Raw genomic sequence first — 114,231 nt, forward strand, 5'->3', positions numbered from 1 at the left:
TGTCGCGACTTCGACCCGGTACGCAATGTCGCCGATGCCCCGGCCTGGGAGCACGAGTTTGTGGGCGGACCCCGGGATCCCTGATGATGATCGCGGCGGAGGTACGGGCAAACCCCGTTGATCGCTTCGTCAAACGGCCGGTGAACGTTAGCTTCCAATCATCCGATAGCCTCTGCCGACACGCCGCCCGGTCCGCCATTCGGGCGGACGACGTCAGCCTGACGACAGGGGCCCCGGCCAGGGGCGCCGCGATCATGTACACGACCGGCGCGGACACGCCGGCACCCCAGGGAGTGAGTTCGGTTGTCGACCGCCATCCTCACCGGTCAGCCGGTCCCCGGATCGTCGATCGAGGGCGATCTGCGGTCCCTCGGCTACGACGTGCGGGTCGCCGACGACCCGGCCGACGCCGAGACGCTCCTCGCCCAGGTACCCGGTGACCAGCGCGTCGCCCTGGTCGACGCCCGCTTCGTCGGCCACCTGCACGCGCTGCGCCTCGGCCTGACCGACCCCCGCTTCCCGATCGCCGCGATCCCGGGCGCCGTGACCGCCCAGGCGGCCGGCCGTCGGGCCCTGACCCGTGCGATGGCCCGCGAGACCTCCGCCGGCGGCGGAGCGGCGGTCGCTGTCGACAACCTCGCCGACCGCGTCGTCACCGCCCTCGACGACGACGGCACCGACGTCCACCGCCCCGAGCTCGGCAGCCTGGTCGCCGCCGTACCGGCCGACCCGCAGGCCCGCAACGAGGCACGGCAGGCCGTCGCCGCCGTCGACGACGAGGCCGTACGCCTGAAGTCGGCGGTGAAGGCACGCGACGGCTTCTTCACGACCTACTGCATCAGCCCCTACTCCCGCTACATCGCCCGCTGGTGCGCCCGCCGGGGCCTGACCCCCAACCAGGTCACCACCGCCTCCCTGATCACCGCGCTCATCGCGGCGGGCTGCGCGGCCACCGGCACCAGGGGCGGTTTCATCGCGGCCGGCCTGCTGCTGATCTTCTCGTTCGTCCTGGACTGCACCGACGGCCAGCTCGCCCGCTACTCCCTTCAGTACTCCACGCTCGGCGCCTGGCTCGACGCCACCTTCGACCGGGCCAAGGAGTACGCCTACTACGCCGGCCTCGCCCTCGGCGCGGCCCGCGGCGGCGACGACGTGTGGGCCCTCGCCCTCGGCGCGATGATCCTGCAGACCTGCCGGCACGTCGTGGACTTCTCCTTCAACGAGGCCAACCACGACGCCACCGCCAACACCAGCCCCACGGCCGCCCTCTCCGACAAGCTCGACAGCGTCGGCTGGACGGTCTGGGTGCGCCGGATGATCGTCCTGCCGATCGGCGAGCGCTGGGCGATGATCGCGATCCTCACGGCGGCCACGACCCCGCGCATCACCTTCTACGCGCTGCTCATCGGCTGCGCCTTCGCCGCCACCTACACGACGGCCGGCCGAGTGCTGCGCTCGCTGACCCGCAGGGCCCGTCGCACCGACCGGGCCGCACAGGCGCTGGCGGACCTCGCGGACTCAGGGCCGCTCGCTCAGGGCCTCGCCGAGGCGCTCAAGAACCCCGCACGGGGGCTGCCCGGCTTCGCCGCACCCGTGGTGGCCCTGCTCGGCGCCCTCGTGCTCCTCGGCCTGGCCGCGCAGCCGGGCTTCGGCGGACCGTGGGCGGTCGTCGGCGCCGTGGTGTACGCCGTCACCTCGGGCCTTGCGGTCGCCCGCCCCCTCAAGGGCGCCCTGGACTGGCTGGTCCCGCCCTTCTTCCGGGCGGCCGAGTACGGCACCGTTCTGCTGCTCGCAGCCAAAGCGGAGGTGAACGGAGCCCTTCCTGCGGCTTTCGGCCTGGTGGCCGCTGTCGCCTACCATCACTACGACACGGTGTACCGCATCCGCGGCAACGCCGGCGCGCCCCCGGCCTGGCTGGTGCGCGCCATCGGGGGGCACGAAGGACGGACGCTGCTCGTCACCGTCCTCGCCGCGGTGCTCTCCGCCTCGCAGTTCAGTGTCGCGCTCACGGTGCTCGCCGTGGCCGTGGCCCTCGTGGTGCTCGTCGAGAGCATCCGCTTCTGGGTGTCCTCCGGGGCGCCCGCCGTACACGATGAAGGAGAACCCGCATGATCGGCCTCGTGCTGGCGGCCGGCGCCGGACGGCGTCTGCGCCCCTACACCGACAGCCTTCCCAAGGCTCTCGTGCCGGTGGGGCCTGCGGGTATAGAGGGCGAACCCACGGTTCTCGACCTCACCCTCGGCAATTTCGCCGAGATCGGCCTGACCGAGGTCGCGATCATCGTCGGCTACCGCAAGGAAGCCGTGTACGAGCGCAAGGCGGCGCTGGAGGCGAAGTACGGCCTCAAGCTCACCCTCATCGACAACGACAAGGCCGAGGAGTGGAACAACGCCTACTCCCTGTGGTGCGGTCGTGACGCCCTCAAGGACGGCGTGATCCTCGCCAACGGCGACACCGTGCACCCGGTCTCCATCGAGAAGACCCTGCTCGCCGCCCGCGGCGACGGCAAGAAGATCATCCTCGCCCTGGACACGGTGAAGAGCCTCGCCGACGAGGAGATGAAGGTCGTCGTCGACCCCGAGAAGGGCATGACGAAGATCACCAAGCTGATGGACCCCGCCGAGGCCACCGGCGAGTACATCGGCGTCACCCTCATCGAGGGCGACGCCGCCCCCGAGCTGGCCGACGCCCTCAAGGCGGTGTGGGAGACGGACCCGCAGCAGTTCTACGAGCACGGCTACCAGGAGCTCGTGAACCGCGGCTTCCGCATCGACGTGGCGCCGATCGGCGACGTCAAGTGGGTGGAGATCGACAACCACGACGATCTCGCCCGTGGACGGGAGATCGCGTGCCAGTACTGACCCGACTGATCCCCTCGCCGCTCGTCGTCGACATCCGCCCGGGTGCCCTCGACGACCTGGGCGGTGTGCTCGCCGACGAACGCATCTCGCACTCCGGCAAGCTGGCCGTCGCCGTCAGCAACGGCTCCGGTGCCCGGCTGAAGGAGCGGCTCGCTCCCGCGCTGCCCGGCGCCACCTGGTACGAGGTCGGCGGCGGCACCCTCGACGACGCGGTCCGCCTTGCCGGTGACATAAAGTCCGGCCACTACGACGCCGTCGTCGGGCTCGGCGGCGGCAAGATCATCGACTGCGCCAAGTTCGCCGCGGCGCGCGTCGGCCTGCCGCTGGTCGCCGTACCGACGAACCTCGCGCACGACGGTCTGTGCTCGCCGGTCGCCACCCTCGACAACGACGCCGGGCGCGGTTCCTACGGTGTGCCGAACCCGATCGCGGTCGTCATCGACCTCGACGTCATCCGCGAGGCCCCGGTCCGCTTCGTCCGGGCCGGCATCGGCGACGCCGTCTCCAACATCTCGGCCATCGCCGACTGGGAGCTGGCCCACCGCGTCAAGGGCGAGAAGATCGACGGCCTTGCGGCGGCCATCGCCCGGCAGGCCGGCGAGGCGGTGCTGCGCCACCCCGGAGGCATCGGGGACACCGACTTCCTCCAGGTACTGGCCGAGGCGCTGGTGCTCAGCGGCATCGCCATGTCGGTGTCGGGCGACTCCCGCCCGTCCTCCGGTGCGTGCCACGAGATCAACCACGCCTTCGACCTGCTGTTCCCGAGGCGTGCCGCCGCCCACGGCGAGCAGTGCGGACTGGGCGCGGCCTTCGCGATGTACCTGCGCGGAGCCCACGAGGAGTCGGCCTACATGGCCGAGGTGCTGCGTCGGCACGGGCTGCCGGTACTGCCGGAGGAGATCGGCTTCACGGACGACGAGTTCGTCCGCGTCGTGGAGTACGCCCCCCAGACCCGGCCGGGCCGCTACACGATCCTCGAACACCTCGACCTGACCACCGACCAGATCAAGGACATCTACGCCGACTATGTCAAGGCCATCGGTAGCTGAACTCCGCCCCGTCGTTCACCCCGCGGGGGTGAAGGACCGGCGCAGCGGTGAGCACTGGATGGGACGCCTCTACATGCGTGAGGTGTCCCTGCGGGTCGACCGCTACCTGGTGAACACCAGGGTCACGCCCAACCAGCTCACGTACCTGATGACCGTCTTCGGTGTGCTCGCGGCCCCGGCGCTTCTGGTGCCGGGGATCCCGGGCGCCGTGCTCGGCGTGGTGTGCGTCCAGATGTACCTGCTGCTGGACTGCGTCGACGGCGAGATCGCGCGCTGGAAGAAGCAGTACTCGCTGAACGGCGTCTACCTGGACCGCGTCGGCGCCTACCTCACCGATGCCGCCGTGCTCGTCGGCTTCGGCCTGCGCGCCGCCGACCCGTGGGGCAGCGGCCGTATCGACTGGCTGTGGGCCTTCCTCGGCACCCTGGCCGCCCTCGGCGCCATCCTGATCAAGGCCGAGACCGACCTCGTCGGTGTCGCCCGGCACCAGGCCGGCAAGCCGCCGGTCCAGGAGACCGCCTCCGAGATGCGCTCCTCCGGCATGGCGTTGGCCCGCAAGGCCGCCGCCGCCCTCAACTTCCACCGTCTGGTCCTCGGCATCGAGGCCTCGCTGCTGATCCTGGTTCTGGCGATCGTCGACCAGGTCCGCGGCGACCTGTTCTTCACCCGGCTCGGCGTCGCGGTGCTGGCCGGCATCGCGCTGGTCCAGACCCTGCTGCACCTCGTGTCCATCCTCGCTTCGAGCAGGCTGAAGTGAACGGCATGAAGGTCGGCGCGGTCATCATCACCATGGGCAACCGCCCCGACGAACTGCGCGCCCTTCTCGACTCGGTCGCCAAGCAGGACGGCGACACGGTCGACGTGGTCGTGGTCGGCAACGGCTCCCCGGTGCCCGACGTCCCCGAAGGCGTACGCACCGTCGAGCTGCCCGAGAACCTCGGCATCCCCGGTGGCCGCAACGTCGGCATCGAGGCCTTCGGCCCCAGCGGCCGCGATGTCGACATATTGCTCTTCCTCGACGACGACGGCCTCCTCGCCCACCACGACACCGCCGAACTGTGCCGAGAGGCCTTCACGGCCGACCCGAAGCTCGGCATCGTCAGCTTCCGCATCGCCGACCCGGACAACGGCGTCACCCAGCGCCGGCACGTCCCCCGGCTGCGGGCCTCCGACCCGATGCGCTCCTCCCGGGTCACCACCTTCCTCGGCGGCGCCAATGCCGTCCGTACCCAGGTCTTCGCGGAAGTCGGCGGGCTGCCGGACGAATTCTTCTACGCCCACGAGGAAACCGACCTGGCATGGCGGGCCCTCGACGCGGGCTGGATGATCGACTACCGGTCCGACATGGTGCTGTACCACCCGACGACCGCGCCCTCGCGGCACGCGGTCTACCACCGCATGGTCGCCCGCAACCGCGTCTGGCTCGCCCGCCGCAACCTCCCCGCCCCCCTTGTCCCGGTCTATCTCGGCGTCTGGATGCTGCTCACGCTGGCCCGGCGCCCCTCCCGCCCCGCCCTGCGGGCATGGTTCGGCGGATTCCGGGAAGGCTGGACCACCCCGTGCGGTCCCCGCAGGCCCATGAAGTGGCGTACGGTGTGGCGGCTGACTCGACTGGGCCGACCTCCCGTCATCTGACAAGCTCGACCCTGAGAGCGACCAGGCCGTTACCCCGGCCTCAGGTTCATGCCATGCCCGCACAGGCTGAGCATCTCGAAGACGAAAGTTTCAACCGGTGAGTGAGACAACGCAGGACGGCACGGTCGCGGTGAGCGCGCCGCCGTCGCCCGACGAGGGACTGACGGCGACCCAGCTCGCCGAGAAGTACGGGCTGGCCGTGAGCGGCGCCCGACCCTCGCTGTTCGAGTACGTCCGCCAGCTCTGGGACCGGCGGCACTTCATCCTCGCGTTCTCGCGGGCGAAGCTGACCGCCCAGTACAGCCAGGCGAAGCTCGGCCAGCTCTGGCAGGTGGCCACCCCGCTGCTGAACGCGGCCGTGTACTTCTTCATCTTCGGCGTGATCCTCGAGGCCGACCGGGGCATGCCGCGCGAGGTGTACATCCCGTTCCTGGTCACGGGCGTCTTCGTGTTCACCTTCACCCAGAGCTCGGTGATGGCGGGCGTACGCGCGATCTCCGGCAACCTGGGCCTCGTGCGCGCCCTGCACTTCCCGCGCGCCTCGCTGCCGATCTCCTTCGCGCTCCAGCAGCTCCAGCAGCTGCTGTACTCGATGATCGTGCTGTTCGTCGTGGCGATCGGCTTCGGCAGCTACCCGAAGATGAGCTGGGTGCTGATCCTCCCGGTGCTCGCCCTGCAGTTCCTCTTCAACACCGGCCTCGCCCTGATCATGGCCCGCGCCGGCTCCAAGACGCCGGACCTGGCGCAGCTCATGCCGTTCGTGATGCGTACGTGGATGTACGCGTCCGGCGTGATGTTCTCCATCCCGGTCATGCTGAAGAACAAGCCGGAGTGGATCGCCACCGTCCTGCAGTGGAACCCGGCCGCGGTCTACATGGACCTGATGCGCTTCGCCCTCATCGACGGCTACGGCTCCTCCAACCTGCCCGACCACGTCTGGGCGGCCGCGGCCGGCTGGGCCGTGCTGTTCGCGGTCGGTGGTTTCGTGTACTTCTGGAAGGCGGAGGAGAGGTACGGCCGTGGCTGAGCAGAACACCGACTCGCACATCCCCACCGTCATCGCGGACGAGCTGCACATCGTCTACCGCGTCAACGGCGCCAAGAGCGGCAAGGGCAGCGCCACCGCCGCCCTCAGTCGTATCGTCAAGCGCGGCGAGGACCGCGGTGTGCGCAAGGTGCACGCCGTACGGGGCGTCTCCTTCGTCGCCTACCGAGGCGAGGCCATCGGCCTGATCGGCTCCAACGGCTCGGGCAAGTCCACGCTGCTGCGCGCCATCGCCGGCCTGCTCCCGCCGGAGAGCGGCAAGGTCTACACCGACGGCCAGCCCTCGCTGCTCGGCGTGAACGCGGCTCTGATGAACGACCTGACCGGCGAGCGCAACGTCATATTGGGCGGGCTCGCGATGGGCATGACCCGCGAGCAGATCAAGGAGCGCTACCAGCAGATCGTCGACTTCTCCGGCATCAACGAGAAGGGCGACTTCATCACGCTCCCGATGCGCACCTACTCCTCCGGCATGGCGGCCCGGCTGCGCTTCTCCATCGCGGCCGCCAAGGACCACGACGTCCTCATGATCGACGAGGCGCTGGCCACCGGCGACCGCAAGTTCCAAAAGCGCTCCGAGGACCGCATCCGCGAGCTGCGCAAGGAAGCCGGCACCGTCTTCCTCGTCAGCCACAACAACAAGTCGATCCGCGACACCTGCAACCGCGTGCTCTGGCTGGAACGCGGCGAGCTCCGCATGGACGGCCCGACGGACGAGGTCCTCAAGGAGTACGAGAAGTTCACGGGCAAGTAGTCCACACGGACATGGGCCGTGCGGCCCAGACGGCTTCCCACGGCCCCGCCGGAACTGCGCCGGTGGGGCCCGCGTCTGCAAAGGAAACGTCAACTCCGGCTGGCTCCAGGAATCTTGACGTCAATCGGTGTGTTGTTGTGATGTGCAGGACACCCCCACGGGCCACGCTGCGTTGTACAACGTAAGCTGTACCGGTACCGAAACGCGGCAAGTGGGGCGATAAGGCGCGACACCCCTCTCTCCGGGCTGCGGCGCGGACGGCCGGGCGGCGTGTCCGAAATAGTGTGCATTGGGTCGGCGGTGTAGAACGGGAGATGTGACGGCAATGGCTACGGAAACTCCCCAGCTCAACGCATCTGCCTGTGCCGTCCCCACCCCGGGCAGTCCACGGTGACGGGAACCGGCGCGCGCGCCGACGATACGGCGCGCGGCACGCTCGACAAGGCCGCCGCGGAGAACTTCCCCGTGGCGCCGTTCTTCCTGCCCAGGGCCTGGCGGGCAGACCTCATGGCCGTCTACGGCTTCGCCCGCCTCGTCGACGACATCGGCGACGGCGATCTCGCCCCCGGTGGCGCCGACGCCCGACTGCTCGGCGTGTCGGCCGCCGACGCCGAGGACCGCATGGTCCTGCTCGACGCCTTCGAGGCCGACCTGCACCGCGTCTTCGACGGCACCCCCCGCCACCCCCTGCTGCGCGGCCTCCAGCCGACCGTCCGCCGCCGCTCGCTGACCCCCGAGCCCTTCCTCGGCCTGATCGCCGCCAACCGCCAGGACCAGATCGTGCAGCGCTACGAGACCTACGACGATCTCCTTGCCTACTGCGAACTGTCCGCCAACCCGGTCGGCCGACTCGTCCTCGCCGTCACCGGCACCGGTACGCCCGAGCGGATCCGCCTCTCCGACGCGGTGTGCACGGCGCTGCAGATCGTCGAGCACCTCCAGGACGTCGCCGAGGACCTCGGCCGTGACCGGATCTATCTGCCCGCCGAGGACATGAAGCGCTTCCACGTCCAGGAAACCGACCTGAAGGCGAAAACGGCGGGCGCATCGGTGCGCGCACTGGTTGCATACGAAGCCGAACGTGCCCAAACCCTCCTGAATGAAGGCACCCCTCTGGTGGGTAGCGTCCACGGCAGGCTCAAGCTGCTGCTCGCGGGTTTCGTGGCGGGGGGAAGGGCGGCGATCCGAGCGATCGCCGCCGCCGAATACGACGTACTGCCCGGCCCGCCCAAGGCCAGCAAGCTCCAGCTGCTGCGTGAGGTGGGCGTGACTCTGCGAGGAGAGGGGTGATCCGGACCGTGGAGTCTGCACCACTCGCGTCCGCACCGGTACTCGCCGCCTACAGCTACTGCGAGGCCGTCACCGGACAGCAGGCACGGAACTTCGCCTACGGCATCAGACTGCTGCCCACGCCCAAGCGCCGGGCCATGTCGGCGTTGTACGCGTTCTCGCGGCGCGTCGACGACATCGGTGACGGCGCCCTGAGCGTCGACGTCAAGGCCGCCAGGCTCGAGGGCACCCGGGAGCTGCTGACCCGGATCCGTGACCGCGCGGTCGACGAGGACGACACCGACCCCGTGGCCGTCGCCCTCGCCCATGCCGCCGACGCCTTCCCGATCCCGCTCGACGGACTGGACGAGCTGATCGACGGCGTCCTGATGGACGTGCGCGGCGAGACCTACGAGACCTGGGACGACCTGAAGGTCTACTGCCGCTGTGTGGCCGGCGCCATCGGGCGGCTGTCGCTCGGCGTCTTCGGTACCAACCCGGGTGCGCGCGGCGCCGAGCGCGCGCCCGAGTACGCGGACACGCTCGGGCTGGCGCTGCAACTCACCAACATCCTGCGTGACGTCCGCGAGGACGCCGAGGGCGGGCGTACCTATCTGCCCTCCGACGACCTCGCCAAATTCGGCTGCTCGGCCGGCTTCAGCGGGCCGACCCCACCGGAGGGCTCCGACTTCGCGGGCCTCGTGCACTTCGAAGTGCGACGGGCCCGCGCCCTTTTCGCCGAGGGCTACCGGCTGCTCCCCATGCTCGACCGGCGCAGCGGCGCGTGTGTCGCCGCCATGGCCGGCATCTACCGCCGCCTCCTGGACCGCATCGAGCGCGACCCGGAGGCCGTGCTGCGTGGCCGGGTCTCCCTGCCCGGGCGTGAGAAGGCGTACGTCGCGGTGCGCGGCCTGTCCGGTCTGGACGCCCGGCATGTCACCCGAACCGTCAGGAGGCGCGCCTGATGGACATTTCGGCCCAAGGTGATGCCATCGGAGAAAAGTGGCAGGCAACCCTCCGCGGCCCGGCGGCGTCCCTGACTGAGACGACCGGCCGTGCACCGTTCAAGCACCGGCACGGCGGTCGTGCAGGGGAGGGTGCACGATGACCGACGGCACGCGGCCGGGAGAGTCGCTCGCGGACATCCCGAAACGCTCCGGGCGGGACGCCGTCGTGATCGGCGGCGGGCTCGCCGGAATCACCACCGCGCTCGCGCTCGCCGACGCCGGAGTGCGCGTCACCCTGGTCGAGGGCAGGCCGAGGCTGGGTGGCCTGGCCTTCTCCTTCCAGCGCGGCGACCTGACCGTCGACAACGGACAGCACGTGTACCTGCGCTGCTGCACCGCCTACCGCTGGTTCCTCGACCGGATCGAGGGGACGGCGCTGGCGCCGCTGCAGGACCGGCTGGACGTGCCCGTGCTCGACCTGGCGCGGCCCGAGGGCCGACGGCTCGGCAGGCTGCGGCGCGACGCGCTGCCCGTACCCCTGCACCTGGGCCGGAGCCTCGCGACCTATCCGCATCTGTCTCTCGCCGAACGCGCCAAGGTCGGGCGTGCCGCGCTCGCGCTCAAGGGGCTCGACCTCGCCGATCCGACCCTGGACACCCAGGACTTCGGCAGCTGGCTGACCGCGCACGGTCAGTCGGCGCGTGCCATCGAGGCCCTGTGGGACCTGGTCGGGGTCGCCACCCTCAACGCGGTCGCGGGCGACGCCTCGCTGGGGCTCGCCGCGATGGTGTTCAAGACCGGTCTGCTGTCCGACCCGGGCGCGGCCGACATCGGATGGGCGCGCGTCCCGCTGGGCGAACTGCATGACCGGCTGGCCCGCAAGGCGCTCGACTCCGCGGGCGTCCGCACCGAAGTCCGAACACGAGTCACCTCCATCTCTACTGACGAGAACGGACGTTGGAGCGTTCAGGTTCCCGGCGAGACGCTCAAGGCCGACGCGGTCGTGCTCGCCGTCGCCCAGCGCGAGGCGTACGACCTGCTGCCCGAGGGCGCCCTCGACGCCCCCGAACAGCTGCTGGAGATCGGCACCGCCCCGATCCTCAACGTGCATGTGGTGTACGACCGGAAAGTGCTCAGCAGGCCGTTCTTCACGGCCCTCGGCAGCCCGGTCCAGTGGGTGTTCGACCGCACCGACGCCTCCGGGCTCAGGGAGGGGCAGTACCTCGCCCTGTCCCAGTCGGCCGCGCAGGACGAGATCGACGAACCCGTCGCGGCCCTGCGGGAGCGGTATCTGCCCGAACTGGAGCGGCTGTTGCCCAGGGCGCGCGGCGCCGAAGTGAAGGACTTCTTCGTGACCCGGGAGCGCACCGCGACGTTCGCTCCCACCCCCGGTGTCGGACGGCTGCGGCCCGGCGCCCGTACCAAGGCATCCGGCCTGTACCTGGCCGGAGCGTGGACCGCCACAGGGTGGCCCGCGACCATGGAGAGTGCGGTCCGCAGCGGCGTGAGTGCGGCCGAAGCCGCGCTGAGCGCCCTGGGCCGGCCCCGCCCCAGCCACCTCTTCGACGTAGAGGAGGCGGCGTGATGCTGAACCAGCGCTCGGAGGCAGGCTCCCGCACCCCCGGTACCGCAACAAGAGGAGAGACTGTGCCCACTGTGCCCCCGGCCTCGAAGGCCGCTCGAGAGACCGCGGTGGACGTGGCCGCGCTCCTGGAGCGCGGTAGGACCCTGACCACACCGGTCCTGCGGGCGGCCGTCGACCGCCTGGCTCCTCCCATGGACACCGTTTCCGCCTACCACTTCGGCTGGATCGACGCCGACGGCAGGCCCACGGCCGGCGACGGCGGCAAGGCCGTACGCCCCGCCCTCGCGCTCCTGTCCGCCGAGGTCACCGGCGCCGCGCCCGAGGTCGGCATCCCGGGCGCCGTCGCCGTCGAGCTGGTGCACAACTTCTCGCTGCTGCACGACGACCTCATGGACGGCGACGAGCAGCGCCGGCACCGCGACACGGTGTGGAAGGTGCACGGCCCCGCCCAGGCCATCCTCGTCGGCGACGCCATGTTCGCGCTGGCCAACGAGGTGCTGCTGGAGCTCGGCACCGTCGCGGCCGGCCGCGCCACGCGCCGTCTGGCCACCGCCACCCGCGCCCTCATCGACGGCCAGGCCCAGGACATCTCCTACGAGCACCGCGACCGCGTCAGCGTCGAGGAGTGCCTGGAGATGGAGGGCAACAAGACCGGCGCCCTGATCGCCAGTGCCAGCTCCATCGGCGCGGTGCTCGCTGACGCGGACGACCACACCGCCGACACCCTGGAGAAGTACGGCTACCACCTGGGCCTCGCCTTCCAGGCCGTCGACGACCTGCTCGGCATCTGGGGCGACCCGGTCTCCACCGGCAAGCAGACCTGGAGCGACCTGCGCCAGCGCAAGAAGTCCCTGCCGGTCGTGGCCGCGCTCGCGGCGGGCGGTTCCGCCTCCGAGCGGCTCGGCGAGATCCTCGCCGCCGACGCCAAGAGCAGCGACTTCGAGAACTTCTCCGAGGAGGAGTTCGCCGCCCGCGCCGCCCTCATCGAGGAGGCGGGCGGCCGTGAGTGGACCGCCGGGGAGGCGCGTCGCCAGCACGCCGTCGCCGTCGAGGCCCTCGACGCCGTCGACATGCCCGACCGGGTGCGGGCACAGTTCACGGCGCTCGCCGACTTCGTCGTCGTACGAAAGAGATGATCACCACCGGGCGAAAAGAGATGATCAGTATCGGTCGAATAGCCCTCGCGTAGTCGCCGGTCGGTGCAGCTGGAAGGAGCGCACCGGCCGACGGCGGACCCGCAGCAGACGCACTACCCAGTAGCACTGCACGAAGGGGAAGCCATGACAGCGACGACCGACGGAAGCACCGGGGCGCTGCCGCCCCGGGCAGCCGCGGCCAGCGACACCGACAGCGAGATCCCCGTGGCGGCCGGGGTGCACCGAGCCGCCGCAGGCGCGGTCCGGCGCGCCACCGACTTCCTGCTGGCGAAGCAGGACGCCCAGGGCTGGTGGAAGGGCGACCTCGAGACGAACGTCACCATGGACGCCGAGGACCTGCTGCTCCGTCAGTTCCTGGGCATCCGCGACGAGAAGACCACCCGGGCCGCCGCGCTCTTCATCCGTGGCGAGCAGCGCGAGGACGGCACCTGGGGCACCTTCTACGGCGCGCCCGGCGAGCTCTCCGCCACCATCGAGGCGTACGTCGCCCTCCGCCTGGCCGGCGACGCGCCCGACGACCCGCACATGGCCAAGGCCTCCGCCTGGATCCGCGAGCAGGGCGGCATCGCCGCCGCCCGGGTCTTCACCCGGATCTGGCTGGCCCTGTTCGGCTGGTGGAAGTGGGAGGACCTGCCCGAACTCCCGCCGGAGCTCATCTACTTCCCCAAGTGGGTCCCGCTCAACATCTACGACTTCGGCTGCTGGGCCCGGCAGACCATCGTCCCGCTGACGATCGTCTCCGCCAAGCGCCCCGTTCGTCCCGCGCCCTTCCCGCTCGACGAACTGCACACCGACCCGGCCCGCCCCAATCCCCTCAAGCCCCTTGCCCCGGCGGCGAGTTGGGACGGCGCCTTCCAACGGCTCGACAAGGCGCTGCACCGGCTGCGCAAGGTCGCGCCGCGCGGCCTGCGTAGAGCGGCCATGAACAGCGCCGCGCGCTGGATCATCGAGCGGCAGGAGAACGACGGCTGCTGGGGCGGCATCCAGCCCCCGGCGGTGTACTCGATCATCGCGCTGCACCTGCTCGGCTACGACCTCGAACACCCCGTGATGCGCGAGGGGTTGGCATCGCTGGACCGTTTCGCCATCTGGCGCGAGGACGGGGCCCGGATGATCGAGGCCTGCCAGTCGCCGGTCTGGGACACCTGCCTCGCCACCATCGCGCTCGTGGACGCCGGAGTGCCCGCCGATCATCCGCAGCTCGTCAAGGCGGCCGACTGGATGCTGGGCGAGGAGATCGTCCGGCCCGGTGACTGGGCGGTCAAGCGGCCCCAACTGCCCCCGGGCGGCTGGGCGTTCGAGTTCCACAACGACAACTACCCCGACATCGACGACACCGCCGAGGTGGTCCTCGCGCTGCGCCGGGTCAGGCATCACGACCCGGAGCGGGTGGAGAAGGCGATCGGCCGCGGGGTGCGCTGGAACCTCGGGATGCAGTCGAGGAACGGGGCGTGGGGCGCCTTCGACGTCGACAACACCAGCCCGTTCCCCAACCGGCTGCCGTTCTGCGACTTCGGCGAGGTCATCGACCCGCCGTCGGCGGACGTCACCGCGCACGTCGTCGAGATGCTCGCGGTCGAGGGCCTCGCCCACGACCCCCGCACCCGGCGCGGCATCCGCTGGCTGCTCGCCGAGCAGGAACCGGACGGCTCGTGGTTCGGGCGCTGGGGCGTGAACTACGTCTACGGCACCGGGTCGGTCGTCCCGGCGCTGGTGGCCGCCGGCATGCCGGGCTCGCACCCCGCGATCCGCCGCGCCGTGAGCTGGCTGGAGTCCGTCCAGAACGACGACGGCGGCTGGGGCGAGGACCTGCGCTCCTACAGGTACGTCAAGGAGTGGAGCGGCAAGGGCGCCTCGACCGCCTCGCAGACCGCGTGGGCGCTGATGGCGCTGCTGGCCGCGGGGGAGAAGGACTCCAAGGCCGTCGAGCGGGGCGTCGAGTGGCTCGCGGCCACCCAGCTGGAGGACGGCTCCTGGGACGAGCCGTACTTCACCGGCACCGGGTTCCCGTGGGACTTCTCCATCAACTACCACCTCTACCGCCAGGTCTTCCCACTGACCGCGCTCGGCCGGTACGTCCACGGCGAGCCCTTCGCGGAGAAGCCCCAGGCACCTCTCGTCGAGGCCAGGGTGAGCTGATGAGCCCACAGCCCGCCCCGGCCCCGCTGCTGATCGCCTGCGCGCTCGGCATCGAGCAGTTCGCCCTGCGCACGAGCGAGCGCGGCGGGGCGGGCGGGCCGGTCACCGTGCTCCGTACGGGCATGGGGCCGAAGGCCGCCGAGCGCTCCGTCACCCGGGTGCTGGCCGATCCGGCCCTCAGCGGGGCCGCCGTGCTCGCCACCGGCTTCTGCGCGGGGCTCGCCCCCGGAATGCACCCCGGCGATCTGGTGGTCGCCGAGGAGACCCGGGATCCGGCGGGAACCGTTCCGTGCGTGGGAACCGACCTACTCGTCAAAGAACTCGTGCGGACCGTCCCGGGCCGCACCGTCCACACCGGACCGCTCACCGGCTCGGATCATGTCGTCCGAGGTCAGGAACGGTCCGATCTGCTCGCGACCGGCGCAATCGCGGTCGACATGGAGTCCGCGGTCACGCTCCTGAGCGCCGTGCGCACGGGCGAGCGCCCGGTTGCGGCCGTCCGGGTGGTCGTGGACGCTCCAGAACATGAACTCGTCCGGATCGGCACGTTGCGCGGTGGAATATCAGCTTTCCACGTCCTTCGTACCGTTCTACCTGCATTCTACGAATGGCACCGTTCTTTGTTGCTCCCCAGGAGGTGAGCCAGATGGCCATGCCGCTGCGTCAGTCCATCAAGGTCGCTACTTACTTGGCCGAACAGAAGCTCCGCAGGCGGGACAAGTTCCCGCTGATCGTCGAGCTGGAACCGCTCTTCGCGTGCAACCTCAAGTGCGAGGGCTGCGGCAAGATCCAGCACCCGGCCGGAGTCCTGAAGCAGCGCATGCCGGTGGCCCAGGCCGTGGGTGCGGTGCTCGAATCCGGTGCGCCGATGGTCTCCATCGCCGGCGGTGAGCCGCTGATGCACCCGCAGATCGACGAGATCGTGCGGCAGCTGGTGGCCAAGCGGAAGTACGTCTTCCTGTGCACCAACGCCCTGCTGATGCGCAAGAAGATGGACAAGTTCAAGCCCTCGCCCTACTTCGCCTTCGCCGTGCACATCGACGGCCTGCGCGAGCGCCACGACGAGTCCGTGGCCAAGGAGGGCGTGTTCGACGAGGCGGTCGAGGCGATGAAGGAGGCCAAGCGGCGCGGCTTCCGGGTCACCACCAACTCGACCTTCTTCAACACCGACACCCCGCAGACCATCATCGAGGTGCTCAACTTCCTCAACGACGACCTCAAGGTCGACGAGATGATGATCTCGCCCGCCTACGCCTACGAGAAGGCCCCCGACCAGGAGCACTTCCTCGGCGTCGAGCAGACCCGCGAGCTGTTCAAGAAGGCCTTCGCGGGCGGCAACCGCCGCAAGTGGCGGCTCAACCACTCGCCGCTGTTCCTCGACTTCCTCGAGGGCAAGGTCGACTTCCCGTGCACCGCGTGGGCGATCCCGAACTACTCCCTGTTCGGCTGGCAGCGCCCCTGCTACCTGATGAGCGACGGCTACGTCCCGACGTACCGCGAGCTCATCGAGGAGACCGACTGGGACAAGTACGGCCGCGGCAAGGACCCGCGCTGCGCCAACTGCATGGCGCACTGCGGCTACGAGCCCACCGCCGTCCTCGCCACGATGGGATCGCTCAAGGAGTCGCTGCGCGCCATGCGCGAGACGGTCTCCGGAAACCGGGAGTGACGCCATGACCGCCATCTCCTTGGGCGTCCCCGAGGTACCGGTCCGGCCGGTCGCCGAGCGACGTGTGTCGCGGCAGATCCAGGTCGGCCCGGTGGCGGTCGGGGGCGGTGCCCCGGTGTCGGTGCAGTCGATGACGACGACCCGTACGTCCGACATCGGCGCCACCTTGCAGCAGATCGCGGAGCTGACGGCGTCCGGCTGCCAGATCGTGCGGGTCGCCTGCCCGACGCAGGACGACGCGGACGCGCTCGCGACCATCGCCCGCAAGTCCCAGATCCCGGTGATCGCGGACATTCACTTCCAGCCGAAGTACGTGTTCGCGGCGATCGAGGCGGGCTGTGCGGCCGTACGCGTCAATCCGGGGAACATCAAGCAGTTCGACGACAAGGTCAAGGAGATCGCGCGGGCCGCCAAGGACCACGGCACTCCGATCCGCATCGGCGTCAACGCGGGGTCGCTCGACAAGCGGCTGCTGCAGAAGTACGGCAAGGCCACGCCGGAGGCGCTCGTGGAGAGCGCGCTGTGGGAGGCGTCGCTGTTCGAGGAGCACGACTTCCGGGACATCAAGATCTCGGTGAAGCACAACGACCCGGTCGTGATGATCGAGGCGTACCGCCAGCTCGCGGCCCAGAGCGACTACCCGCTGCACCTCGGCGTGACCGAGGCGGGCCCCGCCTTCCAGGGCACGATCAAGTCGGCCGTCGCCTTCGGGGCGCTGCTCTCGCAGGGCATCGGCGACACGATCCGGGTGTCGCTGAGCGCTCCGCCCGCAGAGGAGGTCAAGGTCGGCATCCAGATCCTGGAGTCGCTGAATCTCAAGCAGCGGCGCCTGGAGATCGTCTCCTGCCCGTCGTGCGGGCGGGCCCAGGTCGACGTCTACAAGCTGGCCGACGAGGTCACCGCCGGCCTGGAAGGCATGGAAGTGCCGTTGCGGGTGGCCGTCATGGGCTGTGTGGTCAACGGCCCCGGCGAGGCACGGGAGGCCGACCTCGGGGTCGCCTCCGGCAACGGCAAGGGACAGATCTTCGTCAAGGGCGAGGTCATCAAGACCGTCCCCGAGTCGAAGATCGTCGAGACGCTGATCGAAGAGGCGATGAAGATCGCCGAGCAGATGGAGCAGGACGGGGCCGCATCGGGCGCCCCCACCGTCGCGGGGAAACCGGCAGTGACTGTGAGTTGAAGCAAGGCACGGACCGAGAGGGGGCCCGAGCGTGACGATTCTGGAGAGCATCCGTGGACCACGCGACCTGAAGGCGCTGTCCGAGGCGGAACTCGGTGAACTGTCCGACGAGATCCGGGAGTTCCTGGTGCACGCGGTCGCCAGGACCGGCGGCCATCTCGGGCCCAACCTGGGGGTGGTGGAACTGTCCATCGCGCTCCACCGGGTCTTCGAGTCACCGGTCGACCGCATCGTCTGGGACACCGGTCACCAGAGCTACGTGCACAAGCTGCTGACGGGGCGGCAGGACTTCTCCAAGCTGCGCGGCAAGGGCGGCCTGTCCGGCTACCCCTCGCGCGAGGAGTCCGAGCACGACATCGTCGAGAACAGCCACGCCTCCACGGCGCTGGGCTGGGCCGACGGGCTCGCCAAGGCCCGTCAGGTGCAGGGGGAGAAGGGACACGTCGTCGCGGTGATCGGCGACGGGGCGCTGACCGGCGGCATGGCCTGGGAGGCGCTCAACAACATCGCGGCGGCCAAGGACCGGCCGCTGATCATCGTCGTCAACGACAACGAGCGGTCGTACGCGCCGACCATCGGCGGCCTCGCCAACCACCTGGCCACCCTGCGCACGACCGACAGCTACGAGCGGATTCTGGCCTGGGGGAAGGACGTACTCCAGCACACGCCCGTCGTCGGCAACACCGTCTACGAGGCCCTGCACGGAGCGAAGAAGGGCTTCAAGGACGCGTTCGCGCCGCAGGGGCTCTTCGAGGATCTGGGGCTGAAGTACGTCGGTCCGATCGACGGGCACGACATCGGGGCCGTCGAGTCCGCGCTGCGGCGGGCCAAGCGCTTCCACGGGCCCGTACTGATCCACTGCCTCACGGAGAAGGGGCGCGGCTACGAACCCGCCCTTGCCCATGAGGAGGACCACTTCCACACCGTCGGTGTGATGGACCCGCTGACCTGCGAGCCGCTCGCGCCGTCGGGCGGGCCGTCCTGGACGTCGGTGTTCGGCGACGAGATCGTGCGGATCGGGGAGGAGCGGGAGGACGTCGTGGCGATCACGGCGGCCATGCTGCACCCGGTCGGGCTCGGCAAGTTCGCGGAACGGTTCCCCGACCGGGTCTGGGACGTGGGGATCGCCGAGCAGCACGCGGCCGTGTCGGCGGCGGGGCTCGCGACGGGCGGGCTGCATCCGGTCGTGGCCATCTACGCCACGTTCCTCAACCGTGCCTTCGACCAGCTGCTGATGGACATCGCGCTGCACCGCTGCGGAGTGACGTTCGTGCTGGACCGGGCCGGCGTCACCGGCGCCGACGGAGCGTCCCACAACGGCATGTGGGACATGTCGATCCTCCAGGTCGTCCCCGGCCTCCGGATCGCCGCCCCGCGCGACGCCGACCAGCTGCGGGCGCAGCTGCGCGAGGCCGTGGCCTGCGACGACGCTCCGACGCTCGTACGGTTCCCGAAGGAGTCGGTCGGGCCGACGATCCCGGCGGTCGACCGGGTGGGCGGGCTCGACGTGCTGCACCGCGACGCCGGTGAGCCGGACGTCCTGCTCGTCGCCGTCGGCGTGATGGCCCCGGTGTGCCTCCAGGCGGCCGAGCTGCTCCAGGCCCGCGGGATCAACTGCACGGTCGTCGACCCGAGATGGGTCAAGCCCGTCGACCCCGCGCTCGCGCCCCTCGCCGCACAGCACCGGATGGTGGCCGTCGTCGAGGACAACAGCCGCTCGTCGGGAGTCGGTGCGGCCGTCGCGCTGGCGCTGTGCGATGCCGACGTCGACGTGCCCGTGAGGCGGTTCGGCATCCCGGAGCAGTTCCTCGCGCACGCCAAGCGGGGCGAGGTGCTGGCCGACATCGGGCTCACACCCGTGGAGGTCGCCGGACGGATCAGCGCGAGCCTCGCCCTGAAGGAGGCCGAGGGGAGCCTGGCCGGCCCGGAGCAGGCCGGCGGCAGCCGCGACGGGCGTAGCGGCAGCCGTGATGGGCGTAGCGGCAGCCGTGACGGGCGTACCGGCAGCCGTGACGGGCGTACCGGCAGCCGTGACGGTCGTAAGGTCGCGTCAGTCAAGGAGAAAGCCGAATGACCACGGAGTTCGACCTCGGCCGCCTCCTGGCCGAGCGCGGAGCCGAGCGGTACGAGCTGCACACGAAGTACCTCAACCACCAGCTCCCGCGCATGCTGCACACCATCGGCTTCGACAAGGTCTACGAGCGGGCCGAGGGCGCGTACTTCTGGGACGCGGACGGCGACGACTACCTGGACATGCTCGCCGGGTTCGGGGTGATGGGCCTGGGGCGCCACCACCCCGTCGTCCGCAAGGCGCTGCACGACGTCCTCGACGCCGGCCTCGCCGACCTCACCCGCTTCGACTGCCAGCCGCTGCCCGGGCTGCTGGCGGAGAAGCTGCTGGCGCACAGCCCGCACCTGGACCGGGTGTTCTTCGGGAACAGCGGTACGGAGGCGGTGGAGACGGCGCTGAAGTTCGCGCGGTTCGTCACCGGGAAGCCGCGCGTCCTGTACTGCGACCATGCCTTTCACGGGCTGACCACGGGCTCGCTGTCGGTGAACGGCGAGTCCGGCTTCCGGGACGGCTTCGCCCCGCTGCTGCCCGACACGGCCGTACCGCTCGGTGATCTCGACGCGCTGGCGCGAGAGCTGAAGAAGGGCGACGTGGCCGCCCTGATCGTCGAGCCGATCCAGGGCAAGGGCGTGCACGAGGCCCCGCCCGGCTATCTGCGGGCCGCCCAGGAGCTGCTGCACAAGCACAAGGCGCTGCTCATCGCCGACGAGGTGCAGACGGGACTTGGCCGGACCGGTGACTTCTACGCCTACCAGCACGAGGACGGTGTCGAGCCGGACCTTGTGTGCGTGGCCAAGGCGCTCTCCGGGGGCTATGTACCGGTGGGCGCCACGCTCGGCAAGGACTGGATCTTCAAGAAGGTCTACTCGTCCATGGACCGTGTGCTGGTCCACTCGGCGAGCTTCGGGTCCAACGCGCAGGCCATGGCGGCCGGGCTCGCCGTCCTGTCCGTCATGGAGAACGAGCAGATCGTCGCGAACGCGCGGGCGACCGGGGAGCAGCTGAAGGCCCGGCTCGCGGCGCTGACCGACAAGTACGAGCTGCTCGCCGACGTCCGCGGCCGGGGACTGATGATCGGCATCGAGTTCGGCAGGCCCGACTCGCTGAAGCTGCGCGGCCGCTGGACCATGCTCCAGGCCGCGCGCAAGGGCCTGTTCGCGCAGATGGTCGTCGTTCCGCTGCTGCGGCGGCACCGGATCCTCACCCAGGTGTCCGGCGATCACCTGGAGGTGATCAAGCTGATCCCGCCGCTTGTCATCGGGGAGCGGGAGGTGGAGCGGTTCGTCGACGCCTTCACCGATGTGATGGACGACGCGCACAGCGGTGGCGGGCTGATGTGGGACTTCGGAAAGACGCTGATCAAGCAGGCGGTCGCCAACCGGTGAGGTCCGGGGCCGTCGATGGGGCGGCCCTCGGGGCGGCCTTTGGGGCGGTCCTTGGGCTATTTTGCCTCTGAGGCAAGAAACTTGCCGCAGAGGCAAGCTTCCGGCTGAATGGAGAGCATGAGCTCTCCCGAGACCGAGCCGGAGCCCGCGGCCCGGGCCGAGGCCGAGGCCGATGCGACGGGGCCGGCCGAAACCCTGCCCGTCGTCGCGCCCCAGCTCCGCGCGCTGCGCAGGCGCTCCTCCCTCACCCTGGAGGCCGCGGCCCGCGCCGCCGGGCTGTCGCCCGCCCATCTCTCCCGGCTGGAGACCGGGCAACGCCAGCCCTCGCTGCCGATGCTGCTCGCGCTCGCGCGTATCTACGGTACGACGGTCTCCGAGCTGCTCGGGGAGACGGTCGCCGACCGGGATGCCGTCGTGCGCGCCACCGACATGGAGTCGACCGCCGCGGGCGGCTGGACGTACTGGCAGGCGGGCGCGCCCGGGCGTGGGATGCAGGCCCTGCGGGTCCATGTGCCGTACGGCTCACAGGGCGACATCGTGCGGGTGCATCCCGGCGAGGAGTGGCTGTACGTCCTCGAAGGGCGGCTGCGGCTGCGCCTCGGCGACACCACGCACCGCCTCGCCCCCGGCGACAGCGCGCACTTCGACTCGCTCACCCCGCACCGCATCGCCGCCCAGGACGAAGGCGGGGTCGAGCTCCTGTTCGTCCACACCCTGTTGCAGAGCCCCACGGCCACCCTGTGCCTGGGCCCCATCCCTGGAGAGACGCCATGAGTGACATGGAGGAGAAGTTCCCGCGCGCCATGTGGGTGCGGCTCATCATCTACATCGCGGTGGGGCACGTCTTCGCCGCCTTCATCTACCTGCTGTTCGAGCTGGGGGCGAAGCAGTAGGCGCGCGGGGCGGGTGGGCGCCGGGGATCAGTCGAGCAAGCGCTCCCGCAGACGCTCCCGGGTCTCCGGGGTGATCCGCAGGCCCTGCTCCAGGTAGATGTCGACGCCGCCCCATGTCTCATCGATCGTCTCGAAGGCCGCCGTCAGATACTCGGCCCGTGCGTCGAACAGCGGGCTGAGCAGCTCCATGATCTCGGGGGAGTAGGCGGCGGAGTCGCTGCCGCTGCGGCGCACCTTGTAGCGGCGGTGCTTCGCGTTGGATTCCAGGTAGTCGGCGACGATCGCCTCGCGCTCCACGCCGACGGCGAGCAGTGTCACGGCGATGGACAGGCCCGCGCGGTCCTTGCCGGCCGCGCAGTGCATCAGGGCCGGGACGCTGTCCTCGGCGAGGGCGTGCAGCACCCGGGAGTGCTCGTCGGTGCGCTCCTTGATGATCGAGCGGTAGGACGCGATCATCCGGTTCGCGCCCTTGCCGTCCGCGAGGATCCCGCGCAGCTGGTCCAGATCGCCGTCCCGGACCATCTTCCAGAACTCCGCGCCGTCCGCGGGGTCGGACAGCGGCAGGTTCACATTGCGCACGCCCGGCAGCTCGACGTCCGGGCCTTCGAGCTTCTGGTCGGCCGCGTTTCGGAAGTCGAAGATCGTGTGCAGCCCGAGGGAGTCGAGGAAGTCGGCGTCCTGTGCGGTCGCGTGCGCGAGATGGCCGCTGCGGAACAGCACTCCGTGCCGCACCCGTCGTCCGTCCACTGTCGGCAGGCCGCCCACATCACGGAAGTTACGAACCCCGGCCAGTTCGGGCTCGGTCGACGGGATCTGCTGCGTCACGGGGGCTCCTCCCAGTCAGCCCCGACGGCGCGGCTCGGCGATGCGGCCGACGGGGTGCGCTCTCGACCATACGACATGGATTCCTGGCCCAATGAGTTATCCACAGGCGTTGCCCCGGGGCCGCTCGACCCTTGATGATGTTGGTACTTGATCGCACCTGTTCGTCTCTGTGGGGGCTTGATGCTGGAGATCTCCGACAACGGCCGTACGTGGCTCCTTTCCGGGCCGACCAGCAGCTACGCCGTCCATCTGACCGACGGCGACGAACTGCTGCACCTGCACTGGGGGCCGCGGATCGAGCTCGCCGACGCCGAGGCCCTCGCTGTCCGCCCGCTGCCGGAGTACTGGCCCTTCGAGTCCCCGCTCGACGGCCGCGAGGAGTACCCGGTCGAGGGCGGCCCCCGCTTCGTACGGCCCGCCCTGTCCGTGCGCACCGACGAGCGGCGCGGCACCGAGTGGGGTTTCGAGCGCCACGAGACCGAGGGTGACGAGCTGCGGTTGCGCTTTCGTGACGGCGGGCTGAAGGTCACCCTGCACTACCGGATGCGCCAGGACGTCGTGGAGCGCTGGGTGACTCTGGACAACGAGGGGCCCGCCCTGGAGCTGCTGCGGGCCGACTCGGCGACCTGGACGCTGCCGGACCGGGAGGACTGGCGGCTGTCCCAGCTGCACGGCCGCTGGGGTGCCGAGTCCCGGCTGGCACAGGCCCCGCTCACCTACGGTGAGAAGGTCATCGGCAGCCGTCGCGGACACACCGGGCACCAGCACCTGCCGTGGGTCGCGCTCGACACGGACGCCACCGAGGAGCGCGGCGAGGTCTACGGCTGCGCGCTCGGCTGGTCCGGGTCCTGGCGCATCGGCGTGGCCCAACTCCCGGACGCGCGCGTGCAGATCACCGGCGGAGCCGGGTACGACGACTCGGGTCTGCTGCGCCTGGCGGCGGGGGAGTCCTTCACGACACCCGTCTTCGCAGGCCTCTGGAGCGACGGCGGCTTCGGCGGGGCCAGCCGCGCCTGGCATGCGTACCAGCGCGCGTATGTGGTCCCGGACGCCGACCAGGACCGGCCCGTGCTGTTCAACTCCTGGGAGGCGACGGAGTTCGACATCTCCGAGAAACAGCAGAGCCTGCTCGCGCGGCGGGCCGCGGCCATGGGCGTCGAGCTGTTCGTCGTCGACGACGGCTGGTTCGGCACGCGCACCAGCGACCGCGCCGGGCTCGGCGACTGGACGCCCAACCCCGACCGCTTCCCGTCCGGCCTCAAGCCGCTCGCCGAGCACGTGCACACGCTCGGCATGCAGTTCGGCATCTGGGTCGAACCGGAAATGGTCAATCCGGACAGCGAGCTGTATCGCGCCCACCCGGACTGGGTGCAGTACCAAACGGGACGAAAGCGTACGGACTTCCGTAATCAACTCGTACTGAACCTCGCCCGCGACGATGTCCAGGAGTACCTCTGGGAACAGCTCGACGGGCTCCTCTCCAGCGCCCCGATCGACTATGTGAAGTGGGACTTCAACCGCTGCTTCTCCGACGCCGGCTGGCCCGGCGAGCCGTATCCGCAGCGCCTGTGGGTCGACCATGTGCGCGCCCTGTACGCCCTGCTGGACCGGCTGCGCGCCACTCATCCCGGCGTCGCCTTCGAGTCCTGCTCGGGCGGCGGCGGACGGATCGACCTCGGCGTGCTGAGCCGTACGGACCAGGTGTGGACCTCGGACAACACCGACCCCCTCGACCGGCTCGCCATCCAGCACGGCTTCAGCCAGATCCACCCGGCCCGGGCCATGGCCGCCTGGGTCACGGACAGCCCGAACGCCATGCTCAACCACCGCGCCAGCTCGCTGCGCTTCCGGTTCGTGAGCGCCATGGCCGGGGTGCTCGGGGTCGGCGGTGACCTCGCGCAGTGGACCGAGGAGGAGCTCGCCGAGGCCCGGGAGTGGGTGGCGCTCTACAAGGAGATCCGGCCCCTGGTGCAGCGCGGCGACCTCTACCGGCTGCGGCCTCCGCGTGGCGGGCTGAGTGCGGTGCAGTACGTGCTCGGGGGCGACGCGGTCGTCCTCGCCTGGCTCCAGGCGCAGAGCTACGGCGAGCCCCTTCCGGCGCTGCGGCTGCACGGCCTGGATCCGACAGTGTCGTATGAATGCCTTGAAACGGGCGAAATACACCGAGGGGCCGTACTGGTACATCACGGACTACCTACCGGCCTGAAGGGCGACCTGGATGCGGCAGTTATTCGGCTCCGTCGCATCTAGGTGTTCTGTCCGAATTGGCGCCTTCATTCCAACTCGCTCTGCAATAAAGAAAGCTGGAGCAGCGTCACGTGAGGAGCGTCATATCCGTGACGGTGCGTCGCCCGTCATGTCCACGTAATTCATGTGCTTTTCATGGGGCTTTGAGTCGGGCGGCACCCCCATATTTCACGCACGGTGACGGCTAATTCCCACAAGGGATCAACAGGAACGCATTCGGACGGAACCTCTCACTTGTTCCTTTGCGTCTTCCTCGCTTACGTTCGCCACCAATCCGGACGGACGCCTAATCCTGCCGCCGCCTGGATCCCGCGCTAACTCACCCGTACACGGCAGGAGCGGGGGACCCACAGGTACAACCGCCTGTTCCGGTCTCCGGAACGGCTTGGGGTCAAGTCGCGCCTCGGCGCGGCCGGGCATCTCCAGCCCGCACCCGACAGCTCACCTCGCAGGCGCCGGAGAGGAATTCGCCATGCCCGCGAAGGGTAAGCACCGCCGTCCGAAGTCCCTGCGCTTCACCCGCTCCATCGCCGTCGCCGGAACCGGTGGCGCCGCTCTCGCTCTTCCGCTCATGGGAGCCACCGGCGCCCACGCCGCTCCCTCGCAGACCGTTTCGGAAAAGGCCGTCTCGTCCCTTCCGGCCGCCGGCCAGAAGGCTGCTGAGAAGAAGTCCGCCAAGAAGACGGACGTGCGGACCTATTCGGTGAAGGTCGGCGATTACCTTTCGAAGATCGCCAACGAGCAGAACGTCGGCGGTGGCTGGAAGAAGCTCTACGCCGACAACCGTGAGGCCGTCGGCGCCGACCCGTCGCTGATCCATCCCGGTCTGAAGCTGACGATCGGCGGCAAGAAGGCCCCGGCGACCGCCCCCAAGTCGTCGTCCTCCAAGCCGTCTTCGGCGTCCAAGTCGTCCTCGAAGGACTCGTCCGCCGCGAAGTCCGCCACGCCGAAGAAGGCGCAGAAGGCGACCACGGCCGCCGAGACGACCAGCACCGTCAACGGCTTCTCCGCCCCGCTGGACGGCGCTTCCCTCGGCACCGCCTACAAGGTCGCGGGCAGCATGTGGTCCAGCGGCTATCACACCGGCGTCGACTTCGCCGCCGCCACCGGCACCTCACTGAAGGCGGTCGGCGCGGGCACCGTCGTCTCGGCCGGCTGGGGCGGTGCGTACGGCAACCAGGTCGTCATCCAGCTCGCCGACGGCTACTACGCCCAGTACGCCCACCTGTCCTCGCTCTCGGTCTCCAGCGGCCAGAGCGTGACCGCGGGCCAGCAGATCGGCCTCTCCGGCGCGACCGGCAATGTCACCGGCCCGCACCTGCACTTCGAGATCCGCACCACGCCGGACTACGGCTCGGACGTGGACCCGGTCGCCTACCTGGCCTCCAAGGGCGTCTCCATCGGCTGACGCGAGAACCACCTGCCTGACACGCGGCCGAAGGCCGGACCCCGATCCCCGGGTCCGGCCTTCGGCATGTTCCGGGACTGGCGGTTGCGCGCGTCAACACCCCTGATCAGAGGGATATTCCTCGCTTGGCGAACACTTTAGGAGTGGCTTATCTCACCGCTCGTCAACCCTTTCCTACGGTCGCGTAGGTCACATTCAAAGGTGAATCATGTCCCGATGTGGCAGACGATTCGAAGAGTGACAGCAGATCAGTGATCGGGTCGTACGTTGCGGTGGGGGACAGCTTCACCGAGGGCGTCGGCGACCCCGGCCCCGACGGGGCGTTCGTCGGCTGGGCCGACCGGTTCGCGGTCCTGCTCGCGGACCGGCGCCCCGAGGGCGACTTCAACTACACCAACCTCGCCGTGCGCGGCAGACTGCTCGACCAGATCATCGAGGAACAGCTTCCGAAGGCCGCCGAACTGGCCCCGGACCTGGTCTCGTTCTCTGCGGGCGGCAATGACATCATCCGACCCGGAACCGACCCCGACGAGGTCGCCGAGCGCTTCGAGCGGGCGATCACCCGGCTCACCTCCGCCGTCGGCACCGTCATGGTGACGACCGGCTTCGACACCCGTGGCGTGCCCGTGCTGAAGCATCTGCGCGGCAAGATCGCCACGTACAACGGACATGTGCGGGCCATCGCCGACCGGCACGGCTGCCCGGTGCTCGACCTGTGGTCCCTCAAGGCCGTTCAGGACCGCCGGGCCTGGGACGACGACCGGCTCCACCTGTCTCCCGAGGGGCACACGCGCGTGGCGCTTCGCGCGGGCCAGGTCCTCGGCCTGGAGATCCCCGCCGACCCGGACCAGCCCTGGCCGCCGCTCCCGCCGCGCGGCACGCTCGAGGTCCGTCGGGACGACGTCCACTGGGCGCGCGAGTACCTGGTGCCGTGGATCGGCCGACGACTGCGCGGCGAGTCGTCGGGGGACCATGTGACGGCCAAGGGCGCGCTGTCCCCGGACGACATCAAGATGCGGATCCGATCGGTGGCTTGAGAGCGGTTCACGAGCGACCGATACGTCCGGGCCTGCCGATGCCTGCCTGATCGGTACGGCCCGGACGGGTGCTCGCCCCGAACCCCCGTCGCCATCAGCGCGTCGACGCCGTCAACGCCTTCCGCTCCAGCCCGAGTTCCCGGGCGAGCGCCTCGTCCGCCCACTCCTGGGCACGCGCGCGTGAGATCGCACCCGGATACGACGTCAGCTGTACGGCGAGCCCGTCGAGCAGGGCCGTCAGGCGCAGGGCCGCGCCGTGCGGGTCGGGGCAGTGGAACTCCTGGGCGGCCACGCCCTCGGCGATCACCTCGGTGATCGCCCCCTTCCACTGCCGGTCGAGGTCCCGCGTGACCTCCTTGAGCGCGGGCTCGCGCAGCGCCGCCGCCCAGCCCTCGATCCACAGCCGCCAGCCCTTGGCCTGGCCGGTCGGCGCATACCAGCGCACGGCCGCCCGCAGCCGCCGCAGCGCCGTCGTACGTCGCCCGAGGAGCCGGCGCAGGTGGGCCAGGTCGCCTTGGGCCGCATGAGTGAACGCGGCCGCGACCAGCTTCTCCTTGGTGGCGAAGTGATAGAGCACCAGCGCGTTGCTCACACCGAGCACCGAGGCCACGTCGGCGATCCTGACCGCCGCCACGCCCCGCGCCTCTATCTGCTCGACGGCGGCTTGCAGCAACTCCTCACGCCGCTCCGCCACGCTCAACCGCACTCTTGCCACACCGTCACCCTAAAGCCTCGTCACCGGCCGGACCCGGGCCCGGTCGGACGAGGCTCCCGCGACCGCCGTCACCGGTACCGTCCGAACCGCTCGGTGATCACCGGCAGCCGGTCCGCCGCGATGGCGTGCGCGGCGACTCGCGGCGCCGTGCCGTCCGCCTCGGCGCGGGCCAGCGTGAGGTCGGTCAGGGCACGCATCGAGCGCCGTGTGTGGTCGAACGCCTCGTCTGCGTCCGGGCCGATGTCCCCGAACAGCGTCCACCACCACCAGGCGTTCGTCGCCGAGTTGACCACGACGTCCGGCAGCACGGTGACGCCCCGTACGGCCAGCAGTTCCTCCGCGTCGGGTCGTACCGGCATGTTGGCGGCCTCGGCGATCCAACGCGCGGTGACACGGCCCTGGTTCGAGGCGTCGATCGCGTACGACACAGCCGCCGGAACCAGCACCTCCGCCTCGACCGACAGCCAGGCGTCGCCCGGCAGTTCGCGGTCGCCGGGGCGCAGCGAGGCGCGGTCGATGGTGCCGTAGGCGTCCCGTGCCGCCAGCAGGCTCTCGATGTCGAGGCCGGCCGGGTTGGCGATGGTGCCCTTGATGTCGGCGACGGCCACTACGGTGAGCCCCGCGCGCGTGAGGAAGCGTGCCGTGGCCCCGCCCATGGTCCCCAGACCCTGCAAGGCGACGCGCGTCCTCCAGTACGGCACACCGGCCCGGTCCAGAGCGGTCAGCACCGCCTCCGCGACCCCGCAGCCGCCGACCAGCTCGTCGAGCCCGATGCCGTCGACCTCGACGGTGAACGCCTCCGCGAGCCGCCGCCGAGCGCCCGCCTCGTCGTCGAGCAGCGGATACACGGCCTGGACGGACGACACCAGCCCTGCCTCGGCGGCCGCACGGTCGACGACGTCCTGGGTGAGCCCGAGGTCCTCGCCCGTGGTCCAGAAGCTCTCGATGTACGGCCGCATGGCACGCAGGTAGCGCACCAGCAGGCCGTACGCCTCCGGATCCTGGGGATCGCAGTCGATGCCGCCCTTGGCGCCGCCCAGGGGGACGTACCGCGACTCGGGGTCGTAGTGCAGCGCCTCCTTCATGCTCATGCCTCGGGCGAGTCCGGTGACCTCGTCGAGCGTGCAGCCCGGCCGCATCCGCAGCCCGCCGCTGGCCACACCGCGCACCAGCCGGTCGATGACCAGGAAGCCCTGGCGACCGGTGACGTCGTCGGTCCAGGTGAGCGACAGCAGGGGCGTGCTGGGGGTGGTCATGGGGTCTCCGGGGTCGGGGGCCGGCTTCCGGGCCAACGGGCCGCGGCTCGGCTACTGAACGATGAGTCAGTATCAGAGCAGGGTGGGGACATGTCAACGTAGCGGGTGGATCTCTGTGGGCCGTCCGTGGCGGGGCGGCGGGGAGGGCGCCGGAGCCCGTCGGACCAGGGGGGATCCGAGACTGTCGGAGGCGCCGACCATAATGGAACTCCTCACCGCATCCACCTGGAGGTACCGTGGCCGGTTTCCGATTCCCGAGCTCCGGGCTGCGCGCCCTGCGGCCCGAGGCCTTCGGCGTGGATCCGAGCGGTGAGCGCATGGCGCGGATCCGTAGATCGCCGCACTTCGAGGACGGGGTCTTCCAGAACCCCGGGGGACTCGCCCGGACCCGGCCCTCGGGGTCGATGCTGGAGTTCGCCAAGGTCTACTTCGACAAGGAAGCCCGGCCCCACCGGGCCCCGAAGGGCACCGTGCCGGTGCACCCCACCACCTTTGCCGACCTGGCCAAGCCGCCCGCCACGGGACTGCGCCTGACCTGGATGGGGCACTCCAGCATCCTCGCGGAGATCGACGGGCATCGCGTCCTCTTCGACCCGGTGTGGGGCGAGCGGTGCTCCCCGTTCCCCTTCGCCGGGCCGAAGCGGCTGCACCCCGTGCCGCTGCCGCTGGCCGCGCTCGGGCCGGTCGACGTCGTCGTGATCTCGCACGATCACTACGACCACCTCGACATGCCCACGATCAAGGCGTTGGCCGGCACCGACACGCTCTTCGCCGTGCCGCTCGGCGTCGGCGGCCACCTCGAACAGTGGGGAGTGTCCGCCGACCGGCTCCGCGAGCTGGACTGGCACGAGACGACCAAGGTCGGCGGGCTCACCCTGACGGCCAGCCCGGCCCGCCACTTCTGCGGGCGCGGACTGCGCAACACCCAGCACACGCTCTGGGCGTCCTGGGTCGTCGCCTCGGACGAGCACCGGATCTACCACAGCGGTGACACCGGCTATTTCGACGGCTTCAAGGACATCGGCGCCGAGCACGGCCCGTTCGACGCCACGATGATCCAGGTCGGCGCCTACTCGGACTTCTGGCCCGACATCCACATGACGCCGGACGAGGGCGTCCGGGCCCACCTCGACCTTCAGGGCGGCGATCCTGCGGCCGGCGTCATGCTGCCGATCCACTGGGGCACCTTCAACCTGGCGCCGCATCCTTGGGCGGAGCCGGGCGAGTGGATGATGCGGGCCACGCACAAGGCCGGGGTCACGATGGCGGCTCCGCCCTGCGGTGAGCCCTTCGAGCCGGCCTCGGTGGCGCAGGTGACGCCGTGGTGGCGAGATGTCGCCGAGACGCCCGCCGAGGGGTGGCAGGCATGGCCGCCGGTGGCTGCGACGCCGGACGAAACGGCAGTTTCCTAGCGCGACGCACCGTTGGGGGCGCGGCGAGTCGCTCCTTGCGCCCCGGTACGGCGATTTCTGCGGGGCGTGTGAGTGGGCGTGGGGGCGCCCGAGTGGAACTGCGCGCCGCTACTGCCGGTGACGTTCTGGGGGTAGGAGAACCGGGCGCGAGGGGTGCGGAAACGTCCCGGCCGGGGTGGTTGCGGGCGAGAGGTCGAGACGTCGTCGAGGGGCGGGGCACGGAAAGTGCCCCGCCCCTCGACTTTTTCCGTGACCACTTCTGACCAGGTCCGATCGTTCGAATGCTCCTTGTGGGCGAACGGTGGAACGGGTTATCGGTCTGTCGTACGAGACCTCATACCAGAGCGGGACGCTGCCTGCGGGAGTTTGTCAACTGCCCACCGCACTTGATGCGAAGGCGACTACTGTCAGTGTCCGTCGGGCGACGCGGAGCCGAATTCGTCGGCTCTGTCGACCGACATCGCGATGGCGCACGCCCCGGGCCGCGCAGAGCGCGCGCACACCCAGGCCCCCGACCGACGGACCAGTACTGAGGACCCCGATGTCTCATCTACGCGCCCCGGCCACACGCGCAGACCGCCGTGAGGGCGGGCGGCACGGGCGCCCGGCTGCCCGCACCGCACCCGCGCTGCCCGAGACCCATATACGGCCCCAACTGCTGCGGCTGGCGGTGCTGCCACCCGTCGCGGTCACCCTCAGCGCCTGCGCGGCCGTGCTGTTCGTGGTGCGCTCCACGGGCGTGCGGCCGAGCCTCACCCTGTGGGCCGTGCTCGCCGGCGCGGTCTCGGTGACCCTGGCGGGCATCCTGATCGCCGCCGTGGCCGCCAACCGCACCGCCAAGTCCGTGACCGACCGCATCCGCGCACTGCGCCGCAGCAGCGCGCGCAGCGAGGCCGATCTGCGGACTCTCGTCGAGACACTGCGGCGCGGCGACGGGCCGCCGAAGCGCAAGTCCCGCAGCGGACCGCCCGAGGGTGCCGACGACTTCGAACTGCTCGCAGCCGACCTGGCCCGTGCCCACGACGGCGCCGTCACCGCCGTCGTCCAGGCCGCCCAGCTCTCCAGCCAGGCGGGCAGCGAGCAGAAGCTGGAGGTCTTCGTCAATCTCGCCCGGCGCCTTCAGTCGCTGGTGCACCGGGAGATCTCCATCCTCGACGAGCTGGAGAACGAGATCGAGGACCCCGACCTGCTCAAGGGGCTCTTCCACGTCGACCACCTCGCCACCCGCATCCGCCGCCACGCGGAGAACCTCGCCGTCCTCGGCGGCGCCGTCTCCCGCCGGCAGTGGAGCAACCCGGTCTCCATGACCGAGGTGCTGCGCTCGGCCATCGCCGAGGTCGAGCAGTACTCGCGCGTCAAGCTCGTGCCGCCGATCGACGGCACCCTGCGCGGGCACGCCGTCGCCGACGTCATCCACCTGCTCGCCGAACTGGTCGAGAACGCCACGGTGTTCTCCGCCCCGCACACCCAGGTGCTGCTCCGGGCCAACCTCGTGACCTCGGGGCTCGCCGTCGAGGTCGAGGACCGCGGGCTCGGCATGCCCGTAGGTGAGCAGAACCGCATGAACGCTCTGCTCACCGACCCCGACCAGGTCAATGTCGCCAGCCTGCTGGCGGACGGACGCATCGGGCTGTTCGTCGTGTCGCAACTCGCGAAGCGGCATGGCATCCATGTGCGCCTCCAGACCAACATCTACGGCGGTGTACAGGCCGTACTGGTGGTGCCGCAGGGTTTGTTGGGGACTGAACCGGGAGCGCGGGCGGGTGCGGCCCGAGGGCAGGAGCCGCAAGGGACGGCCGGTACGGCCATGCCGCCGCAGGCTCCTCCACAGGCCTCTTCACAGTCCTCGCCGCAGGCGCGTCAGCAGCAGCCGCCCGTGCCGCCTCAGCAGCGTCGGCACGCTACGTCTGCCGGGTCGGTCGCGGCGGCCGCGTCGGTCGGAGCGCACAGCGGTGGACAGCGCGGCATGACCGAGACGTCACAGGCGTCGCCGGTGTCGCAGGCCGCGCCGCGTCGGCACGAGCCGCAGGGCGGCGGAAGGGGCGAGACCCCGAGCACGAACGGCACCGCACCGGCACCGCTGCCCGTGCGGGGCCAGCAGGAACGGGCCAACCCGGCTGAGGCCGTGCCCGGCATCAGGCCCGACGATCGCCGGCGCGTCGCGGAGAACACCGGCGCACCGCCGACCCCACGCGTCAGCACCGTCCGCGGCACCATGGGCAAGCCCCAACTCCCGCGCCGCCGCGCCCAGGAACACATCGCACCCCAACTCCGTGGTGGTCCCGCACCACGACAGGAGTCCGACTCTCTCGCCGGGCACGACCCGGGGCTGATGGCGGCCTTCCAGCGGGGGATCGGGCTGGCCGAGACGCAGCAGCACATGGAGTCGGTGCGGGGGGATGCCGAGCATGTGGATGCGGGGTACCTGGGCCCAGACCACATGGGCGCAGACCACATGGCCACCGGCCACACGAGCATGAACGGCGGCCACACGAGCGCGGGCCACATGGACTCGGCGCACACCCCCACCACCCACGGGATCACCCCCGCCTACACCCCCTCACCGCACACCACGACCGACACCACGTCACTCACCCCGGAGTCGACCCGTCCGGAACCCACGGTCTCCCAGCCCACCCGCCTGGAGTCCGTACGCCCGGCGCCCAGCCGACTGGAGCAGACGAGCCTCGACACAGCTTGCCCGCAGCCCACACGTCTGCGCCCGACGTCCCTGGATGCACTCCACGTGGATGTGACCGCCATGACCACGCGGCCGCCCATGGACGTCTCGCCCATGGACCCGGCCCATATGACCGAGCCGCACCCCGGGCCCGCGCCCGGTACCGACCACAACACCTGGCCTGACGGGAGCGCACCAGCCGGATGACCACGACCGTGACCAGCTCGAAGTCCGCCTGGGAGTCCACCCCCAACCCCAGCGCTCCCGCAGACCTTCGTACCTCAAGGAGTCGATCCCCCATGGCGAGCGAAGCGCCGACCGCCCATGTCTCCGATCTCGACTGGCTGATGAGCGGCCTCGTCCAGCGCGTACCCCACACCAGCAGCGCGGTCCTCCTCTCCTGCGACGGGCTCGTGAAGTCGGTCCACGGCCTCGACCCGGACAGCGCCGACCACATGGCCGCCCTGGCCTCCGGCCTGTACTCCCTCGGCCGCAGCGCCGGAGTCCGCTTCGGCGACGGAGGAGAGGTGCGTCAGGTCGTCGTGGAGCTCGACTCGACCCTGCTCTTCGTGACCACCGCCGGATCCGGCACCTGTCTCGCCGTGCTGGCCGGCCGCGAGGCCGACGCGGCGGTGCTGGGCTACGAGATGGCCATGCTGGTCAAGAGCGTCCGTCCGTACCTGGTCACCGCCCCCCGGCAGCACTCCGTCGAACCCTCGGCGTTGAGGCCTTGAACATGACGGCGGCCGGCGACGGGCCCTGGCTCGACGACGCGGCCGGACGGCTGGTGCGCCCTTTCACGGTCAGCAACGGCCGTACCAGGCCCACCGTCGCGCTCGACCTCATGTCGCAGGTGATGGCCACCGGGGCGACCCCCCTCGGCTATCTCGGCCCCGAGCACGAGCAGGCGCTCGACCTGTGCCGCGCTCCCGTCTCGGTCGCCGAGGTGGCTGCCCACCTGAAGCTGCCGGCCGCGGTCACCAAGGTGCTGCTGTCGGACCTCGTCGACTGCGGGGCGCTCACCACCAAGCCCCCCGAGTTCCACCACAACCCGACAGACCGGGCCCTTCTGGAGGCAGTGCTCGATGGACTACGACGACAGCTCTGACCCCTTCCCCACCGCACTGAAGATCTTGGTGGCGGGAGGGTTCGGGGTAGGCAAGACGACCTTCGTGGGCGCGGTCAGCGAGATCGCACCACTCAGTACGGAGGAACTGCTCACCACGGTCAGCGCCGCGACCGACAGCCTCGAAGGCGTCGAGAACAAGGTCGAGACGACGGTGGCCATGGACTTCGGCCGCATCACGCTCGATCCGGAACACGTCCTGTACCTGTTCGGCACACCCGGACAGGAACGGTTCTGGTTCATGTGGGACGAACTCTCGGAGGGTGCGCTCGGTGCGGTCATCCTCGCCGACACCCGACGATTGGAGGACTGCTTCGCCGCGGTCGACTTCTTCGAGCAGCGAGGCCTCGGCTTCATCGTGGCGATCAACGAGTTCGACGGCGGCCACCGCTACGACCCGGAGGAGGTCCGTGCCGCCATCGACCTCCACCCGGAGATCCCCGTCGTCCGCTGCGACGCCCGCATCTCCAGCTCCGGCGTCCAGACGCTGCTGACCCTGGTACGGCACCTCATCGCCCACACCCCGGCACCCACGCCAAGCCATGGCGCCCACATGTGACAGCCGCACACACCCGCACGGAGCCGCATATGACGTACGCCCACAGGGACGGAAACCGCCCATGAGCTACGGCCCACCCCATCCGGTCGCTCGCCTGCTGCTGACCCCCGAGGACAAGGAGGCCCCCGCCCGCGCCCAGCGGCTGTTCCGGCTGGGGCTGGGGGACCATGCCGACCCGGCCCTCGACGTCTTCGCGGACCATCTCGCCGAGCTCACCGGGGCGCCGTACGCCATGGTCAACTTCATCGACGAGAACCGGCAGTTCTTCGCCGGGCTGCACGCACGGCAGAGGGTGACACTCGCACGGGCCGACGAAGCCAAGCCGGAGCTGGGCCGCCATATGGAGCGCGACCATGGGTTCTGCCCCCATGTGGTCGTGCGACGCAAGGCACTGGTTCTGGAGGACGTCTGCGACTATCCGCGGTTCGCCGGGAATCCGATAGTCGACGAGTTCGGTATCCGCTCCTACATGGGCGCGCCGCTCATCGACAGTACGGGTATGGCGCTCGGCACGGTGTGTGTCGTGGACGTGGAGCCGCGGCCCTGGGGGAGGGCCGGGCTGGAGACCATCAAGGCGTCGGCCGCGGACCTGGTGACCCGCCTGGAGCGACGGGAGGCGGACGGGCTCCCGCTGCTCTGAAGGGGCGGCGGACCCTGTGGCCCCGAACTCCTAGCCGACCGGTCTAGTACTTCCGTACACTGGAGCCGTGGGACGCACCAGTGACGCCAGGCAGAAGATCCTCGGTGCCGCGCGCTCGCTGATCGAGGGGCGCGGCTACTCGGCGTTGGGCGTGGCCGAGATCTGCAAGGCGGCCGGGGTACCGAAGGGCAGCTTCTACTACTTCTTCGAGTCGAAGGAGTCGCTCGCGCTCGCGGTCGTCGACGAGCACTGGGCGGCCCAGCGGCGCGACTGGGCGCGCGTCCTGGGCGGTGACGGGGAGCCGCTGCAGCGGTTGCGGCGACTGTTCGAGGAGACTCAGGCGGGCCAGCGCGCCGTCCAAGAGGGCTGCGGCACCGTGTCGGGCTGCCTGTTCGGCAACCTCACGCTGGAGTTGAGCAACCAGACCGAGGCGGTGCGCCGGCGATTGCAGGAGATTTTCGACGCGCAGGTCGACATGGTCGAGACGGTCGTCACCGAGGCCCGGGAGCGCGGCGACGTCAGCGTGCCGGACCCGCGCCAGGCGGCGCGGGCCGTGGTGGCGCAGATCGAGGGCCAGGTGATGTTCGCGAAGCTCTACAACAGCACGGAGCGCCTGAACCCGCTGTGGGACAACTGCCTGGCGCTCCTCGGCGCCCGCTGACCCTCGGCCCCGCATCAATCCCTAGAAGCCGCGCCACACGTTGTCGAACGCGGCGTCCTCGATGGCCCGCCGCTGCCGTACGGCCTCCAGTTCCATCACCGCGTTGCCGACGGCGGCCAGCACGGTCGTGACCGCCTCGTCCGTCAGGCCCTCCGTGGCGTCGACCGACTCCTCGTTCATCCCCGCGGCGCTGGCAAGGGCGGCGAGGACCGGCTCGCCCGACGTCCAGCGCTCCTCCGCCTGGCTCCGGGCCGCCGAGTCGACCGGCGCCGTCCGTGTGGCCCGCAGCGAAATCCGGCGGCTGCGCGGCCGGGCGGTGAGCCCCACGCGCTCCAGATCCTGGACGTAGGCCGCGGACAGTCCCCGGCCCCGGCGCCACAGCCAGTCCTCGACCGACTCGTACGGGTCCTGCCGTACGAGTGACGAGGCGGCCTCGTCCAGCAGGCGGTCGCCCGTCGGCGCCTGCGCGCTGGGTGTGATGAGGTCGCCGTCCAGGACGAGGGCCTGGGCGTCGATGAGGTCGAACACCTCCGCCGCCGCGAGCGCGAGCGACAGATCGCCTTGTTCCACAGTGTGGTCCGGCGCCATGTCCAGAGCGACGATCGCGAGGTCCCGTGCGGTGTTCATGTGCGGCTCCTGGTCAGTCGGCCGAGTGCGGGGCGGGTATCGGCATGCCTCGGTGCTCCGGGCGTACTACGTCGATTCTCGCTGCCGTTCGGGCACTGTGTGGCGTACTACCAGCATGTGGTGCGCGCACACCATTCTCAGCGCGGCGGCGGCCGAGGCCCACAAGGCTGGTCAGGAGCAGGGTCGGGGGGACGGGGCGGTCACCGGGAGGCGTCGCGCAGGCCCGGGTCGTTGGGGTGGGACTCCAGCGGGGTGACGGTCAGTGTCATCCAGGGGCGCAACGGCAGTGTGCCGAGGACCTTCTCGTGGAGTTCCTCCTCGTCGGTGGCCCGCCACACACCGATGCTGCGGAGTTCGCCCACGGGGCGCCACAGGCGGGCGAGGTTGCCGGTGGCGGCCAGTTCCGCGGCGCGGGCGGCCTCGGCGGAGCGCCGCCGGTCGACCTCCTCCTGCCCGGTGCCCTCGGGGACGGTGGTGGTGATCTCGACCAGGAACTCGCGCATGGCCTCTCTCCTCAGGGGTCGGGCCGCGCTGTGGTGCCGGCGGCCGCGCTGCCCCCACCGTGCACCCGTCACCTGCGCGGATGCCAGGACCGGCTTGCTCGCTGCTGATAGGCGCAGCCTCCCAGCGCGCGTAGCATGACCGGCGTGGAGCTGCGTCAACTGCGGTACTTCGTCGCCGTCGCCGAGGAACTGAACTTCGGCCGGGCCGCCGAGCGGTTGCTCATCGCCGGGCCCTCGCTCTCCCAGCAGATCAAGGCGCTCGAACGGGATCTGGGGGTGCGGCTCTTCGACCGCGACCGCCGCTCGGTCTCCCTCACCCCGGCCGGTGCCGCCCTGCTCCCGCACACCCGGTCCCTGCTGGAACGGGCCGACGACCTGAAGCGCCGGGCCGGCCGACTGTCGGGCTCGGAGTCGGTACGGCTCGGCTACGTCAACTGGCTTCCCGCGGACCTGACTTCACGCACCGCCTCGGTGGCCCGGGTGCATGTCGACGCATGGGTCGCGCCCTCCCACACCCAGGCCGCCCGGGTCGCCGACGGCAGCCTGGACCTCGCCGTGTGCTGGGTGCGGACCGAGGACCTGAAGCGGCTCGGGCTGCGGGCCCGGCTCATCGGCGCCGACCGGCTCTACGCCGTGGCCAAGGGCACGGACACCGGTGACGTCGCTGCGCGGGACATGGACGTGCTCATCGACGACGACATCACCTCCTGGGCGTCCTGGAACGAATACGCCGAGGAACTGGCGCGGGACACCGGCGCCAAGGCCGTACGCATCTCCGACGGAGCCATCACCGGGCCCGCCTTCTTCGACCACGTCCGCCGCTGCACCCGCCCGGTCCTCAACTCGCCCAAGGGGCAGACCACTCCACTGCCGCCCGACCTGGTGCGCCGGGAGGTCGACGCGCCGAAGGTGTACTGGACCTGGTCCCTCGTCCGGCGTGAGAGCGAACTGCGCACCGGCGTCCTGGCCGTCGTCGACGCCCTGTGCGACGACGTCGGGGACCTGGGAATACGCACCCCGGACGCCTGGCTGCCCTCGGACGACCCGTACGCACCCGGGCGCTGACCTGCACTGAGAGCCGGTGCCTCCCACACGGGAGGAAACGGGTCCCGCGTAAACCCCTTCTGACCTTTGACGTTGCCGCGAGCCCCGACCTACCTTCCAAATAGTCGACCGGTCGGCTAGTAACCGGTCATCAGCTTCGAGGAAGGTCATCATGAGCACTCGGAACCAGAAGGTCGCGATCATCACCGGCGCCTCGCAGGGCATAGGCGCCGCCCTCGTCGAGGGCTACCGCAAGCTCGGATACGCCGTCGTCGCGACCTCGCGCACCATCGCACCCGTCGACGACGCCGACGTCCTCACCGTGCAGGGCGACATCGCCGATCCCGCCACCGCGGAGCGGGTCGTCGCCGCGGCCGTCGAGCGGTTCGGCCGGATCGACACCGTGGTCAACAACGCGGGCATCTTCGTCGCGAAGCCGTTCACCGAGTACACGGCCGAGGACTACGCCGCCGTGATCGGGATCAACCTGTCCGGCGTCTTCCACCTCACCCAGCGGGCCGTGCCGCACCTGCTCGCCCAGGGCGGCGGGCACATGGTCGCAATCACCACCAGCCTGGTCGACAACGCGGACTCCAACGTCCCGTCCGTCCTCGCCTCGTTGACCAAGGGCGGGGTGCAGTCCGCCACCAAGTCCCTCGCCATCGAGTACGCGACCCGCGGCATCCGCGTCAACGCCGTGTCGCCCGGCACCATCAAGACCCCCATGCATCCGGAGGAGAACCACGAGTTCCTCGCCGCCCTGCACCCGGTGGGGCGGATGGGTGAAGTGAGCGACATCGTCGACGCCGTGCTCTATCTGGAGACGGCTCCCTTCGTCACCGGCGAGATCCTGCACGTCGACGGCGGTATGAGCGCCGGACACTGACGGCCCGTCCGAGCCACGACCCGGGAAACGTCACAGGGAACGACCAAGGAGTGAGCATGACCGCCACGAAGGACGCGAAGGCGATCCTGAGCAGCGTCCTCGACCAGTGGAAGGCCGGCATCGACGGGCACCAACCCGAGCGTGTCGCCGCCCGCTTCACCGAGGACGCCATCTTCCAGGGGCTGCACCCCTACACCGTCGGCCGGCCAGGTGTGGCCGAGTACTACGCCTCCCAGCCACTGGGTATGCGGGCCACATACCGCATCCTCGAGACCAGGCAGCCTGCCGACGGCCTCGTCCTCGGCTACCTGGACGTCCGGTTCTCGTTCACGGACCGGCCTGCGCTGGACGTCAAGCTCGCGGTCCTCGTGACCCTCGTCGAGGACGACTGGTACATCAGCCACTACCAGGTCTCCCGCCTCGACTAGGCCCGTCCTCGCCGGCAGCCAGAAGCAGGGCGTGAAGGAAAGCTGTGGCGCCGCTTAAGAAATCCTCGATGGACCGCGGCGCCGCAGTACGGCAGATTGCTACGCGATTCCACCCCCCCTCCCTGGCTGCGGGCGCCATCGGCATGCCCGCGGCCGGGACCTCACGCACAGGAGCCGTAGCGTTGAAGGCGCTGGTCAAGGAGAAGGCGGAGCCCGGGCTGTGGCTCGCGGACGTCCCGGAGCCGGCCGTCGGCCCCGGCGACGTACTGATCAAGGTGCTGCGCACCGGGATCTGCGGCACCGATCTGCACATCCGGTCCTGGGACGGCTGGGCGCAGCAGTCGATCCGTACCCCGCTCGTGGTCGGGCACGAGTTCGTCGGCGAGGTCGTCGAGACCGGCCGGGACGTGGCCGACATCAACCCCGGTGACCGGGTCAGCGGCGAGGGCCACCTGGTCTGCGGCAAGTGCCGTAACTGTCTGGCCGGCCGCCGTCACCTGTGCCGCGCCACGGTCGGCCTCGGCGTCGGACGGGACGGCGCCTTCGCCGAGTACGTCGCGCTGCCCGCCGCCAATGTGTGGGTGCACCGTGTGCCCGTCGACCTCGATGTCGCCGCGATCTTCGACCCGTTCGGCAACGCCGTGCACACCGCGCTGTCGTTCCCGCTGGTCGGCGAGGACGTCCTGATCACCGGCGCCGGCCCGATCGGCCTCATGGCGGCGGCCGTGGCCCGGCACGCGGGCGCGCGCCACGTCATGATCACCGACGTCAGCGAGGAGCGGCTGGAACTCGCCCGCAAGATCGGTGTGAGCCTCGCGCTGAACGTGTCCGAGGCGAGCATCGCCGAGGGCCAGCGCGCACTCGGCCTGCGCGAGGGCTTCGACATCGGCCTGGAGATGTCCGGCCGCCCCGAAGCCATGCGCGACATGATCGCCAACATGACGCACGGCGGCCGTATCGCCATGCTGGGCCTGCCGGCCCAGGAGTTCCCGGTCGACTGGGCCCGGATCGTGACCTCGATGATCACGATCAAGGGCATCTACGGCCGCGAGATGTTCGAGACCTGGTACGCGATGTCCGTGCTGCTGGAAGGCGGCCTCGACCTCGCGCCCGTGATCACCGGCCGGTACGGCTACCGCGACTTCGAGGCGGCGTTCGCCGACGCGGCGAGCGGCCGCGGCGGCAAGGTCATCCTCGACTGGACCGCGTAACCCCCCTCAATCGCCAGCACCTTCAGGAGCCTTCTCATGTTCGACTCCGTGCGCGACGACCTGCGTGCCACCCTCGACGAGATCCGCGCCGCCGGCCTGCACAAGCCCGAGCGCGTCATCGACACCCCGCAGTCCGCGACCGTCAACGTCAGCGCGGGCGGCCGCCCCGGCGAGGTCCTCAACTTCTGCGCCAACAACTACCTCGGCCTCGCCGACCACCCCCAGGTGATCGCCGCCGCCCACGAGGCGCTCGACCGCTGGGGCTACGGCATGGCCTCGGTCCGCTTCATCTGCGGCACGCAGGAGGTGCACAAGGAGCTGGAGGCCAGGCTGTCGGCGTTCCTCGGCCAGGAGGACACGATTCTGTACTCCTCCTGCTTCGACGCCAACGGCGGCGTGTTCGAGACGCTGCTCGGCCCCGAGGACGCGGTGATCTCCGACGCCCTCAACCACGCGTCGATCATCGACGGCATCCGGCTGTCCAAGGCCCGCCGCTTCCGGTACGCCAACCGCGACATGGCCGATCTCGAGCGGCAGCTGAAGGACGCGTCGGACGCCCGGCGCCGGCTGATCGTCACCGACGGCGTCTTCTCCATGGACGGCTATGTGGCGCCGCTGCGCGAGATCTGCGACCTCGCCGACCGCTACGACGCCATGGTCATGGTCGACGACTCGCACGCCGTCGGCTTCGTCGGCCCCGGCGGCCGCGGCACCCCCGAGCTGCACGGCGTCATGGACCGCGTCGACATCATCACCGGCACCCTCGGCAAGGCGCTCGGCGGCGCCTCCGGCGGCTATGTGGCGGCCCGCGCCGAGATCGTCGCCCTGCTGCGCCAGCGCTCCCGGCCGTACCTCTTCTCGAACACCCTCGCCCCGGTGATCGCGGCAGCCTCGCTTAAGGTCATCGACCTGCTGGAGTCGGCCGACGACCTGCGCGTCCGGCTCGCGGAGAACACCGCCCTGTTCCGCCACCGTATGACGGAGGCGGGCTTCGAGATCCTTCCCGGCGACCACGCCATCGCGCCCGTGATGATCGGCGACGCGGCGAAGGCCGCCCGGCTGGCCGAGCTGTTGCTGGAGCGCGGTGTGTACGTGATCGGCTTCTCGTACCCGGTGGTGCCGCAGGGCAAGGCCCGCATCCGCGTCCAGCTGTCCGCCGCGCACTCGACGGACGACGTCAACCGTGCCGTGGACGCCTTCATCGCCGCCCGGGCGGAACTGGAGGCCTGAGGTCCGGACGGCCCGGACATATTGCGATAATCGATCTCATGATCGAAGCGCGGCGGCTCCACATCCTCCGTGCGGTGGCCGACCACCGCACCGTGACGGCGGCTGCCGCCGCGCTGTATCTCACGCCCTCCGCGGTCTCCCAGCAGCTCGCGGCCCTGGAGCAGGAGACGGGCCACCGCCTGGTGGAGCGCGGCGCCAAGGGCGTACGGCTGACCCCGGCCGGCGAGATCCTCCTCAGCCACACCAACGCCGTCCTCGCCCAGCTGGAGCGGGCGGAGGCCGAGCTCGCGGCGTACAGCTCGGGTGCCGCCGGCACGGTCACGGTCGCCTCCTTCGCGACCGGCATCGCCCAGGTCGTCGCGCCGGCGGTGGCCCGCCTCGCCGGGACGTCCCCCGGCATCCGCATCCGTGTCCAGGACGCCGAGGGCGACGCCAGCCTGCCGATGGTGCTGGACCGGCAGGTCGACATAGCCGTGGCCGTCGAGTACCGCGGGGCGCCGCCCGCCGACGATCCCCGCCTCGCTCACGTACCGCTGTACGCCGAGCCCTTCGACGCGGTCGTCCCGGTCCGCCACCGGCTGGCGGACAAGTCCGAGGTCCCCCTCGCGGAGCTGGCCAAGGACACCTGGATCGGCCCCTACCCCGGCAACCCCTGCCATGACGTGGTCGTCCTGGCCTGCGAGAACGCCGGCTTCCAGCCCCGCCTCGCACACTCCTCGGACGACTTCCGCGCGGTCGTCGCCCTCGCCTCGGCCGACGCCGGAGTGGCGCTCGTGCCGCGCTCGGCGCTGCGCGGCATGGACCTCACCGGGGTCGTCGTACGGCCCGTCGACGGGGTGGCGCCAACGCGCCGGGTCTTCGCGGCCGTACGGCGAGGAGCCGAGGAGCACCCCCTGATCCGGCCGGTGCTGGAGGCGCTCGGGGAGGCGGCGGGGGAGTGAGCCTGCCGTAACATCACCGTTTCACATCTGGGATAGCGTCCCGAATATGAAACAGGAAGTGCGCGAAGCGGGCGCTGGCGACGCCCCGGACACGGTCGACATCCGCCTCGGCGCCCGCCTGGCCGAGCTACGGGCCGAACGCGGCTGGTCCCTGGGTGAGTTGGCGGAACGCAGCGGCATCAGCCGCTCGACCCTGTCCAGGGCCGAGCGAGCGGAGATCAGCCCCACGGCCGCGCTGCTGAACCGCCTCTGCCATGTCTACGGCCGCACCATGTCCCAGCTGCTCAGCGAGGTCGAGACTGAGCCCGCGCTGCTGGTGCGGGCGGCCGAGCAGCCGGTGTGGGAGGACCGTTCCGCCGGGTTCGTACGGCGATCCGTGTCGCCGCCGCACGCCGGACTGCGCGCCGAACTCGTCGAGGGGCGCCTCACCGCGGGCGCCGACATCGCGTACGACCGGCCGCCCGTACCGGGGTTGGAGCAGCACATCTGGGTGCTGGAAGGGGCGCTCGACGTGACGGTTCAGGACGTCGAGCACCGTGTCGGTGCCGGGGACTGTCTGCGGATGCGGGTGTGGGGGCCGACGCGGTTCCGGTGCGCGGGGCCTGGGACGGTGCGGTATCTGCTGGCGGTGGTGCTGCCGTGATCGTGACGCGACTGGACGAGGCCCAACTGCTCGACCGGGCCGATGACTTGGCCGACCTGCTGGTGGACACGGTGGCAGACGGCGCCTCCGTCGGGTTCCTCGCGTCCCTCGACCGTACGGCGGCCATGGCCTGGTGGAAGGAGCGCGCGGCCGCCGTCGGCGCCGGGCGGCTGGCGGTGTGGGTGGCGTGCCGGGCCGGGCGAACCGTCGGCACGGTCGGCCTTGCCTTCGCCGACAAGCCCAACAGCGGTCACCGGGCCGAGCTGGTCAAGCTGATGGTGCACCGGGAGGCGCGGGGACACGGCCTTGGCCGCAGGCTGCTGACGACCGCGGAAGCGGCAGCCGCCGGCGCGGGCGTCACCCTCCTCCACCTGGACACCGAGACCGACAGTCCCGCCGAGCGCCTCTACGACTCGGCCGGCTGGACCCGGGCCGGGGTGATCCCCGACTACGCGGCGAGCCCGGCCGGAGAGCTGCGGCCCACGACGATCTACTACAAGCTCGTGTGACCCCGGACGCCCCCGTGCCGGTGCCGTTGTCAGTGCCGCATGGAACACTCGCCGTCGTTGATCAAGCAGAGGGCGCCGAACGGGCCCTGCATCAAGGGGGATTGCCTGACATGAGTGTGACGATCTCGTTCATCAGCGCGACGACGGAGGAGCTGGACAGGGCGGAGAAGGACCCGAGTTGGGCCCGGGAATTCCTCGACTCGCTGTACGACAGCGACGTCTACCCGTCGCAGGACCGCCCCGACGCCGGGCCGGAGAAGGCATGGGGCGGCCTGCAGTTCCTGTTCGACGAGGCGGAGGTCGGCCCTGAGTTCCTGATGGACGGGTTCATGATCGAGGAGGACGGAACCCTGTTCGGATGGACCGCCGAGCAAATAGAGGGCCTGGCTCGGCAGCTGGGGGCGACCCCCTGGGAGCAGTTGGCGGCTCACTACGACGCGGTGCGGATGACGGAGAAGGACGTGTACCCCAACGTGTGGAGGTTCGACCCCGAGGGCGAGCTGGACTGGCTCAAGCACGCCTACGACGAACTGGTCGCGTTCTTTGCCGCGGCGGCCGAGCGCGGCAACGGGGCGTTCATGAACTTCAGCTTCTAGAGCGCGCCCCCTCGGGCGGGGCCGCCCCCCTCACCAGGTGATTGTCGGTGGTGGGCGCTACCGTGCGTCTCATGCCGGATGCCGAAGACGTACGCCGTATCGCCCTGTCCCTGCCGGATACGACGGAGAAGATCGCCTGGAGCATGCCCACGTTCCGGGTCTCGGGCAAGATGTTCGCCACCTTGCCCGAGGAGGAGACCTCCCTCGCGGTGCGCTGCCCCAAGGAGGAGCGCGACGAACTGGTCCGGGCCGAGCCGGGGAAGTTCTGGATCGCCGATCACGAGGCACAGTTCGCCTGGGTGCGGGCCCGGCTTGCCGCGCTCGAGGACGAGGACGAACTGCGCGACATCCTCGCCGACTCCTGGCGCCAGGCGGCGCCGCCCCGCCTGTTGGAGGCCTATCCGGAGTTGGGGCTGGCGACGGGGGACTGAAACCCGTGAGGCATTGTCAGTGCCCCGTGTCATGACCCGAGGGCAGGAGTGGGAGCCGGGGCGGAGGGGGCCTCGGCTACCACGGGGGCTCGGGTGGCGACGGCGCGGGCGGCGGTTCGGCCGGGGAGGGGCATGACGGACATGAGGGGGATGAAGACGGGCAAGGAGGCCGGGGCGCGGCCGGTGTGGTCGCGGGACTTCGCGCTGTTCTTCGTCGCCCGCGCCGTCGCCCAGCTCGGGGACACCATGTTGCCCGTGGCCCTCGCCGCCGGGCTCCTCCAGCACGGGTACGGCGCCGGCGCGGTCGGTCTCGCCCTGGCCTCGACGTCCGCCGCCTTCGCCGGGCTCATCATCTTCGGCGGCGTCATCGCCGACCGCTTCAGCACCCGCAGACTGATGATCGGCGCCGACCTGGTCCGTCTGTGCACCCAGTCCCTGGCCGCAGTGCTCTTCTTCTCCGGGCATGTGGTCCTGTGGCAGATCTGCGCGATCGGTTTCGTCAACGGCGTCGCGGGCGCCGTGTTCCAGCCCGGCGTCCCCGGCACGGTCCGCCGGCTCGCCACCGACGTCCAGGGCGCGAACGGCACCATGCGGATCGCCGAGGCGGTGGCCCAGCTGGCCGGACCTGCATGCGCGGGAGTGCTCGTCGGCTTCGCGTCACCCGGCGGCGTGTTCACGGCCCACGCGACCACGTACGCCGTCAGCGCCCTGTGCCTCCTCCTGCTGCGCCTGCCCGCGCAGACCCGCTCGCCGGGCGACGCCCGAGTCGATCGAGGAACCCGGGCCTTCCGCGCCGATCTCGTAGAGGGCTGGCGGGAGTTCAGAGCCCGTACCTGGCTCTGGGGCGTCATAGCGGTCTGGTGCCTCTACATGATCACCGTGTGGGGCCCGACCGTCCCGCTCGTGGCGACAGAGGTGGTCCAGCAGCACGGTCCTCGCTCCTACGGCCTGATCAACTCCGCCCTCGGCGCGGGCACCGTCGCCGGCGGCCTGCTCGCGCTGCGGCTGCGACCTCGCCGCATGCTCCGCGCCGGCGCGATAGGGCTCTTCGCCTTCGCCGGCTTCCCGGTGACTGTCGGTGCCGGTCTCGGCGTACCCGCCATGGCCGCGGGAGCGGCCGTCGCCGGTGCCGGCATGGCCTTCTGGAGCGTGATGTGGGCGACGAGCGTCCAGACACAGGTCCCGGCCGATGTCCTCAACCGCATCCACGCGTACGACGTCGCGGGCTCCCTGGCGATGATGCCGGTCGGCCAGGCCATCGCCGGACCGGCCGCCGCGACTCTCGGCGCCGGTCATGTGCTCCTGGTCGCCGGAGGGATGAGCCTCGTCGTCGCGGGCGCGCTGCTCTCGGTGCGGTCGATCCGGAGCCTGGTGCGGGCGGACGCCCCGGCAGCGGCGCGGTCGGCGCCGGTGACGGCGGACGAACGCGTGCGGCCCGAGCCGCACTGAAGCGGACGGGTGCGCATAAACGGGTGCGCGACCACCGACCCGAGTGCGGTATTGTTTCCATGTGCGTTCGGCCAGGGGAAACCCCAGGTCAGGCGGGCATCGGGACGTGGCGCAGCTTGGTAGCGCACTTGACTGGGGGTCAAGGGGTCGCAGGTTCAAATCCTGTCGTCCCGACTTGTTGAGCAGCAAGTCGGAGGCCGTATCGGAACACACCGATACGGCCTCCGGTCGTTTATGGACGCAGACGGCTTCAGGGCTGCGCGATGGAGCGTCCAGCCCACTCAGGGGGCTGTTCCACCAGCGCCGCCAGACGCTCGCGGACGGCTCCCGGGAACGGAGTCGCACGGCCGGCCTTCTGGTCGACGTGGAGAGCGAGCAGTTCGATGGTGGCGACGGGGCCGGCATCGGCCTCCTGCTCCGTCCCGACGTGTATCTCCGTCCCGACGTACATCTCGTGAGTGAACCGCGCTTTCTTCCCGGCCGCACCCAACACCCTTGTGACGACGACGAGTTGGGCGCGATCCGGCACGTCCCGCAGATAGCGGACGTGGGACTCGACCGTGTACATCGAGCAACCGGTGCTCTTGCGGTACTCGGCGTCCATGCCCGTGTGCTCCATCAGCGCGTCCGTCGCGAAGCCGAAGACGAGGACGTAGTACGCCTCGCTCAGATGGCCGTTGTAGTCGATCCACTCCGGGCGCACGGTCTCGTGGAACAGCGGCAGTCGCGGCGTGCTCACTCGGTGCCGGACCCGGGCAGTCGGCCGGTGGCGCGCAGTATGGCGATCACGCCCCGGTCGCGCTCGGCGACCAGGTCGGCGATCGTACGGCCGTCGGCGGCGTCGTCGCAGCCGGCGACGACCGCGTCGTACAGCGACTTGTCCAGTTCCGGGGCCTCCAGCCGCGTCCACGGGGACTTCAGGGACGGGCCGAAGTGGTCGAGCATATGAGCCATTCCGCCCTCGCCGCCTGCGAGTGCGAAGGTGAGCATCGGGCCCATGATCGCCCAACGCAGACCTGGACCCTCGGTGATGGACAGGTCGATGTCGCGGACCGTCGCCTCACCGCCTGCGACCATGTGCAGGGCCTCGCGCCACAGCGCCTCCTGGAGGCGGTTGGCGATGAAGCCGGGCACCTCGCGGTCCATGGTGATGACCGACTTGCCGGCCACGTCGTAGAAACGCGACGCCCACCGCACCGCCTCCGGGTCGGTCCGCTCCCCGCCGACGACCTCCACCAGCGGGATGAGATACGGCGGGTTGAAGGGGTGGCCCACGACGAGCCGGCCCGGGGTGTCCGCCTCGGTCTGCATGTCGGTCATCGGGTAGCCGGAGGTGGAGGAGGCGATGACCACTCCCGCGGGCGTCGCGGCATCCAGCTTGGCCAGCAGTTCGCGCTTGAGGCCGAGCTTCTCCGGCGCGCTCTCCTGCACGAACTGCGCCTCGGCGACGGCCTCTTCGAGGGTGTCCGTCACGGTGAGGCGATCCCTGCTCGCGCCGGGCGCGAGACCGAGTTGTTCGAGCGCGGGCCACGCGGCGTCGACGAGCCGTCGTAGCCGGGGCTCGGCGTCGGGGGCCGGGTCCCAGGCCGTGACGTCGTAGCCACGGGCCAGAAAGTGGGCGACCCAGCCGCCGCCGATCACACCGGCACCCACGCAGGCCACGCGTCGGACGTGCTCAGGTGCGGGAGTCTCCGTCATCCAGGGCTCCTTGAAGTGGAGAGGGGTCAGGTGCGGCTCAGCCGCGTGGCTTGAGACCGAGCTTGAGGCGAGCCTCGTCGGGAGTCGCGACCCGCGCCCCCAGAGCCTCGACGATCGTCACGGCACGCTCCACCAGCTGGGCGTTGGTCGCCTTGACGCCCTTGCCCAGATACAGGTTGTCCTCCAGGCCGACCCGCACATGCCCGCCGAGCAGGATCGACTGGGCGACCCACGGCATCTGCATCCGGCCCAGCGCGAAGCTGGCCCACTGGGCGCCCTCCGGCAGGAAGTTGACCATCGACTGCAGCACACCGGGATCGGCCGGCGCGCCCCACGGGATGCCCATGCACAGCTGGAAGACGGTCGGATCGTCGAGCAGCCCCTCGGCGAGCAGCTGCTTGGCGAACCACAGGTGTCCGGTGTCGAAGATCTCCAACTCCGGCCGCACGCCCAGCTCCTGGATGCGCTTGGCGCCGGTGCGCAGCATGTCGGGTGTGGAGACGTAGAGGTTCGACCCGTCGCCGAAGTTGAGCGAGCCGCAGTCCAGAGTGCAGATGTCGGGCAGCAGGTCCTCGACGTGCGGCAGCCGTTCCAGGCCGCCGACCAGGTCGGTGCCGGGCAGCTGCTTCAGCGGCTCCTCCGGGTCGATGACCAGGTCGCCGCCCATGCCCGCGGTGAGGTTGATGATGACGTCGGTCCCGGTCTCCTTGATGCGCTCGACGACCTCGCGGTACAGGCGCGGGTCGCGGGAAGGCGCTCCGGTCTCGGGATCGCGTACGTGGATGTGGACCGCGGCGGCACCGGCCTCGGCGGCCTGCACCGCCGAGGCGGCGATCTGCTCGGGGGTGACGGGAACATGCGGGCTCTTGCGCACGGTGTCACCGGCGCCGGTGAGGGCGCAGGTGATGATGACGTCCTGGTTCATGGTCGCGACGGTTCCTCTCGGGACGGAGGCAGGCGACGAAGGCCCCACGACCGTAACCGTGCACAGGCCGAAGCATCAAGACCCAGGTTTCATGATGCGTGCAGTCGTCGCGCATTATGAACACCGAGAGGTGCTGTCAGAGCGTCTGCGCCGCCCGCGTGATCTCGTCCGCCGCCGCCCGCGCCAGCGGCCCGAGCGTCGTGAACCGGGACTCGGGCACCCGGTCCTGCGGTCCCCAGATGCTGACCACCGCGAACGGCCGGTCGCGGCCGCCGAGCACCGGCGCCGAAACGCCGTAGAGGTTCCGCTCCATCTCGCCGACGCAGACGCTGTATCCGCGCTCCCGTGTCTGCTCCAGTTCCGCCCGCAGCCGCGCCCGGTCCGTGACCGTGGTGTCGGTGTAGGCCTCCAGCCGGCCGGCGAGCAGCGCGTCCGCCTCGGCCTCGGGCAGCCAGGCCAGCAGCGCCTTGCCGGTCGACGTGGCATGCAGTGGCACCTGGCGGCCCAGCCACTTGGCGCTCAGCACGACCGGCGGGGTCACCTCGTCGATGTACGTCAGCCCGAGCTGCTGCACCACGGCCAGGTTGGCGGTCTCTCCCGTCTGCTCGCTGACCCGGCTCAGCGTGCCGTGCGCGCGCCGGATCAGGCCGTCGAAGCCCGCCGCCGAGGCCATCCGGGCCACCGTGAAGCCGATCGTGTAGCGGTTGGTGACGGGGCTGCGCTCCACCAGGCCGAACTGCTCCAGCGTGGACAGCAGGCGCCAGGCCGTGGCGCGGTTGAGGTCGCACCGTGCGGCCAGGTTGGAGGCCGTGTCGCCGTCCGGCGCGCTGTCGGCCGTCGCCTGCAGCAGGATGATCGCCCGCTCCAGAGACTGGACTCTGCCCGACGGGCCGCCGCCCTCGGCGGCCGGGGTGGAGTCGTTGGTGACGGCGGTGGGCTCGGCCTTTGACATGCGCGTCCCTTTCTCGGCTCTGGACGGATGGCGTGTGCTCAGCACTTGACGGTTGACGTGCGGACGGCGGGTGGTTCCGGGGCCGCGCCCGGCCAGGATCCGCGGCCGGGGTGTCGGACGTTACCCCTTGACCCGCTTGGCCGTCGTCCCTATCTTCTCATCATCCGTGCGGCCGTCGCGTCATATGAACGTCTTGTGATCTGAAGGCGAGGCCAGCCATGCCCGACACCCATTCTCCTCCCCGCGCGATGACGCGCAGAGATCTCCTCCGGAGCGGTGCCCTCCTCGCCGCCTCCCTGCCGGCCGCCGGCGCACTGACCGCCTGCACCGCGAAGAGCGTCGCCCCCTCGAACGGCAGGCCGGTGCGCGGCGGCGCCCTGCGCGTCGGCGTCAGCGGTGGCGGCGCCAAGGACACCCTCGACCCGCACAATCCGCTGTCCTACCCGGACCAGGCGCGGGTGGTGAACCTGTACGAACCGCTGTTCACCCACGACGCCGACTACCGCCTGAAGCCCTTCCTCGCCGAGTCCGTCGAGCCGTCGAAGGACGGACGGACCTGGCTGTTGAAACTGCGCCCCGGCGTCGAGTTCCACAACGGCAAAACCCTCGACGCCCGCGACGTCATCGCGACCCTGCGCCGCATCGTCGACCCCAAGGCGCCCACGGCCGGCGCGACCAGCCTCTCGGTGATCGACGCGAAGGCCCTGCAGCGCGTCGACGCCACCACCGTACGCATTCCGCTGAAGTACCCGTACGCCCTGCTGGAGGACCTGCTCGCGCAGTACAGCCTCGGGATCGTCCCCGAGGACTTCGACCTGAAGCGACCCGTCGGCACCGGGCCGTTCGTGTACGGCTCGTTCAGTCCCGGCGACCGGTCGACCTTCCGCCGGTTCGCGGGGCACTGGCGGCGCCCGGCCTACCTCGACGAGCTGCACATCCTCGACTTCCCCGACGACACCGCGAAGATCAACGCCCTGCTGAGCACCCAGATCGACGCCATCGACAACCTCCCGCCCGCCTACATCGACATGATCAAGAAGCAGGGCGGTCAGGTGCTCGTCTCCCAGACCGGGTCCTGGACCCCGATCACGATGCGCGTCGACACCGCGCCCTTCGACGACGTGCGAGTGCGCCAGGCCTTCCGGCTGATCGTCGACCGGCCCCAGATGGTGGAGCAGGTCCTCGGCGGGCAGGGCCGGATCGGCAACGACCTCTACGCCCCCTTCGACGCCGCCCACGACAAGGAACTGCCACAGCGCCACCAGGACCTGGGCCGTGCCAGGTCACTGCTGAAGGCAGCCGGACGCGAGGACCTCACCGTGGAGCTCGTCACCTCTCCCGGAATCGGCTCGGGCGCCATCGAGGCGGCCCAGCTCTTCGCCCAGCAGGCCAAGGGCGCCGGAGTGAAGGTCAAGGTCCGGATCGCCGACTCCGCCACCTTCTACGGCGACCGCTATCTGAGCTGGCCCTTCGCCCAGGACTACTGGTTCACCCGCAACTACCTGCCCCAGGTGGACGCCGGGTCTCTTCTGACCTCCCCGTACAACGAGACCCACTGGAACGATGCGGAGTTCAACACCCTCATGGACCGGGCCCGCCGCGAATTCGACACGAGCAAACGCAACGAACTCCTGAGATCCGCCCAGAGGATCGAGTACGAACGGGGCGGGCACATCATCTGGGGGTTCAAGAACCAGGTCGACGCCTACGGGGCCAACGTCACCGGCTTCACGCCGAACCGCAATCTCCCGCTCTCCAACTACGAGTTCCGCAATGTCTCGGTCAGCGGCTGAGGCCGCGGCGATTCCCGCGACAGCCCGGTCCATCCGTCGCGACGACGCCTCCTCCGCCGCCCGCACCTGGACCCTCTGGCTGCTGCGCCGTATCGGTCTGGCACTGCTCACCCTCTGGCTGATCTCGCTGCTCGTCTTCACCGCCACCCATCTGCTCGGCGACCCCGCCCAGGCCATCCTCGGCCGCACCGCCACCCCCGAGCGCCTCGCCGCCCTGCGCGACCGGCTCGGCCTCGACACTTCCGTCGTCCACCAGTACTTCTCCTGGCTCGGTGGCGTCCTCACCGGTGACTTCGGCACCTCGCTCGCCACTCAGGGACCGGTGTCCACCCTCCTCGGCGGCAAGATCGTCAACAGCACGGTGCTGGTCCTGGTGTCCGCGGTGATCATCGCCCCGCTGTCCGCCCTGATCGCCCTGTACACCGCGCGCCGCCGCGACACGGCCGCCGACCACGTCGTCCAGGTCCTCCTGCTGACCACGGCCGCGCTGCCGGAGTTCGTGATCGGCATCCTCCTGGTCACCCTCTTCTCCACGGTCGTCCTCACCTGGCTGCCCTCCGTGGCCGTGTCCTGGACGGGCAGCCCCTGGACGGACCCGGTCGTCATGATCCTGCCCGTCGCCACGCTGACCCTGGCCGTCGTCCCGTACGTCGCCCGCATCCTGCGCGCGAGCCTGATCGAGGTCCTGGAGAGCGACTACGTGGAGATGGCCCGCCTCAAGGGCGTGCCCGAGCGCAGGGCCGTCGGCCGGCACGCCCTCGGCAACGCCGTCGTCCCCGCCATCCAGGTCATGGCACTCCAACTGGCCTGGCTCGCCGGGGGAGTCGTCGTGGTCGAGAGCCTCTTCCTCTACCCGGGGATCGGCACCGCGCTGGTCGACGCGGTACGCAACCGCGACGTACCGGTGATCCAGGCGCTGGCCCTGCTCATCGCGGCCGTGTACGTCGTGGTGAACCTGATCGCCGACGTCCTGACCATCCTCGTGACACCGAAGCTGCGAACGGGGGTGCGGTGATGACCACCGCTGCGCTCGACGTACCGGTCCGCGCTCGACGCCCGCGCCTGCGCGGAGCCCTGGCCTCCGTCCGTACCTGGGTCGGCATCCTGCTCACCGCGCTGGTGACGGCGATCGCCTTCCTCGGCCCCTTCCTCTCCCCGCACGGCGAGAACGACATCGTCGGGGCGCCGTACTCGGACTCCGCGCCAGGTGCGCTGCTCGGTACCGACTACCTGGGGCAGGACGTATGGAGCCGCCTGCTCGCCGGCGGCAACTGGGTCGTCGTCACCGCGGTGCTCGCCACCCTGCTCGGCATGGTCCTCGGCGTGGCGGCCGGACTCGTCGCCGGGTACGCGCGCGGCTGGGTGGACGAGGTCGTCATGCGGGTCTGCGACGTCGTCCTCGCCTTCCCGCAGATCGTGCTCGTCCTGGTGCTGCTGTCGGTGGCGGGCCCCGAGCGATGGCTGGTCGTCGTGGTCGTGGGCGTCTCGCACGCGCCCCGCGTCGCCCGGCTGACCCGGGGCATGACGACCGGCCTCGCCACCCGCGAGTTCGTCCAGTCCGCCGAGGCGCTCGGTGAGAAGCGGTCCCGGATCCTGTTCGCCGAACTCCTGCCCAACATGACGGCGCCGCTGCTGGCCGAACTCGGGCTGCGCCTGACGTACTCGGTGGGCCTGGTCGCCTCGATCGGCTTCCTCGGCTTCGCCTCCGATCCCAGCGCCGCCGACTGGGGCCTGATGATCAACGAGAACCGCCTCGCCCTCGCCGTCCAGCCCTGGGCGATCCTCGCCCCCGTCCTCGCCATCGCGGTCCTCGCCCTCGGCACCAACCTCATCGCCGACGGCATCGCCCGCTCGGCCGCCGGGGCCGACCTCAGCAAGGGAGCGAGCTCATGAGCACCCCGACCAGGTCCACGAACGCCCCCTCCTGTTCCGTCTCCGGGCTGCGGGTCGTGCTCGGGCGCGGTGGGCCGGATGTCGTCGACGACATCGCCTTCGACGTCGCCGAGGGCGAGATCCTCGCGCTGGTCGGCGAGTCCGGCAGCGGCAAGACCACCATTGCCACCGCCCTGCTCGCCCACACCCGGCGCGGCGCCCGTATCGACGCCGGAACCGTCCGCCTCGACGGCCGCGACCTGCTCGCCGCCCCACCCCGCGAGGCGCGGGGGCGCCGCGGCTCCGAGGTCGCGTACGTGCCCCAGGACCCCGCGGCCTCCCTCAACCCCGTGATGAGGATCGGCCGCCAGATCCGTGAGGTGCTCGACGTGCATCACGCCGGCACCCCTGCCGAGCGTGACGCGCGGGTCCGTGAGGTCCTCGCCGAGGTCGCCCTGCCCGGCGACGACGCGTTCCTGCGCCGTTATCCGCACCAGCTCTCCGGCGGACAGCTCCAGCGGGTGGCCATCGCGATGGCGTTCACGCTACGCCCCCGGGTGCTGGTCCTGGACGAACCGACGACCGGCCTCGACGTCACCACTCAGGCCCATGTCCTCGCCACCGTACGGGAGTTGTGCGCCCGGCACTCGGTGGCGGCGGTGTACGTCACCCATGATCTCGCGGTGGTCGGCGAGCTCGCCCACCGGGTCGCGGTGATGTACGCGGGCCGGATCGTCGAGATCGGCCCGCGCGAGCGGATCTTCGCGGCGCCGGCGCATCCCTACACCCGGGCACTGCTGGTGGCCGTCCCGAGCGTCACGGAACCCCGGGTCCTCGAAGGCATACCCGGCAGCGCGCCGTCACCAGGCCGCCGGCCCTCCGGCTGCCGCTTCCACGACCGGTGCGCGTTCGCGGAGGCGGAGTGCGCCGAGCACGAGCCGGAGTTGACCGCGGTCCGGAGTGGGACGTCCGGGGCGCCGGACCGCACCGATGACGCCGGACCCGCCGCGACCGGCGACGTTCCCGTACTCACCGCAACCGGCGAAGTTCCTGTACTCACCGCAACCGGCGACCTTCCCGTGCTCATGCGCTGCCGCCGAGCCGACCATGTGCGCGCCCAGCCACTGGAGTTCACCGTGGCCGCACCCGTCGGCACCGGCCGCCCCGAACCCGTGCTCACCGTGCGCGGCCTGACGGCCCGCTACGGGAATCGGCCCATCCTGCACGGCATCGATGTGGAGGTGGGCCGCAACGAGTGCGTGGCCGTCGTAGGGCAGTCCGGCAGCGGCAAGTCGACTCTCTCCCGCGCCATCGGGGGGCTCCACGAGGAGTGGAACGGGACCGTGTCCTTCCAGGGCACACCGCTGCCGCCGGGTGCGCGCAGCCGCAGCCGTGAACTGCGCAAGGCGGTCCAGTACGTCTTCCAGAACCCGTATCTCGCCCTCAACCCCCGCATGACGGTGGGGCGGATCGTCCGCCGTCCACTGGAGCTGTTCGGCCTCGCCCGCGGCGCGGACGCCACCCGGCGCGTACATGAACTGCTCGGCCAGGTGATGCTCTCGCCCGCGGTGTACGACCTGCGGCCGGACCGGCTCTCGGGCGGTGAGCGCCAGCGCGTCGCCATCGCTCGCGCGCTGGCCTGCGAGCCCGAGCTGCTGATCTGCGACGAGGTGACCTCCGCCCTCGACGTCTCCGTCCAGGCCGCGATCGTGAGCCTGCTGGAGGAACTGCGGGCGAGTCGCGGCCTGTCGATGCTGTTCGTCACCCACAACCTCGCCCTGGTCCGCTCCCTCGCGACCCGGGTGGCCGTGCTGTCCGACGGACTGATCGTGGAGGAGGGGCCGACGGCCGACGTACTGGACCGGCCGTCGGCCGCCTACACACAGCAGTTGCTGCGGGACACGCCGGGGCGGGCGGACGAGCCCGTCGGGGAGGGCGCGTGAGTGTGGACAGCCTGCTCGAACCACAGCGCTGGTACCCCTTCTCCACGGAGATCGCGGCCGCCGCGACACCCGCTCCCTGGCCCACCGCCGTAAGGTCTCTGACGCCCCGCATCACCGGCGCCGGACGCACCATGGACCTGGCCGAGTTCCTGTCGTTCACCCACACCACCGCACTCGTCGTGGTCGTGGACGACACCCTCGTCCACGAGTGGTACGCCCCCGGCGTCAGCCCCGACGACCGTCTGCTCGGCAACTCGGCCACCAAGTCGGCGCTCGCGCTGCTGGTCGGCCAGGCGACGGACCTGGACGTGGACGCACCCGCGACCGACTACGTTCCGGAGCTCGCAGGGAGCGGATACGAGCAGGTGACGGTACGTCAACTTCTCACGATGACAACCGGGGTGGACTGGACGGAGGACCACCGCGACCCCACCTCACCGGCGTCCCGGCTCGTCGCCTGCGTCCGCGAGGGTACGGGCGGCCTGCGCAAGCAGGTGCTCGGCATCCCGCCCGGCGGCGAACCGGGCAGCTGCTTCACCTACTGCACCGCCGACTCCGTCGTTCTCGACTGGGTGCGCGAACGCGCCACCGGCCTCGACTTCGCCACCCACCTCTCCCGCCTCTGGCAGTCCCTGGGCGCCGAACGTCCGGCCGTCGTCGGCCTCGACGCACACGGCGTCGCCATGGCCGGCGGTGCACTCGCCGCGACGGCCCGCGACTGGGCCCGGCTGGGCCGGCTTCAGATCGACGGCAGCCAGGGAGGGCGACAGCTGGTTCCGTACGACTGGGTGGAGGATTCGAGCCGCCCGTCGCAGCCGTTCCTCGAACCGGGCCGGCTGCCCAGCACCATCACCACCCACGCGGGCTTCGGCCACCACTGGTGGCCCCTGGACCGCAGCGGCCGCAGTGTCACCGCCGACGGCATGCGCGGCCAGTTCGTGTACGTCGACCGGGCCCGGCGCGTGGTCGTCGTCAAGACGTCGGCCTGGCCGCACGGGGACGCCTGGGCCGACCGCCAGTACCGCGACCTGTGCTATCTGGCGCTGCCCGCCATCGCCGAGGAGGTCTGCCCATGAGCCACGGGATCGTCACCCCCTACGAGGGCCGGGGGCACGGCGGTTGGGACCCCAACACACCGATCCCCGCCCCGCTGGCCCTGCACCGAGCCACCGTCTCCAAGACCTGGGTGGACTACAACCGCCACCTCAGCGAGTCCTGCTTCCTGCTCGTCTTCGGCGACAGCTCCGACTCCTTCTTCCGCTGGGTGGGTGTGGACGAGGCCTATCGCGCGGCAGGCCACTCCCTCTACACCGCCGAGACACACCTGCACCACCTCGGCGAGGCGAGCGAAGGCGACCCGCTGCGGCTCACCCTGCAGATCCTCGACGTCGACGACAAGCGGCTCCACCTCTTCCACGCCATGTACCACGAGGACTCCGGCGCGCTGCTCGCCACCGCCGAACAGATGCTGCTGCACGTCGATACCGAGGCCGGGCGCGTCGCGCCCTTCGCCGGCTTCCTCGTCGAGCGGCTGACCGCCATCCGCGCGGTGCACTCCCGCCTGCCCGTGCCCGAGGCGGTGGGCCATGTGATGGGCATCCCGCGGTAGCGCTCCGCTGGATGTGCCGTGATGTGCCGTCGTTCGTCTGCGGCGGCGTCGTGGCCGGTCGCGCCCACGCGGCGGAGCCGCACATTGATACAGCCCCGCGCCCCTTTGGGGCGTTGCCGAACCACCCCGTCAGGACCCTGACCCACAGGAGGCTCCATGGACTTCGGGCTCACCCCCGAACAGCACCTCGTCGTCCACACCGTCCGCGCCTTCGTCGAGGCCGAGCTCTACCCCCACGAGGACGAGGTCGAGCGCCTGGACGACATTCCCGCCGAACTCGCCGGGCAGATCAGGAAGAAGGCCCTCGACGCCGGTCTGTACGCCCCCAACATGCCGGAGGAACTCGGCGGCGGCGGCCTGGACCCCGTCGCGTTCACCCTCGCCGAACGCGAACTCGGCCGCGCCTCCTACGCGTTGCAGATGCTGGTCTCCCGCCCCAGCAACATCCTCCAGGGCTGCACGGGCGACCAGATCGAGACCTACCTCCTGCCGACGATCCGCGGGGAACGCCACGACTGCCTCGCCATGACCGAACCCGGCGCCGGCTCCGACGTCCGCTCGATGCGCACCCGCGCCCGGCGGGTCGACGGCGACTGGGTGCTGAACGGCACCAAGCACTTCATCAGCCACGCCGACACCGCCGACTACGTCATCGTCTTCGCCGCCACCGGCGTGGAGCGCACGGCACGCGGCGAGCGCAACCTGATCAGCGCGTTCCTCGTCGACAAGGGCATCCCCGGTTTCGAGGTGCGCCGCGGCTCGGCCTGTGTCTCGCACCGCGGCTACCACCAGTGCGAACTGACCTTCACCGACTGCCGCATACCGGCGGGGCAGTTGCTGGGCGAGGAGGGCAAGGGCTTCGAGCTGATGGGGCAGTGGCTGAGCGCAAGCCGCCTCACCGTGGCGGCGACCAGCGTCGGCCGAGGACAGCGCGTGCTGGAGGCGGCCGTGCGCTGGGCCGCCGAACGCGAGCAGTTCGGGCAGCCCATCGGCCGCTTCCAGGGCACCGGCTTCAAACTCGCCGACATGGCGACCGATCTGGCGGCGGCCGAGCTGCTGACCCTCTCGGCCGCCTGGAAGCTCAGCCACGGCCGGATGACCGACCAGGACGCGGCGATGGCCAAGCTGCACGCCTCGGAGGCGCTCGGCAGGGTCACCGACCATGCGGTCCAGATCTTCGGCGGTATGGGTCTGATGCAGGAGACGGCAGTGGAACGCCACTGGCGGGACGCCCGCGTGGAACGCATCTGGGACGGCACCAGCGAGATCCAGCGGCACATCATCTCGCGGGCCCTGCTGCGCCCGCACGGGGCCTGAGGAGCGAGGGATGGCATCGCCCTCCCTCGACACGTCCCGGCCCGCCCGCGCCGGCAATCTCCAGCGCCTCCTGGCGCCCCGGCACATCGCGGTGTTCGGCGGGCGGCACGCGGCGGAGGTGATCCGCCAGTGCCGGAGCGTCGGCTACGACGGTGCCCTGTGGCCCGTGCATCCGACGCGGCGCACGCTGGAAGGGCTGCGCTGCCACCCCGACGTGGACGCCCTGCCCGAGGCACCCGACGCGGCCTTCGTCGGCGTACCGCGCGAGCCGACCGTCGACGTCGTCGCGGCTCTCGCCCGGCGCGGCGCCGGCGGGGCGGTGTGCTACGCGTCCGGCTTCGCCGAGAGCGGTGGCGCCGGCACCGAACTGGAGCAGCGCCTGGTGGCGGCGGCCGGGGACATGGCCGTCGTCGGCCCCAACTGCTACGGCATCCTCAACTACCTCGACGGCGCGGCCCTCTGGCCGGACCGGCACGGCGGCGCGAGGGTCACCCGCGGGCCCGCGATCATCACCCAGAGCGGCAACATCGGCCTCAACCTGACCATGCACCGGCGCTCGCTCCCGCTGTCGTACCTGATCGCTGTCGGCAACGGCGCGGGCCTGCGGCTGCACGAGCTCGTCGAGGGACTGCTCGACGACCCCCGGGTGACGGCCATCGGACTCCACATCGAGGGTCTGGAGGACGTGGCGGGATTCTCCCGGACTGCCCTGAAGGCCCTGCGGCAGGGCGTCCCCCTGGTCGCGTTGAAGGCCGGCAGCTCACCGCTCGGCGCGCGGACCGCCCTCAGCCACACCAGCTCCCTGTCCGGATCGGACGCGCTCTACGATGCCCTGTTCCGGCGCGTCGGAGTGGCCAGGGTCCGCGACCTGCCCGGGCTGCTGGAGACGCTGAAGTTCCTCACCGTGCACGGGGCGCTGCAGGGCACGCGGATCGCCTCGATGAGCTGCTCCGGCGGCGAGGCCTCCCTGGTGGCCGACCTCGCCCAGCCGCGCGGCGTGACGCTGCCGGGGTTCGCGAACCGGACGGCGGAGCGGCTGAGCTCGCTGCTCGGCGAGCGCGTCACTGTCGCCAACCCCCTCGACTACCACACGTACATCTGGGGCGACCGCACGGCGCTGACCGAGTGCTACGAGGCCGTCCTTGACGCCGACGTCGACGCCCGGCTGCTCGTCCTGGACCTGCCCAGGCCGGGCACCGGGGGCACGGCGGCCTGGGACACGGCGGTGGAAGCACTGATCACCGCGCACCGGGCCGTCCGGTCCGCCACCTGTCTGGTCAGCTCGCTCCCCGAAGGGCTGCCCCAGTCGACCGGAGCGCGGCTGCTCGACGAGGGCATCGCCCCCATGCAGGGACTCCCGGAATGCCTGGACGCCATTGCCGCCGCAGCAGCCATGGGTGCCGCGCGGGCCGGTGCCGACCACATCCAGCCGCTCACCGCCCACCCGCCGCCGCACACCGGCACGTCCCGCACCCTCGACGAGTGGCAGGGCAAACGGGCCCTCGCCGCCGGCGGCCTGCCCATCCCCGAGGGGGCCCTCGCCGCCGGCCCCGACGAAGCGGCCCTTCGTGCCCGGGAGCTCGGCTTTCCCGTCGTCCTCAAGGCCGTCTCGGCCACCCTCACGCACAAGACCGAGGCAGGAGCCGTACGCCTGGACCTCGCGGATGCCGGACAGGTACGTCAGGCGGCTCACGACATGCTCCGCCACGGCCTGCCGGGCCGCTTCCTCGTCGAGCGGATGGTGCGCGACCAACTGGCCGAGCTGATCGTCGGCGTGCACCGCGACCCCCAGTTCGGCGTCGCCCTGACCGTCGGCGCGGGCGGAGTCCTCGTGGAACTGCTCCGTGACACGGCCACCGTGCTCCTCCCCGCCACGCCCGACGAGATCCGCGCCGCGCTCCGCTCCCTGCGGACCTGGCCGCTCCTCGACGGCTACCGGGGACGGCCCAGGGCCGACACCGAAGCGGTCGTCGAGGCCGTGACCGCCGTCGCCGCCTACGCACGCGAGCACGCGGCCGACCTCACCGAACTGGACGTCAATCCCCTGCTGGTACTCCCCGAGGGGCGCGGAGCCTACGCCGCCGACGTACTGATCCGACTCACCCGTCCCGCGCAGGAGGACCGGCCCCATGACTGAGCCCGACGCCGTCACCGACTCCGCGGTACGGCTCACCACCGACGACGGAATCCTCGTCGTCACCCTCGACCGGCCGAAGGCCAACGCCGTGGACGTCGCCACCAGCCGCGCGCTGTACGCCGCGTTCGAGCGGCTGCGCACCGATCCGGGGCTGCGGGTCGGGATCGTCACCGGCGCCGGCGAGCGGTTCTTCTGCGCCGGCTGGGACCTCAAGGCCGCCGCGGCGGGAGAGGCGGTCGACGCCGATCACGGGCCGGGCGGCTTCGCGGGACTGACCGAGTTCTTCACTCTGGACAAGCCCGTCATCGCCGCCGTCAACGGCCTCGCCCTCGGCGGCGGCTTCGAACTCGCCCTCGCCGCCGACCTGATCGTGGCCGCCGAGCATGCGGAGTTCGCCCTCACCGAGGTCACGCTGGGTCTGGTCCCGGACTCCGGGGGCGTCCTGCGGCTGCCGCGGCGCCTCCCTGCGGCGATCGCCGCCGAGATGCTGCTCACGGGGCGCCGGATGGCCGCCCCCGAAGCGGCTCGCTGGGGACTCGTCAACCAGGTGGTGCCGGGCGACAGGCTTCTCGCGTCCGCGCTGTCCCTGGCCAGCCGGATCAGCCGGGGCGCCCCGCTGGCCGTCTCGGCGATCAAGGAGATCACGCGTATGACGGAAGGCCGGCGGGTGGAGGATGCGTTCGCCACGATGCGCGGCTCCGGTACGCCGGCCTATCGTGCGGTCCTCGACTCGAAGGATGCCGAGGAAGGCGCCCGCGCCTTCACGGAGAAGCGACGGCCGGTGTGGACCGGGCGCTGACTGCGCGCTAGTAGGCCGCTTCGAGGATCCCGAGGATGTCCTGCTCCGTGGGCTGTCGCGGCGCGTTCCGGGTCACGGCGTCCGCGAGGGCGCCGGAGGCGAGGGGACCCAACAGGTCCGGGCGGACGCCGAGTTCGCGCAGGGGCTGCTTGATGCCGAGGGCACCGGAGATCTCGCGGACGGCGTCGATCGCGGCGCGGGCCCAGTCGCCGTCGGCGGGCGGGTCGAGGCGCAGCGCGCGGGCGGTCTGCTCGTAGGCGTCCTGCGCGGCCGGGGCGCTGAACTCCAGGACCTCCTCCAGGACGGCGGCGAGGGCGACGCCGTGCGGGGTGCCGGTGTGGGCGGTCAGGGCGTGGCCGATGCCGTGGACGAGGCCCAGGCCGGAGATGGTCAGCGCCTGGCCCGCCAGGTGCGCCCCGAGCATCAGCTGCGCGCGGGCTTCCAGGTTGGAGCCGTCGTCGAAGGCGATCGGGAGCCAGCGCCCCACCATGGTCACCGCCTGTGTCGCGTATGCCGCCGAGACCGGGTTCGCGCCGCGCGAGGCGAGGGACTCGATGCCGTGCACGAGGGCGTCGATGCCGGTGGCGGCCGTGATCCGGGCGGGCAGGCCGAGCGTCAGTTCCGGGTCCAGGAGCGCGATCCGCGGCTTGACCGAGGGGTGGCCGAGGTACACCTTGCGGCAGGCGGCGGTGTCCTCGATGACGCCGAAGCCGTTGGTCTCCGCGCCCGTGCCCGAGGTGGTCGGGATCGCGATCAGCGGCAGGCCGTCGAGCGCCTCCCACAGGGCGTCCGCGTCGGCCGCCGCCGCATCCGCGTTGCCGACCAGCAGCGAGATGCCCTTCGCGGCGTCGAGGACCGAGCCGCCGCCCAGGGCGACGACGACCGCCGGGCCGAAGGCGCGCGCCCGGGCGGCGCCCTCGTCGACGTTGCCGGTGGACGGGTTGGCGCCGACACCGTCGTACACGCCGTGCTCCACGCCCGCCGCGTCCAGGGCCTTGAGTACCTGGTCGACGATGCCGGCGGCCCGCAGACCGCGGTCGGTGACCACGAACGCGCGGCTCATGCCGAGGGAAGAGACCAGCTCCGGGAGGGCCGCGACGCGGCCGGGGCCGAACTCGATGCGGCAGGTCGGGTCGATGGTCAGCTGGTCGATGGTGGACTCGCCCATGGCGTACGGCTCCTGGAAACGCGGCGGGGAAGGGGGCTGGGGGTCCGCCGGGCCGGCACTGACCGGCTCGGCGGACACGACGGAACGGAATCAGACGGGGCTCAGCGCCGCGTCGTCGTGGGCGGTGGTCGGATTCGGCAGGCGGAACTCCCGTCCGGACAGAGCCTCGTAGAGGCGGACCGGGCTCATCTCCCCGGCCAGGTCGCCGTGGTGGGCCCGGGAGCGGCGGTAGATCTGCTCCACGAGTGCGGACAGCTCCGTGGCGACGCCCACGTCGCGGCCGAGGTCGACGGCCAGTCCGAGGTCCTTGCAGGCGAGGGCCATCGCGAACGAGTCGTCGTAGTCGCCGTCGACCAGCACGGAGAGCACGTCGTGCTCCAGGAAGTGCGAGGCGGCCGGGCTGGCAAGCAGCGAACTGCGCAGCACACCCAGGTCCACGCCCGCCTTGGTGCCCATGGCCAGCACCTCGGACGTGGCGACGAGATGCGTGAACCACAGCAGGTTGATCATCAGCTTGACCGTGTAGCCGGCACCGAGCGGGCCCACGTGCAGGACCTTGTCGGGGTCGCCCAGGGTCTCGAAGACGGGCAGGCACATCCGGAAGTCGTCCGCCGCCCCGCCGACGAATATCTGCAGCCGCCCCGCCTCGGCGCCGTGGGCCATGCCGCTGACGGGGGCGTCGAGGCGGCGCACCCCGCGCCGGTCCAGCACCTCCGTGGCTATCCGCTCCGCGGCGGCCGGGGTGGAGGTCGACATGTCGATCCACAGGGCGCCCTCGGGCAGCGCCTCGGCGGCGCCGCCGTGCAGCAGTACCGCCTCGACGACGCGCGGGTTCGGCAGCATCGTGATCAACAGCTCGGCGTCGGTCGCGCACGCCGCGGGCGTGTCGGCCCAGCGCGCGCCGAGCGCCAGATGCTCGACGGCGGCCTCGGGCCGGGTGTCGTACACGGTGACCAGGTGTCCCGCGTGGATCAGGTGGCGGGCCATGTGGCTTCCCATGTTGCCCAGGCCGATGAAACCGATCCTCATCGATGTCCTCGCTATGTGCAGGTGAAATGGAGTACAGGTGAAATGGGGTACGGGTGAGACGGGGTACGGGTGAGACGGGGTACGGGTGAGACGGGCGATGGCCGTTCAGGCCAGGTCGATCCAGGTGGTCTTGAGTGCCGTGTACGCGTCGAGCGCGTGCAGGGACTTGTCGCGGCCCGCGCCGGTGGCCTTGAAGCCGCCGAAGGGGGTGATGACGTCGCTGGCGTCGAAGGTGTTGATCCACACCGTGCCGGCCCGCAGCCGCCTCGCGGTGCGGTGGGCGACCTTCACGTCCCGGGTCCAGACGGAGGCGACGAGCCCGAAGTCGCTCTGGTTCGCCAGCCGTACGCCCTCGTCGACGTCGCCGTCGTAGGACACCACGGCCAGGACCGGGCCGAAGATCTCCTCCTGGCCGACCACGGACGTGTTGACGACGCCGTCGAGCACGGTCGGCTCGACGAAGGTGCCGCCGGACTCGGTGAGCGTGCGTCCGCCGCCCAGCAGGACCCGCGCGCCGTCCTCCTTGCCGCGCTCGATGTAGCCCAGGATCTTGGCCAGTTGGCCCTCGTCGACGATGGGCCCCATCACGGTGGCCGGGTCGAGCGGGTCGCCGACCCGGAAAGTGTCCGCGGTGATCTGCCGTACGGCATCGAGGAGTCGGTCCTTCACCGACGCGTGGACCACGATCCGCGAGCCCGCGTTGCAGGTCTGCCCCGCGTTGTAGAAGATCCCCCACGCCACGGCGGACGCGGCGGCCTCGATGTCGGCGTCGGCCAGCACCAGCTGCGGCGACTTGCCGCCCGCCTCCACGGCGACCTGCTTGCCGTTGGACTCGCCCGCGTACACCTGGAAGAGCCGGGCCACCTCCGCCGAGCCGGTGAAGGCGATCTTGTCGACCTCGGAGTGCCGGCCGAGGGCCTGCCCCGCGACCTCGCCCCGCCCTGGGACCACATTGAACACACCGTCGGGCAGCCCCGCCTCGGAGGCGAGCGCCGCCAGCCTGAGCGCGGCGAGCGAGGTCTGCTCGGCGGGCTTGAGGACGACGCTGTTGCCGGTGGCCAGCGCCGGGCCCAGCTTCCAACTGGCGATCAGCAGCGCGTAGTTCCACGGCACAACCGCGCCGATGACTCCCAACGGCTCCCGGGTGATCAGCGCGAGCGCGTCACCGGGCGTCGGCGCCACCTCGTCGTACGTCTTGTCGATGGTCTCGGCGTACCAGGCGATGGTCTCGGCGGCCTTGTCGACGTCGATGCGCACCGACTCGGTGATGGGCTTGCCCATCTCCAGCGTGTCGAGCAGCGCCAGTTCCTCGGCGTTCGCCCGGATCAGCTCGGCCCAGCGCAGCAGGATCCGCTTGCGCTCCTTCGGCGCGAGGTCGCGCCAGCGGCCGTCCTCGAAGGCGGCACGCGCGGACCGTACCGCCCGGTCGACGTCCTCGGCCCCGGCGGCCTGCACCTCGGCCAGCACCGCACCGTCGCGCGGCGAGACGCTGGTGAAGCTGTCGCCCGAGGTGGCGTCGGTGAAGGAGCCGTCGATGAACAGGCGCGTCTCGAAGGTGAGCTTGCCCGCCGCGGCCAGCCACTCGTCGTACGAGCGGGCCAGCAACTCGTCGATCGTGTACGTCACTTGATCCTCCAGCGGTCGATCGCGTCCTCGTCCAGCTCGACACCGAGACCGGGCCTGTTCGGGATCTCCAGGTCGCCCTCGGCGTTCACCCGGACCGGTTCGGCGAGCATGAAGTCGCGGCGCTCGGGGGTCCAGCCGGGCGGGTCGTAGGGGAACTCGAAGTAGGGGCCGCCGCCGACGCCCGCCGCGACATGCAGGTTGGCGAGCACGCCGATGCCGTTGGTCCAGCTGTGCGGGGTGAACTGACGGTGCTTGAGGTGCGCCAGCTCGGCCAGAGTACGGGCGCGCTGCATGCCGATCGCGAGGACCACGTCCATCTGGTAGATGTCGAGGGCGTCCTCTTCGAGGTAGCGCAGCAGCTCGGTGGGGGAGTGGTGCATCTCGCCGGCCGCGATCCGCACCCCCGGGTTCTCCGCGCGCAGCCGCTTGAAGCCGTCGAGGTCGGCGTACGGCAGCGGCTCCTCGACCCAGAAGACGTCCAGCTCGGCGAGGCGGGCGATGGTCTTGCGGGTCTTGGCGAGGTCGGAGGCGTTCGCCGTGTCGCCCGCCATCCGCCAGGACTGGTTCAAGTCGACCATGATCTCGAAGTCGGCCCCGAGCTCCTCGCGTACGGCGCGTACGGCCGCGATGCCCTCGTCGACGCGGTTGCGGTCGATCCGGATCTTCATGGCCCGGAATCCGGCCTCGCGCACCTTCAGGGCGGTGGCGACCCGCTCCTCGGGGGACTTGAGCTCGCCGGAGGAGGCGTACGCGGGCAGCTTCTTCGCCGTGTTGCCGAAGAGCTCCGACACGGGGCGGCCGTGCACCTTGCCGATGACGTCCCACAGCGCGGCCTCCAGCGGCCAGTAGTGCGCGCCGTGGAAGTTGGCGGTCTCGATCGCGCGGACGTGCCGGTTGATGTCGAGCGGGTCCTCGCCCACGAACAGGTGCTTGTACGTCTCGAAGCCGTCCATGAGGTCGCCGGAGCCGATGCCGGTGACGCCCTCGTCGGTGTGGACGCGGACGATCGTCGCGTCGAAGGTCCGGCGCGGCTCCGGGTCCCAGGCGGCGCGGAACGGCGGGTCCAGCTCCAGGCGCAGCCGGTCCAGGGTGATGTCGGTGATCTTCATCGGGCGAGCACCTCGGCGGTCGGCGTGTAGAACGGGTTGGCCGGGCCCTCCTTGGCGGCGGCCTGCACGTCGGAGACGGTGGGCGTGCCGGTCACGGCGGCCCGCACCGCGCCGTACGCGGCGGTGCGCTGGTTGCGGAAGGAGACGTCCAGGTCGTCGACCGCCGGGTTGACCCACACCGCGGCGATGATCAGCAGGTCGTCGGCGTCCTCGGCCGGGATCAGCCCGTCGTCGACCGCGTCCGCGACCCCCTGCGCGAGGCCGGCCTGCGCGGAGCCCCAGGTGGCGCGCTGGTGCAGCTCGCCCCCGGCGGCGGCCTTGTTCACGAACAGGGTCAGCGGCTTCACCGGCACGGACGGCCGTACGACCGTCATGAACGGCACGTGCCCGGCGCTCGGGGTGGCCAAAGCCGTCGCCCAGGCGGTCTCGACGGGGCCGCCCTTGCGTCCGATCACGATGTTCGTGTGGGCGGCGTTGGCGCCCTCACCGACGAAGGACTCGCCGATGAGCGCGGTCGGGGCAAAGGGCGAAGGCATGGAATCTCCTGGATCTCCGGGAGCGGGAAGCGGCGCCGGACCGGGCGAGCCGCCGAGGTGTGCGCAAAGCTCGCATACCTCGCAGTTCACCGGCCCGATGCGGCGAATCTAGGTCCGCCGCCACCCCCTCGCAAGGCGCTCGCGGGAATCGAAATGCCCGTTGCTCTCCTGACAACTTCCGGCCTGACCTGGGGGTTCCCTCGCCGACGGGCACGCATACGATGACCCCGTGACCGACTCCTCCTCGGCCTCCCGCGGACACGGCCTGCGCCGTGACATCGACCTGCTGGAGGCGCTCGCCTCCGACGAGGCGCAGAACGCCGGTGGCCTCGGCGTCGTACGCCTCGCGCAGCTGGTCGGCCGCGAGAAGACCCAGGTCTCCCGGGCCCTGAAGGCCCTCGCCGCCGAGGGCATCGTCGAGCGCGACCCCGACACCCTGGAGTATCGCCTCGGCTGGCGGCTGTTCTCCCTGGTGGCCCGCACCTCCGAGAGCCGACTGGTGCGGGTGGCCGAACCGGTCATGCACACCCTGTCGGCGGACCTGGAGGAGACCAGCCACCTGTGCGTGCTCAGCGACCGCGACGTCCTCACCCTGCTGTCGGTCTCCGGGCACTCCTTCCGCGTCCACGGCTGGGAGGGACGAGGGGTGCCCGCCTGGCGGCTGTCCGCGGGGCGTGTCCTGCTCGCCGACGCCACGCCCGACGAGCTGTACGTCCGCTTCGGCACGAGCGGCGAGATGCCGGTGCAGGACCTGTGGACCCTCATCCAGGACGCCAAGCGGCGGGGCTACGCGCAGGTGAGCGAGGAGTTCGAGGAGGGGCTCGTCGGCGTGTCGGCACCGGTGCGCGACTTCCGGGGCCGGGTCGTCGCGGCGATCAACATCTCCGCCCCCAAGGCCCGCCTCGGCGAGCGTCTCGACGAGGCGGGGCGTACGACGGCCCGGGCGGCGGGACGGGTGTCGTCGCTGCTGGGCTGGGAACCGCGCCGCACTCCGCTGCTGCGGGCCCGGCTGACCTGACGGCCGTACGGCTCCCCGTACTGCCGGGCATGATCGGCGAGTTGCCCTCAGAGCAACCCCCGTTTCGATCCGTCGGAGTGGCCTTGTCGGCCGTATGACGCGCTCGTAAATTCACCGCGCATCGGACGAGCCCCGTCCGAAACGGAGAAAAGAGCAGCTCATGAACCTCGCCGGCATCGACCTCCTGGCCAAGGCGCCGCTCGCGGAAGGCGATGTGTTCCTCGGCGGCCGCTGGCTCCCGGCCGCCGACGGACGGACCTACCCGGTCCACGACCCGGCCACCGGCGAGCTGATCCGCCACGTCGGCGCGGCGGGGGCTCAGGACGCCCGCGCGGCGATCGAGGCGGCACAGTCGGCGGCGGCCGGCTGGCGCACGACACCGGCCCGGCGCCGTTCGGAGATCCTCCACGACACCTTCGCGCTGATGCGCGAGCACACCGACACCCTCGCCCGGCTCATCGTGCTGGAGAACGGCAAGGCCCACCGGGACGCGGCGGCCGAAGTCGGGTACGCCGCCGAGTTCTTCCGCTGGTTCGCCGAGGAGGCGGTCCGCGTCGGCTCCTCCTTCGGGGACGCCCCGGCCGGCGGCTACCGGCATGTCGTGCGCAAGCATCCCGTCGGCGTCACCGCCTTCGTCACCCCCTGGAACTTCCCGGCCGCCATGGCCACCCGCAAGATCGCCCCGGCGCTCGCCGCGGGCTGCCCGGTCCTGCTCAAGCCTGCCCCCGAGACCCCGCTCACCGCTCTCGCGATCGCCGCGCTGCTCGCCGAAGCCGGCCTGCCCGACGGCCTGCTGAACGTCCTGCCGACCGACCGCGCCCCCGAGGTCGTCTCGGCCTGGCTCGGCGACGACCGGGTGCGCAAGTTCTCCTTCACCGGCTCCACCGCCACCGGCAAGGTGCTCCTGGAGCAGGCCGCGGCGAACGTCGTCAACGTCACGATGGAGCTGGGCGGCAACGCCCCCTTCGTTGTCTGCGCGGACGCCGACGTCGACGCGGCCGTGCGCGGCGCGATGGACGCGAAGATGCGCGGCGGCGGCGAAGTCTGCATCGCCGCCAACCGGTTCTACGTCCACGCCGATGTCGCGGCCGAGTTCACCGAGAAGTTCGGCGCCGCCATGGCCGCCGTTCGCGTCGGACCCGGCATGGAGGACGGTGTCACCCTCGGGCCGATGATCAACCAGGCGGCCGTCGACAAGATCCGCTCCCTCGTCGACGACGCCCTCGCCCGCGGCGCACGGATCGCCGCACAGGGCACGACGCCCGACGGGCCCGGCCACTTCCACCCGGCGACCGTCCTCGTCGACGTCCCCGACGACGCCCGGATCCTGCACGAGGAGGTCTTCGGACCGGTAGCGCCGCTCACCACCTTCACCGACGAGGACGAGATGCTCGCCCGCGCCAACGCCACCGTCCACGGCCTGGCTTCCTACGTCTACTCCCGCGACGTCGGCCGCGCCCTGCGCATCGCCGAACGCCTGGAGGCCGGCATGGTCGGCGTCAACCGCGGCCTGCTGTCCGACCCGGCCGCCCCCTTCGGCGGCGTCAAGCAGTCCGGCCTGGGCAGGGAGGGCGGCCGCGAAGGCATCGAAGCCTTCCTGGAGACGCAGTACATCGCCCTGGACTGGCCCAACTGACCTTCCCCGCACCCCTCTTCCGCTCACGCCGCTCATGACAAGGAACGCCCATGGCAATGACGCCTGCGACCCAGCATCAGCCCAGCACGCCTGAAGTCCCCGACCACACCCGCGAACGCCGCCGTCTGCACACCAAGTTGAAGCTCGCCACGCAGATAGGTCAGGGCATCGACGGCTACATCATCGGCGGCATCGGCATGGCCATGGCCGCGCTCACCACCGACCTCCACCTCTCCACCTTCATGCAGGGACTGGTCGGCGCCTCCCCGCTGATCGGCATCTTCATCGGAGGCCCCCTCTTCGGCCGGCTCGCCGACCGCTTCGGCCGCCGCCCGGTGTTCCTCGTCGACATGCTGATCTTCCTGATCGGCTCGGTTCTGCAGTTCTTCGTCATCGACGGCACCCAGCTCTTCCTCATCCGCCTGCTGATGGGCGTGGCGATCGGCGGCGAGTACGCCATCGGCGCGCCGCTGCTGTCCGAGTACGCGCCCCGGCAGGGCCGCGGCCGCCTCCTGGCCAGCCTGGAGATCAGCTGGTACGTCGGATATGCGCTGGCCACGGTCGTCGGCGCCCTGTTCGCGGACGTCGACGGCGGCTGGCGGTGGTCCCTGGCCAGCAGCGCGGTCATCGCCGTGGTGTGCGTCGCGCTGCGCGGCGGCATCCCGGAGTCGGCCCGCTGGCTGCTGAGCAGGGGGCGCCGCGAGGAGGCCGAGGCGCTGATCGAGAAGTACGGCATCGAGGTCGACGTCGACGCCGAGCTCGACGAGTCCGACGCACCGGCGAGGGAGGGCTTCCGGGCGCTGTTCAACAAGCGGCACCTGCGCAGCACCGTGTTCGCCAGCGTCTTCTGGGCCGCGCTCGTCCTGCCGTACTTCGCCATCGGCACGTTCTGGACGCAGGTCTTCGAGGCCCTGAACATGGGCGACAACGCGGTCGCGGCGCTGCTCGTCTACTCCTTCACCGCCGTGGCCGGCGTGACGGCGGGCTGCCTCGTCGTGGACAAGATCGGCCGGCGCAGGCTGCTCATCCCGCCGTTCTGGATCACCGCCGGCTGTCTGGCGCTGGTCGCCGTGTGGCCGTCGTCCACCCCGGTCATCGTCGGCGGCTTCCTGTTCTTCATCTTCCTCAACGCCGCCTCCAGCGCGCTCACCGCCATCTACCCGCTGGAGGTCTTCCCGACTTCGCTGCGCACCACGGGCGTCGGCTTCGCCACCGCGATGAGCCGGGTCGGCGCGGCCATCGGCACCTTCCTGCTGCCGATGGGGCTGGACCGGTTCGGCGCGGAGTTCGTGCTGCTGATCGGCGCCGGGGTGCTCGCGCTCGGCGGCCTGGTCTCGCAGTTCCTGGCCCCGGAGACCACGGACATGGACCTTGCCCGCGCGGCACGCGAGGCTCGTGGGCCGGTGAGCGCGAACAAGGTGTAGGACCGCGAACAAGGTGTAGGACCGCGGACATGGGAAAGGCCCCGCAGGCCGGCGCCTGCGGGGCCGTTCTCGTCCCACCTTGCAGCCGGGCATCAGGCGTATGGGTCGAAGGGGATTCCGTCCGGGCCGGCGTAGTCCAGAGCCCACTGGAAGTCGCCGTCGTCGATCTTGATGGTGGCCGAGCCGAAGTCGGCGCTCATGAGCTTGTCGCGGTATCCGGCCGGATAGCCGTTCCAGCCGACCAGGCGCGGGAAGAACCAGTTGCCGCTGCCGTTCTCCGCCGGTTCGTCGTTGGTGTTGGCGAAGCGGAAGCAGTGACTGGAGACGCCGTCCTTGTGGTAGACGATCTTCGGATGGGTGCCGTCGAAGCGGATCGCCGAACGGGCCGCCAGCTGGTAGGTGTTGTGCTGGGACACAGCCACGTACTCGACCTGGTTGTCCTTGGTCCACACGATGACGTGCTCCCAGTCGTGCGTGTGCCCGAGGGCCGCCGGACCGAGGGTGATCTGGTCCTTCTCGAAGTAGCTGGCGTACATCACCGCGCACCAGCCGTTGTTGCACTTAGCGCGCGAGTAGGTGTTGGCGTTGGCCAGCTGGGCGTAGTCGTGGCACTTGCCGTTGACGTCGCCGCCGAGCCCCAGGCCCGGGTTCAGGGTGCCGTCGGCGCCGATGGCGGCCGTGGCGTAGCAGCCGTCACCGTCGTAGTCGTAGGCCGGGGAGAACGTCTGCTCCAGGCCGTCGGCATTCTGCGGCAGCAGGGTCAGGACGTTCGCGTGGGCACTCGCCGGGAGGGCCACGACGAGTGTCATCGCACCGAGGGTGCCGAGGACGGCCTGGGCGAGGGATCTCAACTTGCGCATTGCGTCTCCTTGTTGAGCGGCTTCGTCAGCAGTAGAGGTTGCCGCCCGGCGAGACGCCGAGGATCGAGGTGAACCTGTTGTAGGCGTCGACGCGGCTCTGCACCTGGGCCGGGTTCTTCCCGTCGCACTCCAGGGAGCCGTTGATGCTGCGGATGGTCTGGCCGAAGCCGGCCTGGTTGACCATGGCGTTGTGCGGGGTCATCGTGCCCGGCCCGGACTGCGTGTTCCAGTACCAAAGGCCCGTCTTCCACGCCACGGCGGAGTCGTTCTGCACCAGCCAGGGGTTGCCCAGCAGGTCCAGGCCGAGCGCGTCGCCCGCGGCCTTGTAGTTGAAGTTCCAGGACAGCTGGATCGGTCCGCGCCCGTAGTAGGCGGCCTGGCCCGCGGGGCAGCCGTAGGGCTGGTTCCAGTCGCAGTAGTGGGGGTAGTTGGCGGTGTTCTGCTCGACGATGTGCACGAGCCCGCCGGTCTCGTGGTTGACGTTGGCGAGGAAGGCGGCCGCCTCCTGCTTCTTCACCGTGTCACTGCCGGTGGTCGCGAAGCCCGGGTAGGCGCTCAGCGCGGCGGTCAGGCCGCTGTACGTGTAGAACGAATTCCGGCTCGGGAACATCTGGTTGAACTGCGCCTCGCTGACGACGAAGCCGGACGGGTTGCCGCCGCCCCCGCTCGCGGGCGCGTTCCACTTCTGGTTGGCTCCGCCGCTGCAGGTCCAGATCTGCAGCCGGGTGCCGTTGGCGCTGTTGTTGTCCCGGACGTCCAGGCACTTGTTCGCGGCCGGGTTCACGATGTCGCGCGCGCCGGAGACCACCCACTGCTGGTTGGCACCGCCCGAGCAGTCCCACAGCTGGACCGCCGCGCCGTCCGCCGTGCTGCGCTCGGCGACGTCCAGACACTTGCCGAGTGCACGCAGGGTGCCGTCGCCGGAGTTGGACCAGATCTGCGCGCCGGTCCCGTTGCAGTCGTAGAGCTGTACGGCCGTGCCGTTGGCGTTGCTCGCGCCCGCCACGTCGACGCACTTGCCGGCGAGGCCGGTGATCGTGCCGTCGGCGGCCCGGGCGGGGGTCACGGTGAGCAGGGCGGTGAGGACGGCGGCGAGCACCGCGAAGATCGCGAGCCGGGGTCTGAGCTGGGTCATGGACATGGTCGAGGACGCTCCTTGAGGTGTCGGGGGTGGGTCGGCCGCCCCTCGTTCGGAGGCGCGGCCGACGGCGGAGCTCAGTGACGCGTTACGGGTAGCTCGTCAGATTGGCCACGTTGGTCGTGGAGTTGGACGGGCCACCCGTGTTGTTGACGACGTGCCGGATGGTGCCCGTGCCGCCGAGCGAGACGGTCACCATGCTGGTGAACCGCACTCCCGCGTTGTTCGGCGCCTCGATGGCGCGCTCGGCGGCCACGCTCGAGTTGACGTTGAAGAAGCAGTAGCTGCCGAGGCCGTAGGCCTGGTGGCTGGTGACGGAGTCGGCGACCTTGTAGGCGGCGTAGCCCTGCGTGGAGCCGTTCATCCACGCCGCCTGGTTCGGCGGGTCGTAGGGCATCTCGTTCTGGTAGAAGTACGTCCGGCCGCCGTTGCCGTTCCAGATGGTCTGATACTTCTGGTAGTGCTCGACGAACAGGCCGTACGCGGTGACGTTGTCGCCGTTGACGATCAGGCCGGTGTCGCCGGTGTTGGTGTTCCAGCCGACACCGTCGCCGTGGTCGGCGCGCCAGATCCACATGTGGTCGCCGATGACGTTGTCGCTGTTGATGACGAGGCTGGTGGTCGCCTTGCCGACGGCGGCGCCGCCGACGCGGAAGTACACGTCGTGCAGGGACGTCGGGTTGGCGGAGTGCGAGGCGGAGGAGCCCGTCGGGCCGACCTCCATCAGCGTGGGCGAGTTGGTGGTGCCCGCGTCGAAGAGGACGCCCGCGACCTTCACGCCGTCGACGTCGGCCACCTTCATCGCGGTGACGCCGTTGTCCGGGATGAACGTCGCCAGGCCCAGACCGAGGACGACCGTGTCGGCTCGGTTCACCTGCAACGTCTGGTTCAGGTGGTAGACGCCCGGGGTGACCAGGAGGTTCTTGCCTGCCGCCAGCGCCGCGTTGATGTCGGCGGCGGTTGCCCCCGGCTTCACGATGTAGAAGCTGTCCATCGCGAGCGAGCTGCCGGATGCGGATCCGCCGGCCCAGCTGGTCCCCGTGGAGTTGGACCGCACCGACGGCACGAACACCTTGTACGTGCCGTCCCCGTCGACGTACAGGAACGGCTTCTCCCGGCTGACCGGGCTCTGCGCGACCGTGGTGTACGGCGGATTGGGGAAGCTGGTGCCCGGGACGCCCTGGCTGCCGACGAAGACCATGTTCCAGTTGGAGCCGGTCCAGCTGCCGAGTTGGGAGTTGCGGGTCAGCCACTGCTGCTGGGTGCCGGAGTTGACCTGGCCGTCGACCTTGGTGTCGGCGAACAGGCCGCCGCTGGACCAGCCGCCGTCGTCCAGGGCGAGGTTGCCGCGCAGATGCATCCGGCGGTAAGCCGAGGCCTGCGAGACCGCCCAACGGTCGCTGCCGCCCGTCGGGTTGACGGACAGGTTCTCGGCGCCGCGCCAGAAGTTCTGGGTGGCGTTCTGCGGCGGGAACCAGTCGGCCTCGGCGTGCACCGCGCCGTTGATCGTGACCGCGTCCGGGGACAGACCGAGACCTGCGACCTGCGTGTAGAAGCCGACGTTGACGTCCGCGCTGTAGGAACCCGGCTTGAACAGGACGGCGTAGCGCTGGGAGCCGAACTGGTTCGTCTCCTGCTGCTGGAAGATGGTGTTGAGCCTGCCCTGGATCGTCGAGGACGACATGGACGGGTCGAACACGACGACGTTCGGGCCGAGATCCGGGTTCGCGGTCGACTGGTTCACCGGCACCACCTGGAACCGCTGGGCGGCGCTGCCGTTGCACGTGTACTGCACGAACTGCACGCTGTCGGCGAGCGAGGCGCCCGGGTCGTCCAGGCACTTGCCGCTGCCCCGGTTGACGAAGCGGTAGACGCCGCCGCCCTCGTCGACGGGCAGCCACTGCTGGTTGGCGCCGCCGCCGTAGGCCCACAGGTGGACCGGCGCGTTGTCGGCGGTGGAGACGTCGGCGACGTCCACGACCTGGCCGGTGTTGTTGCGGTTGTTGATGCGCACGTAGCCGTCACTGGTGGACGTGAAGTTCCAGTTCTGGGCCGTGGAGCCGTTGCACGCGTACTGCTGCACGACGGTGCCGTTGGCGGTGGCGGCCGCCCTGGCGTCCAGACATCTGCCGCTCGCGGCGTTCATGATGGTCGCGAAGTCCGCGGGCAGCGCGGCGGCCGCGCTCTCCGCGGCGCCGGCGGGCGCGGGAGCCGAGGTGAGCAGGGAGGCGGCTGCCACGGTGACGACCGTGACGGCGGTGGATCTGCGAAGGCGCGTGAGCGCGGGTCGCAACGAGCTGAGCACGGATTCTCCTTGCCGAGCGAAGCGAGACGGGTCCCCCGGCCGAAAGGCGGCCGGGGGAGAGTCGGTCGACGGTTGAGGTGGCTGGATCAGCCGGTGTATCCGGCGAACACGCGCGTGAAGTCCCAGTCGGACTGGTTCACGCCGGAACAGCTGTCGGCGGGGCCGCCGGTGCAGGGGCGGTCGCGGTTGACGGACCAGAAGGTCAGCCGCGCCAGGTGGTGTTGCTGGGCGTAGGCGAGCATCGTCCGGAAGTCATTGACCGTCACGGTCTCGTTCTGGTCGGTGATCCCGTTCATCGACGAGATGCCCATGGACCGGTAGGCCTGGTCATCGCTGTAGCCGTACGCCGACTTCAGCGAGTTCTTGAGCCCTTCTGCGGCCCGCACGGACAGGTCGCCCATGTTCTGTCCGTTGCCGCCGAAGTTGAACGGCATGATCGTCCAGGCGTCCACGGTCAGACCGGCGCCCGCGGCCCGGTTGATCAGGCTGGTGTCGGGCCCGTTCTGCCCGGTGCCGATGGTGACGTACACCTTCAGACCGGGGTTGTCGGCCTTGACCTTCTTCAGGGCGTCGACCGTGCGCTGCTGCACGGTCGGGCTGTCGTAGGCGTCGGCTTCGAGGTCGATGTCGATGGCCTTGAGGCCGAAGGCGCTGATGACCTTCTGGTAGGCGGCGGCCAGTTCGCCGGCACTGGAGCAGGAGCTCTCCAGCTTGTTGCCGCTCCACCCGCCGAACGACGGGACGACGTCACCGCCGCCTCCCCGCACGGTGTTGATCGTCTGCTGGTCGACACCGCCGGTCAGCGCCCGGCCGCCGTCCCACTGCGGGTTGCAGTAGCCGTTGCTGAGGACGAAGGCGAGCGTGAAGTACTTGACGCCGGTGGCGTTGCTGATCGTGGTGGGGTTCGGCGGGCTGCCCCAGCCGTTGTAGAGGTAGGGCGCCACCGCCATCGGTGCGGCGAGGGCGGCCGGGTCGTCGGGTGCGGCCTGTGCGGGGGGAGTGGAGAGCAGGCCGGTGGTGAGGGAGAGCGTGGCGAGGGATATGGCCGCGGGGAGAGTTTTGGGCATGTGCGCGGAAGCCCTTCGTGGGGGGTGAGCAACCGGGGCCGCGTTCACCTTCTGAACGGTGAGTGCGTCACGTGGTGGTCTGGTTGACCCGTGAACCTAAAGGTATGGACCACTTTCGTCAAGACGTGAAGTAAGCATTGGCAACAATCAGTTGCGGCCCCGCTCGGAACGGGCCGAGTCGCCTCCCGGAGTCCCGCCGCGGCACGTGGTACTTCTTGCCTTCCCGGCCCCGCCGCCGTACCAGTCCGTCGACGATCCGCCTGGTGGCACCGATATGACGAACCGCCCCACCGGCCTGCGCCGCCGTCACGTGGCCGTGGGTCCCGAACGCCTCCTCGCCCTCGGTGACGCCGTGTTCTCCATCGCGATGACACTGCTCGCGCTCGACATCACCGTCCCGGACGGCCTGCCCGAGACCGAGGTCGCCGGGGCCGTGGCGGATGCCGTGCCCACCATCGGCGCCTATCTGCTCAGCTTCGCCGTCATCGGCACGCTCTGGCTGGTCCAGCACGGCCTGTTCCGCCTGATCGCGACGCTCGACCGCTGGCTGCTCTTCCTCTACTTCACGCTCCTGGCGCTGGTCGCCGCGCTGCCCTTCCCGACCCGGCTGATCAGCGAGTACGGCGAGACGACCACGGCGACCGCCTGCTATGCGGCGGCGATCGCCCTGGCCGTGGCCCTGATGTGCGGCATGTACGTGCGCCTGCTCGTGAACCCCTCCTCGGCGGCGCCGCACACCTCTCGCACGGCACTGAAGGGGGAGATCCGCCACGGCGTCCTGCTGGTCCTCGTCTTCGCCAGCTCGATCCCGGTGGCCTTCTACTCGCCGGACCTCGCCAAGTACTGGTGGCTGCTGGCCATCGGGACGCGGCTGCTGTACGGCAGGCCGGCCGGCACCTCGAAGGCACCGGCCGACGCGGGGGAGTGACGCCCCGCCGGGTGTCGCGGGCTCAGTCGGCGTACCCGAACCACCGGCGCAGCTGTTCGAGGAACTCCTCCTGGTCCTCACCGACCCACGCCACATGGCCGTCCGGCCGCAGCAGCACCGCGGGCACGTCCAGGTCCTCGCTGACGTCGACGACATGGTCGACCCGGTCCGCCCAGCCCTCCACCGAAAGGCGGCCGGTCCCATCGAGCAGCAGTCCGCGGCCGTCGTGCATCAACTCGTAGAGGCGGCCCCGCTTCAGGGGCACGTCCCGCATGCGCCGGCCGAGCAGGTCGTGGCCCTCGCCGAAGTCGTAGCGGACGTCGACCGCGGTGATCATCCCGGTGATGTACCGGTTCACCTCTTCGAAGTCCATCAGCTTCGAGAACAGCTCCCGCAGCGCGGTCGGGCCCGGTTCTGCGCCCAGCAGGGTGATCTGCGCCCGCGTGTTGTTCAGGACGGCGGCGCCCACCGGGTGCCGTTCGGTGTGATACGTGTCCAGCAGGCCCTCCGGTGCCCAGCCCCGGACCGCCGCGGCCAGCTTCCAGCCGAGGTTGAAGGCGTCCTGGACACCGAGGTTGAGCCCCTGCCCGCCGGTCGGCGGGTGGATGTGCGCCGCGTCGCCGGCCAGCAGCACCCGGCCGACCCGGTACTGCTCGGCCTGCCGGGTGGCGTCGCCGAACCGGGAGAGCCAGCGCGGCGAGTGCGCACCGAAGTCGGTGCCCGAGGTGGCCCGCATCTGCCGCTTGAACTCCTCAAGGGTCGGCTCGCTCGCACGGTCCTCGGCCACACCGTCGGCGGGCACCACGACGCGGTACACCCCGTTCGCATCGGCGGCGGCGCCGAACCGTAGCTGGGTCCTGTGGACTTCGGCCGTTACGGCGGCGATCGTCTCCGGATCCTCCGTCAGCTCCATCTGGCCCAGCAGCGTCTCGACCGTCGCGGCCTCGCCGGTGAAGGCCACACCGAGCTGCTTGCGCACCAGGCTGCGGCCGCCGTCACAGCCGGCGAGGTAGCGGGAGCGAAGCCGTGTGCCGTCCGCCAGCTCGACGCTCACCCCGTCCTCGTCCTGGCTCAGCCCGGCCACCTCGCAGCCGCGCCGGATCTCGGCGCCGAGTTCGAGGGCACGCTCGCCCAGCAGCCGCTCCGTGACCGGCTGCGGATGCGCGAGGCCGTACGGGTGGGCCGTGTCCAACCGGTCCGGCCACGGCTTCATGATGCCACCGAAGAGCCCACCGACCTGGAACTTCTTACTGACCGCGGCAAACCGGTCCAGCAGGCCGCGCTGGTCCATCATCTCGACGCCGCGCGCGTGCAGGCCCTGACCGCGGGACTGCGGGGTCGGCTCGGTCAGCTTCTCCAGCACGACCACGTGCACGTCGTGCAGCCGCAGCTCGCATGCCAGCATCAGACCGGTCGGTCCACCGCCGACAACGATCACGTCGATCATCACAATCCCCGTTTCCGCAGGTCCTGGCTTCGGTGGGCGATTGTGCTGCACGAGGGGGGCCTTGCCGCAAGCCCCCCGGTGCGCTATAAGTTGAGAGTGGCAAGGAGTCGATGAGCTCCTTGCCTTCGTCGTTTCCGACGTCGCGCGCCGAGGCGAGTCGGGCGGTCAGATCACGCAGCCCACGTGCGCCAGCGCCTGCTTCAGCAGCACCCCGTGCCCGCCCGGCATCTCGCTCTGCACCGCCGGCGACAGGGCCTCCTGCGGACTGAACCAGACCAGGTCGAGGGCGTCCTGGCGGGGCCGGCAGTCGCCGGTGACCGGGACGACGTAGGCGAGGGAGACCGCGTGCTGACGCGGGTCGTGGTACGGCGTGACGCCGTGCGTCGGGAAGTACTCCGCGACCGTGAACGGCTGCAGGGACGTCGGCACCCGGGGGAGCGCCACCGGGCCGAGGTCCTTCTCCAGGTGGCGCAGGAGGGCGTCACGGACGCGCTCGTGGTGCAGCACGCGGCCGGAGACCAGGGTCCGGCTGACCGTACCGTCCGGTCCGATGCGCAGCAGGAGGCCGATGCTGGTGACCTCACCGCTGTCGTCGACGCGCACGGGCACGGCCTCGACGTACAGGATGGGCATGTTGGCGCGTGCATGCTCCAGCTCGTCGCTGCTCAGCCAGCCGGGCGTGGTTTCGGTCATGTCAGACATTGCTTGATCATACTTTCCGGGAATTGCGAACGCTCGGTCGCGAGGGGGACGGGGGACGGGGGACGGGTTCAGGGAAGTCCGTAGAGGCGGCGGGCGTTGTCGCCGGCCGTCCACGCCGCGATGCGCAGCGCGTCCGGCAGGCTCAGCTCGTCGGCGTCCACCCGTTCCTGGAGCAGTTCGCCCAGGCCGCGACGGAACGCCAGTGCGCCGAGCCGGTACGACTCGGCCAGACCATAGGCGTCGGAGCTGTACAGCAGTTTGCGGAACGGGGTGATCTCCAGGGCTTCGGCCAGGATCGCCCGGGAGCGGGCCGGGCCGACATGGTGCAGGGTGAGGCCCACGTCCAGGTACACCTGCTCGAAGACCGCCGCCAGATAGGCGGCCTGGCGCTGGTACGGCCAGCAGTGCAGCAGCAGGACCGGGATCGTGCCCTTCGTCAGATGCAGCCAGTCCGTGAGGTGGGTGGGGTCCACCCGGTGCAGGCGGATGTCGTTGTCGCCGAAACCGGTGTGCAACTGGAGCGGGAGCCCCAGGTCGACCGCGGTCCACAGCAGATGCCGTACCAGGACCGGGTCGGCCAGCCGTCCGCCGTCCGCCAGCCACTGGCGGGCCGCCGCGGCGACGAGCGCGTCCGAGGGGCGCGCCGGGTCCAGGTCGAAGCCGGTGCGGTAGGCGGCCACCGACTTCACGGCCACCACGCCCGGACGCCGTACGGCCTCCTCGGCGGCCGTGCGGAACGCGCCGGGGTACGCGTCCGGTTCGACTCCGGCGGCCGCGACCGCCTCGGCCACCGACTCCAGCCGTACGACCTCGTACGCGGCAGCGCCGGCGCTCTGCGCCAGCTCCTCGGGTGTGGTGATCGGGTGGGGCGTGTATCCCGTGTCGACGCAGAACACCTCGGTTGCGGCGGCGGTCAGGAACCGTCGGTTCACCTCGCCCGCACCCAGCTCCGCACGCCGGGCCAGATAGGCGTCGGCCGGGGCGTGGCGCGGCAGGTCCAGCAGGGGTGCGCAGTGGCGGCGTACGGCGAGGCCGAGCGGGGTGTCGAAGGTGGAGATGCCGGGCCAGGGCTCACCCTCGGTGAGCAGGGACTCGAAGCCGGCGCCGTCCAGGTCGGCGGTGACGATCCCGTGGCAGTGATGGTCCACCAGCGGCAGCGCCGCGAGCGCCTCGTGGACCGGCCCTGTGGCGCTCATGTCAGTACTTCCACCGGTACGCCGCGGCCACCTGGTCCTCGTCGAACCCGGCGACCGCTTCGATCTCGCCCTGTCGTACGGCGATCACGGCGTCGGCGAGCAACGGGCCCAGCGCGGCCCGCAGCAGCGCGCCGGCGCGGAACTCCTCGACGGCCTCGGCCAGCGAGGCCGGCAGCCTGCGCACCCCGCGCGCGGCGGCCTCCTCCGCGCCGAGCTGTGCCGGGTCGCCGGTGATCTCCTCGGGGAGCCGCGCGCCCGACGCCAGTCCGTCCAGACCGGCGGCGATCAGGCAGCCCAGGGCGAGATACGGGTTGGCGGCCAGGTCCACCGGCTTCACCTCCAGGTTGGCCGCCTGGTCGCGGTGGCCCGCCGTGCCGGTGACCACGCGCAGGCCCGCCTCCCGTGTCTCCCGGCCCCATGCCGTGAACACCCCGGCCCACTGCGAGGGTTTGAGCCGCAGATAGCTGGCCGGGCTCGGCGCGGTCACCGCTGTCAGGGCGGGGAGATGGGCGAGGACGCCGGCCGTGAAGGACTCGGCCTCGGGCCGCATGCCGTGCCGACGGTCACCGCCCGCGTGCAGGTTGACCCCGTCGCGCCAGGCGGAGAGGTGGACATGGCCGCCGTTGCCGACGCCCTGCCCGAGGACCGCCGGGGCGAACGACACCGCGAGGCCGTGGCGCTGCGCCACCGCCCGGATCGTCTGCCGCACCAGCACGCTGCGGTCGGCCGCGGCCACCGGGTCCAGCGCCGCCACCGACAGCTCGAACTGCCCGGCCGCGTACTCGGGATGGAACTGGTCGACCTCCACGCCCTGCCGCGCGAGCGCCGCGAGCAGATCGGCGGCGCAGTCGCTCAACTCGACCTGGCGGGTGGCGCCGTACGCCGGACCCGTGACCGCCGGCACGAACGCGCCGTCGGCACCGGGCGGCCGTCCGAAGGCCCACTCGATCTCGATGGCCGCCTTGAAGGTGAGGCCGTCGCGCTCGGCCGCCTCGCGGACCGTGCGACGCAGGAAGGAACGGCCGCAGCCGGGATGCCGCTCGCCCTCCTGGGTGATCCGGTCGACCGGCGCCCACGCCCAGCCGGGCTGCCCGGCGAGCTCCACCAGTTGGTCCAGGTCGGGGTACAGGCGCAGATCGCCGTCAGGGGAGCCGAGGACGTCGGTCGTGACGATGGAGTCGTTCGCCAGGAACGTGTCGAACACCGGCGACATCCCGACGCCCCAGGCCGCCGCCGAGGCCAGCTTCGCCGTCGGGATGGTCTTCACCCGGGCGATGCCCGCCGTGTCGACGTAGGCCAGGACGATCCCGTGCACACCCCGCCCGGCCAGCTCGCCGCTCAGCGCGGTGGCCCGCTCGACGTCACCGGGACGCCCGCCCGGAGCGGGGTCGGCAAGGGTGGTCATACGGTCTCCTCGGCGAACGGGGCCGGATCATGCCGGTTCGTTTCGCTTCGTGCGGTCCCTGTCGGCGTCAGGGTTTCACGGCCACCGCGCCGTACTGCGGCACCGCGGCGGGAGAGTCGGGGGCGCGCCACTGCGAGCAGGACACCAGGCCCGGCTCCAGCAGCTCCAGGCCCTCGAAGAAGGCGGCGATGTCCGCGCCGCTGCGGGCGGTGATCGGCGGCGTGGCGTTCTCGTTCCAGAACTTCATCGCCGGGATCTGGCCCTCCCCGCCGAGTTCGGAGTCGAAGGTCGGGTGGGTCAGGACCAGGAGGCTGCCGGAGGGGACGGCGGCCAGGACGCGCCGCACGATCTCGCGGGCCTTGTCGTAGTCCAGGACGAAGTTGAGGATGCCGAGCATCATCACCGCGACCGGCTTGCCGAAGTCCAGGGTCTGCGCGGCCCGTTCGACGATGGCGTCGGGGTCGTGCACATCGGCGTCGATGTAGGCGGTGACGCCCTCGTGGGTGCCGGTCAGCAGCGTGCGGGCGTGCACGAGAACGATCGGGTCGTTGTCGACGTACACGATCCGCGAGTCGGGCGCGACGCGCTGGGCGATCTCGTGGGTGTTGTCCGCCGTCGGCAGCCCCGTGCCGATGTCCAGGAACTGCCGTATGCCCCGCTCCTCGGCCACGAAGCGCACGGCGCGGCCGAGGAAGTCGCGGTCCGCGCGGGCGATGTCACGGATGATCGGGAACATCCCGGCGACCTGCTCGCCGACCTGCTGGTCGACCTCGTAGTTGTCCTTGCCGCCGATCCAGTAGTTCCACACGCGCGCGTTGTGCGCCACACCGGTGTTCAGCCTCGCCGACCCGCCCGACGGGGTGTGGCCATCACTCACGACTCGTCCTCTCCTCGCACGAACGACCGAAACCGGTCATCGTCGCCATTGTGCCGCTCCGTTGATCACGCTGTCCCGGGAATCGGCAGAGCAGGCACGGCCGTTGGCGTGCGTGCGGGGAGAGAGCCTCGGGCGGGCCGGGCTAGTAGTCGAACTCGCTGGGGGTCGGCGCGGGCGACTTTCCGGCCAGGACGTCGTTCAGGCGCTGGGTGCCGAGCTTCACGGCGAGGTTGACGGAGTCCTGCTGGCCCCCGTCGAGGCCGCCCGCCGTGACGGTGATCGCGTCGGTGCCGACCCGTACGGCGGCGACGTCCTCGGTGAGCGTGGTCGGCTCGCCGTCCGCGGTGCCCTTGATGGTGACGCGCAGGCCGACGCGGTCGTCGCCCTCCTTGGGCAGCGTCGTCTCGATGACCTGGACCGTGCGGTCCCCGCCGCCGTTGCCGGTGACGGTGAACTCGTCGCACTCCTGCGGCAGGGTCTTCAGCCAGGCCAGCGCCTCCTGCGGGTCGGTCCGCTCATAGGCGGCCACCTGGTACAGCAGACGCGAGTCGCCCTGCTGGAAGCCGCGCAGCGCCGACGCGCCGGACGGCTTGCCCAGCAACTCGTCGGTGTACAGGCCGTCGAGGAGCCGCTGGCAGTCGGCGGCGTCCGTCTTCCCGGTGAGGAAGTCGTCGACGTCGGCCTGGCCGATGAGCAGGCTGTCGTGCCAGCCGGCGACCTCCGAGTCCTTCACCTGCGTCCAGTCGTCCTCGATGTCCGCCGCGGTGATCAGCGCGGTGCGGGCACCGTCCTCGGTGAGGGTGGTGGTCGGGGAGGCAGTGGACGTCTGCCGGGCGACCGCACCGGCCTGGGAGACGTCCTCGCCGCTGTCGTCCGAGCAGGCCGCGGTGGTCAGCAACGCCCCGACCGCCAGGGCCGAGGAGAGTACACGGACAGGACGGGACGGGCGACGGATCATCTGGGGTGCCTCCTGTGGACGTGACGGGTGTCCCCAGCGCACCACCGGTTCTGACGGCCCACCAGCGGCGCCGGACCGTTCGAGTGAGCGCCACGGGAGGGACCGTCGAGTCACCCGCCGGGCTGCCCGTACCCGTGCTGCCAGGCCCAGGCCGCGATCTCGACGCGATTGCGGGCGGAGAGCCTCAACTGGACGCTGGACAGGTGCGTCTTGACCGTGGACAGGGAGACGTACAGCTTGGCGGCGATCTCGGCGTTCGTACGGCCGAGGGCGACCAGGCGGACGACGTCGAGTTCGCGGTCGGTGAGAGGCTCCGCGGGCGCGGCGGGCCTCGCCGGGGCGGCGGCGCTGGTCTGCGGGGCGGTGAGGTGCTTGAGCAGACGGACCGTCACCGACGGCGAGACCAGCGAGTCGCCGGCCGCGGCGGCCCGGACCGCCTCCGCGAGCAGGGTGGGCCCCGAGTCCTTGAGCAGGAACCCGCACGCGCCGTCGCGCAGGGCCCCGTACACGTACTCGTCCAGGTCGAAGGTCGTCACCACGACCACCCGCATCGGGTCGGCCACGTCCGGCCCCGCCAGCAGCCGCGTCGCCGCCAGGCCGTCCAGCTTCGGCATCCGGATGTCCAGCAGGCACACGTCCGGGCGCTCCCGCCGGGCCAGCGCCACCGCCGCCTCACCGTCGGCGGCCTCGGCGACCACGGTGATGTCGGGCTGGGCGTCGAGGAAGAAGCGGAAGCCCGTGCGGACCATCTCCTGGTCGTCGGCGATGAGGACGCGGATGGGCGCCCCGGACGGGGATGGGGTGGTCATGGCTCGAGCATGCCTGAATGCCTGAATGGATACGGGCTATGGGCGGTCGGGGCGCGGTCGGCGCCCAGGGATGTCGTCCCGGTCCCGTCCAGCGCACCGGTCGACACGCGCCCACGCGCCCACGCGCCCGCGCGCCTCGGCCAAAAGGCCGGCGCCGGCCGCGAGCCCTCGGCCGATCGGCCGATCCGGCCGTGCGGGCGCTCGCCTACCGTGATCGCCATGAGGTCCGTTTCCCCCCGTGGCTGTGCCCGGGGTTTCGCCGTCGGCGTCCTGATCGCCGCGTGTGTCGTCGACGTGCTCTACGCGGGTTCCGACGGCACGAGCGTCCTGCCGACGGCGAGCCCCGTCTGGCCGACCCTGGCCGTGCTGCTGGTGGGCCTGGCCGCGGTGTTGTGGCCGCAGGGGCGGCGGCCCGCATGGCTCACACCCCAGGTGCGCACCGCGGTCCCGGCCCTCGTCTCGGCCCTGTACTCACTGGGCTCGCTGGCGACCCAGAAGGCGAACGTCTTCGGCCCCGCCGAGGTCCTGATCCTGCTGTGCCTGCTGTTCCTCGCGGTACGGCACTGCCCGCCGCGCTGGGCCTGGGGCTGCGGCGCCCTCGACGCGGGCGCGCTGCTGCTGGTGTCGATTCGCAACCTCGGGCCGTGGGACGCCGCCGTGCTGGGCCTGGTGGTGGCCGGCCTGGTCCTGATCGGCGGCGTCGCCGGGCTCGCCGTGTATCTGCGCACCATGGACTACCGGCGGACGCTCGCCGTCAGCGAGACCCGGCGCTCCGAACGCCTCGCCATCGCCGCCGACCTGCACGACTTCGTCGCCCACCATGTCACCGGGATCCTCGTGCAGACGCAGGTGGCCCGCATGATGGCGCAGACCCGGCCGCAGGAGCTCGACCCGGTGCTGGCCGGTATCGAACGCGCCGCCACCGAGGCCCTCGCCTCGATGCGCCGCACGGTCGGAGTGCTGCGCGACGCCGGGGACGAGGCGACCGACCGCCGCCCGGTCGGCGACCTGGCGGGCCTCGCCGATCTGACGGACGGCTTCGCGAGCCCGGTCCAGCGGATCACCCTGCGCCGCGATCCCGCCGTGTCCGACGTCCTGCCCCACGAGGTGCAGGCCGCTGCCTTCCGGGTCGTGCAGGAGGCGCTCACCAACATCCGCCGGCACGCGGCCGACGCCACGCACATAGAGGTCCGCCTGCGCGGCGACGCCGGCCGGCTGGAGGTGTCGGTCGCGGACGACGGCCGGGGCGGCACCCAGCTCCCGGCGGCGGCCCACGGCGGCGGCTTCGGCCTCGTCGGCCTGACGGAGCGGGTCACCGCACTCGGCGGCGAACTGCGCGCCGGGCCTCGGGCCGGCGCGGGCTGGGAGGTGCGGGCGGTGTTCCCGGAGGGGAAGGCCTGACGCCATCGGTTTCCGGTACCGATACCCTTCGGGCGCCCTGCGCTGTTCAATGAGAGCGAACGGTGTCCGTCCCCGGTACGCCGAGAGGAGCCGCCCCATGCCCCCCGCCGCCATCCCGCCGGTAGGCACCCGCATCCGGCAGGCGCGCCTCGCACGCGGGACGAGCCTGCGGGCGCTCGCCCGGGAGATCGGCGTGTCGGCGAGCCTCGTCTCGCAGATCGAGAACGGCAAGAGCCAGCCCTCGGTCAGCACCCTCTACGCCATCACGACCGCCCTCGGCATCTCCATCGAGGCGCTCTTCGACGCGGGAGAGTCCGTGATGGCGTCCCCCGTGGCGGCAGCCCCCGGCACCGTCCTGCACGCCCTCGCCGCCTTCGCCGCCGACCCCGGCCGCCGCATCGGCCCGCTGGTCACGCCGGACGACCGGGAGGTGCTGGAGCTGGACTCCGGCGTGGTGTGGGAGCGCCTCGGGCACGTTCCCGGCACCCACGTCGACTTCCTTCAGGTGACCTACCGGCCCGGCGGAGCCTCCTCCAGCTCGGGCGGCCTCATGCGCCACGCCGGCACCGAGTACGGGTATCTGACCTCGGGCGAACTGATCCTCACCCTCGGTTTCGACGAGTACACGCTGCGCCCGGGCGACGCCGTCTGCTTCGAGTCGACGACCCCGCACCGCTACCGCAACGATGGAGAGGTACCGGCCATCGGTACCTGGTTCGTGTCCACCGACATTGTTCAGTGACACTTGACACCCGTCCTGGACGGTCGTTCACTCCGAAGTGGGGGTGGTCGCCATGGCGATCCGCACATTCGGACCCAATGCCGTCGACTGGGAAGAGCGCGTCGATCTCGACCGGCTGCGCAGACAGCGGCTGGCCCGCCTGGGCGAGAGCCTGAACCGCTCCGAGCTGGGCGCGGTGCTCAGCTTCGACTTCGCCAACATCCGCTACATGACCGCCACGCACATCGGCACCTGGGCGATGGACAAGCTGATCCGCTTCGCCCTGCTGGTGCGCGGCGGCGAACCCATCGTCTGGGACTTCGGCTCCGCCGCCCGCCACCACCAGCTCTACAACCCGTGGCTCGACTACAGCGATGGCAAGGACGGCCCGCCCACCGGCGCCCGCGCAGGCATCTCCACCCTCCGTGGCGCCTTCCACCCGGACGCCGGGATAGCCGAGGACGTCGCCCGGAAGATCGCCACCGAGCTGCGCGAACACGGCCTGGCCGGCGAACCGCTCGGCATCGACGTCGCCGAGATGCCGGTCCTCACCGCCCTGCGCGCCGAGGGCATCGACGTCGTCGACGGACAGCAGGTCTTCCTGGAGGCCCGCCGCATCAAGACCCCGGACGAGATCTCCCTGCTCACCCAGGCCTGCGCGATGGTGGATGCCGCGTACGAGGAGCTGTACGGCTATCTGCGCCCCGGTGTGCGCGAGAACGAGTGCGTCGGCGTGGTCAGCAAGGTGCTGTACGACCTCGGCAGCGAGTACGTCGAGGGCGTCAACGCGATCTCCGGCGAGCGCTGTTCACCCCACCCGCACGTCTACAGCGACCGCCTGATCCGGCCCGGTGACCCCGCCTTCTTCGACATCCTGCACAGCCACCTCGGCTACCGCACCTGCTACTACCGCACCTTCGCCGTCGGCAGCGCCTCCGGCGCCCAGCGCGACGCGTACGTCCGCTGCCGTGAGTACATGGACCGGGCCATCGCCCTCGTCCGGCCCGGCGCCACCACCGCCGACATCGTGCAGGTCTGGCCGCGCGCCGAGGAGTTCGGCTTCGCCGACGAGACGGCCGCGTTCGCGTTGCAGTACGGCCATGGCGTCGGCCTGTCGATCTGGGAGAAGCCGATCTTCAGCCGACTGGTCTCCCTCGACCACCCGGAAGTCCTCGAAGAGGGCATGGTGTTCGCCCTGGAGACCTACTGGCCGGCCGCCGACGGCTGGTCCGCCGCCCGCATCGAGGAGGAAGTGGTCGTCACCGCCGACGGCTGCGAGGTCATCACCAAGTTCCCGGCGGAGGACCTGCTGGTCGCGGGCCGCAAGTACTGGACGGTGGGCGGCGAGCTCAACACCCGGCGCGAGGCGCAGTCCCACCTCAACACCCCCCACGGCAACGGGACGCGCTGATGGAACCGGCCGAACTCCTCGCCGCCTACGAGCAGATGGCCGTCATCCGCCGTACGGAGAAGGCCGCCCACGACCTGTTCCTCCAGGGCCTGGTCAAGGGCACCACCCACCTCGCCGCCGGACACGAGGCCATCGCCGTCGGTGCGAGCGCCGCCCTGCGCCCCGACGACTACGTCTTCGCCACCTACCGCGGCCACCATCACGCGATGGCCCGGGGCGCCACCCCCGAGGAGTGCCTCGCCGAACTCATGAGCCGGGCAACGGGCCTGTGCAAGGCCAAGGGCGGCTCCATGCATCTGACGAAGGCGTCCACCGGCATGCTCGGCTCCTACGCCATCGTCGGCGCCCACCTCCCGATGGCGGCCGGCGCCGCCTGGTCGGCCCGGCTGCGGGGTACCGACCAGATCGCGGTGGCCTTCTTCGGCGACGGCGCGACCAACATCGGCGCCTTCCACGAGGCGCTCAACCTGGCCGCCGTATGGAAGCTGCCGGTGCTGTTCGTCTGCGAGAACAACCTGTACATGGAGTACACGCCGATCGCCGACGTCACGGCGGTGGCCCGGCCGGCCGCCGACCGGGCGCCCGCCTACGGCATCCCCGGCGAGGTCGTGGACGGCAATGACGTGATCGCCGTTCAGGAGGCGGTGACCCGCCTCGCGGCGCGGGCCCGGGCGGGAGACGGGCCCGCACTGCTGGAGGCGCAGACCTACCGGCACTTCGGGCACAGCCGCGCCGACCCGGGCACCTACCGTCCCGCCGAGGAGGTCGAACGCTGGCTCAAGCACGACCCGCTGGACCTGGCGCGCGGGCGGCTGGTCAGGATGGGGGTGCCCGAGGCGGTCGTCGGCGCGGCGGACGAGCGCGCAATGACCCTGGTGCGGAAGGCAGTTGAGGCCGCCAAGGCTGCCCCGCCGCCCGATCCGGACCAGGCGCTGACCGACGTATGGGCCGACGGAGGTGCGGCGTGGCGGACGTGATCAGCTACCGGGAGGCGGTCGCCGAGGGCATCGCGCGGGAGATGCGGCGCGATGCGTCCGTCGTCTGTCTGGGCGAGGACATCGGCGAGGCCGGTGGCGTGTTCAAGACGACCGTCGGGCTGTTCAAGGAGTTCGGGCCGGAGCGGGTGTGGGACACGCCCATCTCCGAGCAGGCCATCGTGGGGGCCGCCATGGGCGCCGCGATGACCGGGATGCGGCCGGTCGCCGAGATCATGTTCTCCGACTTCCTGGCCTGCTGCTGGGACTACCTCGCCAACGAGATCCCCAAGGTCCGGTACATGACGGGCGGTCAGGTCACCGTTCCGCTGGTCGTGCGCACCGCCAACGGCGGCGGGCTCGGCTTCGGCGCCCAGCACTCCCAGGCCACCGAGAACTGGGCGCTCACCGTGCCCGGACTGAAGATCGCCGCACCGGCGACCCCCGCCGACGTGATCGGCATGATGGCGGCGGCGATCCGCAGCGACGACCCGGTCGTCTTCTTCGAACACAAGGGACTCCTCGCGTCCAAGGGCGCACCCGCGCCGCCGGACCACCTCGTCGAGCTGGGCCGCGCCGCCGTCGTCCGTGAAGGCGCCGATGTCACCCTCGTCGCCCTCGCCTCGATGGTGCCGCTCGCGCTGAAGGCCGCCGAATTGCTGTCCGGCGAGGGCATCGAGGCCGAGGTCGTCGACCTGCGCTGCCTGGTGCCCCTGGACATGAGCACCGTGCTGGCCTCGCTCGGGCGGACCTCGCGGCTCGTCACCGTCGAGGAGAACCCGTACCAGGGCGGCTGGGGCGCGACCCTCGTCTCGGTCGTCGCGGACGAGGGGTTCGCTCTGCTGGACGCGCCGGTCAGACGGGTGGCGGGGGAGTGCGTCCCGCTGCCGTTCGCCGACGCGCTGGAGGAGCGGGTGATCCCCACCGTAGACAAGGTCGTGGCGGCCGTACGCAACCTCGCCGCCTACTGAACATCCCATGGGAGGAAGGGCGATGAGCAATCGGATACTCCTGCGAGGCGGTCACGTACTGCCGATGGATCCCGGAATCGGGGACCTGCCCGAGGGGGACGTCCTCGTCGAGGACGGACAGATCGTGGCGGTGCAGCGGGACATCAGCGCCGACGCGGAAGTGCTCGACATGGCCGGCCGGATCGTGATCCCCGGCTTCGTGGACACCCACCGCCACACCTGGGAGGCGTCCATCCGCAATGTCGCCCCGGACGCCACCCTGGACGACTACTTCGTCGACATCCTCGACACCTTCGCCCCGCTGTACACCCCCGAGGACGTGTACGCGGCCAACCTCGCGGGCTCGCTGGAGTGTCTGAACGCCGGCATCACCACGCTCGTCGACTGGTCCCACATCAACAACACGCCCGCCCACCCGGACGCCGCAATCCAGGCCCTCAAGGAGACCGGGATCCGCGCCCAGTACGCGTATGGCAGTGCCAACACCTCAATGGCCGACTACTGGTTCGAGAGCAAGATCGCGATACCCGGCGATGACGTCCGGCGGATCCGCGGGAAGTACTTCGCCTCCGACGACGGCCTGCTCACCATGGCGCTCGCCACCCGCGGCCCCGGCTTCTGCGTCAACGACGTCGTCAACGCCGAGTGGGCGCTCGCCCGCGAGCTGAACATCCCGATCACGGTGCATGTGGCGATGGGCCGCCTCGCGGGCCGCTTCGGGATGGTCAGGCAACTGAGCGACCTGGGGCTCCTCGGTCCCGACACCACCTACATCCACTGCTGCTACCTCCACGAGGACGAGTGGCAGATGGTCGCCGACAGCGGCGGTACGGTCTCGATCGCGCCGCAGGTCGAGGTGCAGATGGGGCACGGCTGGCCGCCCGTGATGAAGGCCGTCGAGTACGGGCTGCGGCCCTCCCTGAGCATCGACGTCGTCACCACCGTGCCCGGCGACATGTTCACCCAGATCCGCGCGGCCTTCGGCGCCGAGCGCGCCCGCGTCAACGCCGACTGCTGGAAGGCCAACATGCCGGTCCCCGACAGCATGTTGACGGCACGTCAGTTGCTGGAGATGGCCACACGCAACGGCGCCCACGTCGCCGGCCTCGAACACCGCACCGGCTCACTCACCCCCGGCAAGCGTGCCGACGTCGTCGCCATCGACGCCACCGCCCTGAACGTCGCCCCGGTGCACGACGCGGCCGCCGCGGTGACCCTGTCGGCGGACGTCTCCAACGTCGACACGGTCATCGTCGACGGAGTGGTCCACAAGCGCGACGGCCGGCTCGTCGCCGACGTCGACCGGGCCCGGCGGCTGGTCCAGGAGTCCCGCGACCGGCTCTTGGCCGCGAAGGAGGCGAAGAGCGCGGCATGACCCGACACCTGGTGCGCCGCGCCGCGGACCTTCAGGAGCCGCCGTACAGCGAACTCGGGTACCGGCGGCGGGAGTTGGTGGGCGAGGAGGACGGCAGCGTGCACACCGGCTTCGGCCTGTGCGAGATACGGCCCGACGGCCGGGTCGCCGCCCATATGCACTCCTACGAGGAGAGCTTCCACGTGCTCGACGGGGCCGTGGTCCTCGACGTGCCCGAGGGCTCGTACCTCCTCGAAGAGGGCGACTACGGCCTCCTCCCGACCGGCGTCCCGCACGCCTGGCGCGGCGCCGGGGACACCGGCGGGCGCTGGGCCGACATGCTCGCCCCGGTGCCGCGGGCCCGCTACGGCCACGACACCCAGACCGTCCCCGCGCTGCCGGAGCGCGACCCCGTCCGCATCGACGTCCGCGACCCGCGCACCCGGTCCCTCGGCCACTTCGAGCCCGCGCAGATGGACCCCGGCAAACAGTCCCAGGACCTGCTCGCGGTGTCGGCGAGCATGCGGACCGCGCTGCTCGTGTACAGCGGGATCACGGTGAAGATGATGGTCGACAGCGATCTCGGCGCGGTCGCCTCGACGATGTTCATGGTGCAGTACGCGCCGGACGGGGTGGCCGGCCCGCACGACCATCCCTTCGAGGAGACGTACCTGTTCCTGGAGGGGGTCGTGGACGCCACCTTCGACGGCGAGCGGTACCGGCTGGGCCCGGGTGACGTGGCGTGGGCGGGCGCCGGTTGTGTGCACGGGTTCTCCAATGCGGGTCAGGGGCCGCTGCGTTGGCTGGAGACACAGGCACCGCAGCCGCCGTCGCGGCACTCGTACCGGTTCACGCGGGACTGGGAGTATCTGAGGGAGGCCCTGGGCTGATGAGCAGTGTCCTTGTCGTGGGCGGTACGTCCGGGATCGGCAGCGCGTTCGCCCGCTTGCGCGCGGGGCGGGGCGACGAGGTGGTCGTCACCGGCCGGGACGCCCACCGTGCCGGCACGGTGGCCAAGGAGATCGGGGCTGGCCAGGGCCTGGCCCTCGACCTCTCCCGGCCGCGGGAGATCGCCGCCGCGCTGGCCGGGGTCGGGCGCGTGGACCATCTGGTGATCGCGGGCGTCTCGCGGGACGAGAACCGGGTCGCCGACTACGACATCGAGGCGGCGCTGCGTCTCGTCACGCTCAAACTCGTCGGCTACACCGAGGTCGTGCACGCCCTCGGCCCACGGCTGCACGAGGACGGCGCCATCGTGCTGTTCGGCGGTCAGGCCAAGGAGCGGCCCTATGCGGGGGCGACGACGGTGGCGACCGTCAACGCGGGCGTGCGCGGTCTGGTGAACACCCTCGCCGTGGAGCTGGCGCCGGTGCGGGTCAACGCCGTGCATCCCGGGGTTGTCGGGGACAGCCCGTACTGGGCGGGCAAACCCGAGGAGGTGCTGGCGGGGGTGCGCGCCAGGACGCCCGGCGGACGGCTCGCCACGATGGCGGACGTCGTGGACGCGGTGGACTTCCTGCTCCGCAACCGGTCGGTCAACGCCGTCGAACTCGCCGTGGACGGAGGGTGGTTGCTGGGCTGAAAGGGTGGCCGCCGGCGCGGCGGGTCAGCGCTTGAGGCCGACCGCTCCGTACAGGGACACGGGCTCGCCGCGCTCCCCGTCCTCGCCCTCGCCGGGCCGCCAGTCCGACAGGGAGACGATGCCCGGCTCCAGCAGTTCAAGTCCCTTGAAGAGGCGGCCCATCTCGGCGTGCGAGCGGGCCACGAGCGTCACCCCGCTCGCCTGGTAGGCCGCGATACCCCGACGGACGTTCTCCGGCTCGTAGTCCGCCGTCATCGCCGACAGCACCAGACAGCTGCCCGGCGCCAGCGCGCCGACCAACGTGTCCACGAGCTCGTGGGCGCCGTCGTCGTCCGCGATGAAGTGCAGCAGCGCGACCAGCGACAGGGCGACCGGCCGGTCGAAGTCGAGGGCGGAGGCGGCCTGTTCGAGGATCCGCTCCGGTTCCCGCGCGTCGGCCTGCGCATACTCGGTCACACCCTCCGGGGTGCCGCGGAGCAGGGCGTCCGCGTGCGCGAGGACGATCGGGTCGTTGTCGACGTACACCACCCGGGCGTGCGGGACGACGGACTGGGCGATCTGGTGCAGGTTGGGCTCGGTCGGGATGCCGGAGCCGATGTCCAGGAACTGGCTGATCCCCGTTTCCTGGACGATCGCCCGCGTGGCCCGTTCCATGAAGCGGCGGTTGGCGCGGGCGTGCCGTGGAGCGTCGCCCTGCATCGCGGTGATCCGCCGGCCGAGTTCCTCGTCGACGGGGTAGTTGTCCTTGCCGCCGAGGAACCAGTCATAGACCCGGGCCGGATGCGGCCTGCTCGTGTCGATCCTCGATATGGCCGGCTCGGACCCGGTCACGCGACACTCCTGTGTTCGACGACGGTGTGTCCGAGCAGTCTGTCACGATCATGAGGCCGGACGGAGGCTGTCTTCGGCCACCTCGCGTCGAGTTGGATGGCTCCTAGACCGGCTCTGCGACGCGCCGGTCGTCGCTCATGGCCTCAGCGGATCGTGGCCGATCGTCATCAGCTGATGCCGCCGGCGCGTCTGCTCCGGCTCGGGTTCGTTCTCTAGGTCCGCTTCCTCGGTGACGGTGTCCACGACGTCGTACATCACCTGGATGTCGTCGTCCGTGAGGTCCGTGCGACGCTTCTGGAGGATCGCGAGGACGTGCTGCCCGGTCGGCGGGCCGGCCCGGTCCGGCAGCGGCTCGCTCTCCTCCTGCGCGTCCCTGACCCGCAGCCAGCCGGCCAGCTCCTGCGAGGTCATGTTCACCACGCGGTGGAAGTCCGCCCACAGTGCGTCGAGTTCGAGGGCGTCGGTCACGGTGTGCCCCTTGTCTTTCGGGTAAGGCAGTCGTGTGCGGCGCGTGGTGTCACTCGGCGCGCGGCCAGTTCTCGGCGTCGAACATCCACCGCTGCTTCTCCAGCTCGCTCGTGATGCCGATCAGCAGGTCCTGGGTCACCGGGTCCGGCTCGGCGGTGGCGGTGATGCGGGCGCGCAGTCGTTCGATGGCTCCCGCCAGGGTGTCCACGACCATCTGGACGACCTCCGTGTCGCGCACCCAGCCTTCCTTCGGGCCGGGCAGCGTGTAGGCCGCGGCGATCGTCTCCGGCCGGCCGTCGGGCGGCAGGCCGAGCGCCGCGGAGCGTTCGGCGACCGTGTCCGCGTACGTGCGTGCCGTCGAGACCACCTCGTCGAGCTGGAGATGGATCGACCGGAAGCGCGGGCCCACGATGTTCCAGTGCGCCTGCTTCCCGATCAGCGAGATTCCGAGAAGATCGACGAGCGTGCTCTGCAGGGCGTCCCCGGCGACTCGGCGAGCCGGTTCGGGCAGCGTGCTGTTGACCACAGGCATTCCGGGCTCCTCCTTCTGGCTTGATCCAGGCCGACATGGAGCGTGCGGCGTCCGACCACTGGGGTCCACTGCGACCACTCCATGCCGGCGCGGGTGCCCAGGCCCGAACGAGTGCAAACGCGACGTGTCTCAGCGTGCGAACACACCGTCCAGGAAGTGGATGAGGTCCGCGAAGACCTGCTCCTTGTTCGTCTCGTGGAACACCTCGTGCCGGGCCCCGGCGTAGACACGCTCGGTCGCGTCGTTCCCGCGCAGCTCCTCGATCCCGACGCGGCTCCCGGCGAGCGGGACGAGCCGGTCGTCGTCGCCGTGCAGCCACAGCAGCGGCAGCCGCCCGATGCCACCGCTCTTGGACACGGTGTCCAGCATCCGCACGAACGCCTCCACCGTCGGCCGCTTCATCGGCCCGTGCCAGACCAGCGGATCCTTCGTGTACGCGACGCCCACCTCCGGATCGCGCGAGAGGGCGGCCGGGCTGATGGGGGTGTCGGGGATCTCGGCGTGGGCGAGCAGCCGCCGGGGCAGCTCCCAGTCGCCGATCACGGGCCCGGACAGCACCAGGGCGGCCAGCTCGTCGCCGTGCAGCTGCGCGTACCGTGCCGCCACGAGTCCGCCCATCGAGTGCCCGACCAGGACGACCGGCACATCCGGATGCGCGGCCCGGGCCAGAGTGGCGACGGCGTGCACATCGGCGACCACGTCTTCGAAGTCCTCGATCACCACGCGCTCGCCCGCCGACCTCCCGTGACCGACGTGATCCGGCCCGAACACGGCCGCGCCATGCCTGACCAGCACGTCCGCCACCTCGGCGTATCGGCCCATGTGCTCGCCGTAGCCGTGGAGCACGAGCGCGACGTGACGAGGCCGAGGATTCGGCCATTCGCGTACGGCGATCGATCCACGGCTTCCGTCGAGGGCATGCTCGCGAGTGTCGGCCATTGCTCCTCCGGCTGCGTTCGGCTGCTTCCGGCTCCGTCGCTGAAGCTTCCCGGGGATCTTCCCAGGGTGCGCCAGGTCGGTCTATAGTCAAAAACTAGCGGTGCTAATTAACAGGGTGCCGATCCATACTGCCCGGTCAGGAGTCCTGTCGTGCGTCCCGTCCACTTCGCTGCCGCCCGCCGCACCCCCATCGGCAAACTGCGCGGAGCACTGTCGTCCGTACGGCCCGACGATCTCGCCGCGACCGTGATCAGGGGCCTCGTCGCCGACGTCCCCGCACTCGATCCGGCGCGCATCGACGACGTCTACTGGGGCGCAGCCAACCAGGCCGGCGAGGACAACCGCAACGTCGCGCGGATGGCCGCGCTGCTCGCCGGCCTCCCGGAGTCCGTGCCGGGCGCCACGGTCAACCGCCTGTGCGCCTCCGGCCTGGAGGCGGTGACGACGGCCGCCCGCACCATCGCGGCCGGCGAGGCCGACATCGTGCTCGCCGGCGGCTCCGAGTCCATGAGCCGCGCCCCCTTCGTCCTGCCCCGCCCCGACGAGGCCCTGCCCCACGGCATCGAGACCTACGACACCCGGCTGGGCTGGCGCCTGGTCAACCCGGCGATGAAGGAGCTCCACGGCCTGCTGTCCATGGGCGAGACGGCCGAGGAGGTCGCCGGGCGCTACGGCGTCCCGCGCGAGCGACAGGACGAGTTCGCGCTGCGCAGCCACCAACGGGCCGCCGAGGCCCGCAAGAACGGCCACTTCGACGACGAACTCCTGCCGGTGACGCGCCCCGACGGCGTGCTGGTCGACAGCGACGAGTGCATCCGCGAGGACACCTCGTACGAGAAGCTGTCCCGGCTGAAGGCCGTCTTCCGGGAGGGCGGCACGGTCACCGCGGGTAACGCCTCTCCGATGAACGACGGCGCCGCCGGCCTGCTCCTGGTCAGCGAGGAGGCCCTGAACGAACTGGGCCTGGAGTCCCTCGGCCGCTACGTCGCGGGCGCCTCCGCGGGCGTGCACCCCGACGTGATGGGCATCGGCCCGGTCCCCGCCACCCGCAAGGCCCTGGCCCGCGCCGACTGGACGGTCGCCGACGTCCAGGAGGCCGAGTTCAACGAGGCGTTCGCCGCCCAGGCGCTCGCGTGCGTGGACCAGCTCGGGATCGACCCCGACCTGGTGAACGCCAGTGGCGGCGCCATCGCGCTGGGCCATCCGCTGGGCTGCTCGGGCGCACGGATCCTCACGACGCTGCTGCACCGGATGCGGCGGACGGGGGCGGAGCGGGGGCTGGCCACCATGTGCGTGGGCGTGGGGCAGGGCAGCGCGGTGCTGGTGGAGCGGCACTAGCAATCTCCCGACTGGCGAGACGGTCCTTACCCGTACCTGTTGAATGCACATACCATCGGTCTCCGCATGGACACGATGACGCTTTGGCACATAACAGGCTGGGAGTTCGCCGCGCTCGCTTTCGCGGCCCTGCTCGTCGGCTTCTCGAAGACCGCCGTGAGCGGGGCCAACACGATCAGCCTGGCGGTCTTCGCCGCCGTACTGCCTGCCCGCGCCTCCACCGGCATCCTGCTGCCGATCCTGATCGCCGGCGACGTGCTCGCCGTGCTCACCTACCGGCGGCACGCCCACTGGCCCACCCTGTGGCGGCTGTTCCCCGCGGTCGCCGCCGGCGTGGTCTTCGGCACGCTGTTCCTGGTGTGGGCGGACGACGAGATCGTCCGTACGTCGATCGGCGCGATCCTGCTGCTGATGGCGGGCGTGACGGTCTGGCGCCGCCGTACGGCGGACAAGGAGGCCGAGCCGGACTCGGTCACCACCCGGGCCGGCCGGGTCAAGGCCCGCTCGTACGGCGTCCTCGGCGGCTTCACCACGATGGTCGCCAACGCGGGCGGCCCCGTGATGTCGATGTACTTGTTGTCGGCCGGCTTCCGCAAGCTCGGCTTCCTGGGAACGTCCGCCTTCTTCTTCCTGATCGTCAACGTCTCCAAGGTGCCCTTCAGCGCCGGACTCGGCCTGATCGACGGCTCCTCGCTGCTGCTCGACGCCGCGCTGGTGATCTTCGTCGTGCCCGGCGCGGTGCTCGGCAAATGGGCCGTGGACCGCATCAACCAGCGGCTGTTCGAGCAGCTCGTGATCGCGGCGACGGTCGTGGGCGGCCTACAGCTGCTGCTGCGCTGAGCCCCGCAGATCCGTCAGCAGGGCGGGCAGATCGGCGAACGAGTCGATCACATGGTCCGGCCTACCGCTCGCGTCCCGATGCGTCTGCGGCAGATACTTCCCGGTCCGCACCAGCACACCCGTGACACCGGCCCGCTGCGCGGCCAGCACATCGGACTCGATGTCGTCCCCCACCATCACCGCCTCGTCCGCACCGACCCCGACATGCGCCAGCGCCGCCGCGAAGAACGCGGCCGACGGCTTCCCCGTGATCTCCGCCTCGACCCGCGCTGCCTTCTCGAGACCGGCCAGGAAAGCGCCGGTGTCGAGCCGCAGCCCCTGGTCCGTACGCCAGTACAGATTCCGGTGCATGGCCACCAGCCACGCCCCGCGCTGGAGATACCCGAAGGCCCGGTCGAGCGCCGCGTACCCGAACTCGGGCCCGGCACCGCCGACGACCACGACGTCCGGCGTGCTCTCCCCTCCCTCGTCCTCGCCGATGAGGGTGACTCCACCCAGGTCCTGTGCGATGTCCCCGCTGTTCAGCAGCACACAGCGCGCACCCGGGAAGTGCTCGGCGAGATGGGCGGCGGTGACGGCGGGCGCCGTCAGGATGTCGTCGGCGGACACCGGGAACCCGGCGTCCGCAAGCGTGTGCGCGATCGACGCCCGTGTCCGCGAGGTCGTGTTGGTGACCAGCGCGACACGCAGCCCGGCCGCGCGGATCTCCCGCAACGCCTCGACCGTCCCGGGCAGCGGCTGCCACGAGACGGTGAGGACTCCGTCGATGTCGATGAGAACGGCCCGTACGGATCCCATGCCAGGACGATAGCGAGCGCCCCGGCCGACCCCGCTCAGGGAGCGATACCGACACCCTCGATGTCGCTCCACGCCCGCTCCTGACCGGCCGTCATGGCCGGCCACCGCAGCCCGCCCGGTCGCGGCTCGACGCGCGAGGCGTACGGCTGCGGACGGAAGGCGGGGTCGTAGAGGCAGCCCGTGCCGTACGTCTCGTCGAACGCGCCGCACGACGCCACGACCGACTTCGGCGTGGGCTTCTTCCCCTTGCGCACCCAGGTGTCGAGGGCGGCGATGGACGTGGCGTACTCGGCGTCGCTCAGCTCACTGTGCTCGTGCTCCCGGGTGAACGTCTGCACCAGGTGAGCGTCGCGCCGGGCCCCCTGGAGCGTGGCCCGGTAGGCCGCCTCGTGCTCCACGAACGCCGTCGGGTCGTCGATGGCGTGCAGCGTCAGCACCGGCATTGAGACCTTGCCGGTGAGATCGCTGTCGTAGGACAGATCCCGTACGGCCGTGGGGTCGGGGGCGAACCGCTCGACACCGGCGTTCAGCGCCTCGTCGTCGTGCGACCCGGAGTAGCGAACGCCCTCGTTGCCGAAGGGGTTCCGGTCCCCGAGGCGCTCGTGCACGATGTCGCGGAACGTGAAGGTCGCGAACCGCAGATGCGACTCCAGGGTGCGCTCGGGGATCCGCGTGACCGCGAGGATGTCGTCGAGGTTGCGCTGCTGGAGCGCGGTCCGCTCCGCCGCCGGCGACGCGAACCCGGTGCACTCCTGGAGGCGGGCGCGCAGCCCGGCCGACGTCATGGTCGAGCCGGCGCGCAGCCCCTGCCACAGCGGGTACTGCGGCTCGGTCGGGCGGGGGTGGTTCCCGCAGTAGTACTGGTAGACGACGCGCAGGTCGACGCGGTAGTCGTAGCCGCGCGAGCCGCCGCCCAGGACTCCGTTGGTGAGCAGCGCCCCGTCGTACGCGCCCTTCTGGCTGCCGTAGGTCTCCACGACCTTCGCGGCGACGTTCCCGCCCCACGACTGGCCGTGCACATACGTCCGTCGCGGCTTGCCGAACTCCTCGACGAACAGCCGGCGCACGCTCTCCGTGTCGGCGGCGGCCATCCGCGTCCCGTAGCCGCCCCGGCGGTAGGACGAACCCGCCCAGGCGTAGCCCTCCTTCACCATCACCGACCAGCGGCCCAGGTCGTCGAGGCTGCGGGCGGGGTCGGACTCCGCGCCGAGGTCGGGGCCGCCGTGGGCGTGCACGACGAGGGAGCGGTTCCACTCGTGGGGTATGGCGATCGCGTAGTAGGCGCCGTTCGCGTCCTGGCCGGTGTAGCAGTCGGCCTTGTCGACGAGGGCCGCCGGGCACTGCGCGGGGGCCGGTTCCGCGCTGTCGCCCCGGGCGTTCGAGGCGCCGACGAGGATGCCGACGGCGAGGGCACCGGCCAGCACGGCGGCCAGCGTCGTACGCCGCTGTGCCGATGACGGAACAGACCTGCGGATCACTGCGTGCGTTCTCGTCCAGTCCAAGACGCTGCTCCTCGTTCTCGTCGGCACGTCTTCGAGCCGTGCGCCGTGATGCTAGGGAGCGACGGGGCGAGGAACCACGGTCTGCTCGTTTGTGTTCATAGTGTTCGCAGGGTCGAACGGGCATGGGCAGCGGTGCGGTCGCCCGCGGGCACCGGAACTGACGCGTCCAGGCAGGGAGCGTGCCCGTGCGGGCACCGGCCTTCGAGGAACGACAGTCCCGGCGAGCACCCGACCTCCGAGTCCCGCGCCCCCGCCGCACCTCGTACGCTCGCCCCATGTCCCCCCGCCACATCCTGATCCTCGGCGGCACCACCGAGGCCCGCGAACTCGCCGCCGCGCTCGCGGCGCATCCCGGCGTCCGGGTCACCACCTCGCTCGCGGGGCGGGTGTCACGGCCGGGCGCGGTCGAGGGGGAGGTGCGCGTCGGGGGCTTCGGCGGCGCGCAGGGCCTGGCGGACTGGCTGCGCGCCGAGCACGTCGACTTCCTCGTCGACGCCACGCACCCCTTCGCCGAGTCGATCACGGCGAACGCGGTCCGCGCCGCGAGGTCGACCGCCGTCCCGGCGGTGGTCCTGCGCCGCCCCGGCTGGCACGCCGGCCCCGGCGACCGCTGGCACGACGCGGGATCCCTCGAAGAGGCCGCCGCTCTGCTGCCGGGCCTCGGACACCGCGTGCTCCTGACCACCGGCCGCCTGGGCCTCGCGGCCTTCGCCCACCTGACGGACCTGCACTTCGTCGTACGCTCCGTCGAACCACCCGAGCCGCCCATGCCCCCGCACACCGAGGTGCTCCTGGCCCGCGGCCCCTTCACCCCGGCCGCCGAAACGGCCCTGCTGCGGGAGCATCGCATCGACGTCCTGGTGACCAAGGACAGCGGCGCACACGCCACCTCCGCCAAACTCACGGCCGCCCGCGTCCGCGCCCTCCCGGTCGTGCTCGTACGCCGCCCCCCACTGCCGGAGGGCGCGGACGCTGTGCCGGATACGGCGGGTGTGCTGGAGCGGCTCGGCCTCAGCGCGGGGTGACCGAGGCGCGGAGGCGGTCGAGGGCCCGGAGGACTTCGTCACGGTTCCTGGCGCGTTTGATCCACGCGGGCAGCCGTGCGACGTACGTCATCTTCCGGCCGTGCTCGTACCACGGCGGTCGCTCCCGCAGCGGTGCGGCGACGAATCGTCCGAGCAGGTCGAGTTGTTCGAGGTTGTAGGCCCACACGACGCCGTGCCTGGTCCCGGTCTGCAACCAGAGAGCCGGGTGGCACCGCCCGTCGCCGCTCTGTGAGCTCCGCGCCAGCCCGCAGGACCGACAGATCAGACGCCGGTGCGGGTACGACGCGCCGTGCCCGTCCGGTGCGACCGCGGGTCGGCGGTCGTAGTGAGCGAGTGCCTCACAGCGCGGGCAGCGCACCAGGATCGAGTCGCTGAACTCGTAGACCGTGGTGAGGGGATCGCGGAATCGCACCGGCGCGGCAGACATGCCGGAAGTATCACGGAGGGCCGTCACCAGCCGCACCCGGATTCTCAGCGGGACTTGCTCAACGCCGGCTCCTGTACGCGGCCGGTGAGGCCCGCGTCGAGGTCCTCCACCAGGAGGCGCTTGGCGATGGTGTGGACGGCGGCGCGCAGGTCCGTGCCCGGGGGGCGGCCGATGTCGTCCTGGAGGCGCTCCTCCAGCCAGGTCGCCCAGGCGGTGCCGATGATCTGGGCCTCCCGCGTGCCCGCGGGGGTGGGCGAGAGGAGGGAGCCGCCGTCGCGGGTCAGGTAGCCCTCGTCGACCATGCGGTCGAAGACGGGGAGCAGTACCTCGGGAGGCAGGTGGCGGCGGGCCGCGATCAGGCTCAGGCTCGCGTGGCCGACCAGGACCGTCAGGATCTCGACCTGCATCACCGCCCAGGCGCCGGCCACGTCGAGGCGGGTTTCGGAGGCCCCGATGATCCGGCGGGCGGTGTCGGGGCTCATGCCGCCGATGATCTGCCCGACGGACGTCTCCAGCACCCGCTGGGCATTGGGGTCGTGCGGGGACGCGAACCCGTCGCCCAGGTCGGTGGACGCCATGCGCGCACTGTCGCGCAGCGGAACCTGCTTGAGGAACAGCGCGATGACGAAGCCGAGAGCCGCGACCGGCACCGCCCACAGGAACACGGTCTGGATCGTCTCGGCGTACGCGTCGACGATCGGCGCGGCGACCGCCGACGGCAGCCCGTTCAGGCCCTCCGGGCTGGTCGCGGCCCGGCTGATGACGGCCGGATCGAGCCCGGAGCCGGTTCTCGCGGCGGCCTCGACCCCGTCGGCGAGCCTGGGCGTGAGCGTGTTCGTGTAGATCGTGCCGAAGACGGCCGTGCCGAACGAGCTGCCCAGCGTCCGGAAGAACGTGACACCGGAGGTCGCGGTGCCGAGGTCGGCGTAGTCGACGGTGTTCTGCACGGCGATCGTCAGGACCTGCATGCACAGCCCGATACCGGTGCCGAGCACGAACATGTACATCGATTCCAGCCAGGCACCGGTCGACGGCCCCATCAGCGACATCAGGAACAGCCCGACGCCCATCACCAGGGAGCCGACGATCGGGAAGATCCGGTACTTCCCGGTCTTGCTGACCACGTTGCCGCTGAACACCGACGCGATGAGCAGCCCGGCCACCATCGGCAGCGTCCGCACACCGGAGACGGTGGCCGAGTCACCGTCGACGTACTGGAGATACGTCGGCAGATACGTCAGCGCGCCGAGCATCGCGAAGCCGACGATGAAGCTGAGGACGGAGCACACCGAGAAGACCGGGTTGCCGAACAGCCGCATGGGCAGCATCGGCTCCGCCGCCCGCGTCTCCGCCCAACAGAACAGACCCAGCGCGACCGCACCCCCGACGAACAGCGCGATGATGACGCCGGAGCCCCACGCGTACTGGTTGCCGCCCCAGCTCGTCGCCAGGATCAGCGCGCTGGCGCCGACCGCGACGAGCCCGATGCCCAGGTAGTCGATGATCGGCCGGGAGGCCGACTTGACCACCGGGATGGTCCGGGCAGCCGCGATGACGACGACGATCGCGATCGGGACGTTCACGTAGAAGGCCCAGCGCCAGGTGAGATGGTCGGTGAACAGCCCGCCCAGCAGCGGTCCGATCACCGTCGCCACGCCGAACACCGCACCGATCGCGCCCTGGTACTTGCCGCGTTCGCGCAGCGGGATGACGTCCGCGATCAGCGCCATCGCCGTCACCATCAGCCCGCCGGCCCCGACTCCCTGCATCGCCCGCCACAGGATCAGCAGCGTCATGTTCGAGGCCAGACCGCACAGGAACGAGCCCGTGATGAACACGATCGCCGAGACCTGGAAGACCAGCTTCCGGCCGAACTGGTCGCCGAACTTGCCGACCAGGACCGTCGCCACGGTCTCCGCCAGCAGATACGACGTGACGACCCAGGACATGTGCTCGGCCCCGCCGAGATCCGACACGATCGTCGGCAGAGCGGTGCCCACGATCGTCTGGTCGAGGGCCGCGAGGAGCATCCCCAGCATGATCGTCACGAAGACGACGTTCCGGCGGCGCTTGTCCAGCACGGGTGGCTGGGAGGCGGCCGGCGGGGCGGATTCCTCGGCGAGCGTCACGGGGCCACGATCACAGCGGCCGACCTGCGACGCATGCGGGACGGGTCCGCTCGGGTGCCGCCAGGGCCGCCCACGCCGGGCGGCCACGCTGGGCGGCCTTGCGTCCCCGTACTGCTCCCTACTGCTCCTTCGGATTCCGGCGCAGCAGATACGTGTCCATGATCCAGCCCTTGCGCTCCCGCGCCTCCGCGCGCAGCCGCTCGATGCGGGGCGCGGCCTCGGCGATCGGCCCGGAGGCGAGGATCTCGTCCGGGGTGCCGATGTAGGCGCCCCAGTAGATCTCGATGTCCTGCTCCGCGTACTGCCTAAAGGTCTGGTGGGCGTCGAGCATCACGACCACGTCGTCCACGCCGTCCGGGAAGCCCTCGGCCAGCCGCCGCCCCGTGGTGATCTGCACCGGCCGGGCGACCCGGTTGAGCCCCGTCCGATGCCGGGCGACCAGCGCGGAGACGCTGCTGATGCCGGGCACGACGTCGTACTCGAAGTCGACGGCGCCCTTGTCCAGCACCTCCTCCAGGATCCCGAGCGTGCTGTCGTACAGCGCGGGATCACCCCACACCAGGAACGCGCCGGTCTCGCCCTCGCCCAGTTCCTCGGCGATCAGCCGCTCGTAGATCCCGGCGCGCGCACTGCGCCAGTCCCCGACGGCGGGGGAGTAGGAAGAGCCCCCGGCCGACCGGTCCCGCTCCGGGTCCCGCGCCTCGACGACCCGGTACGTCCCCTCCGGTATGTGCGCGTCGAGCATGTCCCGGCGCAGCCGCGTGAGGTCCGACTTCACCTCGCCCTTTTCGAGGATGAAGAACACGTCCGTACTCCGCAGCGCCCTGACCGCCTGAAGCGTCAGCTGCTCGGGGTCGCCCGCCCCGATCCCGATGACATGAATCTTTCGCACGCACCGAGTCTGCCCCACGCCACTGACAACACGACCACCGAGTCCACGTAGCCGGCGCCGGCCTGCGGAAACCGGCCGTGCGCCGACGGCTCCCTACGCCCGCCCCCGCAGCCTCGGTGCCCGCTCCCGCGCGTCCACCGGCTCGCCGCCGTCCTCGACGACATCCGCCAGCTCCCGCGCCCAGGCTGCCACCCCCGCGAGATCCATCCCGTACGGCCGCGGCCCTCCACCACCGGCCGCCCACCCCTCCACGGCCCCGGCCCCGCGCCGCAGCAGCCTCGCGCCACCCGTCACATTCCCGCGCGCCGAGTGCGTGAGCCCCACCGCCAGCTGTGCCAGCCCGCGCCACAGGGCCCGCTCCTCCTGCGGCCCCGTCTTCCACGCGTCCTCGAAGACCTCGTGCGCATGGAACGGCTTCCCCGCGTCCAGCAGCTCCTGTGCCTGTACGACGGTCTCCTGCGGCGTGCGTACGACGCCCTCGGGCTGGCGGGCGACGCCGTCCGCGCCGTACGGCAGGGGACGTCCGAGGCCGTCCCGGGGCCGGGCGCTGCGTGCCCGACCTTCGCTGTCCCGGTCCCGTGCCGCCGCCTGCCGCCTTGACGATGTGCTCCCCATACCCCCGATTGTCCATCGCCCCGTTCCTCGGCGGACGCCCACTTCGGCCCCGTGGTCGACGTGAGGTAAAGTTCTCTTCGCGTGATCACGCGGTTCACCGCGTGAGAGGCACCGGGACGTGGCGCAGCTTGGTAGCGCACTTGACTGGGGGTCAAGGGGTCGCAGGTTCAAATCCTGTCGTCCCGACTGGAGTCCGCTCCGTAGTCGCAGGTCAGGGCCTTGTTCCACTTCGGTGGGACGGGGCCCTTGATCGTTTCCGGGGCTCTCGTCTCACAATTTTTCACCCACGGATGAGCCTCATGCCCCGGAACGCGTAAGCCTCCGACACAAGCTAAGCATGTATGGCTGGCACCCCATGGAAACGGTCAAAGGCGAACGATGACCAGCGCGATGTCATCCCGACTGCCGCCGGTGACGCCCAGGTGTGCCAGCAGCCTCTCGGCAAGCTCTTCCACTGGGAGGGTGCTGTATTGGGCGAGGGCGTCGGTCAGCCGGGCCAGGCCGATATCAATGTCTTCGCCGCGGCGTTCGATGAGCCCGTCGGTGTAGAGCACGAGGGTGTCCCCCCGTGTATAGGACAGGCCAGCCTGAGGGCGCGGGACGTGATCTTGCCGGACGCCCAGCGGCGGGTCAGTGGCCTGGTCCAGCAACTGCCAACTGCCGTCTGGACGGAGCAGCACCGGCGGTGGGTGGCCGGCGTTGCTGTAGATAATCAGTCGGGTGCGCGGGTCGATGAGCACTTTGGCCACGGTGGTGGCCAGTGCGCCGTCGACGGCCCGGGCGTACAGGCCCAGTACCTCCAGGGCCTGTGCGGGGCTGGGAACGGCCCGAATGGCTGCGCTCAAGGCGCTGCGCAGCATGCCCATGACGGCGGCGGCCTCAAGGCCGTGGCCGACAACGTCCCCAACGGCGATGGCGTAGCGGTCGGGCGGCAGGTCGACCACGTCGTACCAGTCGCCGCACACGTTGAGTGATCCGAGGGCCGGCAGGTAGCGCACGGCGATGTCCCGGTGCCTGGCCAAGTCGGGCGAGCGGAGCATGACCTCCTGCAGGGCGACGGCGATTTCGCGCTCGCGGGCATGCGCACGGCGTAGCTGCTCATTCAGCAGTTCCAGATCGTGCGACCGGGCATACACCTGGGCAGCGATCCGTGTTGCTTGCGTGCTCAGCGGTGGGGTGAGCTCACGGATGACCGGGGAGTGCATGAACTCGGTGACGTCGTCGGCCCGCGCGATGATCCACTTCACCGTGCCGTCCGACCCCAGGACGGGGCTGGACATTCCGCACCACCACCGCTCCTCGAGTTCACCTGGGCGGTCGGCAACGGGAATGTCGAATCGCTTTGGTGCCACCACATCGGGTTCGCGGGAGTTCAGCACGCGCTGGAGTGAGGCGCCGAAGTCACGCGCCGCGTCCGGCGCTGCAGGAGTGTCCGGGAACGCCTCCAGGATGTTCTGCCCGGCCAGTTCGTCGCGGGTTCTGCCGGTGACCTGGAGGTAGGCCCGGTTGGCGTAACGGATCACCAGGTCGGCGTCCAGCACCAGATACGGGTTCGGTGCGGCGTCGAACAGCTCCTCGAAATCGATCTCCGCTGTCGTCACGCGCGTACCCTGCCGATCTTTACGAGCGCGACCGCTTTCATCTCCAACCTACGAGCTATCCGCCAGGTGCGCGCACCGGACGACTACCGATACGAGATCCTCAGCCGAGCAGCTCGCTGTGCCCGGCCCAGGCTAAGACAACGGTGTCGGACACCCCGCTGTTGGCCATCCATGACAGGCAAGCATGCCGTGCGCCGTAAAGGCGGACTCGCTCACCGCTCCCGGCGCGCCGCTAGAACATATTGGATCTTTTCGTATTAATCTCCGGTCATCGCACGAAGTCGATCTCTCACCGATCGCACCCCCCCTTCGTTCCACCGGAGATGAACATGCACAAGCTTCGCAAGGCTGCCGTCGTGGTTGTCGCGCTCGGAAGTGCCGGACTGCTGAGCACCGGCACCGCCGCGGCCCACGGCAACGACGATCACGGCGGCAAAGGCGGAGGTCACTACAGCGTCCTGCAGAGCTCCAACTGCAAGTCGCACGACCTGAACCTCAACATCCTCGGCCAGGTCGGCATCCTCAACGGCCTGCTGGGCAACGCGCTCAACGGCGAGGGCGACGCGGGTGCGCAGAAGACCCACCAGGGCTCCACCATGGGCTGCAACAACAGCGCCTTCTAAGGCGCACTCTAAAAGCTGCTGCGGTATCGGGTTGGCCGTTCGGAATGATCACGGGCGGCCAACCAAGCAATAAGGTCGTAGACGATGCGCCCTAGCCGAGCAGCTCGCCCAGCTTCTCCGAGCCGGCCTTGAGGCTCTGCGGATCCGGGTGGACGTAGACCCGTTTGGTGAAGGATAGATCGCTGTGTCCGGCCCAGGCCGAGACCACCCTGTCGGGCACGCCGTTGTTGGCCATCCAGGACAAACAGGCGTGGCGCGCGTCGTAGAGACGAACCCTGCGTGCGCCTGCTGCCTCCATCAGCTTCTGCGCCTCGCGACGAAGCTTGTCCGTCTTAAACGGTCTCCCCAGCTCATCGACGACCACATAGCCTGAGTCCTCATAGGCCTCGCCCGCGTGCTCCTTCTCCTTGTCCTGAAGGACGCGGAGCACCACAAGCGCGCTATGAACAGGCTTGGGCAGCGGCAAGGTCCGCTCGCCGTTGAGAGTCTTGGGCTTTTTCTCAACAACCTTGTTTCGTAGCCCCAGCTCTTGGCTTCGGTCGTAGACGATGGTTCGGGTATTGCCTACGGCAATAGTCCCCGAGCCTTCAAGGTCGACATCCTCTTTCCAGCGGGCACCGCATACTTCTGCGGGACGCTCGGCGATAAGGGTGAGGAGCATGGGGCCAAACAGCCGATTTTCCTTGCTCGCCTCGATGAAGGCCTTCACCTCCTCCTCGTCCCATGGACATCGCTCAGGCGCGTTCTGGGCCGCGCGGGTGCGAGCCTCCCGGGATATTCGGACGTGCTCGGCGACGTTTCGGACCACCCATCCCCGGCGCACGGCCAAGTTCAAAGCCGAGCGAAAACGGCCGAGCGTCAGCTGAACTGAGCGGGCACCCAAACCGGTGCCCGGCTTCCCACCGCGTCGGCGTCCAATGGTGACAAGCCAGTCGACGAATTCCTCAACATCCTCCTCGGTCAGCTGCTGCACCCGCTTGTACCCGAGGTGGTTGCGAACCGGGCGGACCGCATTGTCGTAATTAGAGGTCGTCGCCTCCTCAACATCCCGCGTTGCTGCCCGAAGCCAGATGTCCAACAGCTCGTTGACAGTCAGCTTGGTCGGGGCGACGTACTCGCCTGTTTTGGACTGGTGACGGATGCGGGCAAGCTCGTTGCGGGCTTCCGTCTTGGTATCAAAGGTCTTAGTAACCTGCCGACGCTTCCCGTCGGCTTTGCGAGGTCCATCCGTCACGAAGCGATACCGCACCGTGCCGTCCGCCAGCGTGATCTTCTTGATTGGGTCACCCACCGTGTCACCTGCTTGTCGGTTAACCTCCCAAGGCGGTGCTCAGAGTGTGAGCCTGACGCGGGACAAATACAACAGGCTCCCAAACCCCTTAGAGAGCTTCGAGGTACCGGATCAAGGAAGCCGTCAGTACCCGGTAGCGGCTGCCAAACGCCACAACCCGAAACGGCACCTCTTTCCGCTTGATCAACTCGTACAGATGCGACTTGGAGATCCCCAAGGCCAAAGCGGCCTGACACACATCAACCGTGGCTGCCCACGAGCGAATCTCATCAAGAGTGGGTTGCAAGGTGATCACTCCTCGGCGCCCGAGCCGCCGAGAGCGGCGATGGCGAACATTCCCAACAGACCGTTGGTGGAGATATGAGGATGCTCGGCTGCACAAGAAGAGGGTCAGCCTGTTACCTCTATTTTATCTGACCAGCCACCAAAACCCAAGGAATATCGGGCGAAAGAGGATACAAGGGGCAAGATTTTTGCGCCCTCGCCCTTCCGCCTCTTTTTACCGGGGCTCGACATATCACCGACAGAAGGCGAGAACGCCTCGTACGCTCCGCCGGCAGGCTCCAATCCATCAGTCCCCTACTCGGGTACCGAGTCCGGCTCGGCTCTCGCGAAGCGACCAATCCGGTGATCGCACCGCGATCCGTTCTACCGCATTAGCGGCTTATTGCCACCCGACGGAAGGAAGGTCTGGAAGGAATGCCGTCGGTTGCCACTGTGGCCCCCCTTGGGGGGTGGACTCGGAACCATCACACACCCGAAGGGATCTGGGTCGTAGACCTTGTGTGGTGGTGGAGAGGACGGGGGGAGTCAGCCGCGCCACCGACCGCACGGGAGCTGGATTTTGACCCCTGTGGTGGGGCTGACTCCCCCCGTTGTGGCACCCTCGAACACGCTGGTCAGCGTGCCGTTCCTTCCAGCTACAGATGTTCAATCAGGTTCCTCGAACAACCCTGGTACTCGTACCGGCTGATGTACCGGCCTGAACCGGTACGACACCCGACAACCAACCGATACGAGTACGAAAGCTACTCGATCACCTTTTGCGATCAACTTCTGTACCCGACTACACACATGGGTTGATACAAAATCATTCGCTCGGCCGTGAGCAGAGTTCACCGCTGGGCCTCGATGCCGTTTTAGGGCACGACAATGAAACCCCCTTAGATCCCCCTTGGAGGCTCCCCTATTCCCCGCTCTCTTCGCTCCCTCGTTTCCCTTCGCCTTCCTATCGACGCTGACGCGTCGCTTTTCAAGAAAGCCTTACGCATCAGCAGACGTCGATGAGGTAACTCAGATCAACTGGTGATACCCAGCGTCCTAGATCGATCCATTACATAATGGATTGATCCCGTTGCTTCGGTTACTCGGTCACTCGATCACGGCAGGCTAGTCCATCTTTAGTCGCAAACCCCAAAATGGGGGAGACGGCGGCTGCCTTGTCTGCTCTAGTTATGAGTGAAACAAATCTAATGAGTACTTGCCTAGTTCCGTACGGGGCATACGACCCGTACATCCCGTACGGTTCGTCCCGTACCAGGGGTACTCCCCGTACGGGGTACTAGGGGTACGGGGAGTACGGGAAAAACCTCTCCAGCATTTATCAATGGTTTCCCTTTCCTTCTATAGAGGAATTCTCCTGCGGCTTCCCTGCGCATCAAGGACTTCGCACGCCGGCTACCGCCGTTCCTTGACCCGAAAGGGAAGACCGCAAAACCCCTCCTATAAGAACGAAATGGAAAAGAAGAGTCGTGTCGTGAGTGAGGTCTACCTGCGGCGTTCAGCGATGGCCTTGTCGATGGCCTCTCGAACAATGGCAGACATACTGCCAACTCCACCTTGTCGACGTTCTTCAAGAGCCAGTTGTTGAAGGGTCTCGTACTGATCCTGGTAAATATCAAAGGGGTGGCGCTGCTTCATAACACGCTTACGAGGTGCTTCATTAGGGAGTACGGGTAGTACGGGGCGTACGTCCCGTACGGGGGGTACGGGGTTAGAATTGGGGAGCGCTGTGATGTTTGTTTTGGGGCTGGTGTTGACTGTCAGGGGAACAATAGGTGACAACGGCTCTCTTGCTAGTTCGGTTAGTTTGTCGAATCTTCCCATGGTCTTAGATGCGTAAGTTCTGCGCTTTGGCAATCTCTTCGACCTGCAAAGGTGTCGCGTGCGTGCGGCCCTGTACGGCAAGCTCGATCAGCAATTCAAAGCACACCTTGATGGCATCCCGGGGGAGTCCCTTGGTGTAGGCGTAAAGGAGGTGATATGCCTCCTCGGCGTCCGCGTCGTCAAAAAGTGAATCACGACGGCCGGCGACCGTAAGACGGAACTGCACCATGTCGCGCAGGTCTTCCAGGGACATCGCGTTCATGGCAATGGGGAACATGCGAGAGGCAAGCTCGCGGTAGTTCACGATCTTGGTTCCTAGTTCCTCCTGGCCAACCAAGACGATCTGTAGGAGCTTGGTCTTGTTGGTCTCGAAGTTCAGCAAGTAATGAACGAGCTTGAGTTGCTCGCGGGTCATGTACTGGGCTTCATCGACCAAGAGTACGGGGATCTTGCCGTCTTCAAACTGCTGCAACAGAAACGCCTCGAAGTTACCCAAAGAGGCAGCATAAGAGCGCTCGGTCTTCACATCGAAACTCTCCATGACCAGACGGAGGAACGCATTGCTGCTTTTAAGATTGGGAGAAATGAGCAGCTTGACATTAAAACGCTCGTCCTGGCTGAGCTTCTCGTGAAGTCGACGGACGAGGGAAGTCTTACCCGAGCCGATCGGGCCATACATGTAAATGGGGCCTATCTGATCACGGGCCATAAATTCACACTTGGCCAAGGCCTCGCGAACCTGCGCGGAGAAGTACAGGAACCGCGGATCTGGGCTCGTGATAAAAGGGTGTTCGGTCAGACCGAAATGTTTGACAATTGCATTGATGTCCATATCGCGTAACTACTAATGAATATGGCAAAGTTGACGCAATTTGTCAATATGGCAATAAAGTTGGGGCAATTCCATGGGTCAGGGCGGCCTCGTTTCGTGATCCACGCCGCGAGGACGTCGAAAAGCCCCGCCCATGCGGCCACGGCGGGGGACACACAGGCGGGGCGGTTTTTAGTCTAGTTCACCAACGAAACCCAAAGCGTAACGAGGAAGCAGCCTCAGGCCACCGTTACGCCACGGTGCACCGCCCAAGACTGAGCGGCCTCAGCCATGGCCCCGAGCCAGGACGCATCAGGCTTCCGGGCAGCGAACGTCCGGTACATACGCACGAAGGCAGCTGCGAACGCGTCGACCGCCCTCGGGTCCGCGTTGGTCCATGACGGACTGTGGGACGCCCACGATTCGGCAGACTCCGGGCTGTGTCCTGCGGCGACGAGCTGAACGACGAACATGGCCGGATCGATGAACGCCGCTCCCCGGGTTGGCCAGGCCCAATCCACGGCCCACATACCCCGGACGCCGACGAGCAAGTTACTCGGGTTGACGTCGGTGTGAAGCAGAGCATCACCCTTGAACAGCTCGGCTTCGTGCTCGTCCCGAGCGAACCGGTCCCATCGGGTCTCGGGCCAGTCCCGAGCCACCTCAGGCAGATCCAATTCCCCAAGGCTGCCTACCAATTCGGCGGCCCTGGGTAGATCTGAGGAGTTCGGCGCGAAGTCCGACAGGCGCCCGTCGACAGCCTCCAAGCCCAGGGCCACCCAGTGTTCGTCTTCCGCGTACCAACGCAGGGCAGGGGAGAGGGGGCGGACGAATGGATTGATCAACATCTCGCGCGTGATGGAGTCCAGCCGGCCCCCAGGCCGGTTACGAACGGCCTTGATGAAGAACACCCCCTTCTCGCTGTCGACCAAGGCCGTGACGTCGGAGCTGAATCCGCGCGCGGTCCGCTCGATGCTGGACACGTCGCCCACGTACGGACGGATCAGGGCCCGAATCTCTGATGCGGGAAGGGGGGTGCTCATACGTCCCTCAGTTCTTCGGAGTGCACTCGCTCCCCGGTGTGCCCGGCGAGCACTCGTCGTCTGTGTCCGGTGTGCATGCCTTCCCGTTCTCAAGCGAGCCGGGGCCGCGCGCGTTGCGGATAGAGGCATTGGCCCCCACCATGACGGGACCGCTGAGGATATCGGCCAGCGGGGTTTCCTTGACGTTGCCGACGCTCAGCCACCCGGAGAAGACGCAGGGGGAGACGTCGCCCGTGGGGCTGATTGCTGCCCTGCCAGAGCCGCACCGGCCGCACAGGTTGCTCGCATCCGGCGCCTGACCATTCGCGCCACGACCGAAGGGCCGGACGTGGTCCACGCGGACGTGTGCCACTCCCAGGGCCTCAAGCTCTTGCCGAGCTTCGTTGACACGCTGAGCCTCGCTGCCCGCGATGACGCCGACGCGCACCGGGATACCGCGCTGCACGGCTGCAACGATGTTCGCTCGCGTTCGGGCGTGGCTGGGACGGCCGGTCATTGCGTTGTGCTGTGCCGGATCGTCGGAGTAGTACGACGTAGCGAGGGTGAGCCCGTCCCGCTGGAACAGCTCCCAGCACTCGGCCGAGACGTGTACCAAGTTGCTGTACACCTCGACGTTCAGGCCGAGGTTCAGCGCACGGTTGACCAGGTCGGGGAAGTCGGGGTGCATGGTCGGCTCTCCGCCGATGTACTGGATACGGCGCACGCCGCAAGTGGCGGCTTGTTCCAGAACGCTGGTCCAGTCTTCGCGGCTCATGGTGCCGTGGGAGCCTTCCGGCCCCGACGCGTTGTAGCACTGCACGCACTGAAGCTGACACTTGCGCGTCAGGTCCAGCCACAGAAGCTCGGGGACGGCAAGCTGTGTTTCTGCCGCCGCCGCTTGTACGAGGGTTGTCACTGGCGTACACCTCTCGCTGAGTGAACGGATTGACCCGCGGCCTTGACCCACGGGGTGGTGCGCTCGCCCCGGCGGGCGCTCGGGCTGTCCTGGACCTTGTTCCA

At 70.3% G+C, this 114,231-nt stretch carries 106 protein-coding genes, 2 tRNA genes, 1 pseudogene and 1 riboswitch; of the genes and pseudogenes, 68 read left to right on the plus strand and 41 right to left on the minus strand.

Going from position 1 to position 114,231, the window contains the following annotated elements:
• The first annotated feature begins 303 nt into the window (after positions 1-303).
• The 20 genes from OG254_RS42485 to OG254_RS42580 all read left to right on the plus strand — a co-directional run bounded on the left by OG254_RS42485 (position 304) and on the right by OG254_RS42580 (position 21,639).
• Entirely contained in the window at positions 304-2,112 is a 1,809-nt protein-coding gene (locus tag OG254_RS42485) for a DUF5941 domain-containing protein (RefSeq protein WP_405592966.1), read from the plus strand.
• Positions 2,109-2,861 carry a sugar phosphate nucleotidyltransferase gene (locus OG254_RS42490; RefSeq protein WP_405592968.1) on the plus strand — a complete coding sequence of 251 codons (753 nt, stop codon included), beginning with the start codon at positions 2,109-2,111 and terminating at the stop codon, positions 2,859-2,861. The genes OG254_RS42485 and OG254_RS42490 overlap by 4 nt, the downstream gene beginning before the upstream one ends.
• Entirely contained in the window at positions 2,849-3,910 is a 1,062-nt protein-coding gene (locus tag OG254_RS42495) for an iron-containing alcohol dehydrogenase family protein (protein ID WP_405592970.1), read from the plus strand. Before OG254_RS42490 ends, OG254_RS42495 begins: the two co-directional genes overlap by 13 nt.
• Positions 3,888-4,667: a CDP-alcohol phosphatidyltransferase family protein gene (locus OG254_RS42500; protein WP_405592972.1), complete on the plus strand. Its 780-nt coding sequence runs from the start codon at positions 3,888-3,890 to the stop codon at positions 4,665-4,667. Before OG254_RS42495 ends, OG254_RS42500 begins: the two co-directional genes overlap by 23 nt.
• A gap of 5 nt (positions 4,668-4,672) precedes the next feature.
• Entirely contained in the window at positions 4,673-5,545 is an 873-nt protein-coding gene (locus tag OG254_RS42505) for a glycosyltransferase family 2 protein (RefSeq protein WP_405595531.1), read from the plus strand.
• A 97-nt stretch (positions 5,546-5,642) separates the two neighbouring features.
• Positions 5,643-6,572: an ABC transporter permease gene (locus OG254_RS42510; RefSeq protein ID WP_351199817.1), complete on the plus strand. Its 930-nt coding sequence runs from the start codon at positions 5,643-5,645 to the stop codon at positions 6,570-6,572.
• The gene (locus OG254_RS42515; protein WP_351199815.1) at positions 6,565-7,344 is read left to right on the plus strand and encodes an ABC transporter ATP-binding protein; all 780 of its coding nucleotides are present in this window, start codon (positions 6,565-6,567) and stop codon (positions 7,342-7,344) included. Before OG254_RS42510 ends, OG254_RS42515 begins: the two co-directional genes overlap by 8 nt.
• Before the next feature lie 390 nt (positions 7,345-7,734).
• The gene (gene hpnC, locus OG254_RS42520; protein ID WP_405592975.1) at positions 7,735-8,634 is read left to right on the plus strand and encodes a squalene synthase HpnC; all 900 of its coding nucleotides are present in this window, start codon (positions 7,735-7,737) and stop codon (positions 8,632-8,634) included.
• The gene (gene hpnD / locus OG254_RS42525; RefSeq protein ID WP_351199811.1) at positions 8,631-9,578 is read left to right on the plus strand and encodes a presqualene diphosphate synthase HpnD; all 948 of its coding nucleotides are present in this window, start codon (positions 8,631-8,633) and stop codon (positions 9,576-9,578) included. Before hpnC ends, hpnD begins: the two co-directional genes overlap by 4 nt.
• A complete protein-coding gene (locus OG254_RS42530; RefSeq protein ID WP_222723909.1) occupies positions 9,578-9,721 on the plus strand; it encodes a DUF6380 family protein in 144 nt (47 codons plus the stop codon). The genes hpnD and OG254_RS42530 overlap by 1 nt, the downstream gene beginning before the upstream one ends.
• Complete coding sequence (gene hpnE, locus OG254_RS42535) at positions 9,718-11,145, plus strand: hydroxysqualene dehydroxylase HpnE (RefSeq protein WP_405592977.1); 1,428 nt, start codon at positions 9,718-9,720, stop codon at positions 11,143-11,145. Before OG254_RS42530 ends, hpnE begins: the two co-directional genes overlap by 4 nt.
• 62 nt (positions 11,146-11,207) lie before the next feature.
• Positions 11,208-12,281, plus strand: a complete 1,074-nt coding sequence (locus tag OG254_RS42540) for a polyprenyl synthetase family protein (protein WP_405592979.1) — start codon at positions 11,208-11,210, stop codon at positions 12,279-12,281.
• Positions 12,282-12,425: 144 nt separating this feature from the next.
• Positions 12,426-14,441, plus strand: coding sequence for a squalene--hopene cyclase (shc, locus tag OG254_RS42545; protein WP_405592981.1), 2,016 nt, complete (start codon positions 12,426-12,428; stop codon positions 14,439-14,441).
• Positions 14,441-15,082 (plus strand): 1-hydroxy-2-methyl-2-butenyl 4-diphosphate reductase, encoded by a 642-nt coding sequence (locus tag OG254_RS42550; protein ID WP_405592983.1) that lies wholly within the window; start codon positions 14,441-14,443, stop codon positions 15,080-15,082. Before shc ends, OG254_RS42550 begins: the two co-directional genes overlap by 1 nt.
• A gap of 5 nt (positions 15,083-15,087) precedes the next feature.
• Positions 15,088-16,110 (plus strand): adenosyl-hopene transferase HpnH, encoded by a 1,023-nt coding sequence (gene hpnH / locus OG254_RS42555; protein WP_405592985.1) that lies wholly within the window; start codon positions 15,088-15,090, stop codon positions 16,108-16,110.
• 4 nt (positions 16,111-16,114) lie between these two features.
• Positions 16,115-17,290 carry a flavodoxin-dependent (E)-4-hydroxy-3-methylbut-2-enyl-diphosphate synthase gene (gene ispG, locus OG254_RS42560; RefSeq protein WP_351199797.1) on the plus strand — a complete coding sequence of 392 codons (1,176 nt, stop codon included), beginning with the start codon at positions 16,115-16,117 and terminating at the stop codon, positions 17,288-17,290.
• A 31-nt stretch (positions 17,291-17,321) separates the two neighbouring features.
• Complete coding sequence (dxs, locus tag OG254_RS42565; protein ID WP_405592987.1) at positions 17,322-19,364, plus strand: 1-deoxy-D-xylulose-5-phosphate synthase; 2,043 nt, start codon at positions 17,322-17,324, stop codon at positions 19,362-19,364.
• Positions 19,361-20,746, plus strand: coding sequence for an aspartate aminotransferase family protein (locus OG254_RS42570; RefSeq protein WP_405592989.1), 1,386 nt, complete (start codon positions 19,361-19,363; stop codon positions 20,744-20,746). The genes dxs and OG254_RS42570 overlap by 4 nt, the downstream gene beginning before the upstream one ends.
• A gap of 117 nt (positions 20,747-20,863) precedes the next feature.
• On the plus strand, positions 20,864-21,520 hold the full coding sequence (locus OG254_RS42575; protein WP_405592990.1) for a helix-turn-helix domain-containing protein: 657 nt from the start codon (positions 20,864-20,866) through the stop codon (positions 21,518-21,520).
• Positions 21,517-21,639, plus strand: coding sequence for a DUF6126 family protein (locus OG254_RS42580; protein WP_147993081.1), 123 nt, complete (start codon positions 21,517-21,519; stop codon positions 21,637-21,639). The genes OG254_RS42575 and OG254_RS42580 overlap by 4 nt, the downstream gene beginning before the upstream one ends.
• Positions 21,640-21,666: 27 nt before the next feature.
• Here OG254_RS42580 and OG254_RS42585 read toward each other — a convergent pair whose 3' ends face one another.
• Complete coding sequence (locus OG254_RS42585) at positions 21,667-22,464, minus strand: tyrosine-protein phosphatase (RefSeq protein ID WP_405592993.1); 798 nt, start codon at positions 22,462-22,464, stop codon at positions 21,667-21,669.
• 180 nt (positions 22,465-22,644) lie between these two features.
• Between OG254_RS42585 and OG254_RS42590 the strand changes: the two genes are divergently transcribed.
• The 3 genes from OG254_RS42590 (at position 22,645) to OG254_RS42600 (ending at position 27,156) form a co-directional block, all read left to right on the plus strand.
• Positions 22,645-24,714, plus strand: coding sequence for an alpha-galactosidase (locus OG254_RS42590; RefSeq protein ID WP_405592995.1), 2,070 nt, complete (start codon positions 22,645-22,647; stop codon positions 24,712-24,714).
• Between the two features lie 299 nt (positions 24,715-25,013).
• Positions 25,014-25,179, plus strand: a riboswitch (cyclic di-AMP (ydaO/yuaA leader).
• Between the two features lie 4 nt (positions 25,180-25,183).
• Positions 25,184-26,119, plus strand: a complete 936-nt coding sequence (locus tag OG254_RS42595; RefSeq protein WP_405592997.1) for a LysM peptidoglycan-binding domain-containing M23 family metallopeptidase — start codon at positions 25,184-25,186, stop codon at positions 26,117-26,119.
• A gap of 251 nt (positions 26,120-26,370) precedes the next feature.
• On the plus strand, positions 26,371-27,156 hold the full coding sequence (locus OG254_RS42600) for an SGNH/GDSL hydrolase family protein (RefSeq protein WP_405592999.1): 786 nt from the start codon (positions 26,371-26,373) through the stop codon (positions 27,154-27,156).
• A gap of 94 nt (positions 27,157-27,250) precedes the next feature.
• On the opposite strand, the gene OG254_RS42605 is transcribed toward OG254_RS42600, so the two are convergent.
• Complete coding sequence (locus tag OG254_RS42605; protein WP_405593001.1) at positions 27,251-27,871, minus strand: TetR/AcrR family transcriptional regulator; 621 nt, start codon at positions 27,869-27,871, stop codon at positions 27,251-27,253.
• 68 nt (positions 27,872-27,939) lie between these two features.
• A complete protein-coding gene (locus tag OG254_RS42610) occupies positions 27,940-29,127 on the minus strand; it encodes a Glu/Leu/Phe/Val dehydrogenase dimerization domain-containing protein (protein ID WP_405593003.1) in 1,188 nt (395 codons plus the stop codon).
• Positions 29,128-29,363: 236 nt separating this feature from the next.
• On the opposite strand from OG254_RS42610, the gene OG254_RS42615 reads away from it, so the two are divergent.
• The 7 genes from OG254_RS42615 to OG254_RS42645 all read left to right on the plus strand — a co-directional run bounded on the left by OG254_RS42615 (position 29,364) and on the right by OG254_RS42645 (position 36,205).
• Complete coding sequence (locus tag OG254_RS42615) at positions 29,364-30,539, plus strand: MBL fold metallo-hydrolase (RefSeq protein ID WP_405593005.1); 1,176 nt, start codon at positions 29,364-29,366, stop codon at positions 30,537-30,539.
• Between the two features lie 541 nt (positions 30,540-31,080).
• Entirely contained in the window at positions 31,081-33,426 is a 2,346-nt protein-coding gene (locus OG254_RS42620; RefSeq protein ID WP_405593007.1) for a sensor histidine kinase, read from the plus strand.
• 92 nt (positions 33,427-33,518) lie between these two features.
• Positions 33,519-33,953: a roadblock/LC7 domain-containing protein gene (locus OG254_RS42625; protein ID WP_403449842.1), complete on the plus strand. Its 435-nt coding sequence runs from the start codon at positions 33,519-33,521 to the stop codon at positions 33,951-33,953.
• A gap of 2 nt (positions 33,954-33,955) precedes the next feature.
• Positions 33,956-34,327 carry a DUF742 domain-containing protein gene (locus tag OG254_RS42630; protein WP_147993090.1) on the plus strand — a complete coding sequence of 124 codons (372 nt, stop codon included), beginning with the start codon at positions 33,956-33,958 and terminating at the stop codon, positions 34,325-34,327.
• Positions 34,305-34,904 (plus strand): GTP-binding protein, encoded by a 600-nt coding sequence (locus OG254_RS42635; protein ID WP_405593010.1) that lies wholly within the window; start codon positions 34,305-34,307, stop codon positions 34,902-34,904. Before OG254_RS42630 ends, OG254_RS42635 begins: the two co-directional genes overlap by 23 nt.
• A gap of 61 nt (positions 34,905-34,965) precedes the next feature.
• On the plus strand, positions 34,966-35,544 hold the full coding sequence (locus OG254_RS42640) for a GAF domain-containing protein (protein ID WP_405593012.1): 579 nt from the start codon (positions 34,966-34,968) through the stop codon (positions 35,542-35,544).
• A gap of 67 nt (positions 35,545-35,611) precedes the next feature.
• Positions 35,612-36,205, plus strand: a complete 594-nt coding sequence (locus tag OG254_RS42645; protein WP_405593014.1) for a TetR/AcrR family transcriptional regulator — start codon at positions 35,612-35,614, stop codon at positions 36,203-36,205.
• Positions 36,206-36,226: 21 nt separating this feature from the next.
• On the opposite strand, the gene OG254_RS42650 is transcribed toward OG254_RS42645, so the two are convergent.
• Complete coding sequence (locus tag OG254_RS42650; protein WP_405593016.1) at positions 36,227-36,832, minus strand: GPP34 family phosphoprotein; 606 nt, start codon at positions 36,830-36,832, stop codon at positions 36,227-36,229.
• A 200-nt stretch (positions 36,833-37,032) separates the two neighbouring features.
• Positions 37,033-37,335, minus strand: coding sequence for a muconolactone Delta-isomerase family protein (locus OG254_RS42655; RefSeq protein ID WP_405593018.1), 303 nt, complete (start codon positions 37,333-37,335; stop codon positions 37,033-37,035).
• 135 nt (positions 37,336-37,470) lie between these two features.
• Between OG254_RS42655 and OG254_RS42660 the strand changes: the two genes are divergently transcribed.
• From OG254_RS42660 to OG254_RS42715, 12 genes are all read left to right on the plus strand, one after another.
• Entirely contained in the window at positions 37,471-38,400 is a 930-nt protein-coding gene (locus OG254_RS42660) for a LysR family transcriptional regulator (RefSeq protein ID WP_405593020.1), read from the plus strand.
• A 151-nt stretch (positions 38,401-38,551) separates the two neighbouring features.
• The gene (locus OG254_RS42665; protein ID WP_405593022.1) at positions 38,552-39,265 is read left to right on the plus strand and encodes an SDR family NAD(P)-dependent oxidoreductase; all 714 of its coding nucleotides are present in this window, start codon (positions 38,552-38,554) and stop codon (positions 39,263-39,265) included.
• 56 nt (positions 39,266-39,321) lie between these two features.
• Complete coding sequence (locus OG254_RS42670) at positions 39,322-39,693, plus strand: YybH family protein (RefSeq protein WP_405593024.1); 372 nt, start codon at positions 39,322-39,324, stop codon at positions 39,691-39,693.
• 182 nt (positions 39,694-39,875) lie between these two features.
• Entirely contained in the window at positions 39,876-40,904 is a 1,029-nt protein-coding gene (gene tdh / locus OG254_RS42675; RefSeq protein WP_147993099.1) for an L-threonine 3-dehydrogenase, read from the plus strand.
• Positions 40,905-40,940: 36 nt separating this feature from the next.
• Complete coding sequence (locus OG254_RS42680) at positions 40,941-42,134, plus strand: glycine C-acetyltransferase (RefSeq protein WP_405593026.1); 1,194 nt, start codon at positions 40,941-40,943, stop codon at positions 42,132-42,134.
• 38 nt (positions 42,135-42,172) lie between these two features.
• A complete protein-coding gene (locus OG254_RS42685) occupies positions 42,173-43,075 on the plus strand; it encodes a LysR family transcriptional regulator (RefSeq protein WP_405593028.1) in 903 nt (300 codons plus the stop codon).
• A gap of 46 nt (positions 43,076-43,121) precedes the next feature.
• The gene (locus OG254_RS42690; protein ID WP_405593030.1) at positions 43,122-43,718 is read left to right on the plus strand and encodes a helix-turn-helix domain-containing protein; all 597 of its coding nucleotides are present in this window, start codon (positions 43,122-43,124) and stop codon (positions 43,716-43,718) included.
• The gene (locus OG254_RS42695; RefSeq protein WP_405593032.1) at positions 43,715-44,227 is read left to right on the plus strand and encodes a GNAT family N-acetyltransferase; all 513 of its coding nucleotides are present in this window, start codon (positions 43,715-43,717) and stop codon (positions 44,225-44,227) included. The genes OG254_RS42690 and OG254_RS42695 overlap by 4 nt, the downstream gene beginning before the upstream one ends.
• A gap of 110 nt (positions 44,228-44,337) precedes the next feature.
• A complete protein-coding gene (locus tag OG254_RS42700; RefSeq protein ID WP_405593034.1) occupies positions 44,338-44,823 on the plus strand; it encodes a YfbM family protein in 486 nt (161 codons plus the stop codon).
• A 71-nt stretch (positions 44,824-44,894) separates the two neighbouring features.
• A complete protein-coding gene (locus tag OG254_RS42705) occupies positions 44,895-45,254 on the plus strand; it encodes an MmcQ/YjbR family DNA-binding protein (RefSeq protein ID WP_405593036.1) in 360 nt (119 codons plus the stop codon).
• 132 nt (positions 45,255-45,386) lie between these two features.
• A complete protein-coding gene (locus OG254_RS42710; protein ID WP_405593038.1) occupies positions 45,387-46,703 on the plus strand; it encodes an MFS transporter in 1,317 nt (438 codons plus the stop codon).
• A gap of 100 nt (positions 46,704-46,803) precedes the next feature.
• Positions 46,804-46,877 (plus strand) — tRNA-Pro (locus tag OG254_RS42715).
• Positions 46,878-46,953: 76 nt separating this feature from the next.
• Here OG254_RS42715 and OG254_RS42720 read toward each other — a convergent pair.
• The 4 genes from OG254_RS42720 to OG254_RS42735 form a co-directional block, all read right to left on the minus strand.
• Entirely contained in the window at positions 46,954-47,442 is a 489-nt protein-coding gene (locus tag OG254_RS42720) for a thioesterase family protein (RefSeq protein WP_405593040.1), read from the minus strand.
• Positions 47,439-48,401: a 3-hydroxyacyl-CoA dehydrogenase NAD-binding domain-containing protein gene (locus tag OG254_RS42725; RefSeq protein ID WP_405593042.1), complete on the minus strand. Its 963-nt coding sequence runs from the start codon at positions 48,399-48,401 to the stop codon at positions 47,439-47,441. Before OG254_RS42725 ends, OG254_RS42720 begins: the two co-directional genes overlap by 4 nt.
• Positions 48,402-48,438: 37 nt before the next feature.
• The gene (locus tag OG254_RS42730; RefSeq protein WP_351200924.1) at positions 48,439-49,326 is read right to left on the minus strand and encodes a 3-keto-5-aminohexanoate cleavage protein; all 888 of its coding nucleotides are present in this window, start codon (positions 49,324-49,326) and stop codon (positions 48,439-48,441) included.
• Between the two features lie 136 nt (positions 49,327-49,462).
• Complete coding sequence (locus OG254_RS42735; protein WP_405593044.1) at positions 49,463-50,278, minus strand: IclR family transcriptional regulator; 816 nt, start codon at positions 50,276-50,278, stop codon at positions 49,463-49,465.
• A 218-nt stretch (positions 50,279-50,496) separates the two neighbouring features.
• Here OG254_RS42735 and OG254_RS42740 point away from each other — a divergent pair, with 218 nt between their 5' ends.
• The 9 genes from OG254_RS42740 to OG254_RS42780 all read left to right on the plus strand — a co-directional run bounded on the left by OG254_RS42740 (position 50,497) and on the right by OG254_RS42780 (position 61,748).
• Positions 50,497-52,071 (plus strand): ABC transporter substrate-binding protein, encoded by a 1,575-nt coding sequence (locus OG254_RS42740; RefSeq protein WP_405593046.1) that lies wholly within the window; start codon positions 50,497-50,499, stop codon positions 52,069-52,071.
• The gene (locus OG254_RS42745) at positions 52,052-53,086 is read left to right on the plus strand and encodes an ABC transporter permease (RefSeq protein ID WP_405593048.1); all 1,035 of its coding nucleotides are present in this window, start codon (positions 52,052-52,054) and stop codon (positions 53,084-53,086) included. Before OG254_RS42740 ends, OG254_RS42745 begins: the two co-directional genes overlap by 20 nt.
• Complete coding sequence (locus OG254_RS42750) at positions 53,086-53,964, plus strand: ABC transporter permease (RefSeq protein ID WP_405593050.1); 879 nt, start codon at positions 53,086-53,088, stop codon at positions 53,962-53,964. Before OG254_RS42745 ends, OG254_RS42750 begins: the two co-directional genes overlap by 1 nt.
• Positions 53,961-55,886: an ABC transporter ATP-binding protein gene (locus OG254_RS42755; protein ID WP_405593052.1), complete on the plus strand. Its 1,926-nt coding sequence runs from the start codon at positions 53,961-53,963 to the stop codon at positions 55,884-55,886. Before OG254_RS42750 ends, OG254_RS42755 begins: the two co-directional genes overlap by 4 nt.
• A complete protein-coding gene (locus OG254_RS42760) occupies positions 55,883-56,962 on the plus strand; it encodes a serine hydrolase domain-containing protein (protein WP_405593054.1) in 1,080 nt (359 codons plus the stop codon). The genes OG254_RS42755 and OG254_RS42760 overlap by 4 nt, the downstream gene beginning before the upstream one ends.
• Entirely contained in the window at positions 56,959-57,495 is a 537-nt protein-coding gene (locus OG254_RS42765; RefSeq protein WP_405593056.1) for a thioesterase family protein, read from the plus strand. Before OG254_RS42760 ends, OG254_RS42765 begins: the two co-directional genes overlap by 4 nt.
• A 156-nt stretch (positions 57,496-57,651) precedes the next feature.
• Positions 57,652-58,812 (plus strand): acyl-CoA dehydrogenase family protein, encoded by a 1,161-nt coding sequence (locus OG254_RS42770; RefSeq protein ID WP_405593058.1) that lies wholly within the window; start codon positions 57,652-57,654, stop codon positions 58,810-58,812.
• Between the two features lie 10 nt (positions 58,813-58,822).
• Positions 58,823-60,949 (plus strand): acetate--CoA ligase family protein, encoded by a 2,127-nt coding sequence (locus OG254_RS42775; RefSeq protein WP_405593060.1) that lies wholly within the window; start codon positions 58,823-58,825, stop codon positions 60,947-60,949.
• The gene (locus OG254_RS42780; protein WP_405593062.1) at positions 60,942-61,748 is read left to right on the plus strand and encodes an enoyl-CoA hydratase-related protein; all 807 of its coding nucleotides are present in this window, start codon (positions 60,942-60,944) and stop codon (positions 61,746-61,748) included. The genes OG254_RS42775 and OG254_RS42780 overlap by 8 nt, the downstream gene beginning before the upstream one ends.
• Positions 61,749-61,755: 7 nt before the next feature.
• Here OG254_RS42780 and OG254_RS42785 read toward each other — a convergent pair whose 3' ends face one another.
• The 5 genes from OG254_RS42785 to fae all read right to left on the minus strand — a co-directional run bounded on the left by OG254_RS42785 (position 61,756) and on the right by fae (position 67,216).
• Positions 61,756-62,994: an iron-containing alcohol dehydrogenase family protein gene (locus OG254_RS42785; protein ID WP_405593064.1), complete on the minus strand. Its 1,239-nt coding sequence runs from the start codon at positions 62,992-62,994 to the stop codon at positions 61,756-61,758.
• A gap of 12 nt (positions 62,995-63,006) precedes the next feature.
• Positions 63,007-63,945, minus strand: coding sequence for an NAD(P)-dependent oxidoreductase (locus OG254_RS42790; RefSeq protein WP_405593066.1), 939 nt, complete (start codon positions 63,943-63,945; stop codon positions 63,007-63,009).
• A gap of 105 nt (positions 63,946-64,050) precedes the next feature.
• The gene (locus tag OG254_RS42795; RefSeq protein WP_405593068.1) at positions 64,051-65,571 is read right to left on the minus strand and encodes an aldehyde dehydrogenase; all 1,521 of its coding nucleotides are present in this window, start codon (positions 65,569-65,571) and stop codon (positions 64,051-64,053) included.
• Complete coding sequence (locus OG254_RS42800) at positions 65,568-66,680, minus strand: mandelate racemase/muconate lactonizing enzyme family protein (RefSeq protein ID WP_351200897.1); 1,113 nt, start codon at positions 66,678-66,680, stop codon at positions 65,568-65,570. Before OG254_RS42800 ends, OG254_RS42795 begins: the two co-directional genes overlap by 4 nt.
• Positions 66,677-67,216 (minus strand): formaldehyde-activating enzyme, encoded by a 540-nt coding sequence (gene fae / locus OG254_RS42805; protein ID WP_405593070.1) that lies wholly within the window; start codon positions 67,214-67,216, stop codon positions 66,677-66,679. Before fae ends, OG254_RS42800 begins: the two co-directional genes overlap by 4 nt.
• A gap of 229 nt (positions 67,217-67,445) precedes the next feature.
• Between fae and OG254_RS42810 the strand changes: the two genes are divergently transcribed.
• The 3 genes from OG254_RS42810 (at position 67,446) to OG254_RS42820 (ending at position 71,294) form a co-directional block, all read left to right on the plus strand.
• Positions 67,446-68,234 carry an IclR family transcriptional regulator gene (locus OG254_RS42810; RefSeq protein WP_405593072.1) on the plus strand — a complete coding sequence of 263 codons (789 nt, stop codon included), beginning with the start codon at positions 67,446-67,448 and terminating at the stop codon, positions 68,232-68,234.
• 160 nt (positions 68,235-68,394) lie between these two features.
• Complete coding sequence (locus OG254_RS42815) at positions 68,395-69,870, plus strand: NAD-dependent succinate-semialdehyde dehydrogenase (protein ID WP_405593074.1); 1,476 nt, start codon at positions 68,395-68,397, stop codon at positions 69,868-69,870.
• A 50-nt stretch (positions 69,871-69,920) separates the two neighbouring features.
• On the plus strand, positions 69,921-71,294 hold the full coding sequence (locus OG254_RS42820) for an MFS transporter (RefSeq protein ID WP_405593076.1): 1,374 nt from the start codon (positions 69,921-69,923) through the stop codon (positions 71,292-71,294).
• 92 nt (positions 71,295-71,386) lie between these two features.
• Here OG254_RS42820 and OG254_RS42825 read toward each other — a convergent pair whose 3' ends face one another.
• The 4 genes and pseudogenes from OG254_RS42825 to OG254_RS42840 form a co-directional block, all read right to left on the minus strand.
• Entirely contained in the window at positions 71,387-72,154 is a 768-nt protein-coding gene (locus OG254_RS42825) for an NPP1 family protein (RefSeq protein ID WP_405593078.1), read from the minus strand.
• Between the two features lie 25 nt (positions 72,155-72,179).
• Complete coding sequence (locus OG254_RS42830) at positions 72,180-73,295, minus strand: glycoside hydrolase family 19 protein (RefSeq protein ID WP_405593080.1); 1,116 nt, start codon at positions 73,293-73,295, stop codon at positions 72,180-72,182.
• An 85-nt stretch (positions 73,296-73,380) separates the two neighbouring features.
• Entirely contained in the window at positions 73,381-75,531 is a 2,151-nt protein-coding gene (locus OG254_RS42835; RefSeq protein ID WP_405595534.1) for an RICIN domain-containing protein, read from the minus strand.
• 152 nt (positions 75,532-75,683) lie between these two features.
• Positions 75,684-76,553: pseudogene (locus tag OG254_RS42840) on the minus strand (chitinase); the annotation flags it as partial.
• Positions 76,554-76,938: 385 nt separating this feature from the next.
• Between OG254_RS42840 and OG254_RS42845 the strand changes: the two are divergent.
• Entirely contained in the window at positions 76,939-77,592 is a 654-nt protein-coding gene (locus OG254_RS42845; RefSeq protein ID WP_405593082.1) for a TMEM175 family protein, read from the plus strand.
• A 22-nt stretch (positions 77,593-77,614) separates the two neighbouring features.
• On the opposite strand, the gene rox is transcribed toward OG254_RS42845, so the two are convergent.
• The 7 genes from rox to OG254_RS42880 all read right to left on the minus strand — a co-directional run bounded on the left by rox (position 77,615) and on the right by OG254_RS42880 (position 84,986).
• The gene (rox, locus tag OG254_RS42850; RefSeq protein ID WP_405593084.1) at positions 77,615-79,039 is read right to left on the minus strand and encodes a rifampin monooxygenase; all 1,425 of its coding nucleotides are present in this window, start codon (positions 79,037-79,039) and stop codon (positions 77,615-77,617) included.
• A 165-nt stretch (positions 79,040-79,204) separates the two neighbouring features.
• Positions 79,205-79,732 carry an NUDIX hydrolase family protein gene (locus OG254_RS42855; RefSeq protein ID WP_187284255.1) on the minus strand — a complete coding sequence of 176 codons (528 nt, stop codon included), beginning with the start codon at positions 79,730-79,732 and terminating at the stop codon, positions 79,205-79,207.
• Between the two features lie 77 nt (positions 79,733-79,809).
• On the minus strand, positions 79,810-80,937 hold the full coding sequence (locus OG254_RS42860) for an amidohydrolase family protein (protein ID WP_405593086.1): 1,128 nt from the start codon (positions 80,935-80,937) through the stop codon (positions 79,810-79,812).
• A gap of 1 nt (position 80,938) precedes the next feature.
• Positions 80,939-82,342: a glutamine synthetase gene (locus OG254_RS42865; RefSeq protein WP_405593088.1), complete on the minus strand. Its 1,404-nt coding sequence runs from the start codon at positions 82,340-82,342 to the stop codon at positions 80,939-80,941.
• A gap of 67 nt (positions 82,343-82,409) precedes the next feature.
• Positions 82,410-83,219 carry an SAM-dependent methyltransferase gene (locus tag OG254_RS42870; protein ID WP_351201239.1) on the minus strand — a complete coding sequence of 270 codons (810 nt, stop codon included), beginning with the start codon at positions 83,217-83,219 and terminating at the stop codon, positions 82,410-82,412.
• A 142-nt stretch (positions 83,220-83,361) separates the two neighbouring features.
• Entirely contained in the window at positions 83,362-84,177 is an 816-nt protein-coding gene (locus OG254_RS42875) for a hypothetical protein (protein WP_405593090.1), read from the minus strand.
• Between the two features lie 110 nt (positions 84,178-84,287).
• A complete protein-coding gene (locus OG254_RS42880) occupies positions 84,288-84,986 on the minus strand; it encodes a response regulator (protein WP_405593092.1) in 699 nt (232 codons plus the stop codon).
• A gap of 219 nt (positions 84,987-85,205) precedes the next feature.
• On the opposite strand from OG254_RS42880, the gene OG254_RS42885 reads away from it, so the two are divergent.
• The 8 genes from OG254_RS42885 (at position 85,206) to OG254_RS42920 (ending at position 93,400) form a co-directional block, all read left to right on the plus strand.
• A complete protein-coding gene (locus OG254_RS42885; RefSeq protein ID WP_405593094.1) occupies positions 85,206-86,387 on the plus strand; it encodes a sensor histidine kinase in 1,182 nt (393 codons plus the stop codon).
• A gap of 97 nt (positions 86,388-86,484) precedes the next feature.
• The gene (locus OG254_RS42890) at positions 86,485-87,129 is read left to right on the plus strand and encodes a helix-turn-helix domain-containing protein (RefSeq protein ID WP_405593096.1); all 645 of its coding nucleotides are present in this window, start codon (positions 86,485-86,487) and stop codon (positions 87,127-87,129) included.
• 52 nt (positions 87,130-87,181) lie between these two features.
• Positions 87,182-88,519: a M24 family metallopeptidase gene (locus OG254_RS42895; RefSeq protein ID WP_405593098.1), complete on the plus strand. Its 1,338-nt coding sequence runs from the start codon at positions 87,182-87,184 to the stop codon at positions 88,517-88,519.
• The gene (locus tag OG254_RS42900; RefSeq protein ID WP_405593100.1) at positions 88,519-89,496 is read left to right on the plus strand and encodes a thiamine pyrophosphate-dependent dehydrogenase E1 component subunit alpha; all 978 of its coding nucleotides are present in this window, start codon (positions 88,519-88,521) and stop codon (positions 89,494-89,496) included. The genes OG254_RS42895 and OG254_RS42900 overlap by 1 nt, the downstream gene beginning before the upstream one ends.
• On the plus strand, positions 89,484-90,464 hold the full coding sequence (locus tag OG254_RS42905) for an alpha-ketoacid dehydrogenase subunit beta (protein WP_405593102.1): 981 nt from the start codon (positions 89,484-89,486) through the stop codon (positions 90,462-90,464). Before OG254_RS42900 ends, OG254_RS42905 begins: the two co-directional genes overlap by 13 nt.
• Positions 90,465-90,486: 22 nt before the next feature.
• Positions 90,487-91,839, plus strand: coding sequence for an amidohydrolase family protein (locus OG254_RS42910; RefSeq protein ID WP_405593104.1), 1,353 nt, complete (start codon positions 90,487-90,489; stop codon positions 91,837-91,839).
• Positions 91,836-92,708, plus strand: coding sequence for a cupin domain-containing protein (locus OG254_RS42915; RefSeq protein WP_405593106.1), 873 nt, complete (start codon positions 91,836-91,838; stop codon positions 92,706-92,708). The genes OG254_RS42910 and OG254_RS42915 overlap by 4 nt, the downstream gene beginning before the upstream one ends.
• Positions 92,708-93,400 carry an SDR family oxidoreductase gene (locus OG254_RS42920; protein WP_405593108.1) on the plus strand — a complete coding sequence of 231 codons (693 nt, stop codon included), beginning with the start codon at positions 92,708-92,710 and terminating at the stop codon, positions 93,398-93,400. The genes OG254_RS42915 and OG254_RS42920 overlap by 1 nt, the downstream gene beginning before the upstream one ends.
• A gap of 24 nt (positions 93,401-93,424) precedes the next feature.
• On the opposite strand, the gene OG254_RS42925 is transcribed toward OG254_RS42920, so the two are convergent.
• The 4 genes from OG254_RS42925 to OG254_RS42940 form a co-directional block, all read right to left on the minus strand.
• Positions 93,425-94,231 carry an SAM-dependent methyltransferase gene (locus OG254_RS42925; RefSeq protein WP_405593110.1) on the minus strand — a complete coding sequence of 269 codons (807 nt, stop codon included), beginning with the start codon at positions 94,229-94,231 and terminating at the stop codon, positions 93,425-93,427.
• A gap of 135 nt (positions 94,232-94,366) precedes the next feature.
• Positions 94,367-94,699 carry a DUF3140 domain-containing protein gene (locus OG254_RS42930; protein WP_405593112.1) on the minus strand — a complete coding sequence of 111 codons (333 nt, stop codon included), beginning with the start codon at positions 94,697-94,699 and terminating at the stop codon, positions 94,367-94,369.
• A gap of 49 nt (positions 94,700-94,748) precedes the next feature.
• A complete protein-coding gene (locus tag OG254_RS42935; RefSeq protein WP_405593114.1) occupies positions 94,749-95,231 on the minus strand; it encodes a Dps family protein in 483 nt (160 codons plus the stop codon).
• A 129-nt stretch (positions 95,232-95,360) separates the two neighbouring features.
• The gene (locus tag OG254_RS42940) at positions 95,361-96,170 is read right to left on the minus strand and encodes an alpha/beta hydrolase (RefSeq protein WP_405593116.1); all 810 of its coding nucleotides are present in this window, start codon (positions 96,168-96,170) and stop codon (positions 95,361-95,363) included.
• Positions 96,171-96,320: 150 nt separating this feature from the next.
• Here OG254_RS42940 and OG254_RS42945 point away from each other — a divergent pair, with 150 nt between their 5' ends.
• Both OG254_RS42945 and OG254_RS42950 read left to right on the plus strand, forming a co-directional pair.
• Complete coding sequence (locus tag OG254_RS42945) at positions 96,321-97,508, plus strand: thiolase family protein (protein WP_405593118.1); 1,188 nt, start codon at positions 96,321-96,323, stop codon at positions 97,506-97,508.
• 66 nt (positions 97,509-97,574) lie between these two features.
• Positions 97,575-98,348 carry a sulfite exporter TauE/SafE family protein gene (locus OG254_RS42950; protein WP_351201208.1) on the plus strand — a complete coding sequence of 258 codons (774 nt, stop codon included), beginning with the start codon at positions 97,575-97,577 and terminating at the stop codon, positions 98,346-98,348.
• Here the strand turns inward: OG254_RS42950 and OG254_RS42955 are convergent.
• Positions 98,328-99,146 carry an HAD-IIA family hydrolase gene (locus tag OG254_RS42955; protein ID WP_405593120.1) on the minus strand — a complete coding sequence of 273 codons (819 nt, stop codon included), beginning with the start codon at positions 99,144-99,146 and terminating at the stop codon, positions 98,328-98,330. The genes OG254_RS42950 and OG254_RS42955 overlap by 21 nt on opposite strands.
• 35 nt (positions 99,147-99,181) lie before the next feature.
• Complete coding sequence (locus OG254_RS42960) at positions 99,182-100,624, minus strand: hypothetical protein (RefSeq protein ID WP_405595536.1); 1,443 nt, start codon at positions 100,622-100,624, stop codon at positions 99,182-99,184.
• Between the two features lie 299 nt (positions 100,625-100,923).
• Between OG254_RS42960 and OG254_RS42965 the strand changes: the two genes are divergently transcribed.
• Positions 100,924-101,673 (plus strand): cobalt-precorrin-6A reductase, encoded by a 750-nt coding sequence (locus OG254_RS42965; protein WP_405593122.1) that lies wholly within the window; start codon positions 100,924-100,926, stop codon positions 101,671-101,673.
• Here OG254_RS42965 and OG254_RS42970 read toward each other — a convergent pair.
• The 4 genes from OG254_RS42970 to OG254_RS42985 form a co-directional block, all read right to left on the minus strand.
• Positions 101,660-102,121, minus strand: coding sequence for a hypothetical protein (locus OG254_RS42970; protein WP_405593124.1), 462 nt, complete (start codon positions 102,119-102,121; stop codon positions 101,660-101,662). The two genes, OG254_RS42965 and OG254_RS42970, sit on opposite strands and share 14 nt — an antisense overlap.
• 44 nt (positions 102,122-102,165) lie before the next feature.
• Positions 102,166-104,250 carry an MDR family MFS transporter gene (locus OG254_RS42975; RefSeq protein WP_405593126.1) on the minus strand — a complete coding sequence of 695 codons (2,085 nt, stop codon included), beginning with the start codon at positions 104,248-104,250 and terminating at the stop codon, positions 102,166-102,168.
• Positions 104,251-104,368: 118 nt separating this feature from the next.
• Positions 104,369-105,142: a precorrin-6A synthase (deacetylating) gene (gene cobF / locus OG254_RS42980; protein WP_405593128.1), complete on the minus strand. Its 774-nt coding sequence runs from the start codon at positions 105,140-105,142 to the stop codon at positions 104,369-104,371.
• 93 nt (positions 105,143-105,235) lie between these two features.
• A complete protein-coding gene (locus tag OG254_RS42985) occupies positions 105,236-105,757 on the minus strand; it encodes a DUF309 domain-containing protein (RefSeq protein WP_405593130.1) in 522 nt (173 codons plus the stop codon).
• Between the two features lie 112 nt (positions 105,758-105,869).
• Between OG254_RS42985 and OG254_RS42990 the strand changes: the two genes are divergently transcribed.
• Positions 105,870-105,943: transfer RNA gene (locus tag OG254_RS42990), tRNA-Pro, on the plus strand.
• 179 nt (positions 105,944-106,122) lie between these two features.
• Here the strand turns inward: OG254_RS42990 and OG254_RS42995 are convergent.
• Positions 106,123-107,358 carry a PP2C family protein-serine/threonine phosphatase gene (locus OG254_RS42995; RefSeq protein ID WP_405593132.1) on the minus strand — a complete coding sequence of 412 codons (1,236 nt, stop codon included), beginning with the start codon at positions 107,356-107,358 and terminating at the stop codon, positions 106,123-106,125.
• 329 nt (positions 107,359-107,687) lie between these two features.
• Between OG254_RS42995 and OG254_RS43000 the strand changes: the two genes are divergently transcribed.
• Positions 107,688-107,981, plus strand: a complete 294-nt coding sequence (locus OG254_RS43000) for a hypothetical protein (RefSeq protein ID WP_405593134.1) — start codon at positions 107,688-107,690, stop codon at positions 107,979-107,981.
• A 91-nt stretch (positions 107,982-108,072) separates the two neighbouring features.
• Here OG254_RS43000 and OG254_RS43005 read toward each other — a convergent pair whose 3' ends face one another.
• The 5 genes from OG254_RS43005 to OG254_RS43025 all read right to left on the minus strand — a co-directional run bounded on the left by OG254_RS43005 (position 108,073) and on the right by OG254_RS43025 (position 114,127).
• A complete protein-coding gene (locus tag OG254_RS43005; protein WP_405593136.1) occupies positions 108,073-109,272 on the minus strand; it encodes a tyrosine-type recombinase/integrase in 1,200 nt (399 codons plus the stop codon).
• Positions 109,273-109,360: 88 nt separating this feature from the next.
• Positions 109,361-109,567 carry a helix-turn-helix domain-containing protein gene (locus OG254_RS43010; RefSeq protein WP_405593138.1) on the minus strand — a complete coding sequence of 69 codons (207 nt, stop codon included), beginning with the start codon at positions 109,565-109,567 and terminating at the stop codon, positions 109,361-109,363.
• Between the two features lie 1,815 nt (positions 109,568-111,382).
• Positions 111,383-112,210, minus strand: a complete 828-nt coding sequence (locus OG254_RS43015; protein WP_405593140.1) for an ExeA family protein — start codon at positions 112,208-112,210, stop codon at positions 111,383-111,385.
• A 218-nt stretch (positions 112,211-112,428) separates the two neighbouring features.
• Positions 112,429-113,232 carry a protein kinase gene (locus OG254_RS43020; protein ID WP_405593142.1) on the minus strand — a complete coding sequence of 268 codons (804 nt, stop codon included), beginning with the start codon at positions 113,230-113,232 and terminating at the stop codon, positions 112,429-112,431.
• 7 nt (positions 113,233-113,239) lie between these two features.
• Positions 113,240-114,127, minus strand: coding sequence for a radical SAM/SPASM domain-containing protein (locus OG254_RS43025; protein WP_405593144.1), 888 nt, complete (start codon positions 114,125-114,127; stop codon positions 113,240-113,242).
• Positions 114,128-114,231: the final 104 nt, after the last annotated feature.

It is taken from the genome of Streptomyces sp. NBC_01092, from assembly GCF_045039535.1.
In the GTDB taxonomy this organism is placed as follows: domain Bacteria; phylum Actinomycetota; class Actinomycetes; order Streptomycetales; family Streptomycetaceae; genus Streptomyces.

What these genes read in the sequence shown, in the direction of transcription:
- OG254_RS42490 (WP_405592968.1), top strand. Translation starts at nt 2,109, where the DNA reads ATGATCGGCCTCGTGCTGGCGGCCGGCGCCGGACGGCGTCTGCGCCCC.
- OG254_RS42500 (WP_405592972.1), top strand. Translation starts at nt 3,888, where the DNA reads ATGTCAAGGCCATCGGTAGCTGAACTCCGCCCCGTCGTTCACCCCGCG.
- OG254_RS42505 (WP_405595531.1), top strand. Translation starts at nt 4,673, where the DNA reads ATGAAGGTCGGCGCGGTCATCATCACCATGGGCAACCGCCCCGACGAA.
- OG254_RS42530 (WP_222723909.1), top strand. Translation starts at nt 9,578, where the DNA reads ATGGACATTTCGGCCCAAGGTGATGCCATCGGAGAAAAGTGGCAGGCA.
- hpnE (WP_405592977.1), top strand. Translation starts at nt 9,718, where the DNA reads ATGACCGACGGCACGCGGCCGGGAGAGTCGCTCGCGGACATCCCGAAA.
- shc (WP_405592981.1), top strand. Translation starts at nt 12,426, where the DNA reads ATGACAGCGACGACCGACGGAAGCACCGGGGCGCTGCCGCCCCGGGCA.
- OG254_RS42550 (WP_405592983.1), top strand. Translation starts at nt 14,441, where the DNA reads ATGAGCCCACAGCCCGCCCCGGCCCCGCTGCTGATCGCCTGCGCGCTC.
- hpnH (WP_405592985.1), top strand. Translation starts at nt 15,088, where the DNA reads ATGGCCATGCCGCTGCGTCAGTCCATCAAGGTCGCTACTTACTTGGCC.
- ispG (WP_351199797.1), top strand. Translation starts at nt 16,115, where the DNA reads ATGACCGCCATCTCCTTGGGCGTCCCCGAGGTACCGGTCCGGCCGGTC.
- OG254_RS42570 (WP_405592989.1), top strand. Translation starts at nt 19,361, where the DNA reads ATGACCACGGAGTTCGACCTCGGCCGCCTCCTGGCCGAGCGCGGAGCC.
- OG254_RS42575 (WP_405592990.1), top strand. Translation starts at nt 20,864, where the DNA reads ATGAGCTCTCCCGAGACCGAGCCGGAGCCCGCGGCCCGGGCCGAGGCC.
- OG254_RS42580 (WP_147993081.1), top strand. Translation starts at nt 21,517, where the DNA reads ATGAGTGACATGGAGGAGAAGTTCCCGCGCGCCATGTGGGTGCGGCTC.
- OG254_RS42590 (WP_405592995.1), top strand. Translation starts at nt 22,645, where the DNA reads ATGCTGGAGATCTCCGACAACGGCCGTACGTGGCTCCTTTCCGGGCCG.
- OG254_RS42595 (WP_405592997.1), top strand. Translation starts at nt 25,184, where the DNA reads ATGCCCGCGAAGGGTAAGCACCGCCGTCCGAAGTCCCTGCGCTTCACC.
- OG254_RS42610 (WP_405593003.1), bottom strand. Translation starts at nt 29,127, where the DNA reads ATGACCACCCCCAGCACGCCCCTGCTGTCGCTCACCTGGACCGACGAC.
- OG254_RS42620 (WP_405593007.1), top strand. Translation starts at nt 31,081, where the DNA reads ATGTCTCATCTACGCGCCCCGGCCACACGCGCAGACCGCCGTGAGGGC.
- OG254_RS42625 (WP_403449842.1), top strand. Translation starts at nt 33,519, where the DNA reads ATGGCGAGCGAAGCGCCGACCGCCCATGTCTCCGATCTCGACTGGCTG.
- OG254_RS42630 (WP_147993090.1), top strand. Translation starts at nt 33,956, where the DNA reads ATGACGGCGGCCGGCGACGGGCCCTGGCTCGACGACGCGGCCGGACGG.
- OG254_RS42635 (WP_405593010.1), top strand. Translation starts at nt 34,305, where the DNA reads ATGGACTACGACGACAGCTCTGACCCCTTCCCCACCGCACTGAAGATC.
- OG254_RS42640 (WP_405593012.1), top strand. Translation starts at nt 34,966, where the DNA reads ATGAGCTACGGCCCACCCCATCCGGTCGCTCGCCTGCTGCTGACCCCC.
- OG254_RS42650 (WP_405593016.1), bottom strand. Translation starts at nt 36,832, where the DNA reads ATGAACACCGCACGGGACCTCGCGATCGTCGCTCTGGACATGGCGCCG.
- OG254_RS42655 (WP_405593018.1), bottom strand. Translation starts at nt 37,335, where the DNA reads ATGCGCGAGTTCCTGGTCGAGATCACCACCACCGTCCCCGAGGGCACC.
- OG254_RS42660 (WP_405593020.1), top strand. Translation starts at nt 37,471, where the DNA reads ATGACCGGCGTGGAGCTGCGTCAACTGCGGTACTTCGTCGCCGTCGCC.
- OG254_RS42665 (WP_405593022.1), top strand. Translation starts at nt 38,552, where the DNA reads ATGAGCACTCGGAACCAGAAGGTCGCGATCATCACCGGCGCCTCGCAG.
- OG254_RS42670 (WP_405593024.1), top strand. Translation starts at nt 39,322, where the DNA reads ATGACCGCCACGAAGGACGCGAAGGCGATCCTGAGCAGCGTCCTCGAC.
- OG254_RS42680 (WP_405593026.1), top strand. Translation starts at nt 40,941, where the DNA reads ATGTTCGACTCCGTGCGCGACGACCTGCGTGCCACCCTCGACGAGATC.
- OG254_RS42685 (WP_405593028.1), top strand. Translation starts at nt 42,173, where the DNA reads ATGATCGAAGCGCGGCGGCTCCACATCCTCCGTGCGGTGGCCGACCAC.
- OG254_RS42690 (WP_405593030.1), top strand. Translation starts at nt 43,122, where the DNA reads ATGAAACAGGAAGTGCGCGAAGCGGGCGCTGGCGACGCCCCGGACACG.
- OG254_RS42700 (WP_405593034.1), top strand. Translation starts at nt 44,338, where the DNA reads ATGAGTGTGACGATCTCGTTCATCAGCGCGACGACGGAGGAGCTGGAC.
- OG254_RS42705 (WP_405593036.1), top strand. Translation starts at nt 44,895, where the DNA reads ATGCCGGATGCCGAAGACGTACGCCGTATCGCCCTGTCCCTGCCGGAT.
- OG254_RS42710 (WP_405593038.1), top strand. Translation starts at nt 45,387, where the DNA reads ATGACGGACATGAGGGGGATGAAGACGGGCAAGGAGGCCGGGGCGCGG.
- OG254_RS42725 (WP_405593042.1), bottom strand. Translation starts at nt 48,401, where the DNA reads ATGACGGAGACTCCCGCACCTGAGCACGTCCGACGCGTGGCCTGCGTG.
- OG254_RS42730 (WP_351200924.1), bottom strand. Translation starts at nt 49,326, where the DNA reads ATGAACCAGGACGTCATCATCACCTGCGCCCTCACCGGCGCCGGTGAC.
- OG254_RS42735 (WP_405593044.1), bottom strand. Translation starts at nt 50,278, where the DNA reads ATGTCAAAGGCCGAGCCCACCGCCGTCACCAACGACTCCACCCCGGCC.
- OG254_RS42740 (WP_405593046.1), top strand. Translation starts at nt 50,497, where the DNA reads ATGCCCGACACCCATTCTCCTCCCCGCGCGATGACGCGCAGAGATCTC.
- OG254_RS42745 (WP_405593048.1), top strand. Translation starts at nt 52,052, where the DNA reads ATGTCTCGGTCAGCGGCTGAGGCCGCGGCGATTCCCGCGACAGCCCGG.
- OG254_RS42750 (WP_405593050.1), top strand. Translation starts at nt 53,086, where the DNA reads ATGACCACCGCTGCGCTCGACGTACCGGTCCGCGCTCGACGCCCGCGC.
- OG254_RS42755 (WP_405593052.1), top strand. Translation starts at nt 53,961, where the DNA reads ATGAGCACCCCGACCAGGTCCACGAACGCCCCCTCCTGTTCCGTCTCC.
- OG254_RS42765 (WP_405593056.1), top strand. Translation starts at nt 56,959, where the DNA reads ATGAGCCACGGGATCGTCACCCCCTACGAGGGCCGGGGGCACGGCGGT.
- OG254_RS42770 (WP_405593058.1), top strand. Translation starts at nt 57,652, where the DNA reads ATGGACTTCGGGCTCACCCCCGAACAGCACCTCGTCGTCCACACCGTC.
- OG254_RS42775 (WP_405593060.1), top strand. Translation starts at nt 58,823, where the DNA reads ATGGCATCGCCCTCCCTCGACACGTCCCGGCCCGCCCGCGCCGGCAAT.
- OG254_RS42780 (WP_405593062.1), top strand. Translation starts at nt 60,942, where the DNA reads ATGACTGAGCCCGACGCCGTCACCGACTCCGCGGTACGGCTCACCACC.
- OG254_RS42790 (WP_405593066.1), bottom strand. Translation starts at nt 63,945, where the DNA reads ATGAGGATCGGTTTCATCGGCCTGGGCAACATGGGAAGCCACATGGCC.
- OG254_RS42800 (WP_351200897.1), bottom strand. Translation starts at nt 66,680, where the DNA reads ATGAAGATCACCGACATCACCCTGGACCGGCTGCGCCTGGAGCTGGAC.
- fae (WP_405593070.1), bottom strand. Translation starts at nt 67,216, where the DNA reads ATGCCTTCGCCCTTTGCCCCGACCGCGCTCATCGGCGAGTCCTTCGTC.
- OG254_RS42815 (WP_405593074.1), top strand. Translation starts at nt 68,395, where the DNA reads ATGAACCTCGCCGGCATCGACCTCCTGGCCAAGGCGCCGCTCGCGGAA.
- OG254_RS42820 (WP_405593076.1), top strand. Translation starts at nt 69,921, where the DNA reads ATGGCAATGACGCCTGCGACCCAGCATCAGCCCAGCACGCCTGAAGTC.
- OG254_RS42825 (WP_405593078.1), bottom strand. Translation starts at nt 72,154, where the DNA reads ATGCGCAAGTTGAGATCCCTCGCCCAGGCCGTCCTCGGCACCCTCGGT.
- OG254_RS42830 (WP_405593080.1), bottom strand. Translation starts at nt 73,295, where the DNA reads ATGTCCATGACCCAGCTCAGACCCCGGCTCGCGATCTTCGCGGTGCTC.
- OG254_RS42845 (WP_405593082.1), top strand. Translation starts at nt 76,939, where the DNA reads ATGACGAACCGCCCCACCGGCCTGCGCCGCCGTCACGTGGCCGTGGGT.
- rox (WP_405593084.1), bottom strand. Translation starts at nt 79,039, where the DNA reads ATGATCGACGTGATCGTTGTCGGCGGTGGACCGACCGGTCTGATGCTG.
- OG254_RS42855 (WP_187284255.1), bottom strand. Translation starts at nt 79,732, where the DNA reads ATGACCGAAACCACGCCCGGCTGGCTGAGCAGCGACGAGCTGGAGCAT.
- OG254_RS42860 (WP_405593086.1), bottom strand. Translation starts at nt 80,937, where the DNA reads ATGAGCGCCACAGGGCCGGTCCACGAGGCGCTCGCGGCGCTGCCGCTG.
- OG254_RS42865 (WP_405593088.1), bottom strand. Translation starts at nt 82,342, where the DNA reads ATGACCACCCTTGCCGACCCCGCTCCGGGCGGGCGTCCCGGTGACGTC.
- OG254_RS42875 (WP_405593090.1), bottom strand. Translation starts at nt 84,177, where the DNA reads ATGATCCGTCGCCCGTCCCGTCCTGTCCGTGTACTCTCCTCGGCCCTG.
- OG254_RS42880 (WP_405593092.1), bottom strand. Translation starts at nt 84,986, where the DNA reads ATGACCACCCCATCCCCGTCCGGGGCGCCCATCCGCGTCCTCATCGCC.
- OG254_RS42885 (WP_405593094.1), top strand. Translation starts at nt 85,206, where the DNA reads ATGAGGTCCGTTTCCCCCCGTGGCTGTGCCCGGGGTTTCGCCGTCGGC.
- OG254_RS42890 (WP_405593096.1), top strand. Translation starts at nt 86,485, where the DNA reads ATGCCCCCCGCCGCCATCCCGCCGGTAGGCACCCGCATCCGGCAGGCG.
- OG254_RS42895 (WP_405593098.1), top strand. Translation starts at nt 87,182, where the DNA reads ATGGCGATCCGCACATTCGGACCCAATGCCGTCGACTGGGAAGAGCGC.
- OG254_RS42900 (WP_405593100.1), top strand. Translation starts at nt 88,519, where the DNA reads ATGGAACCGGCCGAACTCCTCGCCGCCTACGAGCAGATGGCCGTCATC.
- OG254_RS42910 (WP_405593104.1), top strand. Translation starts at nt 90,487, where the DNA reads ATGAGCAATCGGATACTCCTGCGAGGCGGTCACGTACTGCCGATGGAT.
- OG254_RS42915 (WP_405593106.1), top strand. Translation starts at nt 91,836, where the DNA reads ATGACCCGACACCTGGTGCGCCGCGCCGCGGACCTTCAGGAGCCGCCG.
- OG254_RS42920 (WP_405593108.1), top strand. Translation starts at nt 92,708, where the DNA reads ATGAGCAGTGTCCTTGTCGTGGGCGGTACGTCCGGGATCGGCAGCGCG.
- OG254_RS42935 (WP_405593114.1), bottom strand. Translation starts at nt 95,231, where the DNA reads ATGCCTGTGGTCAACAGCACGCTGCCCGAACCGGCTCGCCGAGTCGCC.
- OG254_RS42940 (WP_405593116.1), bottom strand. Translation starts at nt 96,170, where the DNA reads ATGGCCGACACTCGCGAGCATGCCCTCGACGGAAGCCGTGGATCGATC.
- OG254_RS42950 (WP_351201208.1), top strand. Translation starts at nt 97,575, where the DNA reads ATGGACACGATGACGCTTTGGCACATAACAGGCTGGGAGTTCGCCGCG.
- OG254_RS42955 (WP_405593120.1), bottom strand. Translation starts at nt 99,146, where the DNA reads ATGGGATCCGTACGGGCCGTTCTCATCGACATCGACGGAGTCCTCACC.
- OG254_RS42965 (WP_405593122.1), top strand. Translation starts at nt 100,924, where the DNA reads ATGTCCCCCCGCCACATCCTGATCCTCGGCGGCACCACCGAGGCCCGC.
- OG254_RS42970 (WP_405593124.1), bottom strand. Translation starts at nt 102,121, where the DNA reads ATGTCTGCCGCGCCGGTGCGATTCCGCGATCCCCTCACCACGGTCTAC.
- OG254_RS42985 (WP_405593130.1), bottom strand. Translation starts at nt 105,757, where the DNA reads ATGGGGAGCACATCGTCAAGGCGGCAGGCGGCGGCACGGGACCGGGAC.
- OG254_RS43000 (WP_405593134.1), top strand. Translation starts at nt 107,688, where the DNA reads ATGCACAAGCTTCGCAAGGCTGCCGTCGTGGTTGTCGCGCTCGGAAGT.
- OG254_RS43015 (WP_405593140.1), bottom strand. Translation starts at nt 112,210, where the DNA reads ATGGACATCAATGCAATTGTCAAACATTTCGGTCTGACCGAACACCCT.
- OG254_RS43020 (WP_405593142.1), bottom strand. Translation starts at nt 113,232, where the DNA reads ATGAGCACCCCCCTTCCCGCATCAGAGATTCGGGCCCTGATCCGTCCG.